This window comes from Alistipes sp. HGB5, assembly GCF_000183485.2.
GTDB classification, from domain to species: domain Bacteria; phylum Bacteroidota; class Bacteroidia; order Bacteroidales; family Rikenellaceae; genus Alistipes; species Alistipes finegoldii.
Genome location: NZ_AENZ01000040.1, coordinates 57,672 through 149,490, shown reverse-complemented (window position 1 = coordinate 149,490; position 91,819 = coordinate 57,672). Strand labels below are relative to the sequence as shown.

The following is a 91,819-nucleotide window of genomic DNA, read 5'->3' as shown; positions in this document are numbered from 1 at the left end:
CATTCCGCTGTTTGATTCCGATTTGTAGTTCCAGCCCCAGTGTATCGAGTATTTTTTCAAGAACTTCGATCGTGGGATTCCCTTCTCCGCGCTCAATTTTTGTGAGCGTGTTGATACCCACGCCGGCCAATTCCGCAAGTGTCCGTTGCGTTATTTTCAATATCTTGCGGCGCTCTTTTATTGCATTACCGACTTTGTCCATAAATCCCAATTTGATGTGATTTTAATGCAAATATAGCGCAATTTATGAATAAGTCAAATAAAATCACTGTTTAATGTGATTTATGATTGCGGGCTAATGTTCGTTGCATTCCGACCGCGCTGCGGACGCAATCATCTCCTTTACGATAACAAATTTACTAATTCTTTTTTCATTTCATCGTCGATGGTGCGATAACGTGCGAAAGCCTTGCTGCCTTCCTTATGTCCGCTTAAAGCTCCGACCAGATTGGGATCTTTGACTTGCTTGTACAGGTTTCCGACGAATGTCCGGCGGGCCAGATGCGACGAGGCGATCTCGTAAAGCACCCTCTTTTCTTCTTCGCGAGTAGTGGGGTTTATGACCGTAACCAACCGTTTCAATCCGGCAGCTTTGAAAATCCGCTTGATCGCCAGATTGTATTTCTGCTCGGAGATGAACGGTAGCAGTTTGTCGCCGTCCAGACTTTTATAACGGGATACGATCTCTTTGGCTGTCTGATTCAGCGGAACCCGCACGGTCAGCGGCCGCCCTTCTTTGGTCTTGCGTGGTATATACTCGATGGCTCCGTCGATCAGATTCGATTTCGTCATTTTCAGCAGATCACCCACCCGGCAGCCGATCAGACATTGAAAAACGAAGATGTCGCGCTGAACGGCCAGTTGCGGATGCCGCATCAGATTCGTGCCGTAAATCTTGTGCAACTCCTCGACCGTGATATAATAAGGCGTTCCGTATGTGCATTCCTCCAACGGGAAATCGTCGAACGGTCGGTTCCGGGTCTTTTTGTTGCTGTTGCACCAGTAGAAGAAAGTTCGGATGCGCGAGAAACAATCCAATAACGTATTCTTTCCTCTGGGTTGCGGTGTGCGTGCTTCGGGGATAGCTGCGTAGATTTCCGGGTAAAGAGCGCAGTAGCGGTATTCATTTTCCAAAAAATCCCAAATATTCCGCAAGGTGTCGGCCGTTACTTGATCGATGTCCAATACGAATGCTTTTTGCCCCCTCTTGGTTGTCCGGATATAAAGTTCATACCGCTGTAATCCTCGTTTGATGACCCGGTAATTCTTTTTGCGGACATCGGAAAGACGGTGCTTTTCGAGAAATTCGTCGAACAATGCGATCAATGTCGGTTTGGCCGTTTCTTCCGTGGCCGTTTCGACATTGTACTTTTGCGGATTGTAATATTGTTCCAAAGTCTCTTTCAGCCACTCTTTTTGCGGTTCTGCCGTCTGTCGGGATTGATAGGCTCTTTCGAGATAGGATTTGAGTTTTCGGGCTTCATCGTTGTAATAGGAACGCATTTCGTCGTCGCAAACGATTTTGCTTTTGACCTGTTCGGCCTTGTCATCCCAAAGATTGGGGTTGATGGTGAGCCGGGTCGGTGCGACCATATCTACCTGTCTGCCGTCCCGCAGGCGTGCGTAAATGGTCGCCTTCGATTCTGTATCATAGCGTTTTACGCTCTTTTTGATGATAAGAGTTATTTTCATAGTACCCAGATTCCGGATTGACAGAGCAAAAATACGAAAAATTCCCCACATTTTCCCCACATCTGCTAAAATATGTTCAATCTGAATTTATCTGGTAAAATGATTAAATATTTATATATTATTGATAATAAATAAAATAAATATAAATTTATTCATTCTTGCCTCTATTTAAGTTTAATAGAATTTAATATATTCAAATGCGGCTCCGGGTACTGATTAAGGTGTCAAAACTTTGATTGTCAAGGTTTTGACTCCTTTTCTTTTTTGCCATGCCCTTCTGCGGCGGTTTGCTTTTCGCAGATTTGTTCGGGCGGTGCCGCTTTTTGAGAAGGAGCGTGATTTTGCCCGTTCGGGAAATTTCCTGCGGCGGAGCATGATATGCGCTTTCGCGTTATGCCGCCTCTCCGGTGCGATTTTGAGTTTTGATACTTAAGTTTGCCATTCGAGTTCAATTTTTGCATTAAAGAGGTGCGGGGAAGGCGAATGTCGTATATTTAATGCAATAAAATCAGCATGCATCCTAAATTCCAAATATATACCGATATTTCGTCTCTGCCGATAAGCGAACACGAGGCCTATCAGGAGGAGGGTTTCTGCGGTATTTGCACGGGAGGTACCGCTGTGATAGAGGTTTTTTCGGTGCGCAGTCCGATTTCCGAAAACGATATCGTTACGATTCTGCCGTTGCAGCTGGTGTCGATCCGCGAGGTCAGCGACGATTTCTCGATGACCTTTTTCAAAGTAGACAAGGAGATGTTCCTCGACATCATGAGCGGGCTGGGAAAAATAACCCCGGATTTTTTCTTCTATATGCGGAAGAATTTCCTGTACAGCGTCAACGACGTGGACCGAAACCGGTTTCTTGGGTTTTGCCGGACGATCGATCTCAGGGGCAGTAACGATGATCCCGTTTTCCTGCGGGAGACCATTCTGCACCTGCTGCGGATTTATTACTGGGATTTCTATGTCCTTTTCCAGCAGACGACGAGCGCCAAGAAGCGCCCTTTCGTGAATACCAACAAGGAAAATATCGCCATGCGGTTCGCCATGCTGGTCGGCGAACACCACAAAACGCGCTGGGAGGTCGCTTTTTATGCCGATAAGTTGTGCATATCTCCCGTATACCTGACCAAAGTCGTTTTGGAGGTAAACGGCCAGTCCGCCCATGAGATGATTGCCGACTATGTCGTTATCGAGATCAAGACCCTGCTCCGGGACGCGAGGCTCGACATAAAGGCCGTGGCGCGGCGCGCCGGCTTCGCCAACCAGTCTTCGCTGAGCCGCTTTTTCCGCCTGCATACGGGCATGTCTCCCACGGAATACCGCCGTACGATCCACGTTACAAGATAAACTCTTGTTCCGTCCACGGTTTCGGAATCCCGTATCGTGCAAACCCGTCCGATGACCGATATGCGGCGTTCGTAAACAGACGCGCCGATTTTTCTGCCGCTGTTCCGATCGGCTCCGGCCGTGGGTGGTTTTGTTCCGGGAACCGGAGGTAAATCGTTGTATGGCAGACAACGCTTAACTAATCTCCTATGCTCCGGTTCCCCTGAACAAAACGCCGTTCCGTTTACGGTTTGTGACGGAATTGCTCCGTAATGTCTTCCATTGCGCCCGCAGGACCGATTCTGTAGAGCCGCTGATTGGTCGTCGGCGAAGTCAGCGGCCCCAGCGACTCGACCCAGCCGCCCAGTTTGATGTAATCGAACACCTGCGGCGCGAATCCTTCCGGCAACTCCTGCCGTCCCGAATACCAGCCGACGTGCAGGACCGGCAACTCCTGCCGCACGACCTCCGCCAGCCGGGCGATCCGGTGCGGCGCGGCATCCCCGCCCATAAAGCAGACGCAGGTCACCGAACGGCCGTACCGTTCCAGCAGGGCGCGCAGTTCCGCGGCGTCGAGCACATGCCCCGCGTCGGCCTGCAGGTGGGGACTATGACACCCCGGACAGCGGTTCGGGCAGTTGGCGATGTTGATCGCCAGCGTCGTTTCGCCCGGAATCTCCGCGAATACGATGTCGAAATTGTAGTATCGGACTACTGTTTCCGGAGCTGTCATACGGCCTCCTGAGCGGGTGAACTTTTCTGGTGGGCCGATTCTTTCTGTGCGAACGGTTCCCGTTGCGGGTGCGGTCCCTCCTGCGGGTGCGCACCCTGCTGTCCGGGTGTTTTCGCGCCGCCCGCCGCCGGTTTCATGTTGCCGTAATAGCGGCGTTCGGCCTCCTGCTGGCGTGCGGCCGAGAAGTTCGAGACCCGTTTCATGTAGCCGATCACGCGCGTCAGGTAATCCAGATCGTCGCTATGGCATGCGGGACACGCTTTCAGATAGCGTTTGTCGATATGCCCGCACTTGTTGCAGACCGTATTGGGAATGTTGAACGTAAAGTAGTTGCAGCCCTCGGCCGCGGCCACGCGCAGCAGGTGGCGGTACTGCTCTTTCGAAAGATGCTCTTCGAGGTTCATGTGCAGCGCCGAGCCGCCCGTGAGGTGGTCGATGTAGCGGCGTCCATGCAGCCGGAATTTGTCGACGACGTTCAGCGACTGGTCCTCGACGACGTAGAAATAGGAGTTGTAGCAGTCGCGCGGCACGGCGTATCCGTCCTCGCGGTCCCATTTGGCGTGCTTCACGCCGACGTTTTCGGCGGGGATCATCTCGCAGTTGAACATCAGCTCCTTGGTGCGGTATTTCTTGTTGTAACGCTCGATCAGCCCCAGTACGTTCTGCACGAAAGCGACGTAGTCGTCGTTGTCGTCGATGCGGATTCCCAGAAATTCGGCGGCTTCGACCAGTCCGTTTACGCCGATGGTCAGGTATTGGCGCGAAAGGTTGATGTAGCCCGCATCGAAGAGCGGCAGCATGCCTTTGGACTTCAGTTCCTTGAGGTTTTCGTTGTAAGCCGTCTGTACTTTGTGTACCAGATCCGTGATCTCTTCCAGATAGGTGAGATAGTGCATGCCGTTCTTCACGGCGTACTGGATGCAGCGGTTGAGGTTGATCGTCAGCACGCTCTTCGAGCCGGTCGAGACGCCGCCCGCGCCGAGCGTGTAGCTGAACCCGTTGTCCTGAATCTCGTTCCGCAGACGGCAGCAGCTCGACAGCGAGTCGGCGTTGTCGCTGATATAGGTGAAGAACGAGTGCCCCTCGGCGTACATCTGCGCCGTGATGTCGCCCCACTCCCGGTCCATCACGTCGCCGTCTTTGGTCAGCAGCGCCATCGTCTCTACCGGGAAAGTCAGCACGGTCTTGGTGCGCTCGCGGTTGAACCACCTCATGAAACGCTTCTGCAGCCACGACAGCGACTCCCAGTGCGGATGCGAACCGTCGGGAAATACGAACTCCCCGAACAGGCTTTCGAAGTAGTAGCGGTCGTAGTAGGCCACGTTCCAGAACACGGCTTGGAAGTTGCGCGCCCCGGTCGGCTGGTTGATCGAGTAGACGATCTGTTCGAAGCAGTCGGTGATTATCTTGTCTATTGTCCGGCGTTTCTTCGAGAGGTCGGCCACCTCGTCGGCCCGCTTGTAGTAATCTTCGCCGTACTCCTGCTCGATGAAATAGTTCATGTACATCAGGAATTCGGGCGTGGCGCATGCGCCCGAAAGCATCGACGACACGATGAAAACCATGTTGACGAATCCGCCGCAGAACGATTTGAGGTTCGTCGGACGGGTCGAGTTGCCGCCCACCGAAAGCGTGCCGCCCAAGAGCCACGGATACATGGTGATCGAGGCGCAGTAGTTGGCCATCGACGTCTCGTCGTTCTTGTAGATGAAGTGCTCCTTGAGCAGGTGCAGGTATTTGTCCGACAGCTCCTTGCCGTACATCTCCTTGATGCGGTCGGTCAGCAGGCGGCGGTTCAGGCGGATGAAGTTCTGCTTCGGCAGCTCGCCGATCAGCGTGGCGATGTTCTTGTTTTCGACGTTGGCGTTGGCGTCGTATTTCGAGCCGGTCGCCGGGTTCGAGGCGTCGCAGTAGTTGATCAGAAATTCGAGTTTCTCGCGGTCTTCGCGCTCTTCGGTGTGTTTCTGGCGGTAGAGCATGTAGCTCTTGGCCACCGCGAAGTAACGCTCGGCCATCAGCGCCACTTCGACCTGATTCTGAATCTCTTCTACGCTCATGCCGTCGGACACGTGTACGCGGCTCAGTATCGACGTGATGTCGTCGTCGGTGGCGTAGCTGCCGACCGAAAGGAAGGCCTTGCGTACGGCGCGTTTGATTTTCTCGACGGAAAACGCTTTGCGCTTGCCGTCGCGTTTTACGATGTAAAGTTCGGAAATGCCCATATTTTCTCCTGTTTTGTTGTTGGCCGGTTATGCGATAAAGCCCGCTTTTGCCGGCGGACGGCCGCCTGAAAAGCATGGTTTCACCAAAAAAATCAGTGTAAAACAAAGTTGCTGCACCGCTCTATATCCCGAAAGCGGGTGCCGTATATCGGTCAGGCAGGTCTTCTGACTCGCTCCTTCCGCACGCCTTCCCGTCCGACGGACAGTGGCTCTGAGAGTGTGCGGAGCGCAACGGAGCTTACAGCTACGGGGATAGTCCCTGATTTGCACAGGAGTTCCCTTTTGATCCCAAGCCGGCAGCCGCCGGCGGGGAACCTTGACCGGGAGCAAATATAGAGATTGTTTCCGAGGCGGCAATCGTTCGGCGCTCCAATTAATGAACAAATTGTAAACAATACGGCCGACGGCGGCCGACGCGGAAAAAATATGCCGCGTCCGCCCTCATGCGGCGATTTTTCGCAAAAGCTGTCCGCATGCACCTCTCTTTGGGGGCCGGGTGGCGCAAAACCGATAAATTTTGCTACCTTTGCCGCCGTATGAGAGCATCCGTCAAAAAGATATACGCATCGCTCCGCCCCGACGCCTTGGTCGCGTTCTGGCTGGGCGTATGGTGGATTTGCAACCTCTTTCAGGCCGGTTTCACGGAGCTGGCCAACGACGAGGCCTACTACCATATGTTCGCCGAAAACCTCTCGTGGGGCTATTTCGACCATCCGCCGATGACGGCGCTGCTGGTTTGGCTTGGGGAGCATCTCTTCGGCGGGGAGTTCGGCGTGCGGTTTTTCTTTACCCTGCTGCAGCCGCTTTACCTCTTTGTCTTCTGGCGCATCATCCGGCCCACAGATGCCGACCGCCGCGATGCGGGGCTTTTCGTCATGCTCTCGGCCGCGACGCTTATGTTGCAGTTGTACGGTTTTATCGCCGTGCCCGACGGTCCGCTGATGATGACCGCGGCGTTGTTCCTGCTCACCTTCAAATGGTTCACCGAAGGGCGGCGCGCGGCGTGGCTCTGGATGGGCGTGGCCATGGCGCTGATGGCCTACAGCAAGTACCACGGGGCGCTGGTGGTGCTCTTCGCGCTTGCGGCGACCCCCCCCGCGTGTTCCTGCGTCCGACCCTATATCTCAGCGGCGCGGTGGCGCTGTTGCTGCTCGTGCCGCATTTCGTGTGGCAGTACGAGCACGACTGGGCGTCGCTGGCCTATCATTTGGCGGGGCGTAACTCGGTCTTTCGGCCCGGTTACGTCGCCGAATACCTGCTCAACCTGCTGGTCGTCTTCAACCCGTTCTTCGTGCCGCTCTATGTCCGGTCGTGGATCGCCGTGAAGCCGCAGAACGCCGTCGAACGCGCGCTGAGATTCATTCCGGCGGCGTTTATCGTCTTTTTTCTGCTTTCGACGCTGCGCGGATACGTCCAGCCCCAGTGGGTGATCGTCGCCGTGTTCGGACTGCTCTATACGCTCTTCACCTACGCCCGGCGTCATCCCCGGACACGCCGCTACCTGATGCGCATGGGGTGGGTGACGCTCGCCCTGATCGCCCTGACGCGGCTGGTGATGATCTTCAATCCGCTGGGCATCCGTTACGAAGTGTTCGACAACCGCACCAGTTACGGGGAGATCGCCGAAATCGCCGACGGCCGTCCCGTCGTTTTCCGCCACGGTTACGCCGTCGCGGCCAAATACGCCTTCTATACCGGCGGAGAGGCCTACTGCCAGCCCAATATCCGCTACCGGACCCACCAATGGCAGTTCCGTGACGACGATACGCGCTTTGCCGGCCGCGAAGTGCTGGTCGAGACGCCTTATGACGAAGCCGACACTACGGGCCGCGTCCGGAGCGTCGTACTGCCCAACGGCAAGCGTTTCACGTGGTTCGTCGATACGCATTTCCATCCGACCCGCCTTGTGGACATCTCCTTTACGGGGCTTCCCGAACGTGTCGCCGCGGGCGATACGCTGCGGCTTTCGCTGCGAATCGACAATCCCTATCCTTATAATATCGACTTGGGCGGCGACATGTCGCTCGTCATGCTCTGGAAGCACGGCCGTTTCCGCGTCGAGGAGTTTGACACCGGGGAACGTTTCCGAATTCCCGCCGAGGAGGAGATCCGGCGCGAAGTGGCGTTCGTCGTGCCCGAACAGCTGGCCGGGACCGATTTCGACGCCGGCTTCGCCCTGCGCCGGGAAGGGTATACGAATTGGTTTAACGGAAAACCCCTCCGCACGGAGGTTGCGCGATGATCGAGCAGTTTCTCAAATTCTGCATCGTGGGCGGTTCGGGCGTCTTCGTCGATTTCGGAATCACCTACCTCTGCAAGGAGTGGCTGAGGCTCAACAAGTACGTCGCCAATTCGCTCGGCTTTCTCTGCGCCTCGACGACGAATTACATCCTGAACCGGATCTGGACTTTCCACAACGAGAATCCTGACATTACGGGACAGTACCTCCGCTTTCTGGGCATTGCCGCCGTGGGACTTGTCATCAACAACCTGACGATCTGGCTGCTGCACGGCCGTTTCCGCCTGAATTTCTATCTGGCCAAGCTTTTCGCCATCGGCGTGGTCACCTTCTGGAACTTTTTCATGAACTATTTCTTTACGTTCTGACCTCTTTGCTGGAGCGGGCGTAACGATATCGGATTGCCGCCGGAATTGCCGCCGTGTTTTTCGATGCAATTGTCATTATTGCGGTCCGCAACCTTTGTATGTGTTATAAAATCCAAGGTTTGATGAAAATTCAATATTCATCAAAATATATTATGAAATATTTTATAAATATATATGGTGATATTTACTATTTTATAGTATTTTAGGTTTTGGATATCCACTTGTACTCTCGAATTCAAATCTTGTGTCACTAACTTTTCAATTTTATGAAACGTATTGCATTGATTGTGATCGGTTTTGCGATCTTCGCAATGTCGTGTCAAACTCAGGAAAGCGAATCCGCCACGAATTTTCCTTCTGAAACGCCATTGCAAGCGGGTGCGGAACATAATCTTTATCTACAAGAGATCCTTAATTATTTTGGTGAGAATCCTGATGTTATGACGCGTGCTTCAGGGACCGCAGAGGATTTTATCAAACAGATGGCAAGTGTGCAGACGGCTGCATTGAAAAATCAGAATTTCAGAAACATGTCCACTGCACAGATAAATGCCTTTGTGCGAAATTGTGTGGATGTTTCGGTTGATCCGGCAATTATTGCTGCCGTTGAATCCTCCCTGCCGACGAAAGATTTTTCCATTATTCCCGAAATGAATCGGGACGCCCCTTTGGCTTCTGCCGTGAAAGGTTATATGGAGGAAGTGGAGCGTCTTGAAACTGCAAATGATTCTGATGCTGTATTTAAATCTAAAATGCAAAAAGCATATCTGACGTGGTATCGTGCGGCTGACGATGACGATGATCGGAAGTTGATCGCAGATTCGTATAATGTCTTTTTGGGTTCTTGGGAATATTGGACGGACAATGGTAGAGCGTGGGAGATTGGATTGAAATCTACCCGTACGATTAAGTCGTTCCTCAAGAAACTTGTTATTGCAGATGTTAAAGCAACAGCATGGGCTTGTTGGAAAGCAAAAATATATGCTCTCGTATTTTGGAAAGCTATGCTTGCAGCAGGTGCTTCCGGCAGTGCATATGCTGCGATTCGTTATTTGGTTTTTTATGAAATAATTTTCCATGCCAGCGCTGACGGCATGGGATATTATCGGATAGGAAATCAGATGTTCACAGTGGAAGAGGTGAAAAATATGCTTTGCAGGGAGATTGCACGCCAAAATCCTGAGCTGAATTTGTCCGTCGAATAACCGTATGCTGCGGATCGTTGCCATAACCCTGATTCAGGGGATGTTGCCCGCTATTTTCGGGTTGGTGTTTTTATGGATAAATCGGACGTAACCCTTATCGCTCCGTGGCCAATGCTGATGCTGTTTATCTTCTTTGCGAATTTGCTGATCGTTGCGGCAGGTTGGAAATATCTCGGCGTTACGCGGAGCGACAGGCAGGCGCAAGCCATACTTATGTTCCTTGCCGTTTTCGAGCCGTTATTGACCTATAAAGTGCTTATTGCCGAGGGAACGAATTTGACGCCGTGGGTGCAAATCGCTTGTTATTGCGCCGGACAGGCTGCTGTCTGGGTCACAATCGTCTGGGGGCCAGAGATATCCGGCTATTTTATGCAGCGACGTTGGGATAAAAAGGTGCTATCCGGAGAAAGGAAATTTCCGTCTCGCAAAGAATTCTTGGAAAAGCGGGAGCGGCACCGGGCGCAGAGATACAAAAAATAGTATCTCATAAAATAGACGAAGAAATTACATAATCCGATCCCGACAAAAATTTTTTACTTTTGGTTAGGATCGGATTTAAATTCTATTTTTCATATTCTGTGCTTTTTTCGCGGCCCTGATTTTGCGCAGCGGGAGTCCCAGCACGCCGAAGAACGCTTCGCGGAAGATGCCGCCGCTCATCTTGGAGGTACCCTCGCGGCGTTCGACGAAGATGATCGACACCTCCTTGAGTTTCAGCCCCAGCCGCCACGCCGAGTATTTCATCTCGATCTGAAAGCCGTATCCCTTCATCCTTACGGCGTCGAGGTCGAGCGTCTCCAGCGCATGGCGCGAGTAGCAGACGAATCCCGCCGTCGCGTCGCGCAGGGGCATGCGCGTCACGATGCGCACGTACATCGAGGCGAAGTAGGACATCAGCAGACGCGACATCGGCCAGTTGACGACGTTTACGCCCTGCACATAGCGCGAGCCGACCACCACGTCGTTGCCCTCGGCGGCGGCTTCGTACAGCCGCACCAGATCGTCGGGATTGTGCGAGAAGTCGCAGTCCATTTCGCAGATGTAGTCGAATCCGTTGTCCAGTCCCCAGCGGAACCCCGTCAGATAGGCCGTTCCCAGCCCCTGTTTGCCGCTGCGCTCCAGCAGGTGAAGCGTTTCGGGGAACTCTTTCCTGCGTTGCCTGACGATTTCAGCCGTCCCGTCGGGCGAACCGTCGTCGATGACGAGCAGTTCGAAAGGTTCGGGCAGCGAAAAGACCTTGTCGATCATCGCCGAGATGTTTTCCTTCTCGTTGTAGGTCGGAATGATTACCAGTTTGCGCATAGGGCCTTGTTTTCGGATTTTCTATACAAAGGTAGCATTATTTTGCAAAAACGCGCCGCCCCGGCTCTTTTTCTGCGGGGACGGCGGATATTTCCGGCGCTTTGCGCGGGAGCCGCGCACGCTTTTTACCGGCGGCGTTTCATCGCCCGGATTTCCTGCTTCGCGGCGTCGCTCACGCGGTAGGACTCGATGATTTTCTGCAGCGATTTGTTGTAGGTCCAGTCGTCCAGCGAACAGGTGCCCAGCCACACGTGCGTGCGCTGCGGAAATTTGACGTAGCAGACCGACACCGCCCATGCCACGGCCATGCGGGCGTAGTAGGCTTCGTGGCGGATGCCGTCGAGCTGCCGCAGAAACGCTTCGAGGTGCTGTTCATCGACGAAATTGCCCAACCCCATGACTACGGCGAAACGCACGTCGTATGCGGCCTGCGCGTGAAAATAGGGTTGTATGAATTCCCACATCGGCTGCCGCTCGGCGGCGCGGAGCCGCCAGCAGAAGCAGTCGCAGACGGCCCAGTTGTCGATCTTGGGTACGAAGCGGGCCACGTGTGCGAGCTTTTCGGCGGGTTCGCACCGGGCATAGCCGATCACCAGCCCCTGCAGCATCCGCTCTTCGAAATAGAAATCCTCGGCTTCGGCCAGATATGCGCGCCAGTCCCCGGCGGCGATCTCCTTGGCGATGCTGCGCAATACGGGCAGGCGTATGCCCAGCACGTTTTCGACGCCCGGCATCAGCGCCGAGGTGAATTTCATGTATTTAGGCTCGGTGAGTTCGAGCAGTTGTTCACGCAGCGTCATCGTTTGCCGAATTTGGGGGTTATGCCGATGAAAAAGGAGACGTTGAGCCGCGGCATGGGGCGCGAAAGCACCGATTCGTACTCCTCGTTGAGCAGGTTGTGGATGCAGCCTTTGAGCGAGAACGACGCCCATTTGCAGTCGAGTCCCTTTTCGAGCGAGAGGTCGCTCATGAAGTAGGGTTTCACGCGGCCCAAGACGCCGAGGTCGTTGCTCGACATGGTGTAACGTTCGCTGTACCAGTTCCATTTGTAGGTCAGCTCCCACCGCCGCCACTCGACGCGCGCCGTGAGGGCCGCCGAATAGACGGGAATGTAGACGAGCTGTTTGCCGACCGATTCGTCGGCCGGGCTGAACGGATCGCCCCGGTTGATCGAACGGGTCCATGCGAAATTGCCGTCGAGGAGCAGTCGCCAGCCGCCCGAAGTCTCGGCTTCGGCCGAGAGTTTGGCTTCGACGCCGTAACTGTGGACGCGGCGGATGTTGATCGGGGTGTAGATACCCAGTTTGGGACTGCCTATCCAGAGTATCCAGTCGTCGATGCGCGAATCGAACGCCGTGGCCGACGCGCGCAGCGAACGGGCGTCGCCTTTGAGCGTCGTTTCCAAGCCCGCGTCGAACGTCCAGCCCCGTTCGGGTTTGAGGTTCTTGTTGCCGCCGGGACGGAAGTAGAGGTCGTTGAGCGTGGGGTAGCGGTAGTTGCGGGCGGCCGAAGCCCGGACGACCACGCTGCCGCGTTTCGAGAGCACGTAGTCCGCGAACAGCGCCGGGATGACGGGCGTGGTACGGTCTCCGTATAACTCCCACCGCAGGTCGGCGGCGACGCCCAGCCGCGGCACGGGACGCCATTTCACGGCGGCGAACGCCGAAAGTTCGAACCGCTCCTGCCGGTAGAGCGTATCGGCCCGCAGGCCGTTGTTGCCGATCACCGAGAGGTCGCCGCTGCGCACCCGGTGCTGATGGAGGGCGGCGTTGGCCGAGAAGAGCCACTTCTCGCCGAGCGCATATTCGGCTTCGGCCTTGGCGAAGAGCGTGTGAATGCGGCTCCGGGCGTCGGTATTGACGACGAACTGCCCTTTGCCTTCGGGGTCCTGCTTGAGCAGGTAGCGCAGATCGGTGTAGGTGTAACCCGCGCGTGCGCCGAGTTTCAGTCCGTTGCGCAGCCGCTCCCAGCCTGCCACGGCCCGCAGCGTGCGCTCGTCCTGCGTATTCTGTTTCTGTTTGCTTTTGTTGCGGTCGGACGTGAGCATCGCCAGTCCGCGGTGCGAATCGAGGTACCATGCCGCCAGCGAGAACCGGTCGCCGCCGCGCGTGGTGTAATAGAGTTCCTGCATGACGTGCAGGTCGCGGAATCCGCCGTTGCGGTTGCGCTGCAGGGGGTAATATTCGCCGACGATTTGGCCGTCGTCGTCGGTTACGAACTCTTTCGAGTTGTAGTTGCGGAAGCGGAAATCATTGTCCGAGGTGCTGTAGAGCACGCGCGTCGAACTGCTCCACCGCGCGCCTCCGTAGGTCAGGTGCAGGAATTCGTCGAACGTGGCGAACGACCCGATGCCCTGCACGTAACGCAGCCCCAATCCCTGCTCCGCGGGGGCTTTGGTCGCCAGCGTCACCGCGCCGCCCAGCCCGCCGCCGGTGACGCCCACCGAGCTGGCTCCGTGATAGATCGTCGCGTCGTCGATGAAATAGGCGGGTATCAGCGAAAAATCGACCTGTCCGAGCATCGGCGAATTGACCTTCATGTCGTTCCACGTCACCTGCGTGTGCGAGGGCGCCGTGCCGCGGAACGAGGCGGTCGCGAGCGTTGCGCGGCCGTAGGATTTGATGAAGATGGTCGAACCCGTCGCCAGGGCGTCGGCCAGCGATGCGGTGATGTTTTCGCGCAGGACGAGCGTGTCCAGCTCGGTGCGCTGTACGCCGATCTCCTTCATCGGGCGGCGTCCCGAAATATCGACCGACTCGATGGCGATGGTGCGGGCCGTCGAGTCACGCTGCGCCGCGGCGGGCAGGGCGCAGGTCAGGCAGAGGAGTATCGTCGCGGTGCGCAGCACGCGGTCAGTTGCGTTTGGTTACGGTCCGGTAGCAGCCGATGCCGCACACTTCGGTCGAAATCTCGCCGATCAGCGGGGCTTTGGCGTTCACGCCCGTCTGCACCTTGATGAAGTCGATCTGCTGCAGGTTGGCGGGCGAGCCGTCGGCCGTCACGGCGTCGCTGATGCGCAGGCGGTTGGTCGTGCCGATCCGGTCCACCGTCGAAAAGTTGTCGGCGTAGCCCCATGCGAACGCCTGAGGTCTCCACTGTCCGTCGGCCTGTTCGACATTGTCGCGCAGCCGCGTGCCGGTGAATTTCAGGTCGGCAGGCTCGATCCATGCCGGACAGTAGGAGGCCTGCGTATGTTCGTCCATCCGGTCGATCGTGCCGCTGCCGCCCCGGTCGTCGGTCCATGCGGCGGAGCCGTCGGCGAGCGGCGTGTAGGTGACCGCATACCCCCGGATCGTCGCGGCGTTGTCGTACTCGCTGCCTTTCAGCTCGTACCACGTGTCGTCGGGCATTCCGTTGCCGTTGGCGTCCTGCATGACCCAGACGACGCCCGGCTCGGACGAGGTGTTCATGGCGTTGCCCTTGACGTAAAGGTCGTAACCGCCCGTGTTGGGTACCGGCTCGGCGAATGCCGCGACGAGGTATCCGCCCCATCCGCCGAGCGAAACCCAGTTGTTCTCGGCGAAACGCGCGGCGGCGTACCGGCAGGCTTTCTCCGGCGTATCCACGTTGTCGAACGCGCCTCCGGAGCGCGCCTCTTCGTTGATGAACTGTCCCGGTGCGGGAGTGTATTCGAGAATCCGGGCCACGGGTTCGTCCGTCTGCGTGGTCGTGATCTCTTCGCCGGAGTTGCAGGCGGCCAGCAGAAGAGCCGCCAGAGGGAATGCGTATTTTTTCATCTTCTTCGAATGTTTTTTACGGTTTGAAACAGAACGATCCGGGGGTGATGCCGACGCGTATCGTGTCGACGGCCGCGCCCCGCGCCGTGAAGCGGTAGACCACGCCGTGCTGGACGTAGTCGATGGCGTCGGCCACGTAGACCTCCGAGGTCAGCGGATCGACCGCCACTTCGTAATAGGTGGTCTGCGTATAGGGCAGGAACGGCGTGACGGGCAGCTCCTCGGCATCGACCCGCATGCGCCAGACGTCGCGGTTGATGAAGTAGAGCGTGTCGCGCGTGCCGTTGAGGGTGACCGACGAGGGATGGTCGCCCGCGGCGAACGTATAGGTCTGCTCGACGCGGCGCGTGGCGGCGTCGATGCGGTAGAGCGCCGCAGGAATGCCTGCGGTGCGTCCGTCGGTGACGGTCCAGAGTTTGCCGAAGCGGTCGAGGACCAGCGACGAGGGCTGCGGTCCGACCTCGATCGAGTCCACCAGCGTTTCGCGTGCGGCGTCCACGACCAGAATCTTGTCGTCGTACGACCAGCAGTTTACGAACACTTCGTCGCCCCACTGCACCATCTGTTCGGTCGATTTGTGGCCGTTCATCGGAATCCGGCCGCGGATGCGGTTGCTGCGGGAATCCACGACCGTGATGCGCGGATCGTAAAGGTCGGTGATATAGGCCGTCGTGTCGTTGGGGAAGTGGATGTAACGCGGCGAGACGACCCCTTCGATCACTCCCGTGACGCGGAAAGTCGCCGGGTCGATGACATAGACCGCGCCCGAATTGTTCACCACGACGTATCCGCGTCCTTTGTGGAGGGTCATCGACTGGGCGACGTCGCCCAGTTTCATGCCGTTCGCGCGGATGAAGATTTCGTTTTCGACGCTCCGTGCCGCCGGATCGTAGAACGACAGCGAAGCGTTGTCCCAGCCGAAGTTGCCCTCGCACGTGATGAACACGCCGCGCTGCGACTGCGCGAACGGCTCTTCATGCAGCGGTCCGTAGTCCATGCAGGCGCAGCAGAATCCTGCGCCGGCGCATAAAACCGCCATATGTCGTAAAACGCGTTTCATCGGCTTTCAAATGACTGCGGCTGGTACGGGCTGACGTGTCGGATGCCGGTGTCGGCGACGGTCTGCTGCGCCCCATTCTCCGCAGGGTGCATATTGGTTGAACGGCATGCGGCAGGTCTTCTGACTCGTTACCGTTCCGGCGCCTTCCCGTCCCGGAGGACAGTGGCCAAAGAGTGCCGGAACATGTTGCGTAACTTACAGCAGCGGGAACTGTTGCCGGATTTCACGGCATTCCCTTTTAATCCCCGCGCCCTTCCGGGGCGTTTCGGGAACCGATGCGACGCAAAAGTAATCTTTTTTCGAGACATGCCCCAAAGATTCGGACGAAAATATTAACTTTGTTGAGTAAATTGCGGCTCTGCGGACTCCGGCGAGGGTGATCGGCGGAGCTGTTGTGAAAAAAGATTAACTTTGCCCGAAAATCGGATGTTATGACGGTTGAGATACGACGGATAACCCAAGTCTCGGATGCGCTCGAAGAGGCGTTCGCGCGGCTGATGCCGCAGCTTTCGCCGCGGCTGGGCGCGCCCTCCCGCGAGGTGTTGCGGCGTGTGGCCGGAAGCGAAACCGGGGAGTTGCTGGCTGCCGTGGCCGGGGAACGCATCGTCGGGGTGCTGACGCTGGCGTGGTACGATGCGCCTTCGGGGCGCAAGGCGTGGATCGAGGACGTCGTGGTGGACGGCGCGGCACGCGGCTGCGGCGCGGGCGATGCGCTGGTGCGCGCCGCCGTGGAGCATGCGGCCCGCATCGGCGCCGGGAAGGTGATGCTGACGTCGAACCCGGCGCGCGAAGCCGCTAGGGCGCTTTATCGCAAAGTCGGATTCGAAGAGGTGGAAACCACGGTTTTCGCCTTTAAAACAGATAAGTGATGAAAAAATTCGTGAAGATTGCGGCCATCGTGGTGGCCGTCGTGCTGGTGATCGCTCTGGTGGCGCCGATGGTGCTGCGGGGCAAGATCGCCGAGATTGTGAAGCGTGAGGCCAATGCGATGCTCGATGCGCGGCTCGATTTCGAGAAGCTGGACATCAGCCTGTTGCGCCATTTTCCCCGTGCTTCGCTCGACCTGAAGGGACTGACGCTGGTGGGCGAGGAGCCTTTCGCGGGCGATACGATCGTCGCCGCGCAGCGGATTTCGGTGGTCGTGAACGTGATGTCGCTTTTCGGCGACGAGGGGTTCGAGGTGACGAAGATCATTCTTTCGGAGCCTGCGCTTCATGCGCACAAACTTGCCGACGGCAGGGTGAACTGGGACGTTGTGAAGGCTTCGGAAGAGGCTCAGGGCGAAGAGGAGACCCCCGCCGATGCGGAACCTTCGTCGTTCCGCCTTTCGGTCCGCGACTTCAGGATCAGCGACGCGGCGATCCGTTACGAGGACGATTCGACGGGCATGCGCTTCTCGACCGCACCTTTGTCACTTCGCCTGCGGGGCGACATGTCGGCCGACCAGACCGACCTCGACCTGCGGCTGACGGCCAAGGGCATGCGGCTGGTTTCGGGCGGTATTCCGATGCTCAGCGGCGCCGAAGCGGAGCTGGATGCGGTGATTGCGGCCGATCTGGCGAACAGCCGCTTTACCTTCTCGCAGAACAAACTGCGCCTGAACGCCATCGAGGTAGGTCTCGACGGCTGGGTGGAGCTGAAAGACGACGCCGTGGCCATGGACGTCACGGCCGGCTGCGACAAGGTGCAGTTCAAGGACGTGCTTTCGCTCGTTCCGGCCTTCTACACCCGCGACTTCCGTAATCTTGCGGCCGGCGGCGAACTTTCGATGGCGCTCTGGGCGCGCGGCGAAATGCGCGGTGCGGCGCTTCCGGCGTTCGAGCTCAGGACGGAGGTGCGCAACGGCAGTTTCCAGTACTCGTCGCTGCCCAAGGCGGTGGACGGCATCAACATCGACGTCCGGATCGCCAATCCCGGCGGCGTGGCGGATAAGACTGAAATCGACCTTTCGAAATTCACGCTCCGGATGGCCGGGAATTCGCTTTCGGCGTCGGCCTATGCGACCAATCTGGTCAGCGACCCGACGTTCCGTGCCGCGGTGGACGGCCGTGTCGATCTGGGGGCCGTCAAAGAGGTGTATCCGCTCGAAAAGGGGATGGAACTGAGCGGCCTGATTACCGCCGACGTGAAGGTTTCGGGCCGTATGTCCGACATCGAAAAGAGCCGCTACGAGCGGATCGGCGCGTCGGGAACGTTCGTCGTCGAGCGGCTGGGCCTGACCATGCCCGAACTGCCTGCGGTCCATATCCGCCGTGCCGCAGCGACCATTACGCCCGCGGCCATGACGCTCGGCGAACTCGGCCTTACGATAGGCCGGAGCGATCTGGCGGCCAACGGCCAGCTTTCGGGCTACATCGGCTACCTGCTGCGGGGCGACATGCTTTCGGGACGTCTCTATGTGAAGTCCGACCTGCTGGACCTGAACGAAATGATGAACGTCATGCCCGATTCCGCACCGGAAGAGACCCCGGAGACGTCGTCGGCCGGGACTTCCGCCGAACCGGTGCAGGCCCTCGAAGTGCCGCGCAACCTGAACCTCTCGCTCAATACCGAACTGCAGAAGGTGCTTTTCCAGAAAATGACCGTATCCGGCATATCGGGCGAGATGCGCGTGGCCGGCGGCGCCCTTTCGCTCGAACGGCTGCGCATGCAGCTCTTCGGCGGTTCGGCGACCGCTTCGGGCAGCTATTCGACGGCGGCCGATCCGCAGCGTCCGGCGCTGAAGCTGTCGCTGGGGCTTTCGGGCGCTTCGTTCTCCAAGACGTTCGACGAACTGGAGATGGTGCAGAAACTCGTGCCGCTGTTCGCCAAAACGGGCGGCGATTATTCGTTGTCGCTCGACATGACGACCGCGCTCGATCCGAAGATGGAACCCGACCTGCAGTCGCTCAGCGCCACGGGCGAAATCAAGTCGGCGAACATCCATATCCAGAACCTCGAAGCGTTCGATGCGCTGGCCAAGGCGCTCGACAACGACAAGTTGCGGAAAATCGAAGCCAAGGATGTCGCCGTCCGTTTCTCGATCAGGGACGGCCGGGTTACGACCCAGCCCTTCGACCTGAAGATGGGCGACATAAAGATCAACATGTCCGGTTCGACGGGACTCGACCAGACCATCGACTATACGGCCAAGGTGGCCCTGCCTGCGGGTTCTGCGGGCGGGATCTTGGAGTCGGTCAATGTCGGCATAGGCGGTACGTTCACCTCGCCCAAGATTACGCTCGGCGTGAAGGAAGCGGCCGAGCAGGCCGTGAAGAACGTCATTGACCAGCAGATTCAGAAGCTTACGGGCAGCGAATCGCTCGGCGAGGAGATTCAGAAGCAGGCCGACAACCTGCGCAAGGAGGCCAAACGTGCCGGCGACAAGCTGGTCGAAGCCGCCGAAGCACAGCGCACGAAACTTGTGGACGGCGCCAAGGAGAAGGGTGCTTTGGCGAAGCTGGCGGCCGAGAAAGCGGGCGACAAGCTGGTCGAAGAGGCCAAGAAACAGGCCGGCAAACTCAGCGCCGAAGCTGAAAAACAGATCGAAAAACTCACGGCGAAGCAGGAGTAGGCAATGCTTGTTCTTTTCGCCGTCATTCTCGGAGGAATCGTCACGGGGCGCCTGCTGCAAAGCCGGCGCCTCGCGTTCGTCTCCCGGCTGATCGCCGTCATCATCTGGGCGTTGTTGTTCCTGCTCGGACTGGAAGTCGGTTCCGATCCCGCCGTCGTGGGCGGCATGGCGACGCTGGGGCGTACCGCCTTCGTGATCTTCGTCTTCTCGGTCGCGGGAAGCATCGGGGCTTCATGGCTGTTGTGGCGGCGTATCCGGGGCCGCAGTGCTTTCGGGACGGAGGGCGCCGGGGCAAATCCGGCATCTGCAGGCTCTGTTTCGGGCCGGGAACTTGGGACCGGAGGCGGGGGCTGCGGTGCGAATTGCTCTTCCGGGACTGTTGCGGATATATCTTCCGAAACGCTCCCGAATCCGGCGGTGCGTGGCGTGTCATGCTCGCCCGAATCTTCGGATTCAGCGGTGTGTCGTGTGTCAGGCTCTGCTGAACCTTCGGATTCAGCGGTGGGTCGCGTGTCATGCTCGCCCGAACCTTCGGAGCCGGCATTGTTTTGCGCGCCGTGTTCTCCCCAATCTTCTTCGGCGGCGTGCGAGCCGACGCCCGCGCCTGCTTCTCCGGCCTCCGAGCCGGAAAAACCGCTGTCGATGTGGGGAGCTCTGAAAGGGAGTCTGGTGATCGTCGCCTTCTTCGTCGCCGGATGCGTTGCGGGACTTTTCGCTCTTGTGCCGTTCGATGTCGCCGGGGCGCGTGTCAGCACGTATGTTCTCTATGCGCTGATGTTTTGTGTCGGCGTGACGCTGGGCCATGATGAAACCCTTGCGGGACGTGTCCGGCGGCTCGATCCGCGGCTGGCGCTGCTGCCCGTGATGACTGCCGTCGGAACGCTGGCGGGCGCGGCTCTCGCGACGCCGCTTCTGCCGCCGCTGGCCGTGACCGATACGCTGGCCGTCGGTTCGGGTTTCGGCTATTATTCGCTGTCGAGCATCTTTATCGCCGATTTCCGGGGCGCGGAGCTGGGAACCGTCGCTCTGCTATGCAATGTCATGCGCGAGATCTTCACGCTGCTGGCCGCTCCGCTGGTCGCCCGTTGGTGCGGACCGCTGGCGGCCGTCTCGATCGGCGGTGCGACCACCTTCGACACCACGCTCCCCGTCATCACGCAGGCGGCCGGAAAACCCTATGCCGTGGTTTCGATTTTCCACGGCTGCACGCTCGATTTCAGCGTTCCGTTTCTGGTGACGTTTTTCTGTACGCTGTAATTGTTGGCCGCAATAAAAATCCCCGCCGGAGCAGGGAGATAAGGTCGAATCCGGTCCGAGTCCGGACGTGCAGGGAATCGGACTGCGGGGCTGCTGCCGAGTCCGGGAGTCCGTGCGTGCGGTAATTCCGGTTTCGGCCGGGGACCTCTTGTCTTTGCGGGCCTCTTGTTTCCTGCGGGCGCTTTATTTCCGGATATAGGTCTGCAACGCCGCGACGTATTCGGCGAAGGCGTCGCGTCCCGTGTCGGTGATGCGGCAGACGGTGCAGGGCATCCTGCCCCGGAAGGTCTTTTCGATTTCGATGTAATTCGCTTTCGCCAGCTTGTCCAGCTGTACCGAAAGGTTGCCCGCCGTGGCTCCGGTCTGCTGCCGGATAAAGACGAAATCGGCGCTTTCGACCCCGATGAGGATCGACATCACGGCCAGACGCAGTTCGGAATGCAGCAGGGGGTTGAGTTCTTTAAACACGGTTCCGGCGTTCGTTGTAGCGCAGCACGATTCCCGTTCCGAAGAAGAGGATGACGGCTGCCGCAAGGGTGAGTATGAATTGGGAGACGGTCTCTCCTGCTGCTGCGACCCGGAAGATCCATGCGGCGAGAAATGCCCCCGAAATGCTGATGAAGAGCAGTCCGGCCAGCGATCCGCTCTGGTTCGACCGGTTGGTTTCGCTGCGGCGGAACAGTTCGCCCGTGACGCCTGCCGCAATGGCTGCGCCCATGGTCAGCAGTCCCATGACGGGCAGCTGCAGTCCGTCGCCCGTGGCGACATATCCCGCAGTGTAGAGACATACGCCGAGCGCATAGGCCCAGACGTTCATCAGTGTCCGGTCGTTGGCCGTGACCGTGCGGTGACTTCTGTAATGGAAATAGAGGGCGGCCAGCCCGGCGACCGTTCCGGCGAGGACCAGCAGCAGCGTCAAATCCCGGCCCGTCGTCCGCCGGACGACGTAATCCGCCGTTGTGACGGCCAGCGCCAGCGCTCCTGCGCCGAAGAAAAGCGTGCTCCGCACGAAACTCAGTTTGCGTCGCTGCGCTTCGAGCGAGCGGGCGATCAGCTCCATCGCCTCTTTTTCGGACATTTTCCGTTCTTCCATACGGCTATTGTTTCGGATGATTCGACTTGTAGTTGAGGATATGCCCCGGCACGATCATCATTGCGGCGAATCCGGCGATAAAGAGCGCCGGCACCCAATAACCGGTCGCGGCGAGCGATACGGGGGCGAGGACGATCGCCGCGGCCCCGCCGACGGCGGCCGGGATGAAGCGGATGACAAGCCCCGTGATGGCTGTTCCCATGCCCATCATCAGCAGGATGACGAAGAGGATCGGGACCGGCATGTCGCCGAATACCGAGAGCAGGCTGACGAACCATGCCGTGAGACCCATTACCAGCCACACCTGACCGATTACGCGGTCGATGAAGGTGTAGACCCTGCCGCCGTCCGCCTTGGGCATCGTCAGCAGACTCAGCGCGGTTCCGAACACGGGCAGCAGCAGCCATAAGTAGTACCAGTTCCGACCCGGAAAGAGTGCGTAGGCGGCCCATACGGCGAGTGTCGTGACGACGGTCGCATAGCCCCATATCAGGAACGGCCGCCCGGCGTTGCGGACCATGCGGCTGCGGGTGTTGTCGATCATGCGGCCGACGAGTGCGATGTTTTCGGCGGCGTTCAGCGGCCTGTCCGCCGCTGTGTTGTCCGCCGCTGCGCTGCCCGTTGCCGCGCCATCTGCCGCAGTGCTGTCCGTTGCCGCGCCGCCCTCCGCAGTGCCGTTTTCGGTCGCTGCGCCGTCTTCCTCCGCAGTGTTGTCTTTCGTCGCCTTGCCGGGCCGCGGTCCGGCCGCTTGTTTCACGTCGCTGCGGGAGTGTCTGTACCGGTAATTGAGGATATGTCCCGGAATAATCGTCATCAGGACGAAGGCTGCCAGAAACAGTCCGGCGTGCCAGTTCCCGGTGACGACGAGCGAGACCGACGCCAGCACGATTCCGGCAATGCCGCCCGCCACGCCGGGCTTGAAGCCGATGATCAGGTTGTTGATGGTCGTGCCCAGACCGATCATCAGCAATACGGTGAATGCGACCGGAAACCGGACGACGAAACAGATCGCCAGCGTGCTTATCAGCAGGGTGGCGGGGCCTATTACGCTCCAGATGAGGTCGAGTACGCGGTCCACGTAGGTGTGCACCGAGCCTTCGGCCGCCTTGGGGCGCGTGAAGTACATCAGCGCGCTGCCCAAGAGGGGCAGCATGAACCAAAGGTAGTTCCAGCGTACGTCGCCGGTGCAGGACACTGCGGCCCATACGGCGATCAATGTCGCGGCGGTCGCATAGCCCCACGCCAGAAACGGCCGTCCGGCGTTGCGGACCATGCGGCTGCGGGTATTTTCGATCATCCGCCCGATGAGCGCCAAACTCTCGGCGGCGTCCAGCTTTCTGTCTTCCATGTCTGTCGGATTTCGGGGTTAAAGTTACGAATTTATTCCGGGTGTTCCTCGCTTTTTACCGGATGTCTGCGCGTCTTCTGCGGCGTTTCAGCCGTACGCGGGACGGCGGTCTATTCCGCGGCAGGGTAGCGGAGGCGTATCGTCACGGTGTTCCGCTCTGCGGGCAGGGTGCACTTTTTCGCGGCATAGCCTTCGGCCGGGCCGCGTTCGCCCGTCTTCATTTTATAGTCGCCGTCCTCGTCGTGGAAGAGCGAAACCTCGGCCGCATCGGCGTCGATGCCTTCGAGCGTTACCACGACTTCGCCCCTCTTGGCGGGCGACATGCCGTAAACGGGCTGTTTCTGTCCGGCGACTTTCGCCATCACCAGAATACTGCCTTTGTCGCTGCGGATGTCCGTTACGGTGATTTCAAGGGTTTTGGCCGCGGCGGCAACGGATGCCAGCGCAAAAACGACGGTCAGGACGAGTTTCCATGCTTTCATGGTTGCGGAGGTTTTAGCGGTAATTGTTTTCGTCGTCGCAGTCGGTGAGATACCAGACCAGCGACAGCACCAGATTCAGCCCCCATCCTGCTGCGACCCATGCCACCCACCAGTAATGGGGCGAGGTCTGCCAGTTGACGAAGGCGAGGAATGCGCAGACTACGAGGTAGGTGGTGATGCGGCGGGCGAACCAGCGGCCGAAAAGGCGGCGTTTGTCCGGGGAGGTGTTCGTGAGTTCCATGCTGTTCGGTTTTTAAGATTCTTTTTTCGTGTCGTAAATATATTACGAATATAAAGTAGTTTATATAATAAACCAAATTTTCCGGCGGGATTTTTATGGAAAAAACAGATACCTATATTAATTGCGGGGAAATTTTCCGCTTCCCACTGTTTTTCATCCGCCGAAAAATCGTATTTTTGCAAAAATTCGATACTGATCCGTTATGAAAAGAATCCTCCTGCTTTTTATCGCCCTTGCGGCCGCATGGGGCGCCGCGGCTAAAATCCGGCTGCCCGAAATCATCGGCAACGACATGGTGCTTCAACAGAATGCCGAGGTCCGGTTGTGGGGCTGGGCCGAGCCGCATGCCGCGGTGAAAGTCGAGACCTCGTGGGGCGCCGGAGCCGCTGTGAAAAGCGACGCCGACGGTCGCTGGGCCGTATCGGTCCGGACGCCGGCCGGAAGTTACGAGCCGCAGCGGATTACCTTCGCCAGCGGCGACCGCGTGACGTTCGACCGCGTGCTGATCGGCGAAGTGTGGTTCGCCGGAGGGCAGAGCAATATGGAGATGCCGCTCGGCGGTTTCTGGCAGTGTCCGGTTACGGATGCGAACGAGATCATCGCCCGCGCGGGCGCCAAAAGCGGGAAACTCCATTATGTGAAGATTCCGCATGCCGCCGCCTATACGCCGCAGGACCGGACGGCCGGAAGCTGGACCCCCTGCACGACCGCTACTGCGGCGAAATTCACCGCTGCGGGTTACTTCTTCGCCGAAATGCTCAACGACGTGCTCGGCGTTCCGGTCGGCATCATCGACTGCTCGTGGGGCGGAAGCCGCGTCGAAAGCTGGATGAGCCGCGAAGTGCTGAGCGGTTATTCGGACATCGACCTGACCGAAGAGGGAATCTCCCGCGTCGCGCAGCACCTGCGTCCGATGGTCATGTATAATGCCATGCTCCGTCCCGTGGCGGGCTATACCGTCCGTGGATTCCTCTGGTATCAGGGCGAATCGAACGTCGGACGCTACATGGATTACGCTGCGCGGCTGGCCGATATGGTCTCGTTGTGGCGCGGATTGTGGGGGCGGGACGACCTGCCGTTCTATTACGTCGAGATCGCTCCCTTCGAGTACGGCAACGGGAAGTCGCCCTACCTGCGCGAAGCGCAGTGCCGGGCGCAGGAGTTGATTCCCAACAGCGGCATGATCTGCACCAACGATCTGGTGGAGCCTTATGAGTTTTGCAATGTCCACCCGAAGAACAAGCGGGACGTGGGGTACCGGCTGGCTTTCATGGCGCTGAACAAGACCTACGGGATGAAGGAGATCGCCTGCCAAAGCCCGCAGTACGAGTCGATGGAGATCCGCGACGGCAAGGCCCATGTCAGGTTCAAGTATATGGATCAGGGTTTCAACCGGATGGCCGACATCCGCGGATTCGAGATCTGCGGCGCCGACAAGGTATTTTATCCGGCCGATGCGGTCGTCGAAAACCAGTTCGCTCTGGTCGTTTCGTCGGAGAAAGTGCCGGAACCCGTGGCCGTGCGCTACTGCTTCCGCGATTTCCAGCCGGGCAATCTGGCCGATACCCGCGAACTGCCGGTCGTTCCTTTCCGTACGGACGATTTCTGAGTTTGCTGACCGTCGGAATTGCAGGACCCGGCCCTGAAAAATGAAATTCACCCCTGCCGCACTTCGCTGCGCAGGGGTGAAATCGTCTGAGACCGCTTGTCCGGCCGGTTCCTGCGTTATTTGGCGGGTACTTCCTTCAGCACCACGTCCGCCCATTCGGGATGGCGGTAGATGTATTGTGCGACGAAGGGGCACTGGGGGATCATCGGCAGTTTCTTGGCGCGGAGATCCTCCAATACGGCGCGCGTCAGCTCCGAGCCGATGCCCTGTCCTTCGTATTTTTCGGGAACCTCGGTGTGCGTCAGGACGATGAATCCCTGCGCCTTGATGTATTCGATCATGGCGAGATCCCCGTCGAGGTCGAATTCGTATCGCTTTTCCGCAGCGTTGTCGATCAGTTCGTGTTTCTTTTCCATAATCCTGAGTTTTAGATGTCGGCTTGGTTTCTTCAAATATAGAGCCTAAACGGGAAAATTGCTATTTTTGCAGACAGAATATGGACAACATTTCCGATATATTGCTGGACTGGTACGCCCGACACGGCCGCGATCTGCCTTGGAGACGCACCCGCGATCCTTACCGCATCTGGCTTTCCGAAGTTATCCTCCAGCAGACCCGCGTCGCACAGGGCATGGACTATTACCTGCGCTTCACGGAGCGCTTTCCCGACGTCGGGTCGCTGGCCGCCGCTCCGGAGGACGAGGTGCTCAAGTTGTGGCAGGGACTCGGCTATTACAGCCGTGCGCGCAACCTGCACGCCGCGGCGCGGCAGGTCGCGGCGCGGTTCGGAGGCGTGTTTCCCCGGTCTTACGACGAGGTCCGCTCGCTGCGGGGCGTCGGCGACTATACCGCCGCGGCCGTCTGCTCGGCCGCTTACGACGCTCCCTGCGCCGTGCTCGACGGCAATGTTTTCCGGGTGCTGGCGCGGCTTTTCGATATCGACCTTCCGATCGACTCCACGGCCGGAAAGCGCACGTTCGCCGAACTGGCGCAGATGCGGCTCGACAAGCGCTGTCCGGGGCGTTACAATCAGGCCGTCATGGATTTCGGGGCGCTGCAATGCACTCCGGCGCAGCCCGGATGCGCCGACTGTCCGCTTGCGTCGCGCTGTCTGGCTCTGGCTGCAGGAACGGTTGCGGAGCGTCCCGTCAAGCAGTCGAAAACCAAGGTGCGTGACCGTTGGTTCAACTACCTGCACGTTACATGCGGCGACCGGACCTTGTTGCGGCGGCGCGGGGAAGGCGACATCTGGCAGGGGCTGTACGAGTTTCCGATGATCGAGACGGACCGTGCGGCGGATTTTTCGGAACTAACCGATTCGGAAGAGTTCCGAACGTTGTTGGACGGCGTCGAATGGCGTCTGCTGCGGAGCGTCGCAATGCCGAAACACCAGCTCTCGCACCAGACGCTGCATGCCGTGTTCCACCGCATCGAGATCTCTTTCCCGGTGGATTTCCCCTCCGTGCCGACCGCCACGCTGGGCGACTATGCCGTGCCGCGGCTGATCGACCGCTATCTGGACCGGCAGCCGTGAAAAATCCCTGCCGCGGCAGGGATTCGTCTTGTGTGCAAACGCCGCCGGGAGACGGCACGTTTTGCCCGTGTATCTGTCCGTCAGCGTATCAGATACCAGATATAGGCGACGTATATCATCAGGAAGATCGCGCCCTCCCAGCGGTCGATCTGCTTCCTGCGGAAGGTGAACGCCGTCAGCAGCAACAGCAGGGAGCTTAGCACCACCATCAGAATGTCGGTCGTCGTGATGCCGCCCATCGTCAGCGGGCGGATCGTCGCGCTCACGCCGAGGATCAGCAGTATATTGGCGATATTGGACCCGATGACGTTGCCCAGCGCCATTTCGGACTTGCCTTTGAGCAGCGATACGACCGACGAGGCCAGTTCGGGCAGCGATGTGCCGCCCGCGACGAGCGTAATGGCGATGACCGATTCGCTGATGCCCAGCCTGCGGGCGATCTCCGTGGCACTTTTCAGGAACATGTCGCCGCCGAAAATCAGCCCGGCGAGTCCTCCGGCGATCATGACGACCGCCAGCCAGAGGGCCGCCGGCTTTTTGGCGCCGGCATCGGCGGGCACCGCTTCGGGCCGTTTCGTGGTGCGGATCGTGAACCACATCAGCGCAATGTAGAGCGCCACCATGACGATGCCGTCGATGCGGCCGATTCTGTCCGCCGCCCCCGCACATATCAGGCGGTCCGAAGTGACGGCCAGCAGAACCAGCGACGCGGCCATGCCGAAGGGAATGTCGCGCCGGATGTTGCTCCGGGTGAGGGGCAGCGGCCGGATCAGGGCGCAGACGCCGAGGATCAGAAAGACGTTGAAGAGGTTCGAGCCGACGACGTTTCCGATCGCCACGTCGCTGTTGCCCGCCGCGGCCGAGAGTACCGAGACGACCAGTTCGGGCGTCGAGGTGCCTACGGCGACGATCGTCAGGCCGATGATGAATTCCGGAACCCGGAAGCGTTGCGCGACGGCGGCCGAGCCGTCCGTCAGGAAATTTGCGCCGGCGAGAATCAGTCCCAGTCCGACGATCAGCAGCAGAATGTCCATAATCTATGCAAGCAGAATCAGGCTAACGGCCATGAGCGCCATGCCGGCCACCACGCCGTAAATCGAAATGTGAGCTTCGCCGTATTCGCGGGCTGCGGGCAGCAGTTCGTCGATCGAGATGAAGACCATGATGCCCGCGACTCCGGCCAGTATGCAGCCCATCAGCGTCGGCGACATGAAGGGCATCAGCACCAGATAGGCCAGCAGTGCGCCGACCGGCTCGGCGAGTCCCGACAGCAGCGAGAGTTTGAACGCCTTTTTGCGGTCGCCCGTGGCGTAGAAGATCGGAATCGAGACCGCAATGCCTTCGGGAATGTTGTGGATGGCGATCGCCACGGCGATTGCCACGCCCAGCGCCATGTTGTCCACGGCCGACGTGAAGGTGGCGATACCTTCCGGGAAGTTGTGGATGCCGATGGCCAGCGCCGTCATCATGCCCATGCGCATCAGTTTGGGGTTGCGGGGCTGTTTGTCCATCTCCTCGACCATGTGGGCCTCGTGGGGATTCTCGAACGAGGGAACCAGCCGGTCGATGACGCCGATGAGCAGGATGCCCGCGAAGAAGCTGACCACGGTGACGATTATCCCCGTATGCGCGCCCCACTCCTCCGAAAGAGTTATCTGCGCCTGCTGGAACAACTCGACGAACGAGACGTAGATCATCACGCCGCCCGACAGTCCGAGCGAGAACGACAGCAGCCGCTTGTTGGTGCGGCGGGCGAAAAAGGCGATCGCGCTGCCGATGCCGGTGGCCAGACCTGCTCCGAGCGTCAGCAGCAGCGGGATGAGGATATTGTGCTCCATATTGATATGCGGTTTGTCGTTGACTTCGCAAATATAGTGCTTTTCCGGCGAAAGAGACGGAAAAACCGAATCCATTTGGATTCGGTTTTTCTGATGCCGGCATAATTGCAGCCTGTTTTATTTGTGCGCGGCTGTTCCGGTCTGTTTGCCCGTGCGCGGCTGTTCCGGCCCCTTTGTCGGTGCAGGTCGTTCCGGCTTGCCGGTCCGTGTGCGGTTGTTCCCGTTCTTTGGGACGAGCGCGGCTGTTTTCGTGCTTTGGTTCGTGTACGCCTGTTCCCGTCCTTTGGTCTAGACGGGGTTTTCGCTTCGTTGGTCCGAACATGGCTTTCCCGCTCCGTTCTGCCGGATATGCCCCCGGTGCGGAGGCGGGCCTGCCTATTTGCCGTGCGCCTCGCGGATCAGCCGGCCCAGCACTTCGATGCTGTCTGCGGTGATGTGCGGCTGCGGATCGGCTTTGTCGGCTACGTCGAGCGTCGTTTCGCCTGAAAGCACCAGCACTCCCATCGCTTTGGCGTTGTGGGCCATCGCCACGTCGGTGTAGATGCGGTCGCCGACCATGGCGATCTGGTCGGGCTTGAGGCCGTGGCGCGAAAGGATGCCCGAAAGCATGTTGGGATCGGGCTTGCCGAGCGTGATGTCGGGACGCCGTCCCGTGGCATGCCCGATGCAGGCGCAGATCGAGCCGCAGTCCACCAGCACCGTCGGCTGGTCGGTGGGGCATACGCGGTCGGGATTGGTGGCGATGTAGGGTACGCCCTGCGACACCCACCATGCCGCGCGGCAGAGCCGGTCGTATTGCAGCGTCATGTCGAACGCCGCGACGATTACGTCGGGCACGTCGTCGGCCGAATCCGCCGCCGATTCGAACCCGGCAGCTTCGAACTCCGAGATCATGCTCGGCGTGCCGAGCAGGAAGAGCCGTTTGGCTGCGGGGTAGTGTTGTTTGATGTAGTCGATGGTCGCCAGCGCCGTCGTATACATCTCCTCGCGTGTGGCGCGGATGCCCAGCGTTTCGAGTTTGTGCAGGTAGTCGGCGATGGATTTGGAGGGGTTGTTGGTCAGGAACGAATAGCCGATTCCCAGCTCTTTCAGCCCTTCGAGGAAGGGTTTGGTGTAGGGGAAGAGCGACATGCCCATGTAGATCGTGCCGTCCATGTCGAGCGCCACGTGTTTGATGCCGCGCAGCCGCTCCATCAGTTCGTCGTGTGTGTAAACCGAGCGGAATTTGTCGAATGTTGCCATTATTTTCGTGTTAGATTGAGATGCTGGAACAGGTAGGGATAGTCGGTTTCGATCACGTCGCATCCCGTGGGGATTTCGAGTTCGTAACCTTTGATTTTCTCGGCGTCGGTCGCCCGCCGGTCGTGGGTCGGGGCGAGCGAAATCATGCACATCACGCCCTTCTCGTGCAGCTTGTCGTAAAGCTCCTGCTGGTCGGGGAGCATCATCGTGCCGACATAGGCCATCATCTGCGACCACGGAATGCGCTCTTCGGCGTATTCGCCGAACTCCTTCATGTTCTTGCACCAGCACGAGAACATCGCCTGCGGGTCGCGGTCCAAGTAGGTGCGGGCCTGCCGGGCGTTGCGCACGGTGTACATTACGTTGGCGGGCGCCAGCCGGTTGATGAAGTCCGACATCACCTCCAGCGGCACGTCCTTGATGTCGAGGTTGAGGATGGTCTTGCCCCGGCTCCAGACGATGCACTCTTCGAGCGTCGGAATCTTATAGGGCGTGACGTTGCCTTCGCGGTCCTTGAGGAAGAACTGCTGCAACTCTTCGAAGGTGTAGTCCGACACCTTGCCCGTGCCGGTGGTCGTGCGGTCGATCGTGGCGTCGTGCATCAGCACGATCACGCTGTCCTTGGTCAGGCGCGGGTCGATTTCGAAGAACGAAGGCATCATCGAGAGGGTCTTCTCGAAGGATTCGATGCAGTTTTCGGGATAGCCCGTCACCATGCCGCCGCGGTGGCCGCTGACGACGATCGGACGCTCCGGTGCGTACCGGAACCAGTCGTGCAGCTGGGCGCGGCTTTCGATGTCGGTGTAAAAAGGTCCTTCGGCCTTTTTGCCGCTTTCGGCGCATCCCCACAGCAGGGTGCCCAGCGTAAGGGCTGTCAGTAGTCTGAAAGTTTTCATGGATGGTTTTTATCGGTTGTTTTTCGTAATCTTGTGTTCTTTCAGCACATTGCCTGCCGTATCGACTACCCGGATGTCGATGCCCTTTTCGTCGGCCTTGACGACCGTTTTGTCGTTGTTGGAATTGATCAGGATCGGGAAATCGGCGCCGCGGCTCCGGTCGTCGATCCATTGGTAACGGTGGTAGTGGCCGCAGAGCATCAGGTCTATGCCGCTTCCGTCGAGTATCGGGAGAAACAGCCGTTCGATCTCCAGCTCGCCGTGCCAGCCGCGTCCCTTGTTGGGCGGCATGTGGATCAGGACGATGCGGTAGGGCGCCGACCGGAACTCTTCGCCGGCGACTACGCCCCTGAGCCACTGCGCCTGCTGTTCGCGGTAAGCGTCGGCGGTCGAAAGCCCGTAATAGCGGATGTCGCTGTCGGGTTTGTCCTCGCAGCCGTCGAGTACGACGAAGAAGACGGGACCGCGGCGGAACGTATAGTAACTTTCGCCGGTCGGCGTGGGGAAGTAGTCGAGCCAGTGCCGGGCGAACTTGCCGCGTCCGTCGTGGTTGCCGCGCATCACGACGAGCGGAATGCCCGCCGGGGTGAGCAGCTCCGACGCCGATGCGAGGAATCCTTCGAAAAGCGCCTTCTCCGATTCGATCGAATTCAGCAGGTCGCCGTTCAGACATACGAAGTCGGGCTTCTGTTTAGGGGCGTCCCCGATAAGCAGTCGGAAGACGGAATCGCGGCCGTGGATGTCGTTCACCATCCAGAATTTCAACTCGTTACGGTCCGCGCTGGGCGTGGTGACGGGATAGGGCGCGTGTTTGAGTATGTCGCTGCCGTAGCCCTCGCCCAATACGACCCGTTTGTTGCCTTCGTCGCTGAGCACGGCCTGCTGCATGATGCGGTAGCGGTAGGTTTTGCCCGGTTCGAGTCCGCCGACGCGCACCCGGTGCAGTTTGCCCAGACGCCGCCGTCCGAGGTGCGAGTCGTAGTATTTGGGGCGTTCGACGGCATAGAAGTGCGTTCCGTCATCGGGGGCCGTTTCGACCCACGCCGCCGCGTCCGTCGTTGTCGTCCAGATTACGGTGAATCCGTCCTCGGTCACGTTCTGGAGGTAGGGACCTCCGGCGATGCGTGCCGACGGTTGTGAAAATGCCGGACTTGCGGGTAATGATGCTAAAAAGCAAATTAATAGAAATAGCGTATTTTTCATATTGTTTCTTTCTGTTGTGCTTCTGATTTACAAAAATAGGTAAAATCCCTCAGGTTCCAAAACGAAACCGAATAGATTTTGCATTTATTTCGCTTTTATTGCCGGAGGGGTTGCCCGGCGGTGGGACAGGACCGATATGGGCGGTTGTCGGTTCGGGCGGTCGCTTGCTGCGGAGAAGCCGGGCTTCTGTTCTAAAGGGAATAATCCTGAAAAAGAAATCTTTTTTGCTGTTTTTGCGTTGTGGTTTTGTTGTAAAGAAATAAAAAAGGAAAAAATATAGTGCTATTTGTTGTGTGAAAACAAATAATTATATATATTTGCCTTTGCTTTGGATGCCCTTTTGTCGCTCCTATGTGAATTAATTCAATCATCAATAGTAATGAATAAAGTAGAAAGCGCTCTGTCGCGCACGACCGATACCAAAGCTCTGGTGATCGGAATCGAAACCCTTCCGCGGGTCGCGGATATGTTCAAGGAACTCTTTCCCGGCAGGCGTGCGCTTGTCGTCGCCGATGCCAATACGTGGCGGGCGGCCGGAGGCGATGTTCACCGGATTCTGGCTCAGGCGGGTGTTGCGCAGGACGAGCCGCATGTTTTCACCGATCCGAAGCTTTATGCCGAGTGGACGTTCGTCGAACAGCTGGACGGGGTGCTGTCCCGCACCGACGCCATTCCCGTCGCAGTGGGATCGGGCGTTATCAACGACCTGACCAAACTCTGCTCGCACCACAACGGGCGCCGCTATATGGTCGTGGGAACCGCGGCGTCGATGGACGGCTATACGGCCTACGGAGCCTCGATCACCAAGGACGGCAACAAACAGACCTTCGACTGTCCGGCTCCGCTGGGCATGGTGCTCGATCCGACGATCGCCGCCGCCGCGCCTGCGAAAATGTCGGCGTCGGGATATGCCGACCTGATTGCGAAGATTCCGGCCGGGGCCGATTGGATGCTCGCCGATGCGGTCGGCTCCGAACTGCTCGACGAATTCGCCTTTTCGGTGGTGCAGGACGGACTGAAGGACGCCCTCTGCGACCCCGCAGGCGTGCGTGCCGGCAATGTGGCCAAGGTCGAACAGCTGGCCGAAGGTTTGCTGCTGAGCGGTTTCGCGATGCAGGCTACGCAGTCGAGCCGCCCCGCGTCGGGCGCCGAACACCAGTTCAGCCACCTTTGGGACATGGAGCACCTCAAATACAACGGCGCATCCGTCTCGCACGGTTTCAAGGTCGGCATCGGCACGCTGGCTTCGACGGCTTTTATCGAGATGCTGCTCGATACGCCGGTCGAGACGCTCGACGTCGAAAAATGCGTCGCCGCATGGAAATCGTGGGAGGAGACCGAAAAGGATATCTACCGGATTTTCGACAACGATCCTGAGTTCGTGGCCCGCGGTCTGGTCGAGACCAAAGGCAAGTATGTCGATAAGGAGGGGCTGCGCCGCCAGCTGCAGCGTCTGCAGAAGGCGTGGCCCGCACTGAGCGGCCATATCCGCCGGCAGATCATTCCCTTCGGCGAGGTCCGCCGCCGTCTCGAACTGGTCGGTGCGCCTTACGAGCCGGAGCATATCGGCGTTTCGCGCGCCAAGTTCCGCGCCAGCTTCGAAAAGATACCCTACATGCGCAGCCGCTTTACGGTGATCGACATCGCGTTCCGCTGCGGATGGATGGATGAATGGCTCGACAAACTCTTCGGAAAAGGCGGAATTTGGGAAATAAAATAGCATTTGGGAAATAAAGTAGTATATTTGCTTTCTGAAGTTACGAAAAGAGTGTAATTTATTGGAAATGAGCGTAGGTTAATTGCTCTTGATAGTAATAGGTTACGATTTAGTTAGTTATCTACTGCATTATCCTTCTGCGCGTTGCGTAACCTTCAAAGAACTCTTCGTATGCAAAAGTAGCTATTTAATTCGAGATTTTGATATAAACTCCCGTTTTTTATCCCCTCATTCATAAGAATTTTCCGTAAAAGCGGTATTGTCCGTCGGCACACCATTGCCCAAAACGAGTTTGGAACAAACGTGTGCCGACTACCGCATAGCTGGAGAAAAGGGCATTGCCTCACGCCTAAACGATGTTTAGACAGATGAAGCAATGCCCCTTTCTTTTGCGCCTATGCCAAGAGGTGCTTTTACGGGTTTTCAAATGATTTTTCTTTTTTCGCTGTCTCTTTTGCCGGAAGCGGAAAGTGAATGCAGAGTGTGTCAGCCTGCCCCATGAATGAAACAGGCGCCCACACACAGCCGGACAAACCGGGAAGAATGATTGTTGCCACCCGGCTGAACAAGTTCCGTCGGATCGGAAACAATCATACTTCCTTTGTTGTGGTTTGCCCTTTTCACGCTTCCGGTGATGTCTTTTTCCTTTTGGTGATTCTTTTTTTTACGGATTTTCCCCTGAAGTTTTTTTCTACACAATCTGCCTCTGTTTTCGTTTACCTCCATTTTGCGCCTTTCAGTAAGCCGCATCAGTCAGTCATTTTCGTTCTGGGCGCAAAGGTAATTCCGGGATTGGACGGGAAAGCAAGGTCAAGCCTCCTGTTTTCGGTAAAAATCTCCAGCCCTGCGGGTAGTATTTTGACCGAAAAACCTTGCATTCCCTAATCCCTACCTTTTCAAGCACCCGAAACGAAAACGACCGATGCGACAGAAAGACGCATAAAAAAAATGTCGGATAAACGAGAGGCAGATAAGATAGTTTGAAACTCAACTCCCTCAGCTCTTGAATCCGCATTAAAAACAAAAAAATCAAAAACAGCGAAGATATGACGGCAACGGCAAATTTCAGACAAATGGCGCAACACATCGGGTTGGCGATATGCGGCTTGATGATGCGCACCGCCTTCGGGGTGTTCGGCATCCTTTGGGGCATCATCAGAGAGATTGTAAACGGAGTGTTCCGAGTGGCGATAGGTGTAATCGTGGCTATCCTTTCCACCATTGCCTTCTTTGGCTTCATCCTTTGGTTATTCACCCTTTAACCCTTACCGACATGGCAAAAAGAAACAGCAAGACGGCAGCGCAGCAGTGCAGATATTACGAGGTGGACAACATCTTCGTGTATATGGTGGAAACGTACATCAACGGCAATTTTGAAACTTTCCGAAGATTGTACCACGAACTGAACAAGGACGCACGGAGGGATTTCATGGACTTCCTTCTCAGCGAGGTAGAGCCGACCTATTGGAGAGAGATACTGAAACAGATAATCTAAAAATGACAGCGATATGAAAGGAACAGACCATTTCAAGAGAACGATATATATGTACTTGGAACAGCGTGCGGAGGAAGATGCGCTATTTGCAAAGAAGTACCGCAACCCTGCCAAGAACATGGACGAGTGCGTGACCCACATTCTGAACTATGTGCAGAAAAGCGGTTGCAACGGTTTCACGGACGGAGAGATATTCGGGCAAGCCATCCACTACTATGAGGAAAACGAGATAGAGGTGGGCAAACCGATGGACTGCCAAGTGGTTGTGAACCACGTTGTGAAACTCACGGCAGAGGAAAAGGCGGAGGCACGTCAGAACGCTGTCCGCAAATACCAAGAGGAGGAACTCCGCAAGTTGCAGAACCGCCACAGACCGTCAGCGAGAAAAGAAAACCAACCCCAACCCTCATTATTTGATTTAGGCTTATGAAACCGAAGACCAAGATACAGAAAGAGGTGGCAAGACTTTCCGCCAACCTTCGCCCCATATCAGCGACACAAATAGATTGGGCATACCGCCACTGCGTTGAGCATATCGGCTACCGCACCAAGAAAGGGAACATCACCTGTTCCGACTGCGGTCACGAGTGGCACAGCGACAGCGGACTATGCGACACCCTTGAAGGCTGCACCTGCCCCAAATGCCATGCCGAACTCAAAGTGCAGGACACACGCAGACGCATCTACAAGGAAACGCAGAATTTCAGCGTGATAACCACCTGCAAAGGGTATCAGGTAATCCGCGTGGCGCAGGTCAGATGCGAGAGCAGGAAAGGCGAACCGATGCGTTTCTACTGCCACGAGGTCGTGCAGCGTTGGATTTCACCCGACGGCAAGGTTACGGACATGGCGTTGCTCCGTGGCTTCCTTTTCTGCTATTGCGATGTGTGGGCATTAGGCAGCGATATGGAGGTAAGACCGCACAACAGCCTATACGATGATGTGGTGGCAAGAAGCTGTGCATATCCAAAGATGAGGATATTGCCCCAACTCAGACGTAACGGCTTCAAGGGCGATTTCCACGGCATCTCCCCCGTGCGTCTTTTCAAAGCCTTGCTTTCAGACCCAAGAATTGAAACCCTTATGAAAGGCGGTGAGATTGAGGTCATGAAACACTTTCTTTTCAATACCCGTACTGCCGATGAATGTTGGGCATCATATCTGATTGCCAAGCGTCACAAGTATCAGATAGACAACCTCTCAATGTGGTGCGACTATCTGCGTATGCTCAAAAAACTCGGTCAAGACCTCCGTAACCCGAAGAACATCTGTCCCGAAGATTTCATGGCGGCACACGACAACGCAACCCGAAAAATTGAAGCCATACACGAGAAGGAAAGAGCCGCAGAGCAACGCCGTTGGGAGATTGAAAGGCGTGAGCGTGAGCAACAGCGACAACTCCAACGAAAGAAAGATGCGGAGGATTTCATCGCCAACAAATCCAAATTCTTCGGCTTGGTAATCACGGACGAGGAAATAATCGTCAAGGTGCTTGAAAGCATAGACGAGTATTACAACGAGGGCAAGACGCAGGGCATCTGCGTGTTTGGCAGTGGATACTACAAGAAAGCCGACACCCTCATACTATCGGCAAGGATTGGCGATGAGATTATTGAAACCGTAGAGGTGGACTTGCGAACCCTCGAAGTGGTGCAGTGCCACGGCAAGCACAACCAGGACACCGAATATCACGAGCGCATCATAGACCTTGTGAACAAGAACGCCAACCTTATCCGTGAGCGGATGAAAGCGGCATAGCATAACCCCTAAAACAACATTGATATGGAAGTAAGAATTGAAAGTATGATTTGTGTGTGGGATGATGCAATCCCCACGATGTTCCTTGAATTTGTGAACCTCCTCACTCTCACAACGAGTGAGGGGGAATTGAGAAAGAGCGTAAAGGAGTTTGCCGAGAAGCACGAACTTGACAAGTTTTTCCTTTACGGCTTCGGCTCACACCATTTCTACCTGCACCAACGCTACACAAGCAACCCCGAAATGGTGATGAAGAACAGAGTTCTGTCAGTACATTTTTAACCATCTAAAAAGCAACATTATGACAACACGAATGACCATCAACGGAGTAAGCACCTGCGCGGAAGCAGGTACGGAGAAATACGAGCGTTTCCAATCGGGTATCGGAAGACGCAGGCGGACACTTGTGCAGTACGACTACCGCCACCCCATAGACAGAGAATTGTTCTCTTGTGTCAAACCCACGTTGGACGAGTGCCGAGCCGCACGGGACAAGTGGCTGAACGCAAAGAAGGGAAAGGAGGACAGACTATGAACACGACCTATCAAACGCTGATAGTCAAGTTCAGCGAACCTATCACGGCATTGGACGGTATCTTTGACGATACCGGAGCGTGGGGAACGGACACCCTCAAGGGGTGGATAGATGATTACGAAAGCACACGTTTCACCGCCACCGACAGCCATACGGCAGTCATCACGAGCGAGTACAATATGGAATGTGTGAAAGAGTGGCTACAACGGCAGACCCCCATTTCCGAAATGCGAGAATTTTGAACGGGATGGCGGTGTCCGCACCGCCAATACTTAAAACCCTAAAAACAAAAGATATGATAGCCAAGACGATATTACAGCAGATAGGCGGAAAACGCTTCACCGCCATGACAGGTAGCCGTGATTTCATAGATATGGGCAACGGCTTACGGATGAGCCTTGCAAGGAACAAAACAAGTGCCAACCGCCTTGACATCATCTATGACGAAGGGGCAGACCTCTACAATATGCGCTTCTACCGCAGGACGTTCAGCAAAAAGACCTTTGAGTGCAAGACAAAGGACATTGCCGTACACGAGGGTATCTATTTTGATATGCTGGAGGAAATGTTCACGATGGTGACGGGACTTTACACACGCTTTTGAGTGGCGGGGCGGCGAGAGCCGCCCTACTTTCTTTCAGTGAGCATGATGGCGGACAAAGAAAGTAGCAAAGAAACCTTTGTCCAATCTGCGATAACTAAAAAATCCGCAAGTAAAACTTGCGGAGGCTATATATTGGGTCGTTATTTTTTGGTGGAGGGGAATGATAATCTCGAACCGTTGAACTACACATTTCTGCTTCGTCTCCATTTCCCCCAACGATTTGATACGTTCAATCATTTTTGTTGTTCCTTTCTGAATTTTCCTAAATACTTTCTTCATAATTTCGCTATACTTTTTATGGTTAATAACTATGTTTTGTATTGCTCTCACAACACTTACAACTTGAAGTGTTATTTGGAAACCGATAGGCAAAAATGGCTCAACGATGTCAATTAACGAGAAAATCCTACGATAATCTATCAAGTGATAGAGCAAAAGACGTGCCAAGTTAAATATGGCACGTCTTTTGCCAGTTTTGTCAGTCCTTTTATGGGATATACAACAGCGCAAACTCCGCCTTTCTCCGTTTGAGCAGCATGGCGTGGCGTTTTCCTTTGTAGTTGCAGAAGGCTATATACTCACGGTAGATGTTCCTGTCACCAGCTTCCAGCTTCTTGATTAAGGTGCTTTTGGGGATTGTTTTGCTGCCTAACAGCTTCGCCGGTCCCACATTGTAAGCTAACGTGCCAAGCAAAATCGAATCAACCCCGAATTTACGGAACATGGCGACAAATTTGCGCAGGTCTTTCCGCAAAAGTTCATCCGCATCCCGTTTTGTCATGGTTCGTGCCGAATACTTCTCGTTTGGCAAAAGTTTGTGACCCCAACCGACGTATGGGTAGTGTTTTTCTGAGTGCCAGCCTTCAAAGTAGCGGCAGCATAAAAAAGCACGTTCCATAAGCGGCAGTCGGTAGATTGCCGCCTGCCCGTCCGTTCCCTCTTGGCGGCTGATCTGCGCGGACACAGAACAGACCGTCAGAAGTGAACAGAGCATTGTCATGAATACACGCATCATTTCAACAAGGGGCTGAAGTTGCCGATGGGAACGATGGTAAGATCGTCGTCCTTTACATTCCTGTTGTTGAAGTCAAATTCCAGTTCGTAGGAGTTGCTAAAGTTATCCTCCACCACCACGATGAAATTATGCGCCTCATCACCCGCCGCCGTGTAGTACAGGCGGAATTTTTCGTTCTCCAGCAGGTAGCGGTCGTTAGGCAGGAAGGTGATGCCGTTATCCATTTTGAGCGAGCCTTCCCCCTCGAACTGGAAATAGCGGATGGTATAGAGCGTACCCGAAAAGTCGCCCTCCTTTTTCAGTTCACAGCGGATTTCCACTGTCTGCCCCTTTACTACCTTGTTCGGCACGGGCATGACCTCCACCGTGAAGGGATAGGACTGCTGGATGTCCATGTCATCGTCACATGACACGAGGGTGAATGACATGGCGGCTATCAGGCATAACGCCACTGCCTTGAATATTGATGTTCTCTTGTTTCTGTTGTTCAGTATGTTCATTGTTCTTCGATTTTTAGATGGTTGTTTTTCTGTTTTTTCGTTGTCAGTTGCAGGTACTCGTTCAAGTCCTTGCAACCGTCATAGAGGGAGGAACGGTCGGTGACACGTTCCCCGTATCGCATGGTAAGTGCGGCAAGCGTCCGCCGTCCGGCTTCGTCACGGTCGAGGAAGCAGCCGATGCGCCCGTATCCGTCCAGCAATCCCGCCGCCTTCTCCACGTTGGCGACTGAGTTCAGCACAAGACAGTCAGCGTTACCGGTTACACCAAGCGTCACGGCAGAGAGAAAGTCCATGAAGCCCTCGAACACGAGGCACTCGTCAGCCGGGATGTCATTCGCCTTTACCAGTGATACAGACTTCGGAGGTATGCAACCCTTGAAATATCGGCTTCTGACTTCATAGCCACCTGCCATGTTCGGAAAGCCAACGGCAAAATACCGTTTCCCACGCACACCGTAGTTCAAGCGGCAGCAGTGACGGGATGCGATGGCGTAAGGGATGCCCCGTTCCTCTAAATACTCCGTCAGCAGTGAGCGGAGCAGCGGAGCGACCTCCACATCCTCAAAAACGGATTCGGTCGGCTTCGAGAGATAGACGGGCTTTTCCCATCCGGCAACCGTCATATTGGCGGCTTCCGCTATGAACTTCGCTTGCTTCATGAAGTCATCGCTTTGCAGAAACTCCCCGGCAAGCGTGAAGATGTCGCCGCCCTTGCCCAAACCGAAGTCGTACCAGAGCTGTTTCGCCACGTTCACACGGAAAGAGGATGTGCGCTCGCCCCTGTACGGGGCAAGATACCACAGCTCGTTACCGCTCCTTCTGACAGGCTCATGCCCCAGCCGTGCGAGAAAATCCGCAAGCGGCATCCTTCTGACAGCATCTATTTCCGTCCTTTCCATGCCCGTGTCAGTTGATGATGAACTTGATACCGACCCCGAACTGCGTGTGGAACTTCCGTGTGTCGCCACCCCAAAGGCAACGCTCCCGCAGGTTGGCAAGCAGGGCGATACGGTCTGCCACGTAACACTCCACATCGAGCGTCAGCGCACCGCCGTAGATGAAGGCGTCCCGGTCGTGCAGCGTGGAGCCGTCATGCAGCACCTTCTTCCCCCAATTTACCGCCTCATATCCGGCGAGAGCCGAAGCCCCGGCATAGACGAAAACAATCTTTCGGGCGTCCGACAGTATCTTGAAGTAATAGCCGCCCTCCGCCGTGAACTGCGCCACGGGTATCTTGGTGTCCTTGTAGGGATTGTTCTTCAACAGGTATTCGCCACCGAACACCCACTTGTTCCCCTTCTTCGTGTAGGTGGAGAGAGCCGCCCCGAAGCTGTACCCGCCGTCCTTGCCGCCGAGATTGAAGCCGTCCGCCATGTCCGCCCTCACCTCGATGCCCTGCATCTTCGGCAGACACCGCTGGGCGTGCGCCTGCCCTGTAAAAAGGGCAAGCGACGCGATGATTATTGCGATGTACTTTCTCATGGTCAGCGTACTTGAAGTTCGTTGATGGTACCCGCGCGTACCAAATCCTCGTTCTCAATCACGAAGGACTGGTGACGGCCGCCGTTCTTCTCGTTCAATTCCACCACGAGGCACTTGTCATCGGGGATGGTGAACTTCGCCATCGTGAAGACCGTGCGCTCGCTCTTTTTGCCCGGCACGAGGGTGGCGTAGTTCTGCGCGCGGAGCGGCAGAATAATCTGCTCCTGCACGGCAGTACGCTTCGCAACCTTCTTGTCCACGATTTTCCAAGTGATGTAGTCCACATCGAAAGGCACGTTGCTCTGGTTCTTTATCTCCGTGTGGAAATAAAGCAAGCCGTTGTGCGTGTAGATGCCTTTCAACAGGTATTGGATGCCGAAACGCTTGCAGCCGATATGCTTCACCTCGCGCTTGTTCTGTTTGTGGATGGACTTCATGATAAGGCGCACCAGCATCGGGCTTTCGCTGCCCAGCTCTTTCAGATAGATTTCCTGCGCGTTGTTCGGGCGGTTCACCGTGCTGCCGTCATGGATGAAGTCGCACATCTCCACGTTGAGCAACAGCGGTTCGGCGGCGTACTTCACGTTGAAGGTGTAGAAACTGCCGTCCTCCGTGATGACGGACATATTCGTTTCGTTGGGAAAATTCCTTACGGTAGCCTTCACACGGATGATGTTCTCCGCTCCGTCGGCTTTCCCGGCAATCAGGTCGGGCGAGCCTAAATCGACATAGCGCACCTCCGCCGGAAAAATGACGTGGACGGTCTTGTCGTAGGTCACTTCCAGACCGTGCGGCGGTATCATGCGGTCGAAGGTCAGCTTGCGTGACAGCCCGTGATATAGGTCGCCGTCCGCCTCCTTCTGCGGATAGACCTCCTTCGTCAAGGTCGGTTGTTCACTTCCGTTGGTCGTTTCAACGGTTACATTCTCCTGCGCGTTGGCAGTTATGATGCCCATAGCGAGGGCAAACATGATGATTACTTTTCTCATTACTTTTGGATTTTAGTGGTAATTTTTATTGTTTTCAATATTTTTCTTGGTAAAGCATGACCCTGTACCCGGCTTTCAGATGCACCTTGACGGTTCGCATCTTTTTGGCGATGTACTGGCTCGTGCCTTGTATCAGCCCCTTGCCCAAGTCGGAGGCGAGCTGCGCCCCGGCATTGGTGGAGATGTTGATGCTGCTTCCCAGCGAGCCGCCCATGTTGGCGGCGACCTCCCGGACGGCGTTCATCTCCATCGAGTTCGGGATGAAGATGCCGGGCTGTCCGTCCGTGTCATAGACCGCAAGCTCCACGGGGATAATCGTGCCGTCGTATTCCAGCGAGGTAATCTCGATGTCGAGCCGCTCACCCTGTATCTTGCCCGTGCCGACCACCACCGCACCCCGGGGTATTGTCCTGCCTGCCACCGCCATAGGCTCCAGCAGGCGCAGCCTTACCGTCTGCCCGTCCGTCACGCTCTGCGCCCCATGCACGCACGCCGGTATGGTGTTCCTGTCCAATACCTCCGCCGTGCCGACAGCCGTGTTGAAACCCCGGTTGCGTTCCTGCGATAAGGCGGCGACAAACTCCGCGTTACTCATAGGCTGTGAGAGTGAAGAAACTACTTGATGCTCCACCTGTCTGATAGGCATTGCCTTGTTCTTCTTCCCTTTCTGCACGGTAGTTGGCTCTGCCCTCTGTTCCGCCGATGGCTGTCCTCCGTTCTGACCGCCCATGTACTTTGCCGCCAGCTCGTAGGACTTCTCCATAAGAGCCACCTGCTCGTCCATAGAGGAAGCCTTGCCCCTCTCGCTTTCCAGTTCCGACTCCAGCGATGCGATGCGCTCCAACAATTCGTCCATCTCCGCATTGTCGTTTTTCGGCTGGTCGTAGAAGTTTCCGAGCGTGGCGTTCAGGTCACGGTAGGCGGCTGCGGAGGACTGGATGGTCTGCGGCGTGGCTGGCTTTGCCCTTTCTTCCTTGCCGCCCGGATTGGCGAGGTCGAAGTCCACTCCGTTCTCCGTTCCCGCTATCTCGCGGTCGAACATGTCGCCCAGCTGCCCGATGGCACGGTTGCGGCTCTCCTGACGCTCTTCCATCTCCCCATGCTCGTAGGCTTTCAGCTTGTCGCCGATAATCTGCCGGTTCGCCTTGTCAGCGTCGGGCATCTCGGTGTTGTATCCGTCCGTTCCCGGCGGTTGCTCCTTGCCGGAGGACGGGGCGAATATCAGCCACATCGCCCCGATGAACACCAACACCATAGCGGGCAGCACGATCATCTTCTGCCGTTTCAGCCGTTGCGCCTCTGTCAGCGGTTCGCGCTCCTTTTTCGGTTTCCCCGTTTCGGGAGCAGCTTTGTTCTCTTTCGTCGGTTCATTCTTTGTCTGTTCCATATAAATAAGGTGTTAAGTGATTGCCTGTTTCCGCCGGGGTCGGCAGTTCCACCCGTCCGGCGTGTCCCGTTTCCATATGTGAGCCGTCGTTCCTGCCGATGTCATAGACGGCTCTGCCGAAGGTGTAAAGGGCAAGCACCGCGAAGGCGGCGAACATCCCCAGCACGATGCGGCGGCGTGTTTCCGGCGGCAAGCCGTCCAGATACCCTTTGAGACTTGCCGCCAAGCGTTTCCGTTTGTCGTGGAGTTTCCAATACATGCCCCACATTGATTTTCTGATACTTTTCATGTCCTGTTACCGTTTGATAGTCTGTAAATCCTTGTTCTCAATGATGGTGAAACCCTCGATGGTAAAACCGTTCGGGTTGTCATCCGACCGCGATGCGTTCAGCAGGCGGCAGGTGGTCACGAGGCTGCGCTCGGTGACGTTGCTCTGCCGGATGATTTTCTGTGTGGCGTAGGTCACGGCACGGTAGGGATAGGCGTTGAAGTCGCACACCACGCTGTCCACCTTCAGCACTTGGTTGATGTTCCCGGCGATGATGCGGTTGTAGTACCCCTTCTCCGCGAAGTCCGAATAATAGTGGTACACGCTCTTGTCCGCCAGCAGCAAGGCACGTTTCACGTTGTGTTCAATCGCGCTTTTTTCAGGTGATAGCGTGAAGAACATCTCGTGGAAACGGCGCACATGTTCCCGTGCCTCCGCCGGGCGGTTCTGCGACAAATCCTGAGACAAGGCGAGCATCAGGCTCTTGCCGTTGTCCAGCACATAGATTTTCTCCCGTTGCTTCTCTGCGAAACGGTAGGAGTTCCACACGCTCCACACCGTCACCACGGCGCACAGCGAGAGGAAGACGATACCGAACAGGCGTATCTGCCTGAACGACGATTCGATGTTTCTAAGTGATTTGAATTCCATTTATATTTTCCAATTTATGATTGCACATTGATTATTTCAGCAATTTGCCGACACGTCCGACTGCGTTTCCTGCGGCTGCACCCGCCACGCTGCCCGCCATGCTTCCGGCTCGTCCCGCCATCTGGTTCACGTTGCGACCGTAACCGCCCATGCCTCCGGCTTGGATAATCCAGCCCGCAACGGTGGGAATGGTAAAGTAGCCGATGATGCCGATGCAGAGGAATACGATATACACCCCGTCGCTCGAATCCAGCGAGAAGTTCGGGTCTGCCTGCATCCGCTCGATGTCGTTTTGCAGCATCAGAACCTGTATCTTCGCCAGTATGGTGCTGAACATGTCCGATACCGGTAGCCACAGATAGACCTGTATATAGCGGCATATCCACTGCGTGAGCGTGTTTTGGAAACCGTCCCATACCGACAGGGCGAAGGCTATCGGACCGAGAATCGCCAGCACCACGAGAAAGAAGGTGCGGACGGTGTCTATCACGAGGGCGGCGGCTTGGAACAGCAGTTCGAGTATCTCGCGGAAGAAGTCGCGGATGCTCTTCTTCATGTTGTACATTCCCCGGTCGATATACATTCCCGCCATCGTCACCATGTCGGAGGGCGACCAGCCGAGTTCCTCCAGTTGCTTGTCAAATTCCTCGTTGGACACGAGGTAGGCGGTTTCGGGGTTGCGTACCATCGCCTCGTATTCCAGTTTGTCCTTCTGCTCCCGGTATCGGTTCATGTCCAGCGTTTCCGCCTCCAGCATCTTTGCCGTGCCCTGTACGACGGGTGAGAGGATGCTGTTTATCGTGCCCAGCACCACAGTCGGGAAGAACATGATGCACAGACCGATGGCAAAAGGACGGAGCATCGGGAATACGTCTATCGGTTCAGCTCTCGCCAGCGACTGCCATACCCGGTAGGCGACGTAGAACAGCGCACCCAGCCCGGCGATGCCTTTCGCCACACCAGCCATGTCCCCACACAGCGGCATCATCTGCTCATAAAGTGAACGTAAAATCTGATGAAGGTTGTCGAACTTCATAGGCTACCAGTATCTTTCGTTCATGTTCCCGTACAGCCCCATGATGCGGTCGAGGTCGTTCTTCTTTTTCGCACGCAGGTAACTCACGGAGATGTTCTTGTTCGTGTAGTAGCTCACGAGGTTGCGGTAACGCTTCATCTTCGAGTGGCAGCGTTCCACCACGTCCATGCGCTCCTTGTCGGTCATGGAGAGCGTGGTGATGTTCACCACGTTCCTGAGTTCCGTCAACACTTCGTTGCTTTCCTCCAGCAGTTTCGTGTAGCCGAAAGCGATTGCGGAAAGCTCTTCGGGTCTGAAATTCCCGTCACGGAGCATCCGTTGGAAACTGTTCACATAGATGTCTGTGATGTCGCCCACCATCAGGATGGTCTGCTGCACCTTGCGGGCGTCCTTGACCAGATTGTTCACCGATTTGAGGGCATCGTAATACTTCTTGCCCTGCTGATAGATTTTCACCGTCTCCTGAAAGTTGCTCACCATGTTCGTGGCGGTCTTGGAGGTATGGATGATGTTTTTGGAGGCATTGATGATGCCCTGCGCTAGATTGCCCGGATCGCTTACGACCCACTGTGCGCTTGCCCTGCCCGCGAAAAGCAGGCACAGGCAGATAATCATTGTTATTCTTGTTCTCATGTTACTTTGGATTTTAGTGGTTGTTATTCTTCGGTCGGATGTCCCGGCTGCGGCTTCACCCGCACATAGTCCCCGTTTGGCGAGAAAGTCAGCACATCCGTGGCCTCGTTGTAGGACACGTCGATGCGGAAGCCGGTGTTCATGAACAGGTTGCCGTTCTCCTCCTGCAAGAGATAGGTTTCCGGCTTGAGCTTGCGGCGCAGACCGCTACGACGGAACACCGTCACTTTGTAGGCTTCGCCCTCCTTGTAGATAAGCACGTCAGGTTTTCCCTCCACGCTCTCCCAGTTCCCGCACAGCATGTCGCGGCGGTTGTCGGCCACGTCGCAGGATTGCAGCATCATGACCGCCAATCCGATAAGGCACTTGCTGACTTGCAGCATTTTCACTTTTGGTAAATTCATACGCGTTTTTCTTTTTTGGTTGATACATTCTGTTTTTTAGTTATTCCTTGTTTCTCCGCCTTTCGGCAAGCTGCCGGATGGCGGCTTCGATGTCGTCGCCCAGCTTCTCCGCCAGACGGTAAACCTCCACTTTTTCCGTTTCCTCGGTGGTGTACGCCAGATACTCTTCCGCGCTGACCTCCGTGGCATAGACCGCCGACTGCGTGCCGCCCAAGCCTATCCACACCTCCTTGTAGAGCCGTGAAGGGTTGTTCGCCATGTTGATGGAGAGTATCTGCGACTTCTCCTTTTCCGTCAGTCCGAGCAACGCCTGTATCTGGTCGAACTTGTTCATATATTTCCTTTGGTCAAGCAGGATTTTACAATCCGAGTTGTTGATAATGCTCTCTTTGACCACCGGAGAACTGATAATGTCGTCCACCTCCTGCGTCACCACGATTGCCTCGCCGTAATATTTTCTGACCGTCTTATACATATAGCGCAGATATTCAGCCATGTTCGCCGATGAGAGGGCCTTCCAAGCCTCTTCCACGATAAGCTGTTTCCGCACGCCTTTCAGCCGCCGCATCTTGTTGATGAAGGCTTCCATGATGATGATGGTCACGACGGGGAACAGTTCGCGGTTTTCTTTAATCGAATCTATCTCGAAGACGATGAACCGCTTGCCGAGCAGGTCGATGTTCTCCGTGGAGTTGAGCAGGAAATCGTAACGCCCGCCCCGGTAATACTGCCGCATGGTGGTGAGCATGTTGTCGATGTTGAAGTCGGACTTCTCCACCTTGATGTCACGCTGTGCCAGTTCCTTGCGGTAGTCGTCACGCATATACTCGTAGAAGGTGTTGAACGACGGCACGATGCTACGGTCGGATTGGATGCGCTCAATATAGGCACTCACGGCACTGCCCAGCTCGCCGCTCTCCGTCTTTGTCACCTTGTCGTCCTCCGACTTCCAGAGCGTCAGCAACAGGGTCTTGATGCTGTCCTTCTTCTCCACGTCGAAGATGTAATCGTCGGTGTAGAACGGGTTGAAGCTGATGGGCTTATCTTCCGTGTAGGTGAAATACACACCGTCCGCTCCGCCTGTCTTGCGTCGGATCATGCCGCACAAGCCCTGATAGGAGTTTCCCGTGTCCACCAATACCACATGTGCGCCTTGCTCATAATATTGGCGCACGAGGTGGTTCATGAAGAAAGACTTGCCGCTGCCCGAAGGACCCAGCACGAACTTGTTGCGGTTGGTCGTGATACCTCGCTTCATGGGCAGGTCGGAGATGTCAAGGTGCAGCGGTTTTCCCGTGAGCCTGTCCACCATCTTGATGCCGAAGGGCGAGAGCGAGCTGCGGTAGTTGGTTTCCTCTGTGAACAGGCACACCGCCTGTTCGATGAAGGTGTGGAAACTCTCTTCCGCCGGGAAGTCCGCCGCATTGCCGGGTATCGCCGCCCAGTAGAGTGTCGGGCAGTCGATGGTGTTGTGGCGCGGCACGCATTCCATGCTTGCCAACTGGCTGCCCACGTCGTTCTTGATATGCTTCAGTTCCTCCGCATCGTCGCTCCACGCCATGACGTTGAAGTGTGCCCGTACCGAGGTCAGTCCGTAGGAATGGGCTTCGTTCAGGTATTGGTCTATCCACTCGCGGTTGATGCTGTTGCTCCTTGAATAGCGAGATAGCGACTGCATGTTACGGGCGGACTTCTCGAACTTCTGCAAGGTTTCCTCACTGTTGTCTATCAGCACATACTGGTTGTAGATATGGTTGCAGGAGAGCAGAAGCCCCACCGGGGAGGCGAATGACAGTCGGCAGTCACTCCGGTCGGTGGAGAGCTTCTCGTAACGGGTGTCGGTAGCCACCTTGCCCGGCAGGTCTTCCGCGTCGGAGAGGGTGTGCAGACACAGGCGGTTGTCGCCGATGCGCATCTCCCTTGCCGAAAGCTCGATGTCCTGCAAGGTGGTGTCACCTTCCGGCATGAGCGAGAAGTAGCGTTCAATAAGTCCCGTCTTTCCCTCAGTACCCACAATCTCATCGGTGGAGAGGCGGCGCAGCCTGACAAGCCCGCTGTCGTTCATGATGCGCTCGAACTGTTCGCAGGCTTCCAAGAACTTGGTCGTGGTTTCCCTGTCCAGCTCCTTCGGGATGATATGTCCCCGGCACAGCGTGCTGAAATTGCTCTGCATCCGGTTACGCTCCTTTGTTGTCTTGGTCAGGTAGAGGTAGCAGGTGTGTTTCAGGTACGGACGCTCGTTGAAGTGACGCTCGAAAGAGCGGCTTAAAAAGCTCATGTCGTCCTTCTGAAGCTCCGGTTTGTAGCGTTCCTTGATGAACCAGTCCTGTTTGTGGACGACGGAGTAGTCCGGCAGCACCTTGATAGCCTTGCACCAGCAACTGTGTATCGCCTCGTACTCCGCACCCGTCACGGTGTAAAGTTCCGGTAGTTCCACCTCGAAAGCCACCGTGATGTCGGCGTCCTTTGAGATGATGCAGCCATGCTCCACCGCTAAAAGTGGGAACCTGTTTTCCAGTGTTGTCATTTTCGATGTATTCCTCATTGTCTTTCTTCCTTTCGTTGTCGTTTGAACAGACGGGTTATCCGCCGCCGGTTGATAAGGTATCGGGGATGGCTCCGTGCCGCTCCTAATTTCATCAGCCCGTGTTCACCGTACCGGGCGTTCAGCGCGAAGGTCTGCCATACAAGGAGGGAGGACGATGCCGCGCCGAAGCCGATACATATCCACTGGTCGATACCGACCATGTAGAGGATGACGAACAGGACGAAGAGAGCCAGCAGACCTCCGCAGAAGATGAAGAGGTACTGTGCCTTCAAGCCCTTGAACTCTACCGGACGGCCGATACCCTTGTTGATTGGGTATTCAGCCATACATTATTTATTAAAGGAAGAATGAGCGCAGGATGGTGGCGGCAACAATCAGGAAGATGCACGCGCCGAACCACGAGGCGGCTGTCTTGCTGGTGTCGGGGTCGCCCGATGAAAACTTGCCGTACACTTTTACGCCCCCGATAAGCCCGACGACTGCACCGATGGCGTATATCAGTTTAGTTCCGGGGTCGAAATAAGAACTCACCATAGAGGTGGCTTCGTTGATGCCCGCGATGCCGTTTCCCTGCGCGAAAGCGGAGGCGGTTGCGGCGATGACAAGTGCCGCGGAGAGGATTGCTTTTCTGTTTTTCAAGATGTTCTTGTTCATAAACTGTTCTTGTTTTTTGCCGTCAAAAGGGTGGATGGTCCTTTGTCGGGCGGTTGATACTTTGTTTCTTTACTTTGGTTTTAGTGGATGCCCGTTTGTTTCCACGGACGTGGGCGTGTCCGTTGCGGATGGGGATGCGCCTTGCGTTTCCTCGCCGCGTGGGTTGATGTCATTCTTTCATGTTCATTTCTTTTATTGTTGTCATACATAGTTGCGAATGTCGAACTCCTCGATGTTGTCCGGCACGACGAACTCCTTTTCAGATTTCTTCAGCCGAATCTCGATAAGCCCCTTGATGCGGATGCCTATCTCCGAAGAGCCTTCCATCATTTTCTCGTACAACTCCGTGCCCTCCATGTCGGTGAACACCTTAGCCGCCTTTTCACGTTCCGCCTGTGTCGCGTCCGGGTTTTTGGCGGTCTTGCAGGCGTCGTCAATCTCGTCAAAGCTGCTGCCCGAAGCCCGTGGCGTGTCCGAGGCGTCCTCTTCCGGTTCGTCGTCCCCGTATCCCAGTTCCTCCGGCGGTATGCTCGTGAAGGTCTCATCGAGTTTTTCCTCCGGGACTTGTGCCGGGCGGGATGCGTTTCCCGTTTTTCCGTCGTCAAAAGTAGCCTCTTCCTCCGACAGCTCAATGCCTTTTTCAATAGTGGCGGCTTCTTGCGTCGGTATGGCAGCGGTTGTCCGGGTGGATGCCATCCTGAAACGGCTCTTGCCGATGATGTCCGCCTTTTCCGCAGGGACTTCCTCGTGTGCCGCTATGCGTTTAGCCTCATTCCCGTCCAGTGACCGCCATAATCCGACAATGCCCTTGAAGAAGCGGACAATCCGCGTGTCCATGATGCGCTCGTAAAGGAGCAGGAACAGGAACCAGAGGTTGCAGCCGACCGATACCGCCAGCAGAATGTCTGTCATGCTGATTGTGTAATTCATATCCTTCCGTTTTTGGTTAGAATACTGAATTGTAATTTCGGGCATAAAGGCTCTTTATCGCATCTTCGCACTGGTTGAAGTGGTGCGTCAGCACATGGTCGATGTAAGCGGACAGCGTAAGCCGGTCATGCCCGATTACACGGGTGATACGCATGATACGCTCGTGGTACTCCGGGCGCACATACGCCATCTTCCCCTCACGTGCCTTTACTTCCGGGTCGCGGATGAACAGGCGTTCATAGTCCTTCTCACTGCATTTGCCGCTTACCGGGACAGGCGACAGTATTTCCACACTCGCCTGCACTTGGGTAAACATACCTCCGCAGTCTTGCTGTGGTCTTTTTTCATTCGGTGTCATTTCTTTTTCCATTTTCAAATCAGATCTTCACGTTGTTTCTTGTACAGTTCGTTGATTCTCTCCTTGTGCTGTTCCAGATGCTGGCGCAGCACGGTATCCACATATCCGCCTACTGAGATTTCCCCTCCGGCGATGTCGTTCACGATTCTGAGGATCTTGCCGTGGACGTCACGGCTGATATAGACACATTGGCGGGTCTTTATCTCGTTGCGGCGCAGGAATAGCTCGTTGTAGTCCTCGTCCTGCCTTTTCCGGCGTCCACTTTCCCTCTGCGCTTTTTCCCGTGTTACGGGTTGCACAGGAGATGGTTCCGGTGCGGCGGTGTCCTCTTCGGTCGGTGCAGCTGCGGGTACTTCCTGTGCGGGGCGCAGTGTCCCGTCCTGTGTGCGCCGCCCGATGGAGGCTAACAGCAGTTCCTCGTCGATGCCTTCCGTGTTCACTTTCCTGCTGCCCATGCTCACTGCGGTCTGATGATGTCGCTTATCTCTTCGGAAAACTCCCGGATGCCACTCCCTTTCAGCAGTGCCGTGTCCATCGGGAAGATGGTGGAGCGGAAAACGCTCTTGCGCTCTTCCGAAAGGTCACGGCGGAACTTCTTGCTGTCGGGCAAGCGGGTGGAAAGTACCGGAAAGCCCATTTCGGCTATCACTTCCTCGTAGATGCCGTACAAGTCGTTCCTCTCCCTGCCGTCCACCATCGTCCAGAACAGATGCAGCCCCTTTGTTTTCGCCTGTCCGGTAGTCATCAGCCTGTCGCGGAACATCGTGACGAATTTCAGGGTACTCTCCACGACAAAGCGGTCGGCACTCAGCGGAGTGAAAATGTAGTCCATCTGCGAGAGCGTCTTTATCACGCCGTTGCTTCGGAGTGTGCCGGGCATGTCGAAGAACACCACGTCGGGTTTCACGTCCTCAGTGGCAATCATCCTCTCGGCATCGTCGAGGGCGTTCACCGCATTGCTTTTGACGATGGTGTAGGCGTTCTTTTTGATCCGGCGGAAATGGTCGCAAGCGAGAGCCTTGAAGTAGGTGCTGCTGTCGATAAGCCCCATTTCGTGTTCGCGCAGCCCGTGGATGCTGTGCTGCGGGTCGTCGCAGTCCACGACGGCGACATTGTAGCCTTTCACGTTGTGCAGGTAGCTGGCGGCAAGTGCCGTGACAGTGGATTTGCCGATGCCACCTTTCTGTGTTGCGAATGCAACGAAGATTTCCTTACTCATAGTTCCATTTATTTTAATTGTTGATGATTTGTTTTTCTGTTTCCATACGGATTTGGCTGTCGCACCATCCGCTTCCGTGACTACACACGCAGGCGGGTCGTCGCGTATCCGGTTCTGTGGTGAAGCGGTGCGTCGGACAAATGGTGATTGACGACATTGCGTCATGAAGTCATTGAATCCATACGTCACCGAATTGTCGGAGAACCGGGTTTCCGACGGTTCGGGTATCCGTTTCGGCAAGTATCCGAAGAAGCGGATTTCCGGGTATTTGAATGTTCCGTTTATCATATCTTCAAATCGTTCGTTTCTTGAATCATGCTGCAAATAAACAAGTATATTTTGGAACCTGTATCACTTCTCCGGCAAGTGGCGGCACGTTGCGCCGGTTGGCAGTCATTGACCGGGTCAAGCATCTGTCCGATACCGCTTTAAGGGCGTAACTTTGCACCCGGACAGCAGGGTTCGCCGATGACGCGCGGCCCGGAGTCCTGAAAGGTATTTTCCCAATCCGTCCCCTGACGGATTTTTATGTTCACCTGAACATAGCAAGATGTCTTTTCAGCCGCTCAAAATATTTTGAGCAGCCACGAAAAGCACTTGCCCTTGCAGGGGGCGGGCTTTCCCTCCGAAGTCGGGAAGCCTTTCAGAACTGCGGTGCTGTAATCCGAAGCGGCGGCTTATGCCGTCAATCCGCTAAATCCAAAGTAATATGAAAGAGAAAAGGAAAAGCAAATCAGGGAGAAATCCCAAACTTGATCCGGCGGTGTACCGGTACACCGTCCGTTTCAACGAGGAGGAACACAACCGTTTCCTCGCCATGTTCGGAAAATCGGGTGTCTATGCACGGTCTGTTTTCCTCAAAGCGCACTTCTTCGGGCAACCGTTCAAGGTGCTGAAGGTGGACAAGACGTTGGTGGACTATTACACCAAACTGTCGGATTTTCATGCACAATTCCGTGCCGTGGGTACGAATTACAACCAAGTCGTGAAGGAACTGAGGCTGCATTTTTCAGAGAAAAAGGCGATGGCGTTGCTCTACAAATTAGAGCAACACACCGTCGAACTCGTGAAACTGAGCCGCCGGATTGTGGAACTTTCAAGGGAAATGGAGGCAAAATGGTCGCAAAAATCAGTGTAGGAAGTTCGTTGTACGGCGCGATTGCCTACAACGGGGAGAAGATTAACGAGGCGCAGGGGCGGCTTCTCACCACCAACCGCATCTACAATGACGGTTCGGGAACGGTGGACATAGGCAAGGCGATGGAGGGTTTTCTCACCTTCCTGCCACCGCAGATGAAGATCGAGAAGCCGGTGGTGCATATCTCTCTCAACCCGCACCCGGAGGATGTGCTGACCGATATTGAGTTGCAGAATATCGCCCGCGAGTATCTGGAAAAACTCGGTTTCGGAAACCAGCCTTATCTTGTATTCAAGCACGAGGACATCGACCGCCACCACCTGCACATCGTGACGGTCAACGTGGACGAGAACGGGAAAAGGCTCAACCGGGATTTTCTCTACCGCCGCAGCGACCGTATCCGCAGGGAACTGGAACAGAAGTACGGATTGCATCCGGCAGAACGTAAAAATCAGAGATTGGATAATCCGTTGCGCAAGGTGGCCGCATCGGCAGGTGATGTGAAGAAGCAGGTAGGCAACACCGTGAAGGCTCTGAATGGGCAGTACCGTTTCCAGACGATGGGCGAATACCGTGCGCTCCTTTCCTTATATAATATGACGGTGGAGGAAGCGAGGGGCAACGTGCGCGGACGGGAGTATCACGGGCTGGTCTATTCCGTCACGGACGACAAGGGTAACAAGGTGGGCAACCCGTTCAAATCCTCGCTTTTCGGGAAGTCCGCAGGCTATGAAGCCGTACAGAAGAAGTTTGTCCGTTCCAAATCGGAAATCAAGGATAGGAAACTGGCAGACATGACGAAACGCACCGTCCTTTCCGTGCTGCAAGGCACTTATGACAAGGACAAATTTGTATCCCAACTCAAAGAGAAGGGCATCGACACCGTACTGCGCTACACAGAGGAAGGGCGCATCTATGGGGCTACCTTCATCGACCACCGCACGGGATGCGTGCTGAACGGTTCGCGCATGGGTAAGGAGCTTTCGGCGAATGCCTTGCAGGAACACTTCACCCTGCCATACGCCGGACAACCGCCGATACCGCTATCCATCCCTGTGGATGCTGCGGACAAGGCACACGGGCAGACCGCCTACGACAGTGAAGATATATCGGGCGGTATGGGCTTGCTCACTCCCGAAGGTCCGGCGGTAGATGCCGAGGAAGAGGCTTTCATCCGGGCGATGAAGCGCAAAAAGAAGAAAAAACGCAAGGGCTTGGGTATGTAATCAGAGTATCAACAATTAAAAAATCAATGTATGTCACAACAAGAAGACGATTTGAGGGCATTGGCGAAAATCATGGATTTTCTGCGTGCCGTGAGTATCATTTTAGTGGTCATGAACGTGTACTGGTTCTGCTACGAAGCCATCCGGCTGTGGGGCGTGAACATCGGCGTGGTGGACAAAATCCTTCTGAACTTCGACCGCACGGCGGGGCTGTTCCATTCCATTCTCTACACGAAGCTGTTTTCCGTCCTTTTGCTTGCCTTGTCCTGTCTGGGTACGAAGGGTGTCAAGGGTGAGAAAATCACTTGGGGGAGAATCTGGACAGCATTTGCCGTCGGGTTCGTGCTGTTTTTCCTGAACTGGTGGTTGCTGCCCCTGCCGCTGCCGCTTGAAGCGGTGACGGGACTGTATGTCCTTACCATTGGAACGGGCTATGTCTGCCTGTTGATGGGTGGTCTGTGGATGAGCCGCCTGTTGAAACACAATTTGATGGAGGATGTTTTCAACAACGAGAACGAGAGTTTCATGCAGGAAACGAGGCTTATCGAAAGCGAGTATTCGGTCAATCTGCCGACACGTTTCTATTACAGGAAACGCTGGAACAACGGTTGGATCAATGTAGTTAATCCCTTCCGTGCGTCCATCGTGTTGGGTACGCCGGGCAGCGGCAAGTCCTATGCCGTGGTAAACAATTTTATCAAGCAACAGATTGAAAAGGGCTTTAGTCAATACATCTACGATTTCAAGTATCCCGACCTATCTACTATTGCCTACAACCATTTGCTGAACCACCCGGACGGCTACAAGGTAAAGCCGAAGTTCTATGTGATCAACTTCGACGACCCGCGACGCTCTCATCGGTGCAATCCCATTCACCCGGATTTTATGGAAGATATTACGGATGCCTATGAGAGTGCCTACACAATAATGCTCAACCTCAATAAAACGTGGGTGCAAAAGCAGGGCGACTTCTTCGTGGAGTCACCTATCATTCTGTTTGCCAGTATTATCTGGTATCTCAAAATCTATCAGAACGGGAAGTTTTGCACGTTTCCCCATGCTATCGAGTTTCTGAACCGCCGTTACGAGGATATATTTCCGATACTGACCTCTTATCCGGAGCTGGAGAACTACCTTTCGCCGTTCATGGATGCGTGGCTTGGAGGGGCTGCGGAGCAGCTCATGGGTCAGATAGCGTCGGCAAAAATCCCGCTTTCGAGGATGATTTCACCGCAGCTCTACTGGGTGATGTCAGACAGCGAGTTTACGCTGGACATCAACAATCCCGAAGAGCCGAAAATCCTCTGCGTGGGTAACAATCCCGACCGTCAGAATATCTACGGTGCGGCACTCGGTCTGTATAATTCCCGTATCGTGAAGCTCATCAACAAGAAGGGGATGCTGAAGTCATCGGTCATCATCGACGAGTTGCCCACAATATACTTCAAAGGGTTGGACAATCTTATAGCTACCGCCCGAAGCAACAAGGTTGCCGTGTGTCTGGGCTTTCAGGATTTCAGCCAGTTAGTGCGTGACTACGGGGACAAAGAGGCGAAAGTGGTGATGAACACTGTCGGCAATATTTTCTCCGGTCAGGTGGTGGGGGAAACAGCCAAGACGCTCTCCGAGCGGTTCGGTAAGGTGTTGCAGAAACGGCAGTCCATCTCCATCAACCGGCAGGATGTTTCCACCTCCATCAACACGCAGATGGACGCGCTCATTCCACCGAGTAAGATTTCCGGGCTTACGCAGGGAATGTTTGTCGGTTCTGTATCCGACAACTTCAACGAGCGTATCGAGCAGAAGATTTTTCATTGCGAGATTGTGGTGGATGCCGAAAAGGTGAAACGGGAAGAAAGTGCCTACAAGAAAATTCCCGTCATTACAAACTTCACGGACGAGGACGGCAACGACCGCATGAAGGAAACGGTGCAGGCGAACTACCGGCGCATCAAGGAAGAGGTGAAGCAGATTGTGCAGGAGGAACTGGAGCGTATCAAAAACGATCCGGTGCTGTGTAAACTGCTACCAGATAATGAGACTGTCTAACAAGTCCCCAAAATTGAAAATTATCCCTATCGAAGTTTGAAGTGACCCCCAAAAGTTGGATACAATTTTTTTGGGGGGCACTTCAGTTCTGACGGGTAAAATCGTAAAATTCGGACTTGTTAGACAAATACTTACGCGGTTTCAACCTCAGGTACTGAATCTATCGAATTGACAAATTTAACCAATTGCGGATCTGAATCTTTTTGTATGAGGTTTCGGAGACTCTTTTTCAATTCATAAGCATCATCCCCTGCTGTATTTATTAAATCCATATAAAAATCTTTGTTTTGCAGAATCAATGAACGGCATGCCCCATCGGAAATTACAGGTTTCACTATTTTATCAATAACGTCTCCAGCTTGACTTTTCAAATTACCATGCGATCTAAGCCATGTTTCGAAAAATTGAAACTTTATTGCATTGATAGTCTTTTTACCGATGCAGAAATCATTTCTTATATCGGTAACTGTCGATTTAATTTTTCGTTTATCCAATCTTTCAACTATATTCTTGAAACAATTAGGGAAAGGATTCAAACTTTGAGTTCCAGAAGCAATATCCATCAGAATCTTTTTGCCAAATTCAGTCAAGTTATCTGGCAAGGATTTGATTTTAGCCAGTAAATGTTTTATTGCGACAAACCAATAATATGATGTATGTGCTGTTCTTTGGGCGTATAATGTATCAACACTTATTTCAGACAACGCTTCGAACGCTATTTTATTGATATGATCGGTCAGGACATTGCTTATTTTAGTGGTCAAATCGTAAAAAGATGCGTCAGGAATTACATCTTTAATATTGTTCTTAGTGATATACTTATCCAAATCGGTATTCCACTCTGCTAAATGCTCGATAAATACCTCATCCGTTACACCTATTCTGTTCTTAATATCTTCAAATTGGGGCAATATGTCTGAGAGCAATAATTTATAGCCAAGTTTATGATTTACCATGTATTGTAGTGTTTCATTTAATAGCGGTATATTCCATCCCACACTATTTACTAATAAGTCTCCATGATCCACATAATAGTCCATGAGTTCTGCAACATATTTTATATCTCCACCCTCTATTAAGGAAACGGAATGACCATGTGCCAATTGCATGGCGACTAAATCGTAATATCCAGACTCTTTAATGTTTCGGCCATCAGTTTCTAATTCAGAATGCAACTGATTTATGTAGGTTGAATCTAACGTTACAGGTAAAGGTCTTTCTTCGTCAGATGCCAATAAACGATAGGTTGTAAATATAGCCCCTATATTATCTTTATTTACATTCTGTTCATCAATGCAATTCGTGATCGCTTGCAAAAGCGTTGGAAACGTATAGGTAGAATTATCTTTTAACGTTTTTACAATATCTGCATGGTCGAAATTATCGGGTAGTAAGTTTGCCAAATAATTATCGAGCGCCTCCGAATTTGTTGCTACTTGATAATATTTATATGCTTTAGTTGTCGCGTTATCCCGATAGGCAGCATCTGTTGCATTTGCAGCTTGAATATAATCGATAAATGTATTTGGCTTGACTGTTTTTGCTTCAATCAATGACGTAAAATCGCACGCCAACTTATTTTGCGCAATAAACCTGTCTATTGCATCTAACGTTTTGAAATAGTCGCCGCCATTGAAGTCATTGAACCGAACTATCTTCTTATATAATTGAGCAATCACATGGTTTTGGCTTTCCGTGTCTAAATGCAACAGCAGTTCTTGGTATTCGACAGGGAACACCTGCTTCTCTATGGATTCTTTTAATTTCAATTGTGCTATTCTTTGCCATACACGCAGAATAACATCGCTCTTTCGAGTTAATTTATGCAAACAATGTATAATCTTATCGATAAGCGCATTGTCCATACATTGTATAACTTCTTCTAATACAGTGTCAAATTGTTTATTAGTCTCTGCATATTGATTTATGTCGTGGTCTTCTTCTCCGTTGATGCAGCCTTCAATATATTTTTTCAATGGAATTTGTCGAGCATCTTCAACATCGACACCATATACCAAAGCTGCAATTTCGCGTTGTGTTTGCAGATCATTGTTAATTATTGTTTGAATGCCATTCAGATAGTCGCCGGACAATATTTGTTCTACTGGATTTGCCAGAATATCCGTCTTCTTCAAACAGAACAATGCTATGTTTATCATCAAAATTTCGTTACACCACTCTTGTTTAAGAGCGACCATCTCATTGATATATGATATAATTTCCCTAACATTGGCATTAGGATTTACCAATCTGAATATCCGATTTATAGTTTCTTTCGCTTCATTTTCTGTTTCTCCAAATGCTTCAACAAACAGTTTGTTGAATATACTTCGATAGTCGGTAATAACAGGAGGAGCAACACGATAAACAATAGGGAAAGTTTTATTGATAAAATACTTGGTCAGTTGTTTCGTTTGTTCGTCGGTCTCATCTCCGAATGCACAAGCTAAATGTGTTTCATCGAAAGGAATAACAGCCCAAACATTTTCAAAACCGCTATCGGCGAAGAACGTATGGATAGAAGACCATAATTCTTTTACTTTTTCAGCGGGGAGACGATCCATGTTGTCAAAAACAAGGACTAATTTACGTTGTCCTTTTTCCTTGATAAAATCAGAAATGTCTTGCATCCATGTTTTGAACTCGTAAACCGTTGGTTCGTCTTCGCTCAAAGTCTCATAGCAAACGTCCTTTTCGACTTTATCTTGATAAATAGCTAACATATAACTCCATCCATATTTATGATCTTTGCTATATGCCCATTTCCAAACGCACAATGCAATAAGAACTGGCAGTGCAGCTATGATAATAGACAATAAAGAAAACCACCATGTTGTGGGTGTAGGTTTTACTGCATACGCAATAAATGTAAATATCGGAGTTAAAACTGCAACCAAAAATGCCGCAACCATACCATTACTGATAAGGGGATATTTTTCGGTTACGGTCTCCGTTTTACGGGCTAATAAATATTTCAGCTTTTCAGACCATGATACGGTTTTCGTACCTCCACCTTTGACTTTTATTGTTGCATTTCCAGATAGGATACCATCATCAATAAGTTTGCTTGTAAGCAATTCCAATATAGAGCGGCGTTGCAAGTCCTCTTGATGTCCCCATGCGTCATACTCAAAAAAGTAATAGTCGTCTGATAATTCACGTTCCAACATTTTAACCACGTTGGATTTTCCAGATCCCCAAATACCTTCGATGCCGATAATTCGAGGTAAAGTACATTCCTCATCCAATGAATCATTCTGACAAAAATGGCGAGCAATAGTTTTTGCCAACCTTTCTTGCGAACCTCCATCGAATTTGTCAATACCACACGGTTTATTTTGGATAAACCGCGGATATTGCTGTTTGGATTGTAGTTTTGTTTCCATATACGTAATTTATTGATTATACGAACTCCAAATAATTCTCCCGATTTACCACATGAAACTCGGCATAGGGATAGGCTTCTTGGAAGGCTTTCGGTGCGGCCGGCATTTTATTTCCCCACTTGAACTCCAAGGCGGTAAGACTGTCGGCACTCTCCTCAATCAGGTCGATTTCCTGTTTGTCGTAGGTGCGCCAGAAATAGAACTCCCTGTGCAGTCCCTCATTGAAGTTCGCTTTGCGCCGCTCTCCGATGATGTAGTTCTCCCACAGCGCACCGACATCCTGCCGAATGGCCAGCGGTGAGAAAGCCCCGATAATGGCATTGCGAATGCCGTTGTCGTAGAAGTACCACTTGCCAGCTTTTGTAACCTCCTTGCGTAGGTTACGCGAATAAGCCCCCAGACGATAGATAACGAAGACCTTTTCCAATAGGTCGAGGTATTTTTCAACGGTCGTCTTGCTCATGCCGAGTTGTTTACCTAACTCTTCGTAAGAAACTTCGCTGCCCAACTGAAAAGCTATCAATCGCAGTAGATCGCGCATCTTGCTCGAATTTTTTAAGCCGTCAATTGCTAAGATATCTTTAAGCAGGTATGCACCGACAATATCACGTAGGTAGTCTGTTTTACGTTCATAGTTCTCCATCATTACTACTTCGGGATAGGAACCGTAAATCAAGCGCGCTTCGAGGTTCTGGCGGGTTTCAAGTGCCGTTTCCGTCTGTGCGATTTCCCGTTGCGAGAATGGTGTAAGGAGAAATTGCGTACTGCGGCCGACCAACGGTTCACCAGTCTTATTCAGCAAATCGAATGACGAAGAACCACTTGCCAAGACACTTATTCCCGGTATTTCATCAACTATCAACTTCAGAATACTACCGATTTGTGGTATGTTCTGTGCCTCATCAATAGCCAGCAAATCAATACCATCCAATAAATGCCGATAATTGGCTATTGAGCGATTCTCCAATAGTGCTAATGTGTCGTAGTCTTCGCCGTTGAGCATCATCGTCCTACCTGAATAGTTGTCCACAATTTTACGCATCATTACCGTTTTACCAACACGGCGAGCACCAAAAATCAGTACTGCTTTATTGGGCGCGATTCGTGCTGTAATCTTCTCTTGAAGTATTCTATTTACTGTTTCCATACCTTATAAAATATAATGCAAAGATAATCATATTTTTTTAATTGGCGAATTTTACAAAAAAAACGGGCTATTAAATGGCGATTTTTACAACCACAATCTTATGGAAGTTGTTTCATTGTTTTTAGTAATGATATATGTTCATACTATGATGACTCAATAATTTACCAGACATACGTTTCTGAAATTTGTCCTTATAGGAATGAAAAACTCACATATATTGTGCTAATTAATATATAATTAAATGAAAATAAAAAGACAGGATACGAGTATTCCTGTCTTCTCATATGTAATGGATATTTTTTTATTTTCTCATCCGCTCCAACTCCTCATCACGCAACATTCTCTCGTTCAGTTTTTCCTGCATCCTGTCAATGAAATAGGTGCGGCTTTCGTTCTTCCGGCGTTTGATATCAGTGTAGAAGCGGTAGCAGTCTTTAGAATCAACCCCGAATATCTTATAGAGAAGTGGGGCGAGCTGTTTGAGCGGCATATTGCCGTTGTTGATGCAGCCCATCACGTCTATGCCGTAGATAAGTTCCACGAGGTCGATGGCATTGCCCGTCCATTGAAGAAGGCTGGCGGTGGTTTCTGTTGCGTTGTTGGCGGATATTAGTGGTGGCACTTGGGGCGTGGCAAGGAATTTCTGCATCTTTCTTACGAAAGACAGAGCCTTGCTGACGTAGGCGGCAATCTCTCTTTTTTCTTCTGACAGATTACGTACGGGATGGTGCTGCAACTCGATTTCGATGTAGGCAAGCGCGATGACGGTAAGGTTCATGTCCATGCCGCCGTTGCACAGTTCGATCACTTGGGTGGCGAAAGCCGTGTATGCCGTTTCCATATTGCAGTCGCCGGCTTCGTTTATCAGGCGGAAAAAGTCGGTTTCCGCCAGCAAGAAATAATTCATGGTTCTGTCAATTTTGAAAATTACACTTTGTTTTCTGCGTGCGCACATGAATATAATTGGCAAAAAACGCGGCAGAAAATAAAAAATCCAACACTCAATTTTACAAAGTGCTGGATTTCAGAGGTATAAAATTCAGTATTTTTTCACAAGGACAAATTATCTCCGACTTAAATTGTTTGTAATCGGAACATTTATTCTATTCCTGAAAATAGAAATGTATGCTTGCCGCACATTTTGGCTATCTTGCTTTTTTATCAAGGATATAGATAATGCGACATACACCGTTGGGATAGCTTTTCAAAGAGGAAAGCGTCCAGTGTTGCTCTGGCAGAGCCGACTTAAAAAAATGTCGTCCGCTTCCGGATATGAAAGGAACGGTGTATAGTATGATTTCATCCACAGCGTGCATCCGCAGCAGTCCGTTTATATAGTCTGCCGTGTCCGGTGTGGCTTCCGCGAGGTAACGGATGTTTGTGCAGTCTTTTCTCCATTCGTGCAGCATTGAAATGGAATAGTCCGGTGTCACACGGTAAAAGGCTTTCTTCCTGATTTCATCAAGACCGCAACGGTCAAGGCACAAATCCTGATGTGCTTTATCATATAACTCTGAAGAAAGACATCCGTCCATCGTCAGTACGGCGAGAATCTGAACTTTACCCATAATCGTTTCCTTTCGTTAGGCAAGGGTAAAAAAGTAGCGTGCAATTCACACTACCTTCAAGCGATGGCTCTGGTAAAGCCTTTACGGAGAGTACGTGAATGCACGCTATGCGTAAGCATAGCATAAGCATCACGCAATCGTCTCCGTAGTTCCAATTTACCAGATTTTCGCTTGAAACGCCTTGCGGTCTTATCCTATATGTTGGCGGCGAAAAGCTCCTGCCAATCGCCGTTTTTCTCAAATGTTATGCAAAGATAGCCAAATTCAGTGAATTACGGGCTATGATTGCTTGAATTTATATTTAAGTCCATACTCTTCAAGTTTGCTGTATAGTGTTGTCCTGCCTATGCCGAGCAGTTCTGCGGCGACACTCCGGTTGCCGTTTGCCTGTTTCAACGCACGCAATATCCGCTCCTTATCCTCCGCGTCATTGCGCAAGGCGAAGCTGACAGTAGAGGTCGGTTTCGTCACGGCAAGTTCCAGATGCTCTTTCATGACAACACCTTCCTGCGCCTGCAATACAGCACCCATAACTTTCTGCCGAAGTTCCCGCACGTTGCCCGGCCATGCGTGTGTCAGCAACGCTTTACGTGCTTCGGAACTGAACCCGCTCACGCTACACTCCAGCTCTCTGTTTGCCATATCACGGAAGAACTCTGCCAGCGGCATAATGTCTTCTTGACAGTCACGCAACGGAGGAACGGTTATCCCGAAGTCGTGCAGGCGGTACAGAAGATCCTGCCGAAAACGCTTTTCATTCACCGATACCTCCAAATCTTCATTGGTAGCAGCGATGATGCGGACATTGAAATTCCGGTCTGCCTTGTCTCCGACCGGGCGATACCGCCTCTCCTGTATGGCACGGAGCAACATCTGTTGGGTTTCCAACGCGAGGTTTCCTACCTCGTCCAGAAACAACGTGCCGCCTTCCGCCTCATGGAAATATCCTTTCTTGGCATTGTCCGCACCTGTAAATGCACCTTTGACGTGTCCGAAGAAAGCCGACGGTGCAAGCTCTTTGGAGAGTGAACCGCAGTCCACCGCCACAAATGGCTTGCCTGCACGTTTGCTCTTGTCATGCAACAGGTGGGCAATATGCTCCTTGCCCGTGCCGTTCTCACCAAATATCATCACGCTCATATCGGTGGCGGCTACCAGCCTTATGCGGTGCATGATTTTCTGAAAGGCGGAACCTTCACGGGCGAATATAGGCATACGGCGTTGTCCTGCCTGACGTTCTTTCAGTATGGAACGGATCAGGGGGACAAGTTTATCCTCCACAAGCTGTTTGGGAATATAGTCTATCGAGCCGAGTTTCATGCTTTCCACGGCGGTATTAACTTCGGCGTAGTCGGTCATAATGATGAAGGGCTGCATCTTTCCCTCCTTTCGCATCCAGCACAAAAGGTCTATGCCACTGCCGTCAGGCAGACGCAGGTCGGCAACCACGATATCATTATCTGTTGCCTGTTGCAGATGTTTCTTCGCGGTTGAGAGGTGGTAAGCCTTCATATTGCGGTAGCCCTCCCGTGACAGCATATTGCAGACATATTCGCAATACACGATGTTGTCTTCCACCACAATTATTTTTGTCTTATTCATCTTCGTATTTTCTCCTTTCCTCTTCTGCCAACCGTATTATTTCCACTCCCTTATCCAGCACGGCAGTCACGGCATGGCTTAACGCTTCACCATCCGGGAGAGCATCGCCACGAAGCAATCCGTAAAGTACATTCAGCGGTTGGTCGGCACGGAGCACCTCCCACGAACTGCGCAGGTGGTGGATCAGGGAATCCAGCTTTTGCAGGTCTTTTTCTTTTGCTGCATCCCGTACCGCCTGCATTTCCTTTTCTGTTTCAGTTATCAACTTTTCCAGCATGACGGCTTCATTGCCATAGGACAATAAGGCGGAAAAGTCCGGTTTCCCGTCCGGTGTCGCTTTTATGGCACACCTGTCGGAAACCTCCATCAGTTCCGATATGGAGAACGGTTTGAACAGGCATCCGGCAAAGCCTTTTGCCAATAGTTCCCCTTTGTTACAACTGCCCGAAGCGGTTGCCACAACCACCGGGATTGTTGGTGAATTGCCCACGTTGGACGAACGCAACAGTTCCAGCAATTCGAAACCGTTTATATCGGGCATATTCAAGTCTGTCAGCAACAGGCTGTATTCTTTCTGGCGTATCATTTCCATCAGTGCCGCAGCATCGGTGCAAGTGTCGCAGTGTATTCCTTCTTGGGAATACATCTCTTTCAGCATCAGAAGTAATACCTCATCATTGTCAATGGCGACAACATCATGGAATTTATTGTTATGATAAACAGGTGTATTGCTTGTATATCCAAGCTGTTCTTCAGCTTCCTGCATAGAAATTTCAACTGTGAAACGACTGCCTTTCCCTTTCTTGCTGTCTAAACGGATTGTTCCGCCAAGCATCGACACAATATTACGCATTATGGCAAGCCCAAGCCCGAAACCCTCCTTTGCGGCGGCATTTGATAGACGTTCAAACGCACCGAACGCTTGTTTCTGTTCCTCTTCTGTCATGCCTGTACCTGTATCTTCAACGACCAGTGTCAGAACTCCATTATCATATTCAGTAATCAAAGAAACACCGCCTTCTTCTGTGAACTTGACAGCGTTTGACAGCAGGTTATTCCCGATTTGTATTATTCGCTCTTTGTCGGTCAATACAATGGCATCGTGTCCAGTCTTCACGGACAAGGACAGCCCTTTGTTCACGGCAACAGGCATGAACTCCGTTTCAAGTGTGTGCGTGATTGCTGAAATCCGGCAGGGTGACAGACGGGGCTGTTCCTTGCCGTTGTCCAGGCGGAAGAAGTCAAGCAAAGTGTTAAGCATATCCCGCATACGGTCGGAGGATTGCAGTATGTTTTGGATATACTGCCCGGACTTATCCTCACACTGTTCTTTCCGTATCAGTCCGGCATAGCCTGTTATTGCTGTCAGCGGTGTGCGCAGTTCATGGGTGATAGTATGTACCGCCTTCTTCCTTGACGTTATCAGTGCCTCGTTCCGTTGTACGGATTGTTCCAGTTGCCTTATCAAATCAGTTGTCTTGTGCTTGTATTGTTTAATGCTTTTTGCATCACGATGTATGATGATGTAGGAAATTAACAACAATAGAAGAACGAATCCCATTAAACCGCCTACTTGCATAAATGACTTTTCACGCATGGCAACTATTTCGTTTTCCCGGCTTTGCAGTTCGGTTTGTACCTTTTCTTCTATTTGGCAAATCAATTCTTGCAGTTGTCTGTTAAGTTCTGCATTACGAGCTGCAAGGCTGTCGGCTTGTTCCGACAATTGGCGATCCTGCACTTTCTGTTCGCTGATTACGTTTCTATTGACCGAATGAAGGATAGTGGTTGATACTGCTGGAGTTACTTCCTTTTTTTTGCCGAATATGCCTAAGAAACCTTTTCGTTTTGGCTTTTTGGACTGTTCCTGCACACTTTTCTGTACAATAACCGGAATTTGATTGGCTATCTTCTTGTTAATAGATTGTTGTTCATCCATTAACCGGACTATCTGGAACATCTGTCGTTCCTTATCCTCTAAAAGACTGCGCACACTATCGATGCGCTCTGCTGGATAGGTGGCCTTGAAACGGCAGAGCATACTGTCCATTGCCATACGCCGTGCATGGTAATGCTCGATATCTTTATCGTTCCATTCCAGTATTGTTTCACCCAATAGAGAAAATTTTATCATTTGAATATTGATATTGTTTATTTCTTTTCGGAGCTCGTCTATTTTTTTATTGCCAAGTTCTAATGCTTCTATCTCCTGCCATTCATAGAGGCTATTATATGCCATACATCCGATAAGAATGGAGATAAGTATATATCCCAACCGTATTGCCTTATAGAAATTTCCTGACCGCTCCATTATTTTAATGACATTGATTTTTGGAACATGAATAAAAGTTTATCTTTTTCGTTCATGCGGATATTATCAGAATAACCGTCTTTTGTTATTTGATACCCACATGGCTTAACCATAAAAATGCCTAAGCCCTTAGTGTACGAACTTACTTCTGAGGCATAGTCTTTACTTGTATTTAATGGAACTTTCCCTTTAATATGACACCACTCATTATTACAACTGATGTCTTCAATCTCAGACATCAGTTTTTGCAAATCTGTAATAGCTTTGGAACTCGCTACTTGGGGTATCTGCAACTCAAAACAGAGCATCGGTTCGAGAATGTCCACACCTGACTGTTGCAAAGCCAGCCTGAAGACATAAGGGGTCAGCTGTCTGAAATCAGCAGGTGTACTTACCGGGCTATAATACTCGGCTTGAGTAAAAGTTACTTTCAGATCTGTCACTTCCCATCCATGTAAACCAGATTGGCAAGACATACGAATCCCTTCAAAAACGGCATTTTGAAAAGAATGGTTCAGATAACCATAGGAGATGTCACTTTCGATTTGCAACCCTGCCCCTAACGGTAAGGGTTCAAGAGTCAGCCCTATTGTGGCCCAGTAAGGGTTGGGTGGTACTTCGATCTGAATAATCTTATTGACCTTTTTTATAGGTCGTTCTTTGTAGATAGTCTTGATCTCATCAAAATGGACCTTTACGGAAAATCGTTCTTCCAGCAATGTCTGTATGATTTCCTTTTGGGTCAAACCATATAACGAGATTTCCAATTCATCACTATATGAGTTTATGGAAAAGGACAAAGACGGGTCTTCAATCCACAATGTATTCAGAGCGGATATCACCTTGCTTCTCTCTTCGGGCTTATTTGGCCGGACGGAGGATTTGAGAGCGGGATGCTGATGAGATAATCCTTGAATCAAACAAGGTTTAGCACCTAAATAATCTCCGATTCGAAAATCTTCTATATCTTCTACAATCGCGATATCATTGGCACCCACTTCATCAACATTTATCTCTCTGCCCTGATAAATAGTCTTTAGATTTTTAATCTTGATGAATTTTTCCGAATCGTTGATTCTTACAACGTCTCGAAGTCTCAGACTTCCGTCAATTATTTTAAGAAAACTTCTTTTATGCCCTTTGGGGTCATGCTCTATCTTATAGAGATAAGCTGAAAGTCTGTTTGAGACTGATGCCGGAGGAAGTATAAAAGAAGAAATGGCGTCCAACAACTCATTGATACCGATATTGAACATTGCTGATCCATGTAGCACCGGATAGACTTTGGCTTTTGCCACAAGAGCGATTATCGTATTCCAATAATCAGCCGGTGAAATTTCGCTATCCGCCAAATATCGTTCTAATATATCGTCGTCATGGTTGCATACAAATTCTTTGTATTCTTCCTTTATATATGTTTGGGAGCAAACCGGATAAACCGATCCATCGACAACAGTTTGCATAAACAGGACATCTTGCGACAGATTTGTTTTTATATCCATATACAAACGCTCCAAATTCACACCGGCACGGTCAATCTTATTGATAAATATAATTGTCGGGATTTGCAGCTTTTGTAAAGTACTGAACAGCAACTTTGTCTGCGCTTGTATGCCTTCCTTTGCGGATAAGATGAGGACTGCTCCATCAAGCATTTTGAATGTCCGCTCCACTTCCGCAATAAAATCCATGTGTCCCGGAGTGTCAATGATATTGCATTTCACTCCATTCCAGATAATAGATGTCGTAGAAGCCCGGACAGTAATTCCTCTACGTTTCTCTATATCCATAGAGTCCGTTATGGTGTCACCATTATCCACACGGCCGCACTTTTCCGTTGCTCCACTGGCAAACAGCAGATTCTCGGTTACGGAAGTTTTTCCTGCATCAATGTGAGCAAGAATTCCTAAATTTATAATATTCATTTGGATTAAGCAATAATATACTACAGTAGATGCATTGTCGAAACGCACCTTTTAATACCTCCTCGTAGCATATGAGAACTACAGGATTACTAACTCGTATTAATATGTATATTATTACTGCCGCATAACGATTACAAAATTACACAAAAAAATATATCTAACAAAAGTGGGAGGATTTTTTAACTTTTTACCATAGACATTTTATTAGGGAAGCGTAGGTTCAACTGGCAAGTACAAATAAGTAGAAATGTTTGAACAACACCGTTTTAGGAAGTTGAAAAATCAAGTTTCTCTCTCGGTATAGCGTTTATTTTGGCCAATATCTTCTTTAGTTTAGCATTTGTGTATTTCCCATTCGTGTTCTATTTAGCTCCTTATTATGAGTATGTAGCAAGTTACTTATCAAATTCAGCCTCTTTGAGGGTCAAATATGGTTTTGCAAATGGTGACTGACAAGACATAAACAAGGTCAGCAGGAATTTTTTACATAAATGGACATGAATGTATATAACCTAAAATAAGAATAAATTTTAATAAGGGCTGCCCAAAAAGAAAAAAATGCAGTTGCCATCCTATAGATACTTGCAGAAAGGATAAAATTTACTTTTAGACCTTTTGGGATAGCCCTTATTAATACTTCAGATAAAATTCCTTAGGTTATATTTTCAATCCTTTGGACCGGGTTTCCTCCTTGGCATACAGTCCCGGACGCCCGATTATGACATGGTTGGCAACGATACTATCCGCCGGACTGCGTATCTGCGGCGGTGCATTTTCGGGATATTGCGCCTGCCTGTTCCTCACATCTTCCGCTTCCGGCTTGAGCTGTTGCCCTTCATTCTCCTTTTCTGCGACTTCGGGCGTGGGTGGCGCAAGCTCCAGCTGAATTTTTCGGTCAAGGGCGGCAAGTTCGGACTTCAACTGCTTCAGCTCGTCCTCCTTCTTCCACACCTTACCCGCTATCTCCTGTAACTGCGGTATCTCCATCTCCAGCACCTCGTTCTTCGCCTTGTACTGGTCGATGATGGAGGGTATCCTCTCCATCGCGTTGAGGAAGTTGCGGGCGGCGGCCAACGGGTCAGCCATCGCCAGATGCCCGTTGTTGTAGGTGTACTTGTAGTTCCCCTCGACCACGAAGCGGTTGTCGGTGAACTCCAATCCCTCTTTGAGTATCCTTTCGCTCACCACCTTTATCGGAAAACCGTAAAGTTCACCGACCTGCGTGTACAACCCTCCGGTCGTGGCATTCTTGGCTATCTCCTGCAAACGCTTTCCGATGACCTTCTCATCGGCGGAATCCACTCCGTCCACCTTTATTATATTAAGGCGGTTGCCCTCCTTGTCGGTCTGCACCACCGACAGGAAGCGGTTCCAGTCCTCCGTCATGGCATCTATGAAAGCCGTGTTGTTGCGCAACTCGCCGGTCTTTGACTCCAGCTTGAACTCCGAATCACGCTTGCCCTTGTTGAACGACTTGCGTTCCCCTTCGAGCGATGCGATCCGCTTTTCCAGTTTCGCCTTGTCCAACAGGTCGGTATTGCCGGAGAGCAACGCCATGTATTCCGAGAAATTCATGCCCGATTTTTCGTCCATTGCCCCCTCGTCGATGGTACGCGCACCCATCGCACCGCTTTTGAGCTGGCTTATGAAAGTCTGCTTGCAGTGCAGGAGGTTGAACTTGTAGCTGTCCAGTGACTTCTCCACCGCGTAGATGATTACATCCACGTTGTTCCCGGCGAAATGTTTGGCAATCTCATTACCTGCCCTAACTCCGCGTCCGTCACGCTGTTGCAAGTCGGACGGTCGCCACGGCGTATCGAGATGATGGATAGCCACACACCGTTTCTGGGCGTTCACACCCGTTCCGAGCATAGAGGTAGAGCCGAACAGCACACGCACCGTCCCGGCGTTCATGGCGTCTATCACCGCCTTCCGCGCCTTGTCGGTCTTGCACTCCTGAATGAAGCGCACCTCGCTTGGCGGTATACCGTAGTCCTCCGTCAGTTTGCGCTTGATTTCCGAATAGACGTTCCACCCGTCGCCCGGCTGGTATGTCCCCAAATCAGAGAAAACGAACTGCGTGCCTTTCTGGGCGTCGTATTTTTGATAATACTCCGCGATCATCTTGGCACAGTGACTCGCTTTGTTGTCGGGATGATCTTCGTAATTCGGGTCTATCATGCGCATGTCGAGTGCCATTTTCCGGGCATAGTCCGTGGCGATGAGCATCTTCGCCTTTTCTTCCGTTTCCGAAAGCGGCAGCCTGCCCAACAAGGTGGCATCGCCCGTCTTGGCGAACTGCATCAGTTTCTGTATGAAGTCCTCCTGTTCCGGCGTGGGCGGTATATGGTGCAGTATCTCGTTCTTGGCAGGACGGTCAACGCCCACATCCTCCGCCGTGCGGTAGTCCGTGATTTCATTATAGAAGGCGGCAAGCTCCGGCACTTTGATGAAGTAGCGGAAACGCTCCTTCTGGACCACATTGTTCGTCACGTTAAATTCAAAATCCGTCGTCTTCTTGGCAAATATCGCCGCCCAAGCGTCGAAACACCTTATGTCCTGCCGTTCCAGCTCCTTCGGGCGCAGGTACTTGAACAGCAGGTACAATTCAGTCAGTGAGTTGCTGATAGTCGTGCCGGAGAGGAAGGTCGCACCCAAGTCTTTTCCTGTGCGCTCCTGTATGGTGCGTATGGCAAAGAGCATGTTAAGTGCCTTCTGGCTTCCCTCGCTGTTTCCCAATCCCGCCACACGGTCGTGGCGCGTGTTGAAAGTCAGATTCTTGAACTGGTGGCTCTCATCTATGAAGATGTGGTCGATGCCCATCTGCTTGAAATCCACCACGTCGTCCGTGCGTGACTTTATGGCGTGTTCCACCTTCTCCAGCTTCGCTTCAAGGTTGTGCTTGCGCTTCTCCAATCCTTTCAGCATCGCCCGCGACACGTTCTTTCCCTGCTGCCGTAGCACTTCGAGGTTTTCCTCCACCGTGTCAAGCTCTGCTTGCAGGATGCGCTGCTGCAATTCCGGCGACTGCGGTATCTTGCCGAACTGGTCGTGCGACATGATGACGCAATCGTAGTCGTTGTTCTTTATATTATTGAAGAAGCGCACACGGTTGGCGGTCGAAAAGTCCTTCTCCGAAGCGTACAGAATACGTGCGTTGGGATATGCCGCCTGATAGGTGGCTGCAATCTCCGCAACGTTGGCTTTCAGCCCGATAATCATCGGCTTGTGTGCCAAATTCAGACGCTTCATCTCATGCGCGGCGATGCACATTATCAGCGTCTTACCGGTTCCCACCTCGTGGTCGCAAATTCCGCCGCCGTTCTGTTTCAACATCCAGACGCAATCCATCTGTGAGGGATAGACGCTCTTGATACCCCGGCTTGCCAGCCCTTTCAGGTTGAGGTCGGGAAAGGTCTGATGGGAGCCGTCGTAGCGCGGGCGCACGAAACAGTTGAACTTGCGGTTATACATCGTCACAAGCCGCTCCTTGAACTGCGGCGACTGCTCTTCGAGCCATTCGGAGAAGCCGTTTCGTATCTCGTCAATCTTGGCGTTGGCGAGTTGTATTCCCTCGCTGTCGCGCATCTTGATGTCGTTGCCATGCTCGTCCTTGCCGATGGACTTCATCATGTCAGGGCAGGTGTTGTGCAGGGCGTGTTTTAGGAGGTGCATACCGTCATAGTTCCGGTAATACCCCTTCACCAGAAACTCGTCCGTGATTTTCATGGTGCGGTAGCCGCACACCACCGAAAACTCGTCCATGCTTGCGGAATAGGCGATTTTCACCTCCGTGTCGAACAGCCGGCTCATGTAGGCGGCATAGACACCCGTCGGAATCCAGCGTTCCCCGAAATTGAAGTCCAGATCCTCGAAGGCGATGCGCTGCGGCTCGGCATCTTTCAGAGCCTCCAACGCCTGCTTCACCTCCGGCATACGCTCATTTTCGGGATTGTCACCCATCCATGCCTCTATGCGTTCCGCTTTCTCTATGACATTTCCGGCGATGAAACGGTCTTTGATTTCGTAACCGGTCACGAGCGGATTGTAGTAGATGCGCCCTTGCAGGGCAGTGAGCAAATCCTCCGCCGTGCTGTCGGTTATCTCCCGCATATAGTCGAGATTGACCGTACCATATTTGTTGAGCGACGCAGACAGGGCTTCTTCGGGAGAGCCTACGTTGGCATGGCTCTCCACCGCGAAGGAAACAGGATGCTCGAAGATGTCCGCCTTGACGAACTTTCCGTTTTCCATCCGTTCCAGCGAAAGGATGTCGCGCCCGCCCGCATCCATCATCACTAACTTCACGTTCTGCTTGGCGTTGAGGTTGCCGTAGCGCATGACAAACTCATCGTAACAGGTATTCAGATGCTCTCGCCACGGAACATTTGCCTCGCGCCGGAGCGATTCATAACGGTACAGACGCTCGTAGGCGTCACGCAGCGACACATACAACAACGCCTTTTCCTTCTGGTATCCTTTCAGGTCGAGCGGCTGGAATGTCGCCCCGTATGGCGTGATGTCTTTCAGGTAGCCGATGTTATGACGCCCCCGGTCAGCCACCAGCGACCCTTCGCGCAGGTGCATCTCCGGCGTGCGGTGGTAGGCACGCGGAGAAAGGTCCACGACTTCCTCCTTCGGCTTTTCCGCTTCGATGTCGGGGAAAAGGAAAGTCCCCACCGCTTCCGATGGGGTATCTGTAACGGCAGGTGCGGCGACTGCCTCCGGCTGTGTTTCCTCCTGTCGTGGCTGCTCACGGGAAGTTTCCGGCACGGCTTTCACTTCCGTCTTTTCCGCCACTTGTTTCTCGTTATGCTGCCTTGCCAGTTCCCGAAGTTCTTTCCTACGCTCCGGCGTCAAACCCATCATCATTTCATAGAAACCGTTGATGGGAGGATTGGTATCCCAGTCCAGTGTGGCATAGATGTCGTCCGGGTCGGCAGGCTTGGCGGTGTTCTCCGCTTTCACCTCCTTATTCTCCATTGCGGGTTTTGCAGTTGGAGCTGTCGGTGTAACCGTGACTTTCGGTTTGGGCGGAGTGGACTTTGCCGTAACTGCCTTTTTCACCGTCTTTTTCTTTTTGGAGGTTTTCGGTTGGCTGACCTCTTCCGTCATCCCCCAGAGGTCAAGCAGGGTGAGCTGCACGCCTGCGGAATATTGCGGGCGCGGTTCTATCTCCGGCTTTTCATCTGCGGGTTGCGGCTTTTCTGTCGGAGTTTCCACCGTCTGCGCCGAGGATACTGTTTCCAATTTTATGGCAGGACGCTCTACTTTATTTTGAACGGCAACTTTTTCTTCCGTTCCTGCCTGCCGGATTGAACCCGAATACAAGCGCATGGCAAGCCTGTAATGGAAATCCTCGTCGAGCATACGGCGCAAATCCCCGGCGATGCCTGCTGCCTTGCCCTCGTGCAGATAAACCATAGCGGGCTTCCCGTAGGGGTCTGTGTCAAGTTTCGCCATCGTATGCACGATGCGTTCCGGGTGGTGGATGAAATAGGCGTTGTCGGTCAGGGCGGTTTTCGTGTCCGTCTGTATCACGGTCATCAGCCGCTCGTCCTGCGACATTTCCTTCTTGCTGAGGTTCTTTTGCAGGACAATCAGGTCACTGCCCACCTCCGTGCCCGCGTTGTCCGTGAACAGGTTGTTGGGCAGGCGTATCGCGGATACCAGATTGGCCTGACTGAACAGCTCGTTACGCACGGAGGTCTTGGTGCTATTCAATACCCCTTGCGAGGTGATGAACGCCACGATACCGCCGTCACGCACGGCATCCAGTCCTTTGAGAAAGAAATAGTTGTGGATGGTTTTCTGGGCGGAGCGTCTGCCGAAAGAGTCGCTCCGCTGAAACTCCGCGTCGAACACGGCAATGTCACCGAACGGAATGTTGGACACCGCCAAGTCGAAATAATTGTTGAACGGTCTTTCGATTTTCTCAAAACCGCAGGTGCGCATTTTCTGGTCGGGATAGAGATGCCTCAAGATTGTACCCGTGAGCAGATCCTTCTCGAAAGCCATCACATCCGCATTGGGGCTGTGCCGCAGCATGGAATCCACGAACACGCCGACACCTGCCGACGGTTCGAGCATACGGGCGGGGCGGACGCTGTAATCTGCCAGCACGTCCGCGATGGTGTCGGTTATCTCTTTGGGGGTGTAGAAAGCGGTCAGCACGGACGCTTTCAGCGAATCCACAAACCGCTTGTACTCTGTTTCGTCCTTGCTGTTCTCACGGATAAGCCTGTGCAGCTCCACCGTCGGGGCGAACAGTTCGAGGTCGGATTTCGCCCACCGGACGGCATCCGTCAGTTCCTTTGCAGGGTTGAGGATACATTTCAGACCGCCGAAACCGCAGTACCTTTGAAGTATGGCACGCTCTTCGGTTGTCGCTGTCCTATTTTCCCTGTCAAGGATGAATGCCGTCCGTATCGCCTCGATGTTGTCCCGCAGTTTCTGTTTGCGGTTAAACGCCATATTCGTCTAAGTAAAGGACGGTTGCTCCCGTCAGCTCCGTGTAGAGCAGGTCGTAATCGGAAGACAGGGCGAAATTGTCATCCGAGAGGTCATAGACGGAGAACACGTTGCCGACAAGCGGCAGCAGTTTCAGGACAAAGGCTTCACGCTTCTCTTCCGGCACTTCATCGGCAAACTCGTTTTCCACGACTTCGCGGAGGATGGCGTAACGGGAATAATGCAGCCCGCGCAGCAGCGTGTCCATCGCCAGTTCCTGCGCACCATCGGCGGGATAGCCTTCAAGCCGTGCCCTCTCATACGTTTCGGCGGCACGGTCGGCCCGTTCCCGTATGAAAGCGGTGTCGTCAGCCTGTTCAAACTTGTTCGTGCGGAGATAGTCCAGCAGGTACAGACCGTAATAGGAAAAGTCGGTCTGACCCTCGTTTTTCTTCTTGTTGTTCATTACTTTGGATTTAGCGGATTGATAATTAACGGGATAATCGGTTGGAAAAAGGAAGAAAAAGGCACTCGGTATCCCTCCGAGTGCCACCACTAAATCCAAAGTATGAGTGTAATCCGGTATCGAAGAACAATTCATTACTCTGAACAAGTGGCAAAGTTAATACTATTTCTTCCGTCCTGAAAATTTCTTGTCCTTTTTAGCCTCCGGGAACACAAAAGTCGTGTTATATTCCCCGTCAAAGGCGACAACAGCATCGAAACTCTTGCCCTGTTTGCTCTTGAACCCTTTGAGCAGCTTGGTATGCCCTTCGGTGAGCAGGTCTTTGATTTCATCGTCGGACAGGGTGCGTCCCGCTTTCAGCCGGAACACGGGCAGTCCGCACTCCGTGTTGTCGCAGCGTACCACCTTGCCGTAGAACCGCATCCTGCCCGTGCCACACTTGGGACACGCGCAGCCGGAGTCACGGCTGCCGAAGAGCTTGTCGCACGAGATCAGTTCGGAGGTTATCTCACGTGTGTACGCCTCTATCTCCTTGCGGAAGGTGTCGTCGGACAGTTCCCCGCGCTCGATACGCGCCAGCTCCTTTTCCCATTCGCCCGTCATGGCAACATCGGCGATGCGCATCGTCTTGACGACGGAATTGAGGGCAAGTCCTTTTTCGGTGGGAACAAGCGACTTCTTGCAGCGTTCCATGTAACCGCGCTTGAAAAGCGTTTCGATGATGGAGGCGCGTGTGGCGGGAGTACCGATGCCACAGTCCTTCATCGCCTGCCGCAGTGCGTCGTCCTCAATTTCCTTGCCCGCCGTTTCCATTGCCGAGAGCAGGGTGGCTTCGGTATGCAGCGGCTTGGGTTTGGTCTTTCCTTCGGTAATGGACGAGCCTTTCGGTGTCAGCGTGTCGCCTTCCTGCCAGCCGGGGATGGTAATTTCCTCTTTTTCCTCGCCATAGACGGCACGCCATCCGGTTTGCTTCACGACGCTGCCTTTTACGGTAAACTCCACTCCGGCACATTCCGCCGTGACAGTGGTCACATCCTTGACGCATTTCTCAGAGAATGCCTCGACCATGCGCCCGGCAATCATCTGATAGATGGTATTGTCCTCTTTGGAGAGGAAGAGCGGTTTCTCACCCGTGACGAGCAGGGCATGGTGGTCTGTCACCTTGCCGTCGTCCACGCTGCGGCGTGTCGGGGCGGCTTTTGCCCGCACCTTGTCTTTCCATTCGGGCTGTGTGCCGATGAAAGCGAGCAGTTTGGGAATTTCGGCAAACACGTCTTCGGGGATGTAGCGGCTTCCCGTTCTCGGATAGGTTATCAACTTCTTTTCGTAGAGTTTCTGCGCGATTTCAAGCGTCTGTTCCGCCGTGAAGCCGTGCTTGGCGTTGGCTTCTTTCTGGAGCGTGGTCAGGTCGTAGAGCAAGGGAGTTTCCTCCGTCTTCTCCTTGCGCTCGGCTTTCGTGACAGTGGCGCAACCTGCCGCCTTTACCTTATTATATAGTTCCATCGCCGGTTCTTTCTCTTTCCATTTCTCGGAGGATGAGAATTTCACGACTTCGCCGTCGCAACCGTCCGTTGCGATATGGAGCTGCCAGAATGCTTCGGACGTAAAGCGGCGGTTCTCCCAGTAGCGTTCACATACCATAGCCAACGTTGGTGTCTGCACCCGCCCCACGGAATACGTGCCGTGTCCGGCGGCGATGGATAACGCCTGTGTGCCGTTGATGCCCACGAGCCAGTCGGATTCGCTCCGCGCTTTGGCGGCGAGGTAGAGGTTGTCGTATTTGCTGCCGTCTTCGAGTTTCCGCAGTCCCTCGCGGATAGCTTTGTCGGTGAGAGAGCTGATCCACAGGCGCACGAAAGGAGTGGTGCAACCCGTATAGTGGTAGAGGTAGCGGAAGATAAGCTCTCCCTCGCGTCCGGCATCGGTCGCCACGATGATATGTTCGCTTGTGTCGAACAGTCTTTTGATGACTTTTATCTGCGACACCACGCCGCTGTCGGGCTTGTAACCTTTCTCCGTCCTGACCTGACGGGGGACGAGCGTGAATGTGTCGGGAATAATCGGGAGGTTGTCACGGACAAATCCGCGCACGCCGTAGCCGTCGGGCATGGCAAGCTGAACGAGGTGTCCGAATGCCCATGTCACGGCATAACCGCCTCCCTCGAAATATCCTTCCTCTCTCTTTGTCGCGCCCACGATGCGGGCGATTTCACGTGCCACGGAGGGCTTTTCTGCAATGATTGTCTTCATGTCTTCTTCTTTTTTGTTGATACTTTGGATTTTATTTTGGATTCAGTGGCGGACACGGGATTACATTTTCATGCCCTTGCCCGTTTTCTTCTGCGGCTTCTCCTGCTGCTGTTGCTGGCGGGCGTCCTTCGGGTTGGTCTGACCTTTCTGCAACGGCTCTCTCAGATTCTTTGTAGCCTCGTTGGTCTTGCCATCGTTGTTCACCGCCACCTGCGTGCGGCTCTCGTTGGACGGAGCAACCTGCTGTGCATTGTCAGGGTTCGTGTCGTAGCGGTACGGGCGTCCCTTCTCCGGGTTGAACTTGATATACATCGTGGCATGGAAGCCCTGCTTGTCGGTCACGTTCTCCAGCTTCACGGCTTTACCCGCCACATAGTCGGCTTTCTGCTGGTCGGTGAAGCTCACGCCGCTCCATTTGCTGATGGGGCGGATGCTGCCGTCCTCGTTCGTCCACGTGTTGCGGCGTTGCTCCTTCTTGGTCTGTGCGGCATTTTCCCCGCCCTGCGCCTGACTTTTCGATGTGTCGCCTTTGGTTTCCTGTGTCTGTGCGGTACGGGGCGACTTGCCGGTTCCCGGCACGAACTCCACGCCGCGCTGCTCCACGTTCACTTGCAGGGTGGTGACGAACTTTCTGCCGTCGTTGCGCTCGATGAGCTTGTCGCGTACGGGCAGTCCGGCGCGGAGCATGTCCCGCTCCTGCGTGGTGATTTCCGTCTTGCCGATGCGCTCCGGGATGCGCACCCTGCTTGCCGGAATGTCCGTGATTTCATTCGTCTTGCGGTCGATGCTGATGTAGGAGGGGATGATCTCGCCCGTTTCCCTGTCCACAATGTCCACGACCCTACCGAGATTGCCCGTTTCGCGGAGGTTCTTCCGGTCATTGTCGGAGAATTTGTGTTCCTTGTACTCATCCAGCTTCTGCTCCTTGCGGATGAAGTGCGGCACGAGGCTGATGTTTCCCTCACCGTCCTTCTTGAAGGAGAGGCGGGCGTCCAGCTCGAATGATTCGCCGCCGAAGGTCGGTTTGACCTTTACCAAGTCGGACTTGCCATAGTTGAGCATCTTCGTAAGGTCGCCGGACTTTTCAAGGTTGTCCCGCTTTACGCCCCATCTGTCCTCCAGCTCCTGCCAGTTGATTTTACTCTCGTCGATGGGCTGGTAGCCACGTTTGCCCTGCATCTGTTCGGATTTGTCCTGTTGCTGTTCTTTCCGTTGTTCCATGTTCTCCTGTTTTTGAGGTTCTTGTTTCTCTGTCTGTTGTGCTGCCATCTCTTCCTGCACCTTCTTCTCATAGTCGGAGGTGTCCACCTTGTGAGGGGCGAGCAGCTCCTTGTTCGCTTCGGGGTCTTTCAGCAGTTGCTTCATCACCTCTAAGAGATTTTCAGCTTGGTCTGCCGCAATGCGGTAGAAACCGAAGCGGCTGGGTTCCTTGCACTGCCGGAAGAAGTTCTTGAAGAAGTTGTCCAGCACGTCGCCATGTCGGTCGAATTGCAGGAAACTCTGCGCGTTCTCCGCTTTTGCGGGGGTGCGCTTGGGTGTGCCGTCCGCGTTCAGCCCGGCTACCACGCTGATCTCGCCTGTCTTCTCGTCACGGACTACCAGCACGTCCTTTTCGTCTTTTTTCTTTGCCATCTGAAAAATGTTTTAATGGGTTATTTATGAAAGAAATTATGGATACGAGCCTTGTAGAAGGCTATATCTTCCTTTTTGAAGTCCTTGATATGGTTGGAAAGGAATGTCAGCACGTCCTCCTCGCTGTAATAGGTCTTCTTGCCCAGCGTCTTGTAGGGCAATGCGCCTACGCTGCGGTAGCGTTGGAGGGTGCGTTTGCTTATCTGGAGCAACATGCACAAATCCTGATTGTCGAAAAGGCGGATGCTTTCCGTGATAGTGGGCTGTTTCCCCTCAGCCTTCATCGCCAGCAGCAGTTCGTCCTGACGGTCGAGCCGTTCCATCAGCTTCTGCATCCAGCCCTCGAAGTTGTTTCGTGTGAGCAGTTCCATGACCTATGTCCTCCTTCCTTTTGGTTTGCCGCCCGTGCGCAGCGTGTGGTTGTGGAACAGGGTGTCTATTGTCCCTTCCTCGTTCCTTACTGTGTTGTCCTCCAATAGCCGCAGTATCTCGGAAAGGCGGTAGCGGCAGCTTCCGCGTACCACCACATACTCGATACGGTGGTCGGTGCGCATACGCTGCATGGTGCGCTTGCTCACGTTGAGCATCTTCGCCGCCTGTGCCGTGTCAAGCAGCTTGTCTTCGGTTTCCCGCTTCCGTTTCTTCTCGTCCCTTGCCTCGCGGATGTACCCTGCGATGTTCGCAATCTGCGCCATCATCTCCTTGTAGGCGGAACTTTCCATTGTTATCACTTTCATGTTCAGTCCTTTCTTTTTGTTTCTGCGACAAAATTCGGCAATAAACAAAAGGGGCTTTAACAACTCACTACGTGACTCACGTAAGATTTTTGCGGAAGATGGCTCCGTAACCCGGTCAAACGGCGCAACAGGCAGCCTTTCAGCGGAAAACGATACGTCTTGTATGCCGTTTCGTTACCTTTGCGGCAAACTCTAAATGACATGAATATGGAAATAGTATCTATCGAGAAAAAGACTTTCGAGATGATGGTGGCGGCATTCGGCGCACTCTCGGAGAAGGTCGCCGCCCTGAGGCGCAAAAGCGACACGGGGCGCATGGAAAGATGGCTCACGGGCGAGGAGGTCTGCGGGCAGTTGAGAATAAGCCCGCGCACGTTGCAGACGCTGCGTGACAGGCGGCTTATCGGCTACTCGCAGATAAACCGCAGGTTCTATTACAAGCCAGAGGAGGTGAAGCGGCTGATACCGCTTGTCGGCACGCTCTATCCGCACGGCAGATGATTTGATTTATTCACCCACTGAATCCGAAGTTATGATGAACGAGAACAACGATGTTTTTACGATGGAAGACGAGCCGATAGCCTCTGTGGTGCAGGATATGCGCAAAGGCTCGAAATGGCTGTCCGCATTTCTGGAAAGCTACCGTCCTCCGCTGGACGGGGAACGTTACCTGACGGACGGCGAGGTGTCGGAACTGCTCCGTGTGAGCCGGCGCACCTTGCAGGAATACCGCAACAACCGCGTGTTGCCCTTCATACTTTTGGGAGGGAAGGTGCTTTACCCGGAAACGGGGCTGCGCGGGGTACTGGAAGCGAACTACCGCAAGCCGCTGGAGTGAGGCGGTTTCATGAAAAAGTAAACGGGTGACACCTTTTGTGGTGCTACCCGTTTACTTGTCTTATGGGGTATGTGCAATCAGCAATACCCGGCTTTTCCGTTCTGTATGAACATCACGTATGTCTGCCGTTTCTCTTGTGAGAGTGCCTTTCCCACCAGCCATGTGCGGAACAGGTGGGTGTTGTAGGTATTCACCCTGAAAGCGACCGGGATGATGATTTCAAGGGCGTACACGTCCGCGTGCAGCCCGTTTTCAAGCTGCATGTAGCGGCACACCTCGTAGTCGTTCAGCACGTCCGACTTGCGGACGGCTCTGATGGCGGCGTTCACTGCCGGGACGGTCGTATGGAACAATCCGGCTATTTCGGTGGCGGTCATCCACACGTCGTTACCGGTTACGCTGACTGCCTTGTCCTCGATGATGATTGTGTCACGTTTCATGGCTTTTCTTTTTAGATGGTGCAACCTGCAAATTCCTCGACGCCGTTCAATCTTGCGGCAAGGTTCTCCATGTCCTGATTGAGCTTCTCTTTGGTTATCTTTGCGTAAATCTGCGTCGTCTTTATGCTCTTGTGTCCGAGCATGGAGCTGACCGTTTCGATGGGAACACCGTTGGAGAGGAATATCGTCGTGGCTGCCGTGTGGCGGCTCTGATGCCACGTGATATGCTTGGTGATGCCGCAACGCTTGGCGACGGCACGGATACCGGCAAGGCACGTGTTATAATGCGGAACGGGAAATATCCTGCCGTCCCCGCACAGTCCCCGGTATTTGCCGATTATGCGGTTGGCGATGTCGAGCAGGCGGATGTTGGACACCACGCCCGTTTTCTGGCGGTTGATGTTTATCCACTCGTGTTCGTCGAAGTAGGTGCGGATATTCTCTTCCGTAAGGTTGCGCATATCCGCGAACGACAGCCCCGTGAAGGCGCAGAACAGGTAGAGGTCGCGGTACAATTCCTGTTTGGCGTTTTTCAGTTTCCCCTCCATCAGCAGGCGGATCTCATCTTTGGTCAGGAAACTGCGTGTTGTTTCCTCCTTCTTGATTTCATACTCGCGGAACGGGTCGCGCGTCAGCCACTCGTTGTTGATGGCGATGAATACCATCGTCCGTAACGGGCAGACGTACAGCCACACGGTATTGGTGCAGCAGTGCTTGTCCGTGCGCAGGAACATCTCGAAGTCGGAGATGAAAGCCGGGGTAAGCTCTTTTAGGGCGATGTCCTTCACATGGTAGCGGATGTCGAGGAACTCTTGCATGTGCTTGTAAACGGTGCGGTACTTCAGCAGCGTGCCTTTGGCTTTCATGCCTGCCTCCACCTGCTTCTCGTAGTCCTCGTTGTGCTGGCGGAACACCTGCATCAGCGTGTGGTAGCGGTGTTCCAGTCCGAGAAAGGCGTTCTTCACCTTCTCCGCCGTGACGAAGTTGTCACGCTCCATGATTTCCTGATAATGCCTGTTGATGCGTACCCGCATCTTGTCAAGCATACGGTTCGTTTCGAGTGCCGCCGTGCTTCTGCCCGTGACACGTCCACCTTTGGTGTCCCACAGTTTCGGATCGACAGTCAGTTTGCAGCTGAACTGTGTCTGGCTGCCGTCCACCGTGATGCGTCCCATGACGGGAACTGTCCCGTCCTTTTTCACTACCTGACGCTTGAGGTAGTAGATTACTGAAAATGTACTCTTCATTGTCCTTAATTTTTGGGTTTCAAAATTAGTTGGTGAAGAGTCCGGTGTTGGTACGCAAAACGGGGAGGAACGGCGCAATCTTTTTCCGTAACCTGATTTTTCGCATGAGTTATGGATAACTCACTATTCCTTAGAGCCTTGTTTCGCTATTCGTACCCGTTTGTCGCATTTTCGGGCATGGTTACGAACAAGTAACGTAGCGGCGTCAGGATTTGGCTTCGGCAGGGATTGTAATGGCTTCACGGATTATCGCCACTTCAACCAAAACCCTTGTAACTCAATTCTATCACTATATCTTTCCGCATTTCACTTTTTTGTAGTAACTTTGCAACTGGAAACTACTAAACTTTCATTCCGAAATGACTCCTGAACAAACCAAGCGCTTCAAGTACTGGCAGACCCGTACGATCGTCGCCACGATGATCGGTTACGCGCTCTTTTACTTCGTGCGTAAAAACTTTTCGCTGGCCATGCCCGGCCTTGAGGCCGATCTGGGGATCTCGAAAACCAGTCTGGGAATTTTCCTGACCCTGAACGGCGTGGTCTACGGACTTTCGCGTTTCGTGAACGGCATTCTGGCCGACCGGATGAACGCCCGCTGGTACATGGCTGTCGGACTTGCGCTCTGCGCATTGGCCAACTTCGCCTTCGGATTCGGCGAAGACGTCTCCTACTGGATCACGGGCCAGCACGACGGTTCGCAGTTCACCAATACGATGATCCTCTTCATGGGTATCATGTGGGTGATAAACGGCCTGCTGCAGGGAACGGGATTTCCGCCCTGCGCCCGTCTGCTGACCCACTGGATTCCGCCCACGCAGCTGGCGACGAAGATGTCGGTGTGGAATACCTCGCACTCGATCGGGGCCGGTCTGGTCGTGATCCTCTGCGGGTATATCATGGGTACGCTGGGCATGAACGTCTCGGCCGATCCCGACGCCGTGGCGGCCATGGCCGCCAATCTGGGCGTACAGCCCGGTGACGCCGCGGGTATGGAGTGCGTCATGGCGGCCGCCGCGCATGCCGGGGCGTGGAAATGGTGTTTCTGGATTCCCTCCGCCATTTCGTTCGCAGGGGCTGTCGGGCTTGTAGTCTTCCTGCGCGACACGCCCTCGTCGGTGGGGCTTCCCGAATTGGAGGGCACCGAGGTCAGGAAGGAGAAGAAAGCCGCCAAAGGTGCCGAGCACCGTGCGTTCCTGATGAAGCATGTCTTCAAGAACCCGCTGATCTGGATTCTGGGTTTTGCCAATTTCTTCGTCTATGTCGTCCGCTTTTCGGTCCTCGACTGGGGGCCTTCGCTGCTGAGCCAGTCGAAGGGCGTCAGCATGGAGCACGCCGGCTGGCTCGTGGCGATGTTCGAGATTGCGGGCATCGTCGGCATGCTGGTCGCCGGCTGGGCGACGGACAGGTGGCTGAAAGGCCGTGCCCACCGCACCTGCGTATTCTGCATGGCGGGAGCCGCGATTTTCGTCTTCCTCTTCTGGCAGCTGCCCGGTGACGCTCCCGTCTGGCTGCTCTTCACGACCCTCTGCGCCGCCGGTTTCTGCATCTACGGTCCGCAGGCGCTGATCGGCATCGCCGCGGCGAATCAGGCTACGAAGAACGCCGCCGCGACGGCCAACGGCCTTACGGGTCTGTTCGGTTACGCGAGCACCGTCGTTTCGGGTGTCGGACTGGGCTATGTGGCGCAGCATTACGGCTGGAACTGGGCCTATGTCGGCATCCTCGGCATGGCCGTCGTGGGCATGCTGGTTTTTCTGCTGATGTGGGGCGCCCGCGCCGACGGTTACGATGCCGAACCGGAGCATGATTAGACGTGTTTGTCCCGTACGGGAAAACGATATGGACTTTCGGGTTCGAAAGTGTCCGGAGCCGGTTGCGGTTTCGGACACTTTATTTTGAAATCTGAGAAAAAAATTGTTACCTTTGTTCAATTAACTGCTAAAAGACAGAGTGATATGCTGAGTATTGCCGAACGACACAAATACATCCTCGATAACCTGAACAAATACGGGTTCGTGCGTATTACCGACGTCGCCAACGAACTGGGGGTTACGAAAGTGACGATCCGCAAGGATGTCAAGATACTGGAAAGCAAAGGGTTGCTTTACAAAGTGCACGGCAGCGCCCGTCCCGCCAACCCCCATGTGGCCGATATGGACGTGCATGTCAAGGACAACATCAACCGCGACTCCAAGCGGCTTATCGCCCAGCGCGCCCTCGAACTGCTGGAGGATAACGATTCGATCATCGTCGCTTCCGGCTCGACGATCTATGCCTTTGCCGAGGAGATCAAGGCGCGCCAGTGGCATCACCTGAACATCGTTACGCCCTTCCTGCGGCTGGGCGTGCTGCTCAACGAGGCGGAGAATGTCAATGTCGTGCAGCTGGGCGGCACGGTGCACAAGAAGTCGCTATCGGTGCTGGGCGAGGAGGCCGCGCGTTCACTCGACGACTGCATCTGTTCGAAACTCTTCTTCGGTGTGGACGGCATCGACCTCGAACACGGCATCACGACCTCCACGATCGACGAGGCGAAGCTCACGCGCAAGATGATGAAGGCGTCGTCGCAGAATATCGTGCTGGCCGACTCTTCGAAATTCGGACAGCGCGGCTTCGGACGCATCTGCGCGCTGGAGGACATAGACGTCATTATTACCGACGACCGGATTTCCGAACAGATGGTCGCCATCGTCGAGGAGGCGGGCGTGGACCTGATTATCGTCAAGTAGGGCTGTCCCAACCGGGAAAATGACAGGCGCGCCCTGCGTGCGAGAAACAGAGGCGGTTCCGAAATTTCGGAGCCGCCTCTACTTTGTCGGAAGGCAGGAGGGTTATTTGGTCCATGCGGCGTAGCCGCTGCCGATCGCGTCCCAGTCGGTCAGCGCCGTGCATCCGCGGAAGCAGGTGCCGAAACTCTTCGGCGCGGTGAATGCGTCGGGGTGGAGCGAACGTTCGTAGATGTGTACTTTCACGCCGTCGATGGTCGTGTAGGGCGATTCGACGGCGAGTTTGGCCGCATCGCGGAATGTGCCGCTGAAGTCGGTGACCTTACGGCTGTCGTCGAACATGTCGGCGGGAACGCTCACAAGTTCGGTGCAGTTTGCCAGAAGCCATTTGTAGGATGTGACGTTGGTACACCCTTTGAATACGTTTCTGCCCACTTTCGTCAGGGCTTTGTTGCCGAAGAAACAGCTTCGGAAAATGTCGGCCGACGTGCATCCTGCGAAAAATTCGTCGGGAATCTCTTTGAGTGCGGTGCAGCCGTAGAAAGTCTCCTCGAAGTTCGTGGCGTTGGCAAGCCCCTTGAACAGGCCCGCAGGCAGCGTTTCGAAGGCCGTATTTCCGGAGAAGGTGTATTTCAGCGTCGTGATCTGAGGGCTTCGGGCGAAAAATCCGGCCGGAATGGTTTTGAGCTGCTTGCAGTGGGCGAGGAAGCTTTGCAGCGACGTGACGTTTTTGAGCGGGGCGAGCAGATTTTCGGGAACCGACGTGAGCGAGGCGCATTTGGTGAAACATCCCAATACGTCGGTGACCTTGTCGCAGCCGCTGAACAACGAGGCCGGAATGGTTTGCAGGCCGCTGCAGCCTTCGAATGCGTATTTGAACGTGGTTACCTCGGCGAACGAGTCGGTCGTGTTTTCGGGGAGCGTTTTCAGGTTGGAGCAGAGGTAGAACGCATAGTACATCGAGGTCAGGTTTACGTTGCCCCATTGTTTGACGGCCGTCAGGTAGCTGCGGGAGGTTTCGGAGTGTCCCTGCAGGCTGTAGAGTTGTTCCACCGAACCGGATACGGACACTTCGTAGACGCCCGCTTCCGCATATTCGTAATTTATCAGGCTGCCCGTCGCGGGGTTGAGGGTCAGGGCGAGTTTCTCGCTGTATCCGTCGCCGTAATCGACCGTGCAGTCGATGGCGCCGGAGAGCGGCAGTATGATCTTGCCGCCTGCCGGGACGGTGTATTCGAGGATGAGCGACGGAGGACCTTGGGTGACGTTGATGGCGGCCGACACCTCGGCGGGGTTGTCCTTGCAGCCGGTGGTGACCGTCACCACGGCCGGCCGGTTTCCGCCGTCGGGATTGGGCGACGCCGTGAGGCGGAGTTTGTCGCCCTCTTTGGAGATCGTTATCCATCCTGCGTCGCAGGCGGCGTCCCATCGCTCCTGATTCGTGGTTACCGTGATGGGGTCAATTCCCCCCCCTCGTTGGTGAACTCCGCCGTATTGCTTTCCAGACTCAGGGTCGGCGCGATGCCTTGTTCGACCGTGATTTTGCCGATGACGCTTTCGCCGTTCATGATGGAGATTGCGGCGTTGCGCAGCTCCTCGGCGTTCTCTTCGATTTCGACCGTCAGTCGATCCCCCGACAGGACGGCCGTACACCACGACCGGTCGGATTCCGGCACGGCTTCGAAATTCTTTTCCATGGTGAGGACGAACTGGCCTGCATGGTGTGTCGCGGTTATCGCGGCAGAGGTTCCATCTTGTGAAATTTTGACATCCGAATCGGGCGAACTGAATTTGACCGCCGGATTCGGGGTGTCGTCTTCCGAGCATGCGCCGCTGAATAGCAGCAGGCATAGCAGTGCATAAAACTGTCTCATAACAATGGGATTAAAGTTTGACATGAAGATCGTTTCAAATATAATGAAATTTTTTCGTCATCGGTAGAAATAATTGTGCTTTTTTGTCGCAGGGCGCGTATTGTTTATTTTAGGTCGGGGTGTGCGGAGACCTTCCTGCACCGGGAGTGCGGGGCGCAGCGGCATGGACGGACGAATCCGCGGCCCGGCCCGGTGTGTGCGGATTGTTGAAAATTTTTCCGGCAAAGTTTTGCACGCCCCGTAAAAATGTCCTACCTTTGTCCTCAATTACAGCGATTCCGAATACCTATGAATTGTAACCCCCTCATATCGTCAGCGCAGGCATTCTGGCAGCAGGACTATTGGTCGGGCGACGTGTCTCCGGTTTTCGGTAATTTTGTTTTATTAGGGTAACTGTTTCGGTTGCCCTATTTTTTTACGCTCGTACGGATGAAGACACTTTATACCAATGCCGCGATCTACACCGGCGGCCGTTTTGCGGCCGGGGAGTTCGCCGTCGAGGGAGGCCGCATCGTGCCCGTCGCAGGCGCCGCGCCCGACCGGACCGTGGACCTCGGCGGCCGGCATGTGATCCCCGGACTCGTGGACGTGCACGTCCACCTGCGCGAACCGGGATTTTCGCAGAAGGAGACCATCGCCTCCGGAACGGCTGCGGCCGCACGGGGCGGATATACGACGGTCTGTTCGATGCCGAACCTGAACCCTGCGCCCGATGCGCCCGATACGCTCCGCGCGCAGACCGAGATCATCCGCCGCGACGCCGTGGTGCGGGTCGTGCCTTACGGCTGTATCACGATGGGGCAGCGGGGCGCCGGCGAGCTGGTCGATTTCGCGGCCCTCGCGCCCGATGTTGTCGGCTTCTCGGACGACGGCCGCGGCGTGCAGTCCGACGAACTGATGGAGGAGGCGATGCGCCGGGTGGCAAAAGCCGGCCGGCCGGTCGTGGCCCACTGCGAGGTGGACGACCTGCTGCGGGGCGGATATATCCACGACGGCGAATACTGCCGCGCGCACGGGCACAAGGGCATCTGCTCCGAGAGCGAGTGGAAGCAGGTGGAACGCGACATCGCGCTGGCCGAAAAGACCGGTTGCCAGTATCACGTCTGCCACGTCTCGACCAAGGAGAGCGTCGAGCTGGTGCGGCGTGCGAAGACCCGCGGCGTGCGCGTGAGCTGCGAAACGGCGCCGCATTATCTGCTGCTCTGCGACGAGGATTTGCAGGAGGACGGACGCTTCAAGATGAATCCGCCGCTGCGCAGCCGCGAAGACCGCGCCGCGCTGATCGCGGGCGTCGCGGACGGTACGATCGAGGTGATCGCCACCGACCATGCGCCCCATACCGCCGAAGAGAAGTCGCGCGGACTGGCCGGCAGCGCCATGGGAATCGTGGGTTTGGAGTGCGCTTTTCCGCTGATGTATAAATATATGGTGTTGCCGGGAACGCTCACGCTCGAAAAGCTTGTCGCGCTGATGTCCGACAATCCCCGCCGGATATTCGGTCTGGGCGGCGGCCTGAACGTCGGCGGCGAAGCCGACTTCACGGTGCTCGACCTCGGCGCGCAGTACGAGATAGACCCTGCGGCGTTTCTCTCGAAGGGCCGCGCCACGCCTTTCGCCGGCTGGCCGGTGCAGGGCCGCGCCGTGCTGACCATCGTCGGGGGCAGGGAAGCATATATGGACGAAACGATGAAAACCAATAAATAAGGATGAAACCATTTACGAAGAAAATTGTCTTGGAGAACGGCCGTGAGTTTTACGGCTACGGCTTCGGCGCCGACCGCGAGGTCATTAACGAGATCGTCTTCAATACCTCGATGGTGGGGTATCAGGAGATTATGTCCGACCCCTCCTACACGGACCAGATGGTCGTGATGACCTATCCGCTGATCGGTAATTACGGTATGGCCGACGAGGATTACGAAACGAAGACTCCGACCATCGGCGGCATGATCGTGCGCGAGTACAACGACTCGCCGAGCAACTTCCGCTATACGAAGACCCTGAACGAGGTCTTCGAGGAGCATGACATTCCCGCGATCTGGGGCGTGGACACCCGCACCCTGACGCGCATCATCCGTAACGAAGGCACCCAGAAGGTGATTATCACCGGCGCGGACACGCCCCTCGAAGAGGCGCTCCGCAAAGTGCGCGAGTACGCCCTTCCCCACGACATGGTTTCGCGCGTGAGCTGCAAGAAACGCTGGATGTCGCGCGTCCCCAACCACAAATACGACGTGGTGGCGGTCGACTGCGGCATCAAGTACAACATCATCCGCCAGCTGAACCGCGTGGGCTGCAACGTGACGGTCGTGCCGTTCGACTCGACGCTGGAGGAGATCATGGCCTTCCGTCCCGACGGCGTCGTGCTGTCGAACGGTCCCGGCAACCCGCAGGACGTGACGCCCGTGATCGAGCTGGTCAGGCAGCTGCGCGGCAAACTGCCGATCTTCGGCATCTGCATGGGCCATCAGCTCATTTCGCTGGCTTACGGCGCCAAGACCGTGAAGATGAAGTTCGGCCACCGCGGCGGCAACCACCCCGTGAAGAATCTGGCCACCGGCAAGATCGAGATCACGAGCCAGAACCACAGCTACGCCGTGGACGTCGATTCACTGGCCGGTACGGGGCTGGAGCTGACCCACGTAAACCTGCTCGACGGCACGGCCGAGGGCGTGGAGTGTGTCGGCGACGCTGTTTTCTCGATGCAGTATCACCCGGAGAGCGCTTCGGGTCCGCAGGACAGCGGCTATTTGTTCAGAAAGTTTACCAAAATAATGGAGGAGCGTAAAAATGCCTAAGAGAAGAGATATAAAGAAGGTAATGGTTATCGGTTCGGGTCCGATCGTCATCGGACAGGCCGCCGAATTCGACTATGCGGGCACGCAGGCCTGCCTCGCACTCAAGGAAGAGGGCTACGAGGTGATTCTCGTGAATTCGAACCCCGCCACGATCATGACCGACACGCATATTGCGGACAAGGTATACATGGAGCCGCTGACGCTCGAATACGTCGCCAAGATCATCCGCTTCGAACGCCCCGACGCCATCGTGCCGGGACTGGGCGGGCAGACGGGTCTGAACCTCGCGGTGCAGCTCGCCAAGAAGGGCATTCTGAAAGAGTGTCAGGTCGAGATTCTGGGCACCTCGTTCGAGTCGATCGAACGTGCCGAGGACCGCGAGCTTTTCAAGGAGCTGTGCGAATCGCTGGGCGAGCCGGTGATCGAGTCGAAGATCGCCATGTCGGTCGAGGAGGCCGTCGAGGTCGCCGCCGAGATCGGCTATCCCGTCGTGCTGCGTCCCGCCTATACGCTGGGCGGCACGGGCGGCGGCTTCGCCGACAACGAGGAGCAGCTGCGCGAGATGATGCGCCACGCCCTGTTCCTTTCGCCCGTACATCAGGTGCTCGTCGAGAAGAGCATCAAGGGATACAAGGAGATCGAGTTCGAGGTGATGCGCGACCACAACGACACGGCCATCAGCATCTGCTGCATGGAGAACATCGACCCCGTGGGCGTCCATACGGGCGACTCGATCGTCGTGGCGCCGTGCCAGACGCTCACCAATAAGGAGTTCCAGATGCTGCGCGACAGCGCCCTGAAGATCATCCGCGAGCTGAAGATCGAAGGCGGCTGCAACGTGCAGTTCGCACTCGACCCCCTGTCGTTCAAATACTACCTGATCGAGGTGAATCCCCGCGTGTCGCGCTCCTCGGCCCTCGCATCGAAGGCCAGCGGTTATCCGATCGCGCGCGTTACGGCCAAGGTGGCCGTGGGTCTCACCCTCGACGAGATCATGCTAGCCAATACGCCCGCCAGCTTCGAGCCGACGCTCGACTACGTTGTGACTAAAGTCGCCCGCTTCCCGTTCGACAAGTTCAGCGACGCGTCGAACAAGCTCGGTACGCAGATGAAAGCCACGGGCGAGGTGATGTCGATCGGCCGCACGATGGAGGAGAGCCTGCTGAAGGCGATGCGTTCGCTCGAAACCGGCGTCTGCCATATCTACCACAAGAAGTTCGAAGACTGGACGAACGACCGGCTGCTGGAATACATCGCCGAGCCTACCGACGACCGGCTGTATGCCATCGCGCAGCTGATCCGCGGCGGCGTCGATCTGGTGCTGATCTACAACCGCACGAAAATCGACATGTTCTTCCTCGAAAAGTTCAAGAATATCGTCGAATTCGAGCGCGTCGTCGAGGCCGCTCCGATGGATATCGAAGTGCTGCGCGAAGCCAAGCGCATGGGTTTCAGCGATAAGTTCATCGGCCAGCTGTGGGGCGTCTCGCAGCACGACATGTACCTGCTGCGCGAGAAGAACGGCATCTTCCCGGTCTACAAGATGATCGACACCTGCGCCAGCGAGTTCAGTTCCTACGTGCCTTATTTCTACTCGACCTACGAGGACGAGAACGAGTCGCAGGTGAGCGACAAGGAGA

General features: G+C 54.3%; 86 protein-coding genes and 2 riboswitches (1 of these 88 running past the window's edge). Of the genes, 30 read left to right on the top strand and 56 right to left on the bottom strand.

All coding sequences use genetic code 11. The features are described 5' to 3' along the window. Positions 1-202, bottom strand: a 202-nt coding sequence (locus tag HMPREF9720_RS06580) for a helix-turn-helix domain-containing protein (RefSeq protein WP_039940057.1), incomplete at its 3' end; no start/stop codon positions are given. Between the two features lie 140 nt (positions 203-342). Continuing rightward, positions 343-1,692 carry a site-specific integrase gene (locus HMPREF9720_RS06575; RefSeq protein ID WP_039940055.1) on the bottom strand — a complete coding sequence of 450 codons (1,350 nt, stop codon included), beginning with the start codon at positions 1,690-1,692 and terminating at the stop codon, positions 343-345. A gap of 513 nt (positions 1,693-2,205) precedes the next feature. Here HMPREF9720_RS06575 and HMPREF9720_RS06570 point away from each other — a divergent pair. Then, positions 2,206-3,042: a helix-turn-helix domain-containing protein gene (locus HMPREF9720_RS06570; RefSeq protein WP_009597393.1), complete on the top strand. Its 837-nt coding sequence runs from the start codon at positions 2,206-2,208 to the stop codon at positions 3,040-3,042. A gap of 223 nt (positions 3,043-3,265) precedes the next feature. Here HMPREF9720_RS06570 and nrdG read toward each other — a convergent pair whose 3' ends face one another. Together nrdG and nrdD are read right to left on the bottom strand one after the other, a co-directional pair. Then, positions 3,266-3,754 carry an anaerobic ribonucleoside-triphosphate reductase activating protein gene (gene nrdG, locus HMPREF9720_RS06565; RefSeq protein ID WP_009597358.1) on the bottom strand — a complete coding sequence of 163 codons (489 nt, stop codon included), beginning with the start codon at positions 3,752-3,754 and terminating at the stop codon, positions 3,266-3,268. After that, on the bottom strand, positions 3,751-5,976 hold the full coding sequence (nrdD, locus tag HMPREF9720_RS06560) for an anaerobic ribonucleoside-triphosphate reductase (RefSeq protein ID WP_009597392.1): 2,226 nt from the start codon (positions 5,974-5,976) through the stop codon (positions 3,751-3,753). The genes nrdG and nrdD overlap by 4 nt, the downstream gene beginning before the upstream one ends. Before the next feature lie 139 nt (positions 5,977-6,115). Continuing rightward, positions 6,116-6,310, bottom strand: a riboswitch (cobalamin riboswitch). Between the two features lie 202 nt (positions 6,311-6,512). Between nrdD and HMPREF9720_RS15855 the strand changes: the two genes are divergently transcribed. The 4 genes from HMPREF9720_RS15855 (at position 6,513) to HMPREF9720_RS06540 (ending at position 10,268) form a co-directional block, all read left to right on the top strand. After that, a complete protein-coding gene (locus tag HMPREF9720_RS15855; RefSeq protein ID WP_254654369.1) occupies positions 6,513-7,301 on the top strand; it encodes an ArnT family glycosyltransferase in 789 nt (262 codons plus the stop codon). 913 nt (positions 7,302-8,214) lie between these two features. Continuing rightward, complete coding sequence (locus tag HMPREF9720_RS06550; protein WP_009597359.1) at positions 8,215-8,583, top strand: GtrA family protein; 369 nt, start codon at positions 8,215-8,217, stop codon at positions 8,581-8,583. Positions 8,584-8,849: 266 nt separating this feature from the next. Further along, complete coding sequence (locus tag HMPREF9720_RS06545) at positions 8,850-9,788, top strand: hypothetical protein (protein WP_009597332.1); 939 nt, start codon at positions 8,850-8,852, stop codon at positions 9,786-9,788. Between the two features lie 72 nt (positions 9,789-9,860). Beyond that, positions 9,861-10,268: a hypothetical protein gene (locus HMPREF9720_RS06540; RefSeq protein WP_139022468.1), complete on the top strand. Its 408-nt coding sequence runs from the start codon at positions 9,861-9,863 to the stop codon at positions 10,266-10,268. 75 nt (positions 10,269-10,343) lie between these two features. Here the strand turns inward: HMPREF9720_RS06540 and HMPREF9720_RS06535 are convergent, their stop codons facing one another. The 5 genes from HMPREF9720_RS06535 to HMPREF9720_RS06515 form a co-directional block, all read right to left on the bottom strand. After that, a complete protein-coding gene (locus HMPREF9720_RS06535) occupies positions 10,344-11,090 on the bottom strand; it encodes a polyprenol monophosphomannose synthase (protein ID WP_009597337.1) in 747 nt (248 codons plus the stop codon). Positions 11,091-11,215: 125 nt separating this feature from the next. Next, complete coding sequence (locus HMPREF9720_RS06530) at positions 11,216-11,890, bottom strand: DNA alkylation repair protein (RefSeq protein WP_009597390.1); 675 nt, start codon at positions 11,888-11,890, stop codon at positions 11,216-11,218. Further along, positions 11,887-13,935 carry a TonB-dependent receptor plug domain-containing protein gene (locus HMPREF9720_RS06525; RefSeq protein ID WP_039940076.1) on the bottom strand — a complete coding sequence of 683 codons (2,049 nt, stop codon included), beginning with the start codon at positions 13,933-13,935 and terminating at the stop codon, positions 11,887-11,889. The genes HMPREF9720_RS06530 and HMPREF9720_RS06525 overlap by 4 nt, the downstream gene beginning before the upstream one ends. A gap of 7 nt (positions 13,936-13,942) precedes the next feature. Then, positions 13,943-14,827 (bottom strand): hypothetical protein, encoded by an 885-nt coding sequence (locus tag HMPREF9720_RS06520; RefSeq protein ID WP_009597395.1) that lies wholly within the window; start codon positions 14,825-14,827, stop codon positions 13,943-13,945. 16 nt (positions 14,828-14,843) lie between these two features. Next, positions 14,844-15,866: a YncE family protein gene (locus HMPREF9720_RS06515; RefSeq protein WP_009597428.1), complete on the bottom strand. Its 1,023-nt coding sequence runs from the start codon at positions 15,864-15,866 to the stop codon at positions 14,844-14,846. A gap of 113 nt (positions 15,867-15,979) precedes the next feature. Next, positions 15,980-16,179: riboswitch (cobalamin riboswitch) on the bottom strand. 139 nt (positions 16,180-16,318) lie between these two features. Here HMPREF9720_RS06515 and HMPREF9720_RS06510 point away from each other — a divergent pair. From HMPREF9720_RS06510 to HMPREF9720_RS15850, 3 genes are read left to right on the top strand one after another with little or no spacing between them, the layout of a single operon-like run. Continuing rightward, the gene (locus HMPREF9720_RS06510; RefSeq protein WP_009597402.1) at positions 16,319-16,756 is read left to right on the top strand and encodes a GNAT family N-acetyltransferase; all 438 of its coding nucleotides are present in this window, start codon (positions 16,319-16,321) and stop codon (positions 16,754-16,756) included. Continuing rightward, positions 16,756-19,440, top strand: coding sequence for an AsmA family protein (locus HMPREF9720_RS06505; protein ID WP_039940052.1), 2,685 nt, complete (start codon positions 16,756-16,758; stop codon positions 19,438-19,440). The genes HMPREF9720_RS06510 and HMPREF9720_RS06505 overlap by 1 nt, the downstream gene beginning before the upstream one ends. Before the next feature lie 3 nt (positions 19,441-19,443). Further along, on the top strand, positions 19,444-20,697 hold the full coding sequence (locus tag HMPREF9720_RS15850) for a LysO family transporter (RefSeq protein ID WP_009597399.1): 1,254 nt from the start codon (positions 19,444-19,446) through the stop codon (positions 20,695-20,697). Positions 20,698-20,880: 183 nt separating this feature from the next. On the opposite strand, the gene HMPREF9720_RS06495 is transcribed toward HMPREF9720_RS15850, so the two are convergent. The 5 genes from HMPREF9720_RS06495 to HMPREF9720_RS06470 all read right to left on the bottom strand — a co-directional run bounded on the left by HMPREF9720_RS06495 (position 20,881) and on the right by HMPREF9720_RS06470 (position 23,861). After that, on the bottom strand, positions 20,881-21,165 hold the full coding sequence (locus HMPREF9720_RS06495; RefSeq protein WP_009597407.1) for a winged helix-turn-helix domain-containing protein: 285 nt from the start codon (positions 21,163-21,165) through the stop codon (positions 20,881-20,883). Further along, positions 21,158-21,790, bottom strand: coding sequence for a hypothetical protein (locus HMPREF9720_RS06490; protein WP_009597429.1), 633 nt, complete (start codon positions 21,788-21,790; stop codon positions 21,158-21,160). The genes HMPREF9720_RS06495 and HMPREF9720_RS06490 overlap by 8 nt, the downstream gene beginning before the upstream one ends. Before the next feature lie 4 nt (positions 21,791-21,794). Next, complete coding sequence (locus tag HMPREF9720_RS15845; RefSeq protein WP_009597388.1) at positions 21,795-23,138, bottom strand: hypothetical protein; 1,344 nt, start codon at positions 23,136-23,138, stop codon at positions 21,795-21,797. 110 nt (positions 23,139-23,248) lie between these two features. After that, entirely contained in the window at positions 23,249-23,620 is a 372-nt protein-coding gene (locus HMPREF9720_RS06475) for a DUF2141 domain-containing protein (protein WP_009597342.1), read from the bottom strand. 13 nt (positions 23,621-23,633) lie between these two features. Continuing rightward, positions 23,634-23,861: a 2TM domain-containing protein gene (locus HMPREF9720_RS06470; protein ID WP_009597423.1), complete on the bottom strand. Its 228-nt coding sequence runs from the start codon at positions 23,859-23,861 to the stop codon at positions 23,634-23,636. A gap of 202 nt (positions 23,862-24,063) precedes the next feature. On the opposite strand from HMPREF9720_RS06470, the gene HMPREF9720_RS06465 reads away from it, so the two are divergent. After that, positions 24,064-25,470, top strand: coding sequence for a sialate O-acetylesterase (locus tag HMPREF9720_RS06465; protein ID WP_009597419.1), 1,407 nt, complete (start codon positions 24,064-24,066; stop codon positions 25,468-25,470). A gap of 116 nt (positions 25,471-25,586) precedes the next feature. On the opposite strand, the gene HMPREF9720_RS06460 is transcribed toward HMPREF9720_RS06465, so the two are convergent. Further along, entirely contained in the window at positions 25,587-25,886 is a 300-nt protein-coding gene (locus HMPREF9720_RS06460; RefSeq protein ID WP_009597372.1) for a GNAT family N-acetyltransferase, read from the bottom strand. An 80-nt stretch (positions 25,887-25,966) separates the two neighbouring features. Between HMPREF9720_RS06460 and mutY the strand changes: the two genes are divergently transcribed. Beyond that, positions 25,967-27,004 carry an A/G-specific adenine glycosylase gene (gene mutY, locus HMPREF9720_RS06455; protein WP_039940048.1) on the top strand — a complete coding sequence of 346 codons (1,038 nt, stop codon included), beginning with the start codon at positions 25,967-25,969 and terminating at the stop codon, positions 27,002-27,004. Between the two features lie 80 nt (positions 27,005-27,084). Here mutY and HMPREF9720_RS06450 read toward each other — a convergent pair whose 3' ends face one another. From HMPREF9720_RS06450 to HMPREF9720_RS06430, 5 genes are all read right to left on the bottom strand, one after another. Next, on the bottom strand, positions 27,085-28,038 hold the full coding sequence (locus HMPREF9720_RS06450) for a calcium/sodium antiporter (RefSeq protein ID WP_009597362.1): 954 nt from the start codon (positions 28,036-28,038) through the stop codon (positions 27,085-27,087). A gap of 3 nt (positions 28,039-28,041) precedes the next feature. After that, positions 28,042-28,842 (bottom strand): zinc transporter ZupT, encoded by an 801-nt coding sequence (zupT, locus tag HMPREF9720_RS06445; RefSeq protein ID WP_039940066.1) that lies wholly within the window; start codon positions 28,840-28,842, stop codon positions 28,042-28,044. A 375-nt stretch (positions 28,843-29,217) separates the two neighbouring features. Beyond that, positions 29,218-30,084, bottom strand: a complete 867-nt coding sequence (locus tag HMPREF9720_RS06440) for an HAD-IIA family hydrolase (RefSeq protein ID WP_009597409.1) — start codon at positions 30,082-30,084, stop codon at positions 29,218-29,220. Then, a complete protein-coding gene (locus tag HMPREF9720_RS06435) occupies positions 30,084-30,980 on the bottom strand; it encodes a glycerophosphodiester phosphodiesterase family protein (RefSeq protein ID WP_009597367.1) in 897 nt (298 codons plus the stop codon). Before HMPREF9720_RS06435 ends, HMPREF9720_RS06440 begins: the two co-directional genes overlap by 1 nt. A 9-nt stretch (positions 30,981-30,989) precedes the next feature. Continuing rightward, a complete protein-coding gene (locus HMPREF9720_RS06430; protein ID WP_009597361.1) occupies positions 30,990-32,183 on the bottom strand; it encodes an FN3 domain-containing metallophosphoesterase family protein in 1,194 nt (397 codons plus the stop codon). 379 nt (positions 32,184-32,562) lie between these two features. Here HMPREF9720_RS06430 and HMPREF9720_RS06425 point away from each other — a divergent pair, with 379 nt between their 5' ends. The 10 genes from HMPREF9720_RS06425 to HMPREF9720_RS06380 all read left to right on the top strand — a co-directional run bounded on the left by HMPREF9720_RS06425 (position 32,563) and on the right by HMPREF9720_RS06380 (position 38,292). Beyond that, on the top strand, positions 32,563-33,903 hold the full coding sequence (locus HMPREF9720_RS06425; protein WP_009597413.1) for a sn-glycerol-1-phosphate dehydrogenase: 1,341 nt from the start codon (positions 32,563-32,565) through the stop codon (positions 33,901-33,903). 495 nt (positions 33,904-34,398) lie between these two features. After that, positions 34,399-34,785 (top strand): hypothetical protein, encoded by a 387-nt coding sequence (locus HMPREF9720_RS15420; RefSeq protein ID WP_009126113.1) that lies wholly within the window; start codon positions 34,399-34,401, stop codon positions 34,783-34,785. Positions 34,786-34,946: 161 nt separating this feature from the next. After that, positions 34,947-35,162 carry a hypothetical protein gene (locus tag HMPREF9720_RS06415; RefSeq protein ID WP_004291535.1) on the top strand — a complete coding sequence of 72 codons (216 nt, stop codon included), beginning with the start codon at positions 34,947-34,949 and terminating at the stop codon, positions 35,160-35,162. Positions 35,163-35,173: 11 nt separating this feature from the next. Continuing rightward, a complete protein-coding gene (locus HMPREF9720_RS06410) occupies positions 35,174-35,395 on the top strand; it encodes a hypothetical protein (RefSeq protein ID WP_004291534.1) in 222 nt (73 codons plus the stop codon). Between the two features lie 13 nt (positions 35,396-35,408). Then, positions 35,409-35,825 (top strand): PcfK-like family protein, encoded by a 417-nt coding sequence (locus HMPREF9720_RS06405; RefSeq protein WP_004291533.1) that lies wholly within the window; start codon positions 35,409-35,411, stop codon positions 35,823-35,825. Further along, positions 35,822-37,153 carry a PcfJ domain-containing protein gene (locus tag HMPREF9720_RS06400; protein WP_004291532.1) on the top strand — a complete coding sequence of 444 codons (1,332 nt, stop codon included), beginning with the start codon at positions 35,822-35,824 and terminating at the stop codon, positions 37,151-37,153. The genes HMPREF9720_RS06405 and HMPREF9720_RS06400 overlap by 4 nt, the downstream gene beginning before the upstream one ends. 24 nt (positions 37,154-37,177) lie before the next feature. Beyond that, positions 37,178-37,435, top strand: coding sequence for a hypothetical protein (locus HMPREF9720_RS06395; RefSeq protein ID WP_004291531.1), 258 nt, complete (start codon positions 37,178-37,180; stop codon positions 37,433-37,435). Positions 37,436-37,454: 19 nt separating this feature from the next. Then, positions 37,455-37,688, top strand: a complete 234-nt coding sequence (locus HMPREF9720_RS06390) for a DUF3873 domain-containing protein (protein WP_004304291.1) — start codon at positions 37,455-37,457, stop codon at positions 37,686-37,688. Then, positions 37,685-37,930: a DUF6956 domain-containing protein gene (locus tag HMPREF9720_RS06385; RefSeq protein ID WP_004291529.1), complete on the top strand. Its 246-nt coding sequence runs from the start codon at positions 37,685-37,687 to the stop codon at positions 37,928-37,930. Before HMPREF9720_RS06390 ends, HMPREF9720_RS06385 begins: the two co-directional genes overlap by 4 nt. Before the next feature lie 53 nt (positions 37,931-37,983). Further along, positions 37,984-38,292 carry a hypothetical protein gene (locus HMPREF9720_RS06380; RefSeq protein WP_004304290.1) on the top strand — a complete coding sequence of 103 codons (309 nt, stop codon included), beginning with the start codon at positions 37,984-37,986 and terminating at the stop codon, positions 38,290-38,292. A gap of 33 nt (positions 38,293-38,325) precedes the next feature. Here the strand turns inward: HMPREF9720_RS06380 and HMPREF9720_RS16015 are convergent, their stop codons facing one another. The 19 genes from HMPREF9720_RS16015 to HMPREF9720_RS06285 form a co-directional block, all read right to left on the bottom strand. Beyond that, the gene (locus tag HMPREF9720_RS16015; RefSeq protein ID WP_004291527.1) at positions 38,326-38,715 is read right to left on the bottom strand and encodes a hypothetical protein; all 390 of its coding nucleotides are present in this window, start codon (positions 38,713-38,715) and stop codon (positions 38,326-38,328) included. Positions 38,716-38,779: 64 nt separating this feature from the next. Continuing rightward, entirely contained in the window at positions 38,780-39,307 is a 528-nt protein-coding gene (locus tag HMPREF9720_RS06370; RefSeq protein ID WP_004291526.1) for a glycoside hydrolase family protein, read from the bottom strand. Then, positions 39,304-39,807 carry a DUF3872 domain-containing protein gene (locus tag HMPREF9720_RS06365; protein WP_004291525.1) on the bottom strand — a complete coding sequence of 168 codons (504 nt, stop codon included), beginning with the start codon at positions 39,805-39,807 and terminating at the stop codon, positions 39,304-39,306. The genes HMPREF9720_RS06370 and HMPREF9720_RS06365 overlap by 4 nt, the downstream gene beginning before the upstream one ends. Continuing rightward, positions 39,804-40,706, bottom strand: a complete 903-nt coding sequence (locus HMPREF9720_RS06360; protein ID WP_004291524.1) for a toprim domain-containing protein — start codon at positions 40,704-40,706, stop codon at positions 39,804-39,806. Before HMPREF9720_RS06360 ends, HMPREF9720_RS06365 begins: the two co-directional genes overlap by 4 nt. Before the next feature lie 7 nt (positions 40,707-40,713). Then, entirely contained in the window at positions 40,714-41,289 is a 576-nt protein-coding gene (locus tag HMPREF9720_RS06355) for a conjugal transfer protein TraO (protein ID WP_004291523.1), read from the bottom strand. 2 nt (positions 41,290-41,291) lie between these two features. Beyond that, positions 41,292-42,278: a conjugative transposon protein TraN gene (traN, locus tag HMPREF9720_RS06350; RefSeq protein ID WP_004291522.1), complete on the bottom strand. Its 987-nt coding sequence runs from the start codon at positions 42,276-42,278 to the stop codon at positions 41,292-41,294. Between the two features lie 34 nt (positions 42,279-42,312). Beyond that, positions 42,313-43,665 carry a conjugative transposon protein TraM gene (traM, locus tag HMPREF9720_RS06345; protein WP_004291521.1) on the bottom strand — a complete coding sequence of 451 codons (1,353 nt, stop codon included), beginning with the start codon at positions 43,663-43,665 and terminating at the stop codon, positions 42,313-42,315. Next, positions 43,646-43,933, bottom strand: a complete 288-nt coding sequence (locus HMPREF9720_RS06340) for a TraL conjugative transposon family protein (RefSeq protein ID WP_018697145.1) — start codon at positions 43,931-43,933, stop codon at positions 43,646-43,648. The genes traM and HMPREF9720_RS06340 overlap by 20 nt, the downstream gene beginning before the upstream one ends. Before the next feature lie 27 nt (positions 43,934-43,960). Next, positions 43,961-44,584 carry a conjugative transposon protein TraK gene (gene traK, locus HMPREF9720_RS06335; RefSeq protein WP_004291519.1) on the bottom strand — a complete coding sequence of 208 codons (624 nt, stop codon included), beginning with the start codon at positions 44,582-44,584 and terminating at the stop codon, positions 43,961-43,963. A gap of 31 nt (positions 44,585-44,615) precedes the next feature. Then, on the bottom strand, positions 44,616-45,620 hold the full coding sequence (gene traJ / locus HMPREF9720_RS06330; RefSeq protein WP_004291518.1) for a conjugative transposon protein TraJ: 1,005 nt from the start codon (positions 45,618-45,620) through the stop codon (positions 44,616-44,618). A gap of 3 nt (positions 45,621-45,623) precedes the next feature. Then, on the bottom strand, positions 45,624-46,253 hold the full coding sequence (locus tag HMPREF9720_RS06325) for a DUF4141 domain-containing protein (RefSeq protein WP_004304283.1): 630 nt from the start codon (positions 46,251-46,253) through the stop codon (positions 45,624-45,626). A 23-nt stretch (positions 46,254-46,276) separates the two neighbouring features. Continuing rightward, entirely contained in the window at positions 46,277-46,657 is a 381-nt protein-coding gene (locus HMPREF9720_RS06320) for a DUF3876 domain-containing protein (RefSeq protein WP_004291516.1), read from the bottom strand. Between the two features lie 40 nt (positions 46,658-46,697). Then, entirely contained in the window at positions 46,698-49,202 is a 2,505-nt protein-coding gene (locus tag HMPREF9720_RS06315) for a TraG family conjugative transposon ATPase (protein ID WP_004291515.1), read from the bottom strand. Continuing rightward, positions 49,199-49,531, bottom strand: a complete 333-nt coding sequence (locus tag HMPREF9720_RS06310; RefSeq protein ID WP_004291514.1) for a DUF4133 domain-containing protein — start codon at positions 49,529-49,531, stop codon at positions 49,199-49,201. The genes HMPREF9720_RS06315 and HMPREF9720_RS06310 overlap by 4 nt, the downstream gene beginning before the upstream one ends. Before the next feature lie 10 nt (positions 49,532-49,541). Continuing rightward, positions 49,542-49,859, bottom strand: coding sequence for a DUF4134 domain-containing protein (locus HMPREF9720_RS06305; protein ID WP_002560983.1), 318 nt, complete (start codon positions 49,857-49,859; stop codon positions 49,542-49,544). A gap of 201 nt (positions 49,860-50,060) precedes the next feature. Continuing rightward, positions 50,061-50,789 carry a hypothetical protein gene (locus tag HMPREF9720_RS06300; RefSeq protein WP_004304280.1) on the bottom strand — a complete coding sequence of 243 codons (729 nt, stop codon included), beginning with the start codon at positions 50,787-50,789 and terminating at the stop codon, positions 50,061-50,063. A gap of 16 nt (positions 50,790-50,805) precedes the next feature. Then, complete coding sequence (locus HMPREF9720_RS06295; RefSeq protein WP_004291505.1) at positions 50,806-51,159, bottom strand: DUF3408 domain-containing protein; 354 nt, start codon at positions 51,157-51,159, stop codon at positions 50,806-50,808. Positions 51,160-51,161: 2 nt separating this feature from the next. After that, positions 51,162-51,602 (bottom strand): DUF3408 domain-containing protein, encoded by a 441-nt coding sequence (locus HMPREF9720_RS06290; RefSeq protein ID WP_004291503.1) that lies wholly within the window; start codon positions 51,600-51,602, stop codon positions 51,162-51,164. Positions 51,603-51,604: 2 nt separating this feature from the next. Continuing rightward, positions 51,605-52,654: a ParA family protein gene (locus tag HMPREF9720_RS06285; RefSeq protein WP_004291492.1), complete on the bottom strand. Its 1,050-nt coding sequence runs from the start codon at positions 52,652-52,654 to the stop codon at positions 51,605-51,607. Positions 52,655-53,075: 421 nt separating this feature from the next. Between HMPREF9720_RS06285 and mobA the strand changes: the two genes are divergently transcribed. The 3 genes from mobA to mobC are packed head-to-tail and all read left to right on the top strand — an operon-like array spanning position 53,076 to position 56,779. Beyond that, positions 53,076-53,504, top strand: a complete 429-nt coding sequence (gene mobA, locus HMPREF9720_RS06280; RefSeq protein ID WP_004291488.1) for a conjugal transfer protein MobA — start codon at positions 53,076-53,078, stop codon at positions 53,502-53,504. Beyond that, positions 53,483-54,730, top strand: a complete 1,248-nt coding sequence (gene mobB / locus HMPREF9720_RS06275; protein ID WP_004291483.1) for a conjugal transfer protein MobB — start codon at positions 53,483-53,485, stop codon at positions 54,728-54,730. Before mobA ends, mobB begins: the two co-directional genes overlap by 22 nt. Before the next feature lie 30 nt (positions 54,731-54,760). Next, on the top strand, positions 54,761-56,779 hold the full coding sequence (gene mobC, locus HMPREF9720_RS06270) for a conjugal transfer protein MobC (RefSeq protein WP_004291482.1): 2,019 nt from the start codon (positions 54,761-54,763) through the stop codon (positions 56,777-56,779). A gap of 131 nt (positions 56,780-56,910) precedes the next feature. Here the strand turns inward: mobC and HMPREF9720_RS06265 are convergent, their stop codons facing one another. The 13 genes from HMPREF9720_RS06265 to HMPREF9720_RS06205 all read right to left on the bottom strand — a co-directional run bounded on the left by HMPREF9720_RS06265 (position 56,911) and on the right by HMPREF9720_RS06205 (position 80,316). Next, positions 56,911-60,165 carry a P-loop NTPase fold protein gene (locus HMPREF9720_RS06265; RefSeq protein ID WP_004291481.1) on the bottom strand — a complete coding sequence of 1,085 codons (3,255 nt, stop codon included), beginning with the start codon at positions 60,163-60,165 and terminating at the stop codon, positions 56,911-56,913. Between the two features lie 16 nt (positions 60,166-60,181). After that, complete coding sequence (locus HMPREF9720_RS06260) at positions 60,182-61,312, bottom strand: ATP-binding protein (protein WP_004291480.1); 1,131 nt, start codon at positions 61,310-61,312, stop codon at positions 60,182-60,184. A gap of 301 nt (positions 61,313-61,613) precedes the next feature. Continuing rightward, the gene (locus HMPREF9720_RS06255; protein WP_004304269.1) at positions 61,614-62,219 is read right to left on the bottom strand and encodes an RteC domain-containing protein; all 606 of its coding nucleotides are present in this window, start codon (positions 62,217-62,219) and stop codon (positions 61,614-61,616) included. Positions 62,220-62,457: 238 nt separating this feature from the next. After that, on the bottom strand, positions 62,458-62,880 hold the full coding sequence (locus tag HMPREF9720_RS06250) for a dihydrofolate reductase family protein (RefSeq protein WP_004291474.1): 423 nt from the start codon (positions 62,878-62,880) through the stop codon (positions 62,458-62,460). Between the two features lie 279 nt (positions 62,881-63,159). Beyond that, positions 63,160-64,482: a sigma-54-dependent transcriptional regulator gene (locus tag HMPREF9720_RS06245; protein WP_004291471.1), complete on the bottom strand. Its 1,323-nt coding sequence runs from the start codon at positions 64,480-64,482 to the stop codon at positions 63,160-63,162. Beyond that, complete coding sequence (locus HMPREF9720_RS06240; protein ID WP_004291467.1) at positions 64,475-66,793, bottom strand: hybrid sensor histidine kinase/response regulator; 2,319 nt, start codon at positions 66,791-66,793, stop codon at positions 64,475-64,477. The genes HMPREF9720_RS06245 and HMPREF9720_RS06240 overlap by 8 nt, the downstream gene beginning before the upstream one ends. Next, positions 66,793-68,718: a tetracycline resistance ribosomal protection protein Tet(Q) gene (gene tet(Q) / locus HMPREF9720_RS06235; protein ID WP_004291466.1), complete on the bottom strand. Its 1,926-nt coding sequence runs from the start codon at positions 68,716-68,718 to the stop codon at positions 66,793-66,795. Before tet(Q) ends, HMPREF9720_RS06240 begins: the two co-directional genes overlap by 1 nt. A gap of 657 nt (positions 68,719-69,375) precedes the next feature. Further along, positions 69,376-75,192, bottom strand: coding sequence for an N-6 DNA methylase (locus HMPREF9720_RS06230; RefSeq protein WP_004291462.1), 5,817 nt, complete (start codon positions 75,190-75,192; stop codon positions 69,376-69,378). Beyond that, complete coding sequence (locus HMPREF9720_RS06225) at positions 75,182-75,634, bottom strand: DUF1896 domain-containing protein (protein ID WP_004304266.1); 453 nt, start codon at positions 75,632-75,634, stop codon at positions 75,182-75,184. Before HMPREF9720_RS06225 ends, HMPREF9720_RS06230 begins: the two co-directional genes overlap by 11 nt. A gap of 162 nt (positions 75,635-75,796) precedes the next feature. After that, complete coding sequence (gene topB / locus HMPREF9720_RS06220; RefSeq protein WP_004291456.1) at positions 75,797-77,884, bottom strand: type IA DNA topoisomerase; 2,088 nt, start codon at positions 77,882-77,884, stop codon at positions 75,797-75,799. A gap of 60 nt (positions 77,885-77,944) precedes the next feature. Next, positions 77,945-79,516, bottom strand: a complete 1,572-nt coding sequence (locus tag HMPREF9720_RS06215) for a DUF3945 domain-containing protein (RefSeq protein ID WP_004291455.1) — start codon at positions 79,514-79,516, stop codon at positions 77,945-77,947. Positions 79,517-79,536: 20 nt separating this feature from the next. Beyond that, positions 79,537-79,887, bottom strand: coding sequence for a helix-turn-helix domain-containing protein (locus HMPREF9720_RS06210; protein WP_004291454.1), 351 nt, complete (start codon positions 79,885-79,887; stop codon positions 79,537-79,539). A gap of 3 nt (positions 79,888-79,890) precedes the next feature. Then, the gene (locus HMPREF9720_RS06205; RefSeq protein WP_004291432.1) at positions 79,891-80,316 is read right to left on the bottom strand and encodes a helix-turn-helix domain-containing protein; all 426 of its coding nucleotides are present in this window, start codon (positions 80,314-80,316) and stop codon (positions 79,891-79,893) included. Positions 80,317-80,454: 138 nt separating this feature from the next. Here HMPREF9720_RS06205 and HMPREF9720_RS06200 point away from each other — a divergent pair, with 138 nt between their 5' ends. Both HMPREF9720_RS06200 and HMPREF9720_RS06195 read left to right on the top strand, forming a co-directional pair. After that, positions 80,455-80,754: a helix-turn-helix domain-containing protein gene (locus tag HMPREF9720_RS06200; protein ID WP_004291426.1), complete on the top strand. Its 300-nt coding sequence runs from the start codon at positions 80,455-80,457 to the stop codon at positions 80,752-80,754. A 31-nt stretch (positions 80,755-80,785) separates the two neighbouring features. Beyond that, positions 80,786-81,091 (top strand): helix-turn-helix domain-containing protein, encoded by a 306-nt coding sequence (locus HMPREF9720_RS06195; protein ID WP_004291424.1) that lies wholly within the window; start codon positions 80,786-80,788, stop codon positions 81,089-81,091. A gap of 77 nt (positions 81,092-81,168) precedes the next feature. Here HMPREF9720_RS06195 and HMPREF9720_RS06190 read toward each other — a convergent pair whose 3' ends face one another. Beyond that, a complete protein-coding gene (locus tag HMPREF9720_RS06190) occupies positions 81,169-81,531 on the bottom strand; it encodes a hypothetical protein (RefSeq protein ID WP_004291423.1) in 363 nt (120 codons plus the stop codon). 11 nt (positions 81,532-81,542) lie between these two features. Continuing rightward, the gene (locus HMPREF9720_RS06185) at positions 81,543-82,778 is read right to left on the bottom strand and encodes a site-specific integrase (RefSeq protein WP_004291422.1); all 1,236 of its coding nucleotides are present in this window, start codon (positions 82,776-82,778) and stop codon (positions 81,543-81,545) included. A 359-nt stretch (positions 82,779-83,137) separates the two neighbouring features. Here HMPREF9720_RS06185 and HMPREF9720_RS06180 point away from each other — a divergent pair, with 359 nt between their 5' ends. Further along, complete coding sequence (locus tag HMPREF9720_RS06180) at positions 83,138-84,592, top strand: MFS transporter (protein WP_009597344.1); 1,455 nt, start codon at positions 83,138-83,140, stop codon at positions 84,590-84,592. Positions 84,593-84,736: 144 nt separating this feature from the next. Further along, positions 84,737-85,510: a DeoR/GlpR family DNA-binding transcription regulator gene (locus tag HMPREF9720_RS06175; protein WP_014775911.1), complete on the top strand. Its 774-nt coding sequence runs from the start codon at positions 84,737-84,739 to the stop codon at positions 85,508-85,510. 102 nt (positions 85,511-85,612) lie between these two features. Here HMPREF9720_RS06175 and HMPREF9720_RS06170 read toward each other — a convergent pair whose 3' ends face one another. After that, the gene (locus tag HMPREF9720_RS06170) at positions 85,613-86,962 is read right to left on the bottom strand and encodes a BACON domain-containing protein (protein ID WP_302621231.1); all 1,350 of its coding nucleotides are present in this window, start codon (positions 86,960-86,962) and stop codon (positions 85,613-85,615) included. Beyond that, positions 86,953-87,381: a BACON domain-containing protein gene (locus HMPREF9720_RS15840; protein ID WP_039940044.1), complete on the bottom strand. Its 429-nt coding sequence runs from the start codon at positions 87,379-87,381 to the stop codon at positions 86,953-86,955. Before HMPREF9720_RS15840 ends, HMPREF9720_RS06170 begins: the two co-directional genes overlap by 10 nt. Before the next feature lie 429 nt (positions 87,382-87,810). On the opposite strand from HMPREF9720_RS15840, the gene HMPREF9720_RS06160 reads away from it, so the two are divergent. The 3 genes in view from HMPREF9720_RS06160 to carB are tightly spaced (at most 2 nt apart) and all read left to right on the top strand, a layout consistent with a single transcriptional unit that may run on beyond the window. Beyond that, positions 87,811-89,085, top strand: coding sequence for a dihydroorotase (locus HMPREF9720_RS06160; protein WP_039940064.1), 1,275 nt, complete (start codon positions 87,811-87,813; stop codon positions 89,083-89,085). Positions 89,086-89,087: 2 nt separating this feature from the next. Further along, the gene (gene carA / locus HMPREF9720_RS06155) at positions 89,088-90,179 is read left to right on the top strand and encodes a glutamine-hydrolyzing carbamoyl-phosphate synthase small subunit (RefSeq protein WP_014775914.1); all 1,092 of its coding nucleotides are present in this window, start codon (positions 89,088-89,090) and stop codon (positions 90,177-90,179) included. Further along, positions 90,172-91,819 carry the 5' portion of a carbamoyl-phosphate synthase large subunit gene (carB, locus tag HMPREF9720_RS06150; RefSeq protein WP_009597371.1) on the top strand. The gene runs 1,535 nt beyond the window's last position, so only the first 1,648 of its 3,183 coding nucleotides appear in the window; it begins with the start codon at positions 90,172-90,174; its stop codon lies off the right edge, out of view. The genes carA and carB overlap by 8 nt, the downstream gene beginning before the upstream one ends.

Bases quoted from the DNA above. Each gene is read 5' to 3' on its own strand.
- HMPREF9720_RS06575 (WP_039940055.1), bottom strand. From the start codon at position 1,692: ATGAAAATAACTCTTATCATCAAAAAGAGCGTAAAACGCTATGATACA.
- HMPREF9720_RS06570 (WP_009597393.1), top strand. From the start codon at position 2,206: ATGCATCCTAAATTCCAAATATATACCGATATTTCGTCTCTGCCGATA.
- nrdG (WP_009597358.1), bottom strand. From the start codon at position 3,754: ATGACAGCTCCGGAAACAGTAGTCCGATACTACAATTTCGACATCGTA.
- nrdD (WP_009597392.1), bottom strand. From the start codon at position 5,976: ATGGGCATTTCCGAACTTTACATCGTAAAACGCGACGGCAAGCGCAAA.
- HMPREF9720_RS15855 (WP_254654369.1), top strand. From the start codon at position 6,513: ATGAGAGCATCCGTCAAAAAGATATACGCATCGCTCCGCCCCGACGCC.
- HMPREF9720_RS06550 (WP_009597359.1), top strand. From the start codon at position 8,215: ATGATCGAGCAGTTTCTCAAATTCTGCATCGTGGGCGGTTCGGGCGTC.
- HMPREF9720_RS06545 (WP_009597332.1), top strand. From the start codon at position 8,850: ATGAAACGTATTGCATTGATTGTGATCGGTTTTGCGATCTTCGCAATG.
- HMPREF9720_RS06540 (WP_139022468.1), top strand. From the start codon at position 9,861: ATGGATAAATCGGACGTAACCCTTATCGCTCCGTGGCCAATGCTGATG.
- HMPREF9720_RS06535 (WP_009597337.1), bottom strand. From the start codon at position 11,090: ATGCGCAAACTGGTAATCATTCCGACCTACAACGAGAAGGAAAACATC.
- HMPREF9720_RS06530 (WP_009597390.1), bottom strand. From the start codon at position 11,890: ATGACGCTGCGTGAACAACTGCTCGAACTCACCGAGCCTAAATACATG.
- HMPREF9720_RS06520 (WP_009597395.1), bottom strand. From the start codon at position 14,827: ATGAAAAAATACGCATTCCCTCTGGCGGCTCTTCTGCTGGCCGCCTGC.
- HMPREF9720_RS06515 (WP_009597428.1), bottom strand. From the start codon at position 15,866: ATGGCGGTTTTATGCGCCGGCGCAGGATTCTGCTGCGCCTGCATGGAC.
- HMPREF9720_RS06510 (WP_009597402.1), top strand. From the start codon at position 16,319: ATGACGGTTGAGATACGACGGATAACCCAAGTCTCGGATGCGCTCGAA.
- HMPREF9720_RS06505 (WP_039940052.1), top strand. From the start codon at position 16,756: ATGAAAAAATTCGTGAAGATTGCGGCCATCGTGGTGGCCGTCGTGCTG.
- HMPREF9720_RS15850 (WP_009597399.1), top strand. From the start codon at position 19,444: ATGCTTGTTCTTTTCGCCGTCATTCTCGGAGGAATCGTCACGGGGCGC.
- HMPREF9720_RS06490 (WP_009597429.1), bottom strand. From the start codon at position 21,790: ATGGAAGAACGGAAAATGTCCGAAAAAGAGGCGATGGAGCTGATCGCC.
- HMPREF9720_RS15845 (WP_009597388.1), bottom strand. From the start codon at position 23,138: ATGGAAGACAGAAAGCTGGACGCCGCCGAGAGTTTGGCGCTCATCGGG.
- HMPREF9720_RS06475 (WP_009597342.1), bottom strand. From the start codon at position 23,620: ATGAAAGCATGGAAACTCGTCCTGACCGTCGTTTTTGCGCTGGCATCC.
- HMPREF9720_RS06470 (WP_009597423.1), bottom strand. From the start codon at position 23,861: ATGGAACTCACGAACACCTCCCCGGACAAACGCCGCCTTTTCGGCCGC.
- HMPREF9720_RS06465 (WP_009597419.1), top strand. From the start codon at position 24,064: ATGAAAAGAATCCTCCTGCTTTTTATCGCCCTTGCGGCCGCATGGGGC.
- HMPREF9720_RS06460 (WP_009597372.1), bottom strand. From the start codon at position 25,886: ATGGAAAAGAAACACGAACTGATCGACAACGCTGCGGAAAAGCGATAC.
- mutY (WP_039940048.1), top strand. From the start codon at position 25,967: ATGGACAACATTTCCGATATATTGCTGGACTGGTACGCCCGACACGGC.
- HMPREF9720_RS06450 (WP_009597362.1), bottom strand. From the start codon at position 28,038: ATGGACATTCTGCTGCTGATCGTCGGACTGGGACTGATTCTCGCCGGC.
- zupT (WP_039940066.1), bottom strand. From the start codon at position 28,842: ATGGAGCACAATATCCTCATCCCGCTGCTGCTGACGCTCGGAGCAGGT.
- HMPREF9720_RS06440 (WP_009597409.1), bottom strand. From the start codon at position 30,084: ATGGCAACATTCGACAAATTCCGCTCGGTTTACACACACGACGAACTG.
- HMPREF9720_RS06435 (WP_009597367.1), bottom strand. From the start codon at position 30,980: ATGAAAACTTTCAGACTACTGACAGCCCTTACGCTGGGCACCCTGCTG.
- HMPREF9720_RS06430 (WP_009597361.1), bottom strand. From the start codon at position 32,183: ATGAAAAATACGCTATTTCTATTAATTTGCTTTTTAGCATCATTACCC.
- HMPREF9720_RS06425 (WP_009597413.1), top strand. From the start codon at position 32,563: ATGAATAAAGTAGAAAGCGCTCTGTCGCGCACGACCGATACCAAAGCT.
- HMPREF9720_RS15420 (WP_009126113.1), top strand. From the start codon at position 34,399: ATGAATGAAACAGGCGCCCACACACAGCCGGACAAACCGGGAAGAATG.
- HMPREF9720_RS06415 (WP_004291535.1), top strand. From the start codon at position 34,947: ATGACGGCAACGGCAAATTTCAGACAAATGGCGCAACACATCGGGTTG.
- HMPREF9720_RS06410 (WP_004291534.1), top strand. From the start codon at position 35,174: ATGGCAAAAAGAAACAGCAAGACGGCAGCGCAGCAGTGCAGATATTAC.
- HMPREF9720_RS06405 (WP_004291533.1), top strand. From the start codon at position 35,409: ATGAAAGGAACAGACCATTTCAAGAGAACGATATATATGTACTTGGAA.
- HMPREF9720_RS06400 (WP_004291532.1), top strand. From the start codon at position 35,822: ATGAAACCGAAGACCAAGATACAGAAAGAGGTGGCAAGACTTTCCGCC.
- HMPREF9720_RS06395 (WP_004291531.1), top strand. From the start codon at position 37,178: ATGGAAGTAAGAATTGAAAGTATGATTTGTGTGTGGGATGATGCAATC.
- HMPREF9720_RS06390 (WP_004304291.1), top strand. From the start codon at position 37,455: ATGACAACACGAATGACCATCAACGGAGTAAGCACCTGCGCGGAAGCA.
- HMPREF9720_RS06385 (WP_004291529.1), top strand. From the start codon at position 37,685: ATGAACACGACCTATCAAACGCTGATAGTCAAGTTCAGCGAACCTATC.
- HMPREF9720_RS06380 (WP_004304290.1), top strand. From the start codon at position 37,984: ATGATAGCCAAGACGATATTACAGCAGATAGGCGGAAAACGCTTCACC.
- HMPREF9720_RS06370 (WP_004291526.1), bottom strand. From the start codon at position 39,307: ATGATGCGTGTATTCATGACAATGCTCTGTTCACTTCTGACGGTCTGT.
- HMPREF9720_RS06365 (WP_004291525.1), bottom strand. From the start codon at position 39,807: ATGAACATACTGAACAACAGAAACAAGAGAACATCAATATTCAAGGCA.
- HMPREF9720_RS06360 (WP_004291524.1), bottom strand. From the start codon at position 40,706: ATGGAAAGGACGGAAATAGATGCTGTCAGAAGGATGCCGCTTGCGGAT.
- HMPREF9720_RS06355 (WP_004291523.1), bottom strand. From the start codon at position 41,289: ATGAGAAAGTACATCGCAATAATCATCGCGTCGCTTGCCCTTTTTACA.
- traN (WP_004291522.1), bottom strand. From the start codon at position 42,278: ATGAGAAAAGTAATCATCATGTTTGCCCTCGCTATGGGCATCATAACT.
- traM (WP_004291521.1), bottom strand. From the start codon at position 43,665: ATGGAACAGACAAAGAATGAACCGACGAAAGAGAACAAAGCTGCTCCC.
- HMPREF9720_RS06340 (WP_018697145.1), bottom strand. From the start codon at position 43,933: ATGTGGGGCATGTATTGGAAACTCCACGACAAACGGAAACGCTTGGCG.
- traK (WP_004291519.1), bottom strand. From the start codon at position 44,584: ATGGAATTCAAATCACTTAGAAACATCGAATCGTCGTTCAGGCAGATA.
- traJ (WP_004291518.1), bottom strand. From the start codon at position 45,620: ATGAAGTTCGACAACCTTCATCAGATTTTACGTTCACTTTATGAGCAG.
- HMPREF9720_RS06325 (WP_004304283.1), bottom strand. From the start codon at position 46,253: ATGAGAACAAGAATAACAATGATTATCTGCCTGTGCCTGCTTTTCGCG.
- HMPREF9720_RS06320 (WP_004291516.1), bottom strand. From the start codon at position 46,657: ATGAATTTACCAAAAGTGAAAATGCTGCAAGTCAGCAAGTGCCTTATC.
- HMPREF9720_RS06315 (WP_004291515.1), bottom strand. From the start codon at position 49,202: ATGAGGAATACATCGAAAATGACAACACTGGAAAACAGGTTCCCACTT.
- HMPREF9720_RS06310 (WP_004291514.1), bottom strand. From the start codon at position 49,531: ATGGCTGAATACCCAATCAACAAGGGTATCGGCCGTCCGGTAGAGTTC.
- HMPREF9720_RS06305 (WP_002560983.1), bottom strand. From the start codon at position 49,859: ATGAACAAGAACATCTTGAAAAACAGAAAAGCAATCCTCTCCGCGGCA.
- HMPREF9720_RS06300 (WP_004304280.1), bottom strand. From the start codon at position 50,789: ATGAATTACACAATCAGCATGACAGACATTCTGCTGGCGGTATCGGTC.
- HMPREF9720_RS06295 (WP_004291505.1), bottom strand. From the start codon at position 51,159: ATGGAAAAAGAAATGACACCGAATGAAAAAAGACCACAGCAAGACTGC.
- HMPREF9720_RS06290 (WP_004291503.1), bottom strand. From the start codon at position 51,602: ATGGGCAGCAGGAAAGTGAACACGGAAGGCATCGACGAGGAACTGCTG.
- HMPREF9720_RS06285 (WP_004291492.1), bottom strand. From the start codon at position 52,654: ATGATAAACGGAACATTCAAATACCCGGAAATCCGCTTCTTCGGATAC.
- mobA (WP_004291488.1), top strand. From the start codon at position 53,076: ATGAAAGAGAAAAGGAAAAGCAAATCAGGGAGAAATCCCAAACTTGAT.
- mobB (WP_004291483.1), top strand. From the start codon at position 53,483: ATGGTCGCAAAAATCAGTGTAGGAAGTTCGTTGTACGGCGCGATTGCC.
- mobC (WP_004291482.1), top strand. From the start codon at position 54,761: ATGTCACAACAAGAAGACGATTTGAGGGCATTGGCGAAAATCATGGAT.
- HMPREF9720_RS06265 (WP_004291481.1), bottom strand. From the start codon at position 60,165: ATGGAAACAAAACTACAATCCAAACAGCAATATCCGCGGTTTATCCAA.
- HMPREF9720_RS06260 (WP_004291480.1), bottom strand. From the start codon at position 61,312: ATGGAAACAGTAAATAGAATACTTCAAGAGAAGATTACAGCACGAATC.
- HMPREF9720_RS06255 (WP_004304269.1), bottom strand. From the start codon at position 62,219: ATGAATTATTTCTTGCTGGCGGAAACCGACTTTTTCCGCCTGATAAAC.
- HMPREF9720_RS06250 (WP_004291474.1), bottom strand. From the start codon at position 62,880: ATGGGTAAAGTTCAGATTCTCGCCGTACTGACGATGGACGGATGTCTT.
- HMPREF9720_RS06245 (WP_004291471.1), bottom strand. From the start codon at position 64,482: ATGAATAAGACAAAAATAATTGTGGTGGAAGACAACATCGTGTATTGC.
- HMPREF9720_RS06240 (WP_004291467.1), bottom strand. From the start codon at position 66,793: ATGGAGCGGTCAGGAAATTTCTATAAGGCAATACGGTTGGGATATATA.
- HMPREF9720_RS06230 (WP_004291462.1), bottom strand. From the start codon at position 75,192: ATGGCGTTTAACCGCAAACAGAAACTGCGGGACAACATCGAGGCGATA.
- HMPREF9720_RS06225 (WP_004304266.1), bottom strand. From the start codon at position 75,634: ATGAACAACAAGAAGAAAAACGAGGGTCAGACCGACTTTTCCTATTAC.
- topB (WP_004291456.1), bottom strand. From the start codon at position 77,884: ATGAAGACAATCATTGCAGAAAAGCCCTCCGTGGCACGTGAAATCGCC.
- HMPREF9720_RS06215 (WP_004291455.1), bottom strand. From the start codon at position 79,516: ATGGCAAAGAAAAAAGACGAAAAGGACGTGCTGGTAGTCCGTGACGAG.
- HMPREF9720_RS06210 (WP_004291454.1), bottom strand. From the start codon at position 79,887: ATGGAACTGCTCACACGAAACAACTTCGAGGGCTGGATGCAGAAGCTG.
- HMPREF9720_RS06200 (WP_004291426.1), top strand. From the start codon at position 80,455: ATGAATATGGAAATAGTATCTATCGAGAAAAAGACTTTCGAGATGATG.
- HMPREF9720_RS06195 (WP_004291424.1), top strand. From the start codon at position 80,786: ATGATGAACGAGAACAACGATGTTTTTACGATGGAAGACGAGCCGATA.
- HMPREF9720_RS06190 (WP_004291423.1), bottom strand. From the start codon at position 81,531: ATGAAACGTGACACAATCATCATCGAGGACAAGGCAGTCAGCGTAACC.
- HMPREF9720_RS06185 (WP_004291422.1), bottom strand. From the start codon at position 82,778: ATGAAGAGTACATTTTCAGTAATCTACTACCTCAAGCGTCAGGTAGTG.
- HMPREF9720_RS06180 (WP_009597344.1), top strand. From the start codon at position 83,138: ATGACTCCTGAACAAACCAAGCGCTTCAAGTACTGGCAGACCCGTACG.
- HMPREF9720_RS06175 (WP_014775911.1), top strand. From the start codon at position 84,737: ATGCTGAGTATTGCCGAACGACACAAATACATCCTCGATAACCTGAAC.
- HMPREF9720_RS15840 (WP_039940044.1), bottom strand. From the start codon at position 87,381: ATGAGACAGTTTTATGCACTGCTATGCCTGCTGCTATTCAGCGGCGCA.
- HMPREF9720_RS06160 (WP_039940064.1), top strand. From the start codon at position 87,811: ATGAAGACACTTTATACCAATGCCGCGATCTACACCGGCGGCCGTTTT.
- carA (WP_014775914.1), top strand. From the start codon at position 89,088: ATGAAACCATTTACGAAGAAAATTGTCTTGGAGAACGGCCGTGAGTTT.